General features: G+C 51.9%; 97 protein-coding genes, 4 tRNA genes and 1 pseudogene (1 of these 102 only partly in view). 65 read left to right on the forward strand and 37 right to left on the reverse strand.

Going from position 1 to position 115,343, the window contains the following annotated elements; translation table 11 throughout:
• Positions 1-594 carry the 3' portion of a hypothetical protein gene (locus tag C8N40_RS03890; protein WP_211318037.1) on the forward strand. 525 nt of this gene lie to the left of the window's left edge, so the window shows 594 of its 1,119 coding nt (coding positions 526-1,119); its start codon lies off the left edge, out of view; it ends in the stop codon at positions 592-594.
• A gap of 48 nt (positions 595-642) precedes the next feature.
• On the opposite strand, the gene C8N40_RS03895 is transcribed toward C8N40_RS03890, so the two are convergent.
• The 3 genes from C8N40_RS03895 to C8N40_RS03905 all read right to left on the reverse strand — a co-directional run bounded on the left by C8N40_RS03895 (position 643) and on the right by C8N40_RS03905 (position 3,641).
• A complete protein-coding gene (locus C8N40_RS03895) occupies positions 643-2,532 on the reverse strand; it encodes an ABC-F family ATP-binding cassette domain-containing protein (RefSeq protein ID WP_108210949.1) in 1,890 nt (629 codons plus the stop codon).
• A 124-nt stretch (positions 2,533-2,656) separates the two neighbouring features.
• The gene (locus C8N40_RS03900; protein WP_108210493.1) at positions 2,657-3,046 is read right to left on the reverse strand and encodes an SPW repeat protein; all 390 of its coding nucleotides are present in this window, start codon (positions 3,044-3,046) and stop codon (positions 2,657-2,659) included.
• A 91-nt stretch (positions 3,047-3,137) separates the two neighbouring features.
• On the reverse strand, positions 3,138-3,641 hold the full coding sequence (locus tag C8N40_RS03905; protein ID WP_108210494.1) for an RDD family protein: 504 nt from the start codon (positions 3,639-3,641) through the stop codon (positions 3,138-3,140).
• A 320-nt stretch (positions 3,642-3,961) separates the two neighbouring features.
• Here C8N40_RS03905 and murI point away from each other — a divergent pair, with 320 nt between their 5' ends.
• The 18 genes from murI to C8N40_RS03995 all read left to right on the forward strand — a co-directional run bounded on the left by murI (position 3,962) and on the right by C8N40_RS03995 (position 27,255).
• On the forward strand, positions 3,962-4,777 hold the full coding sequence (gene murI / locus C8N40_RS03910) for a glutamate racemase (protein WP_108210495.1): 816 nt from the start codon (positions 3,962-3,964) through the stop codon (positions 4,775-4,777).
• A 1,130-nt stretch (positions 4,778-5,907) separates the two neighbouring features.
• Positions 5,908-6,459 carry a Cj0371 family chemotaxis-regulating polar lipoprotein gene (locus C8N40_RS03915; protein ID WP_108210496.1) on the forward strand — a complete coding sequence of 184 codons (552 nt, stop codon included), beginning with the start codon at positions 5,908-5,910 and terminating at the stop codon, positions 6,457-6,459.
• Positions 6,460-6,482: 23 nt separating this feature from the next.
• Positions 6,483-7,667 carry a glutathionylspermidine synthase family protein gene (locus tag C8N40_RS03920; RefSeq protein WP_108210497.1) on the forward strand — a complete coding sequence of 395 codons (1,185 nt, stop codon included), beginning with the start codon at positions 6,483-6,485 and terminating at the stop codon, positions 7,665-7,667.
• Between the two features lie 21 nt (positions 7,668-7,688).
• Positions 7,689-8,447 carry a type I methionyl aminopeptidase gene (gene map / locus C8N40_RS03925; RefSeq protein WP_108210498.1) on the forward strand — a complete coding sequence of 253 codons (759 nt, stop codon included), beginning with the start codon at positions 7,689-7,691 and terminating at the stop codon, positions 8,445-8,447.
• A gap of 131 nt (positions 8,448-8,578) precedes the next feature.
• Positions 8,579-9,151 (forward strand): exonuclease/endonuclease/phosphatase family protein, encoded by a 573-nt coding sequence (locus C8N40_RS03930; RefSeq protein ID WP_146173504.1) that lies wholly within the window; start codon positions 8,579-8,581, stop codon positions 9,149-9,151.
• Positions 9,152-9,419: 268 nt separating this feature from the next.
• Positions 9,420-10,523 (forward strand): complex I subunit 1/NuoH family protein, encoded by a 1,104-nt coding sequence (locus tag C8N40_RS03935; protein ID WP_108210500.1) that lies wholly within the window; start codon positions 9,420-9,422, stop codon positions 10,521-10,523.
• A 76-nt stretch (positions 10,524-10,599) separates the two neighbouring features.
• Positions 10,600-11,016: a hypothetical protein gene (locus C8N40_RS03940; RefSeq protein WP_108210501.1), complete on the forward strand. Its 417-nt coding sequence runs from the start codon at positions 10,600-10,602 to the stop codon at positions 11,014-11,016.
• 92 nt (positions 11,017-11,108) lie between these two features.
• Complete coding sequence (locus tag C8N40_RS03945; RefSeq protein WP_245904984.1) at positions 11,109-11,678, forward strand: NUDIX hydrolase; 570 nt, start codon at positions 11,109-11,111, stop codon at positions 11,676-11,678.
• A gap of 41 nt (positions 11,679-11,719) precedes the next feature.
• Complete coding sequence (locus tag C8N40_RS03950; RefSeq protein ID WP_170114016.1) at positions 11,720-12,313, forward strand: NuoI/complex I 23 kDa subunit family protein; 594 nt, start codon at positions 11,720-11,722, stop codon at positions 12,311-12,313.
• A 128-nt stretch (positions 12,314-12,441) separates the two neighbouring features.
• A complete protein-coding gene (locus tag C8N40_RS03955; protein ID WP_108210503.1) occupies positions 12,442-12,954 on the forward strand; it encodes an NADH-quinone oxidoreductase subunit J family protein in 513 nt (170 codons plus the stop codon).
• 2 nt (positions 12,955-12,956) lie between these two features.
• Complete coding sequence (nuoK, locus tag C8N40_RS03960) at positions 12,957-13,268, forward strand: NADH-quinone oxidoreductase subunit NuoK (protein WP_108210504.1); 312 nt, start codon at positions 12,957-12,959, stop codon at positions 13,266-13,268.
• A 5-nt stretch (positions 13,269-13,273) separates the two neighbouring features.
• Entirely contained in the window at positions 13,274-14,071 is a 798-nt protein-coding gene (locus tag C8N40_RS03965; RefSeq protein WP_108210505.1) for a cation efflux transmembrane domain-containing protein, read from the forward strand.
• A 125-nt stretch (positions 14,072-14,196) separates the two neighbouring features.
• Positions 14,197-16,359: an NADH-quinone oxidoreductase subunit L gene (nuoL, locus tag C8N40_RS03970; protein WP_245904985.1), complete on the forward strand. Its 2,163-nt coding sequence runs from the start codon at positions 14,197-14,199 to the stop codon at positions 16,357-16,359.
• Between the two features lie 171 nt (positions 16,360-16,530).
• The gene (locus tag C8N40_RS03975; RefSeq protein ID WP_108210507.1) at positions 16,531-18,276 is read left to right on the forward strand and encodes a complex I subunit 4 family protein; all 1,746 of its coding nucleotides are present in this window, start codon (positions 16,531-16,533) and stop codon (positions 18,274-18,276) included.
• Positions 18,277-19,782 carry an NADH-quinone oxidoreductase subunit N gene (locus C8N40_RS03980; protein WP_108210508.1) on the forward strand — a complete coding sequence of 502 codons (1,506 nt, stop codon included), beginning with the start codon at positions 18,277-18,279 and terminating at the stop codon, positions 19,780-19,782.
• Between the two features lie 7 nt (positions 19,783-19,789).
• The gene (locus C8N40_RS03985) at positions 19,790-21,685 is read left to right on the forward strand and encodes an amidophosphoribosyltransferase (RefSeq protein WP_108210509.1); all 1,896 of its coding nucleotides are present in this window, start codon (positions 19,790-19,792) and stop codon (positions 21,683-21,685) included.
• 1,109 nt (positions 21,686-22,794) lie between these two features.
• A complete protein-coding gene (locus tag C8N40_RS03990; RefSeq protein WP_108210510.1) occupies positions 22,795-25,818 on the forward strand; it encodes an amidohydrolase family protein in 3,024 nt (1,007 codons plus the stop codon).
• A 90-nt stretch (positions 25,819-25,908) separates the two neighbouring features.
• Positions 25,909-27,255: an amidohydrolase family protein gene (locus C8N40_RS03995; protein ID WP_108210511.1), complete on the forward strand. Its 1,347-nt coding sequence runs from the start codon at positions 25,909-25,911 to the stop codon at positions 27,253-27,255.
• A 58-nt stretch (positions 27,256-27,313) separates the two neighbouring features.
• Here the strand turns inward: C8N40_RS03995 and C8N40_RS04000 are convergent, their stop codons facing one another.
• Complete coding sequence (locus C8N40_RS04000; RefSeq protein WP_108210512.1) at positions 27,314-28,363, reverse strand: alkaline phosphatase D family protein; 1,050 nt, start codon at positions 28,361-28,363, stop codon at positions 27,314-27,316.
• A 343-nt stretch (positions 28,364-28,706) separates the two neighbouring features.
• On the opposite strand from C8N40_RS04000, the gene C8N40_RS04005 reads away from it, so the two are divergent.
• Entirely contained in the window at positions 28,707-29,498 is a 792-nt protein-coding gene (locus C8N40_RS04005; RefSeq protein WP_108210513.1) for a hypothetical protein, read from the forward strand.
• 122 nt (positions 29,499-29,620) lie between these two features.
• Positions 29,621-30,109 carry an META domain-containing protein gene (locus C8N40_RS04010; RefSeq protein WP_108210514.1) on the forward strand — a complete coding sequence of 163 codons (489 nt, stop codon included), beginning with the start codon at positions 29,621-29,623 and terminating at the stop codon, positions 30,107-30,109.
• Positions 30,110-30,120: 11 nt separating this feature from the next.
• On the opposite strand, the gene C8N40_RS04015 is transcribed toward C8N40_RS04010, so the two are convergent.
• Positions 30,121-30,531, reverse strand: a complete 411-nt coding sequence (locus C8N40_RS04015; RefSeq protein ID WP_092104472.1) for a hypothetical protein — start codon at positions 30,529-30,531, stop codon at positions 30,121-30,123.
• Between the two features lie 652 nt (positions 30,532-31,183).
• Between C8N40_RS04015 and C8N40_RS04020 the strand changes: the two genes are divergently transcribed.
• Entirely contained in the window at positions 31,184-32,707 is a 1,524-nt protein-coding gene (locus C8N40_RS04020) for a gluconokinase (RefSeq protein ID WP_245904986.1), read from the forward strand.
• A 269-nt stretch (positions 32,708-32,976) separates the two neighbouring features.
• On the opposite strand, the gene C8N40_RS04025 is transcribed toward C8N40_RS04020, so the two are convergent.
• Genes C8N40_RS04025 through C8N40_RS04035 form a run of 3 tightly spaced genes read right to left on the reverse strand, consistent with a single transcriptional unit; the run spans position 32,977 to position 34,649 of the window.
• On the reverse strand, positions 32,977-33,651 hold the full coding sequence (locus tag C8N40_RS04025) for an outer membrane beta-barrel protein (RefSeq protein WP_108210515.1): 675 nt from the start codon (positions 33,649-33,651) through the stop codon (positions 32,977-32,979).
• 14 nt (positions 33,652-33,665) lie between these two features.
• Positions 33,666-33,947: a GNAT family N-acetyltransferase gene (locus C8N40_RS04030; RefSeq protein ID WP_108210516.1), complete on the reverse strand. Its 282-nt coding sequence runs from the start codon at positions 33,945-33,947 to the stop codon at positions 33,666-33,668.
• Positions 33,948-33,950: 3 nt separating this feature from the next.
• Complete coding sequence (locus C8N40_RS04035; RefSeq protein ID WP_146173505.1) at positions 33,951-34,649, reverse strand: carboxypeptidase-like regulatory domain-containing protein; 699 nt, start codon at positions 34,647-34,649, stop codon at positions 33,951-33,953.
• Between the two features lie 193 nt (positions 34,650-34,842).
• Between C8N40_RS04035 and C8N40_RS04040 the strand changes: the two genes are divergently transcribed.
• Entirely contained in the window at positions 34,843-35,409 is a 567-nt protein-coding gene (locus C8N40_RS04040) for a pseudouridine synthase (protein WP_108210518.1), read from the forward strand.
• Between the two features lie 2 nt (positions 35,410-35,411).
• Here C8N40_RS04040 and C8N40_RS04045 read toward each other — a convergent pair whose 3' ends face one another.
• Positions 35,412-35,663 (reverse strand): DUF3820 family protein, encoded by a 252-nt coding sequence (locus C8N40_RS04045; protein ID WP_108210519.1) that lies wholly within the window; start codon positions 35,661-35,663, stop codon positions 35,412-35,414.
• A gap of 117 nt (positions 35,664-35,780) precedes the next feature.
• Here C8N40_RS04045 and C8N40_RS04050 point away from each other — a divergent pair, with 117 nt between their 5' ends.
• Entirely contained in the window at positions 35,781-37,031 is a 1,251-nt protein-coding gene (locus C8N40_RS04050) for a multidrug effflux MFS transporter (protein ID WP_108210520.1), read from the forward strand.
• A gap of 965 nt (positions 37,032-37,996) precedes the next feature.
• Here the strand turns inward: C8N40_RS04050 and C8N40_RS04055 are convergent.
• Together C8N40_RS04055 and C8N40_RS04060 are read right to left on the reverse strand one after the other, a co-directional pair.
• Positions 37,997-38,446 carry a GNAT family N-acetyltransferase gene (locus tag C8N40_RS04055; protein ID WP_108210521.1) on the reverse strand — a complete coding sequence of 150 codons (450 nt, stop codon included), beginning with the start codon at positions 38,444-38,446 and terminating at the stop codon, positions 37,997-37,999.
• A 139-nt stretch (positions 38,447-38,585) separates the two neighbouring features.
• Positions 38,586-39,557, reverse strand: a complete 972-nt coding sequence (locus C8N40_RS04060) for an aldo/keto reductase (protein WP_108210952.1) — start codon at positions 39,555-39,557, stop codon at positions 38,586-38,588.
• A gap of 287 nt (positions 39,558-39,844) precedes the next feature.
• On the opposite strand from C8N40_RS04060, the gene C8N40_RS04065 reads away from it, so the two are divergent.
• The 3 genes from C8N40_RS04065 (at position 39,845) to C8N40_RS04075 (ending at position 42,975) form a co-directional block, all read left to right on the forward strand.
• Positions 39,845-40,378 carry a YceI family protein gene (locus C8N40_RS04065; RefSeq protein WP_108210522.1) on the forward strand — a complete coding sequence of 178 codons (534 nt, stop codon included), beginning with the start codon at positions 39,845-39,847 and terminating at the stop codon, positions 40,376-40,378.
• A 370-nt stretch (positions 40,379-40,748) separates the two neighbouring features.
• Positions 40,749-42,515 (forward strand): chloride channel protein, encoded by a 1,767-nt coding sequence (locus tag C8N40_RS04070; RefSeq protein ID WP_108210523.1) that lies wholly within the window; start codon positions 40,749-40,751, stop codon positions 42,513-42,515.
• Positions 42,516-42,735: 220 nt separating this feature from the next.
• Complete coding sequence (locus C8N40_RS04075; RefSeq protein WP_425440652.1) at positions 42,736-42,975, forward strand: hypothetical protein; 240 nt, start codon at positions 42,736-42,738, stop codon at positions 42,973-42,975.
• Positions 42,976-43,039: 64 nt separating this feature from the next.
• On the opposite strand, the gene C8N40_RS04080 is transcribed toward C8N40_RS04075, so the two are convergent.
• Positions 43,040-43,954, reverse strand: coding sequence for a YihY/virulence factor BrkB family protein (locus C8N40_RS04080; RefSeq protein ID WP_108210525.1), 915 nt, complete (start codon positions 43,952-43,954; stop codon positions 43,040-43,042).
• A 198-nt stretch (positions 43,955-44,152) separates the two neighbouring features.
• Between C8N40_RS04080 and C8N40_RS04085 the strand changes: the two genes are divergently transcribed.
• The gene (locus C8N40_RS04085; protein ID WP_108210526.1) at positions 44,153-44,833 is read left to right on the forward strand and encodes a site-2 protease family protein; all 681 of its coding nucleotides are present in this window, start codon (positions 44,153-44,155) and stop codon (positions 44,831-44,833) included.
• Positions 44,834-44,943: 110 nt separating this feature from the next.
• A complete protein-coding gene (locus tag C8N40_RS04090) occupies positions 44,944-45,555 on the forward strand; it encodes a MarC family protein (RefSeq protein WP_108210527.1) in 612 nt (203 codons plus the stop codon).
• A gap of 23 nt (positions 45,556-45,578) precedes the next feature.
• On the opposite strand, the gene C8N40_RS04095 is transcribed toward C8N40_RS04090, so the two are convergent.
• The 3 genes from C8N40_RS04095 to C8N40_RS04105 are packed head-to-tail and all read right to left on the reverse strand — an operon-like array spanning position 45,579 to position 49,309.
• Positions 45,579-46,460: a universal stress protein gene (locus C8N40_RS04095; protein ID WP_108210528.1), complete on the reverse strand. Its 882-nt coding sequence runs from the start codon at positions 46,458-46,460 to the stop codon at positions 45,579-45,581.
• Positions 46,457-48,124, reverse strand: a complete 1,668-nt coding sequence (locus C8N40_RS04100) for a BCCT family transporter (protein WP_108210529.1) — start codon at positions 48,122-48,124, stop codon at positions 46,457-46,459. The genes C8N40_RS04095 and C8N40_RS04100 overlap by 4 nt, the downstream gene beginning before the upstream one ends.
• A gap of 18 nt (positions 48,125-48,142) precedes the next feature.
• On the reverse strand, positions 48,143-49,309 hold the full coding sequence (locus C8N40_RS04105; protein ID WP_245904987.1) for a hypothetical protein: 1,167 nt from the start codon (positions 49,307-49,309) through the stop codon (positions 48,143-48,145).
• 318 nt (positions 49,310-49,627) lie between these two features.
• Between C8N40_RS04105 and C8N40_RS04110 the strand changes: the two genes are divergently transcribed.
• Entirely contained in the window at positions 49,628-50,020 is a 393-nt protein-coding gene (locus C8N40_RS04110; protein WP_108210530.1) for a YybH family protein, read from the forward strand.
• Between the two features lie 125 nt (positions 50,021-50,145).
• Positions 50,146-50,598 (forward strand): hypothetical protein, encoded by a 453-nt coding sequence (locus C8N40_RS04115; RefSeq protein WP_108210531.1) that lies wholly within the window; start codon positions 50,146-50,148, stop codon positions 50,596-50,598.
• A gap of 102 nt (positions 50,599-50,700) precedes the next feature.
• Here C8N40_RS04115 and C8N40_RS04120 read toward each other — a convergent pair whose 3' ends face one another.
• A complete protein-coding gene (locus tag C8N40_RS04120) occupies positions 50,701-52,890 on the reverse strand; it encodes a M3 family metallopeptidase (RefSeq protein ID WP_211318039.1) in 2,190 nt (729 codons plus the stop codon).
• A gap of 355 nt (positions 52,891-53,245) precedes the next feature.
• Between C8N40_RS04120 and C8N40_RS04125 the strand changes: the two genes are divergently transcribed.
• The 12 genes from C8N40_RS04125 (at position 53,246) to C8N40_RS04180 (ending at position 65,312) form a co-directional block, all read left to right on the forward strand.
• Entirely contained in the window at positions 53,246-54,115 is an 870-nt protein-coding gene (locus C8N40_RS04125; protein WP_108210532.1) for a prephenate dehydrogenase, read from the forward strand.
• Positions 54,116-54,232: 117 nt separating this feature from the next.
• Positions 54,233-54,487 (forward strand): hypothetical protein, encoded by a 255-nt coding sequence (locus C8N40_RS04130; RefSeq protein WP_108210533.1) that lies wholly within the window; start codon positions 54,233-54,235, stop codon positions 54,485-54,487.
• A 62-nt stretch (positions 54,488-54,549) separates the two neighbouring features.
• Positions 54,550-54,801: a hypothetical protein gene (locus tag C8N40_RS04135; protein ID WP_092104515.1), complete on the forward strand. Its 252-nt coding sequence runs from the start codon at positions 54,550-54,552 to the stop codon at positions 54,799-54,801.
• 191 nt (positions 54,802-54,992) lie between these two features.
• The gene (locus C8N40_RS04140) at positions 54,993-59,042 is read left to right on the forward strand and encodes a response regulator (protein WP_108210534.1); all 4,050 of its coding nucleotides are present in this window, start codon (positions 54,993-54,995) and stop codon (positions 59,040-59,042) included.
• Positions 59,032-59,862: a CheR family methyltransferase gene (locus C8N40_RS04145; RefSeq protein ID WP_108210535.1), complete on the forward strand. Its 831-nt coding sequence runs from the start codon at positions 59,032-59,034 to the stop codon at positions 59,860-59,862. The genes C8N40_RS04140 and C8N40_RS04145 overlap by 11 nt, the downstream gene beginning before the upstream one ends.
• Positions 59,862-60,434 carry a chemotaxis protein CheB gene (locus C8N40_RS04150; RefSeq protein ID WP_108210536.1) on the forward strand — a complete coding sequence of 191 codons (573 nt, stop codon included), beginning with the start codon at positions 59,862-59,864 and terminating at the stop codon, positions 60,432-60,434. The genes C8N40_RS04145 and C8N40_RS04150 overlap by 1 nt, the downstream gene beginning before the upstream one ends.
• Positions 60,424-61,629 carry a sensor histidine kinase gene (locus C8N40_RS04155; RefSeq protein ID WP_108210537.1) on the forward strand — a complete coding sequence of 402 codons (1,206 nt, stop codon included), beginning with the start codon at positions 60,424-60,426 and terminating at the stop codon, positions 61,627-61,629. The genes C8N40_RS04150 and C8N40_RS04155 overlap by 11 nt, the downstream gene beginning before the upstream one ends.
• Before the next feature lie 258 nt (positions 61,630-61,887).
• The gene (locus C8N40_RS04160) at positions 61,888-62,340 is read left to right on the forward strand and encodes a hypothetical protein (RefSeq protein WP_108210538.1); all 453 of its coding nucleotides are present in this window, start codon (positions 61,888-61,890) and stop codon (positions 62,338-62,340) included.
• A gap of 8 nt (positions 62,341-62,348) precedes the next feature.
• Positions 62,349-63,104: a class I SAM-dependent methyltransferase gene (locus C8N40_RS04165; RefSeq protein WP_108210539.1), complete on the forward strand. Its 756-nt coding sequence runs from the start codon at positions 62,349-62,351 to the stop codon at positions 63,102-63,104.
• Between the two features lie 194 nt (positions 63,105-63,298).
• Complete coding sequence (locus C8N40_RS04170) at positions 63,299-63,847, forward strand: glycine zipper domain-containing protein (RefSeq protein WP_108210540.1); 549 nt, start codon at positions 63,299-63,301, stop codon at positions 63,845-63,847.
• 80 nt (positions 63,848-63,927) lie between these two features.
• A complete protein-coding gene (locus C8N40_RS04175; protein ID WP_108210541.1) occupies positions 63,928-64,386 on the forward strand; it encodes a YybH family protein in 459 nt (152 codons plus the stop codon).
• 623 nt (positions 64,387-65,009) lie between these two features.
• Positions 65,010-65,312: a hypothetical protein gene (locus tag C8N40_RS04180; protein ID WP_108210542.1), complete on the forward strand. Its 303-nt coding sequence runs from the start codon at positions 65,010-65,012 to the stop codon at positions 65,310-65,312.
• Between the two features lie 84 nt (positions 65,313-65,396).
• Here the strand turns inward: C8N40_RS04180 and C8N40_RS04185 are convergent, their stop codons facing one another.
• From C8N40_RS04185 to C8N40_RS04200, 4 genes are all read right to left on the reverse strand, one after another.
• Positions 65,397-65,930 carry a YceI family protein gene (locus C8N40_RS04185; RefSeq protein WP_108210543.1) on the reverse strand — a complete coding sequence of 178 codons (534 nt, stop codon included), beginning with the start codon at positions 65,928-65,930 and terminating at the stop codon, positions 65,397-65,399.
• An 82-nt stretch (positions 65,931-66,012) separates the two neighbouring features.
• A complete protein-coding gene (locus C8N40_RS04190; protein ID WP_108210544.1) occupies positions 66,013-66,615 on the reverse strand; it encodes a TetR/AcrR family transcriptional regulator in 603 nt (200 codons plus the stop codon).
• A 169-nt stretch (positions 66,616-66,784) separates the two neighbouring features.
• A complete protein-coding gene (locus C8N40_RS04195) occupies positions 66,785-67,723 on the reverse strand; it encodes a DUF808 domain-containing protein (RefSeq protein WP_108210545.1) in 939 nt (312 codons plus the stop codon).
• 354 nt (positions 67,724-68,077) lie between these two features.
• Positions 68,078-68,740, reverse strand: coding sequence for a transmembrane-type terpene cyclase (locus C8N40_RS04200; protein ID WP_108210546.1), 663 nt, complete (start codon positions 68,738-68,740; stop codon positions 68,078-68,080).
• 287 nt (positions 68,741-69,027) lie between these two features.
• Between C8N40_RS04200 and C8N40_RS04205 the strand changes: the two genes are divergently transcribed.
• Together C8N40_RS04205 and C8N40_RS04210 are read left to right on the forward strand one after the other, a co-directional pair.
• On the forward strand, positions 69,028-69,528 hold the full coding sequence (locus C8N40_RS04205; protein WP_146173506.1) for a YkgJ family cysteine cluster protein: 501 nt from the start codon (positions 69,028-69,030) through the stop codon (positions 69,526-69,528).
• A 227-nt stretch (positions 69,529-69,755) separates the two neighbouring features.
• The gene (locus C8N40_RS04210) at positions 69,756-71,600 is read left to right on the forward strand and encodes a PLP-dependent transferase (protein ID WP_108210548.1); all 1,845 of its coding nucleotides are present in this window, start codon (positions 69,756-69,758) and stop codon (positions 71,598-71,600) included.
• A gap of 237 nt (positions 71,601-71,837) precedes the next feature.
• Here C8N40_RS04210 and C8N40_RS04215 read toward each other — a convergent pair whose 3' ends face one another.
• Positions 71,838-72,386, reverse strand: coding sequence for an REP-associated tyrosine transposase (locus C8N40_RS04215; protein WP_108210549.1), 549 nt, complete (start codon positions 72,384-72,386; stop codon positions 71,838-71,840).
• Positions 72,387-72,725: 339 nt separating this feature from the next.
• Here C8N40_RS04215 and C8N40_RS04220 point away from each other — a divergent pair, with 339 nt between their 5' ends.
• The 8 genes and pseudogenes from C8N40_RS04220 to C8N40_RS23400 form a co-directional block, all read left to right on the forward strand.
• The gene (locus tag C8N40_RS04220; protein ID WP_108210550.1) at positions 72,726-73,829 is read left to right on the forward strand and encodes a type I restriction endonuclease; all 1,104 of its coding nucleotides are present in this window, start codon (positions 72,726-72,728) and stop codon (positions 73,827-73,829) included.
• Between the two features lie 607 nt (positions 73,830-74,436).
• Positions 74,437-78,183, forward strand: coding sequence for a T9SS type A sorting domain-containing protein (locus C8N40_RS04225; protein ID WP_108210551.1), 3,747 nt, complete (start codon positions 74,437-74,439; stop codon positions 78,181-78,183).
• A gap of 349 nt (positions 78,184-78,532) precedes the next feature.
• Entirely contained in the window at positions 78,533-78,784 is a 252-nt protein-coding gene (locus C8N40_RS22390) for a hypothetical protein (protein ID WP_146173507.1), read from the forward strand.
• A gap of 131 nt (positions 78,785-78,915) precedes the next feature.
• Positions 78,916-79,158 (forward strand): hypothetical protein, encoded by a 243-nt coding sequence (locus tag C8N40_RS04230; RefSeq protein ID WP_211318040.1) that lies wholly within the window; start codon positions 78,916-78,918, stop codon positions 79,156-79,158.
• On the forward strand, positions 79,148-80,203 hold the full coding sequence (locus C8N40_RS04235; protein ID WP_108210552.1) for an LPO_1073/Vpar_1526 family protein: 1,056 nt from the start codon (positions 79,148-79,150) through the stop codon (positions 80,201-80,203). The genes C8N40_RS04230 and C8N40_RS04235 overlap by 11 nt, the downstream gene beginning before the upstream one ends.
• 425 nt (positions 80,204-80,628) lie before the next feature.
• Entirely contained in the window at positions 80,629-81,738 is a 1,110-nt protein-coding gene (locus C8N40_RS04240) for a hypothetical protein (RefSeq protein ID WP_146173508.1), read from the forward strand.
• Complete coding sequence (locus C8N40_RS04245; RefSeq protein WP_108210554.1) at positions 81,731-83,464, forward strand: hypothetical protein; 1,734 nt, start codon at positions 81,731-81,733, stop codon at positions 83,462-83,464. Before C8N40_RS04240 ends, C8N40_RS04245 begins: the two co-directional genes overlap by 8 nt.
• A gap of 641 nt (positions 83,465-84,105) precedes the next feature.
• Positions 84,106-84,921: pseudogene (locus C8N40_RS23400) on the forward strand (recombinase family protein); the annotation flags it as partial.
• 748 nt (positions 84,922-85,669) lie between these two features.
• On the opposite strand, the gene C8N40_RS04255 reads toward C8N40_RS23400, so the two are convergent.
• The 8 genes from C8N40_RS04255 to C8N40_RS04290 form a co-directional block, all read right to left on the reverse strand.
• Positions 85,670-85,753 (reverse strand) — tRNA-Leu (locus C8N40_RS04255).
• Between the two features lie 12 nt (positions 85,754-85,765).
• On the reverse strand, positions 85,766-86,302 hold the full coding sequence (gene hscB, locus C8N40_RS04260; RefSeq protein WP_108210555.1) for a Fe-S protein assembly co-chaperone HscB: 537 nt from the start codon (positions 86,300-86,302) through the stop codon (positions 85,766-85,768).
• Between the two features lie 352 nt (positions 86,303-86,654).
• Positions 86,655-87,173, reverse strand: a complete 519-nt coding sequence (locus tag C8N40_RS04265; RefSeq protein WP_108210556.1) for an ankyrin repeat domain-containing protein — start codon at positions 87,171-87,173, stop codon at positions 86,655-86,657.
• A 50-nt stretch (positions 87,174-87,223) separates the two neighbouring features.
• Entirely contained in the window at positions 87,224-88,300 is a 1,077-nt protein-coding gene (gene hemH, locus C8N40_RS04270) for a ferrochelatase (protein WP_108210557.1), read from the reverse strand.
• On the reverse strand, positions 88,293-89,549 hold the full coding sequence (gene hemA / locus C8N40_RS04275) for a glutamyl-tRNA reductase (protein WP_108210558.1): 1,257 nt from the start codon (positions 89,547-89,549) through the stop codon (positions 88,293-88,295). Before hemA ends, hemH begins: the two co-directional genes overlap by 8 nt.
• 95 nt (positions 89,550-89,644) lie before the next feature.
• The gene (locus C8N40_RS04280) at positions 89,645-91,120 is read right to left on the reverse strand and encodes a catalase (RefSeq protein ID WP_211318041.1); all 1,476 of its coding nucleotides are present in this window, start codon (positions 91,118-91,120) and stop codon (positions 89,645-89,647) included.
• 325 nt (positions 91,121-91,445) lie between these two features.
• Positions 91,446-91,730 carry a putative quinol monooxygenase gene (locus tag C8N40_RS04285; protein ID WP_108210560.1) on the reverse strand — a complete coding sequence of 95 codons (285 nt, stop codon included), beginning with the start codon at positions 91,728-91,730 and terminating at the stop codon, positions 91,446-91,448.
• 109 nt (positions 91,731-91,839) lie between these two features.
• Complete coding sequence (locus C8N40_RS04290) at positions 91,840-92,616, reverse strand: SAM hydrolase/SAM-dependent halogenase family protein (protein WP_108210561.1); 777 nt, start codon at positions 92,614-92,616, stop codon at positions 91,840-91,842.
• Positions 92,617-92,713: 97 nt separating this feature from the next.
• Between C8N40_RS04290 and C8N40_RS04295 the strand changes: the two genes are divergently transcribed.
• The 3 genes from C8N40_RS04295 (at position 92,714) to C8N40_RS04305 (ending at position 96,389) form a co-directional block, all read left to right on the forward strand.
• Positions 92,714-93,754, forward strand: coding sequence for a PhoH family protein (locus C8N40_RS04295; protein ID WP_108210562.1), 1,041 nt, complete (start codon positions 92,714-92,716; stop codon positions 93,752-93,754).
• 104 nt (positions 93,755-93,858) lie between these two features.
• Positions 93,859-94,287 carry a GNAT family N-acetyltransferase gene (locus C8N40_RS04300; protein ID WP_108210563.1) on the forward strand — a complete coding sequence of 143 codons (429 nt, stop codon included), beginning with the start codon at positions 93,859-93,861 and terminating at the stop codon, positions 94,285-94,287.
• On the forward strand, positions 94,287-96,389 hold the full coding sequence (locus tag C8N40_RS04305) for a ComEC/Rec2 family competence protein (protein WP_108210564.1): 2,103 nt from the start codon (positions 94,287-94,289) through the stop codon (positions 96,387-96,389). Before C8N40_RS04300 ends, C8N40_RS04305 begins: the two co-directional genes overlap by 1 nt.
• A 788-nt stretch (positions 96,390-97,177) precedes the next feature.
• Here the strand turns inward: C8N40_RS04305 and C8N40_RS04310 are convergent.
• Positions 97,178-97,259 (reverse strand) — tRNA-Leu (locus C8N40_RS04310).
• Positions 97,260-97,551: 292 nt separating this feature from the next.
• Here C8N40_RS04310 and C8N40_RS04315 point away from each other — a divergent pair.
• Both C8N40_RS04315 and C8N40_RS04320 read left to right on the forward strand, forming a co-directional pair.
• The gene (locus tag C8N40_RS04315) at positions 97,552-98,310 is read left to right on the forward strand and encodes an ABC transporter ATP-binding protein (protein WP_108210565.1); all 759 of its coding nucleotides are present in this window, start codon (positions 97,552-97,554) and stop codon (positions 98,308-98,310) included.
• A 99-nt stretch (positions 98,311-98,409) separates the two neighbouring features.
• Positions 98,410-99,771 (forward strand): hypothetical protein, encoded by a 1,362-nt coding sequence (locus C8N40_RS04320; protein WP_108210566.1) that lies wholly within the window; start codon positions 98,410-98,412, stop codon positions 99,769-99,771.
• An 85-nt stretch (positions 99,772-99,856) separates the two neighbouring features.
• On the opposite strand, the gene C8N40_RS04325 is transcribed toward C8N40_RS04320, so the two are convergent.
• Positions 99,857-100,606, reverse strand: a complete 750-nt coding sequence (locus tag C8N40_RS04325; protein ID WP_108210567.1) for an NUDIX hydrolase — start codon at positions 100,604-100,606, stop codon at positions 99,857-99,859.
• Positions 100,607-100,715: 109 nt separating this feature from the next.
• Here C8N40_RS04325 and C8N40_RS04330 point away from each other — a divergent pair, with 109 nt between their 5' ends.
• Positions 100,716-102,374 carry a carboxylesterase/lipase family protein gene (locus C8N40_RS04330; RefSeq protein WP_108210568.1) on the forward strand — a complete coding sequence of 553 codons (1,659 nt, stop codon included), beginning with the start codon at positions 100,716-100,718 and terminating at the stop codon, positions 102,372-102,374.
• Positions 102,375-102,561: 187 nt separating this feature from the next.
• Entirely contained in the window at positions 102,562-103,527 is a 966-nt protein-coding gene (locus C8N40_RS04335) for a TIGR03885 family FMN-dependent LLM class oxidoreductase (RefSeq protein ID WP_108210569.1), read from the forward strand.
• 61 nt (positions 103,528-103,588) lie between these two features.
• Here the strand turns inward: C8N40_RS04335 and C8N40_RS04340 are convergent, their stop codons facing one another.
• From C8N40_RS04340 to C8N40_RS04350, 3 genes are all read right to left on the reverse strand, one after another.
• Entirely contained in the window at positions 103,589-104,203 is a 615-nt protein-coding gene (locus C8N40_RS04340) for a DUF4403 family protein (RefSeq protein ID WP_108210570.1), read from the reverse strand.
• A gap of 133 nt (positions 104,204-104,336) precedes the next feature.
• A tRNA-Lys gene (locus C8N40_RS04345) sits at positions 104,337-104,409 on the reverse strand.
• Positions 104,410-104,551: 142 nt separating this feature from the next.
• A tRNA-Lys gene (locus tag C8N40_RS04350) sits at positions 104,552-104,624 on the reverse strand.
• Between the two features lie 122 nt (positions 104,625-104,746).
• Here C8N40_RS04350 and C8N40_RS04355 point away from each other — a divergent pair.
• A complete protein-coding gene (locus tag C8N40_RS04355) occupies positions 104,747-105,430 on the forward strand; it encodes an SH3 domain-containing protein (protein ID WP_245904988.1) in 684 nt (227 codons plus the stop codon).
• Positions 105,431-105,609: 179 nt separating this feature from the next.
• Here C8N40_RS04355 and C8N40_RS04360 read toward each other — a convergent pair whose 3' ends face one another.
• A complete protein-coding gene (locus C8N40_RS04360; RefSeq protein ID WP_108210572.1) occupies positions 105,610-106,419 on the reverse strand; it encodes an SDR family oxidoreductase in 810 nt (269 codons plus the stop codon).
• Positions 106,420-106,770: 351 nt separating this feature from the next.
• Between C8N40_RS04360 and rlmD the strand changes: the two genes are divergently transcribed.
• Positions 106,771-108,183: a 23S rRNA (uracil(1939)-C(5))-methyltransferase RlmD gene (gene rlmD / locus C8N40_RS04365; protein WP_108210573.1), complete on the forward strand. Its 1,413-nt coding sequence runs from the start codon at positions 106,771-106,773 to the stop codon at positions 108,181-108,183.
• Between the two features lie 164 nt (positions 108,184-108,347).
• A complete protein-coding gene (locus tag C8N40_RS04370; RefSeq protein ID WP_108210574.1) occupies positions 108,348-108,716 on the forward strand; it encodes a hypothetical protein in 369 nt (122 codons plus the stop codon).
• 137 nt (positions 108,717-108,853) lie between these two features.
• Here C8N40_RS04370 and thiL read toward each other — a convergent pair whose 3' ends face one another.
• Positions 108,854-109,879: a thiamine-phosphate kinase gene (thiL, locus tag C8N40_RS04375; RefSeq protein ID WP_108210575.1), complete on the reverse strand. Its 1,026-nt coding sequence runs from the start codon at positions 109,877-109,879 to the stop codon at positions 108,854-108,856.
• A 321-nt stretch (positions 109,880-110,200) separates the two neighbouring features.
• On the opposite strand from thiL, the gene C8N40_RS04380 reads away from it, so the two are divergent.
• Positions 110,201-110,914: a pirin family protein gene (locus C8N40_RS04380; protein ID WP_108210576.1), complete on the forward strand. Its 714-nt coding sequence runs from the start codon at positions 110,201-110,203 to the stop codon at positions 110,912-110,914.
• Positions 110,915-110,973: 59 nt separating this feature from the next.
• Here C8N40_RS04380 and C8N40_RS04385 read toward each other — a convergent pair whose 3' ends face one another.
• Entirely contained in the window at positions 110,974-111,669 is a 696-nt protein-coding gene (locus tag C8N40_RS04385) for a TIGR02117 family protein (protein WP_108210577.1), read from the reverse strand.
• A gap of 409 nt (positions 111,670-112,078) precedes the next feature.
• On the opposite strand from C8N40_RS04385, the gene C8N40_RS04390 reads away from it, so the two are divergent.
• Positions 112,079-114,640: a M14 family metallopeptidase gene (locus C8N40_RS04390; protein ID WP_108210578.1), complete on the forward strand. Its 2,562-nt coding sequence runs from the start codon at positions 112,079-112,081 to the stop codon at positions 114,638-114,640.
• Positions 114,641-115,343 lie beyond the last annotated feature (703 nt).

The raw sequence follows: 115,343 nt of genomic DNA on the forward strand, positions 1-115,343 counted from the left end.
GACCAGAAAGGCAGGCGTGACACAGAAACCGGCTACGCTTTTCTGATTGAGGATGACGATGTGATGGCCGCGCGCAACGGCGCAACCGTGGTGCCGGAGCAGGCGCTGGTGCGTATGGACCGGGCGGAAACAGCGGCCATGGCCCGGGTGGCTTTTTTCCAGTTTCTGATCGGAAACACCGATTGGTCGGTGCCCTACCGGCATAACATCGATTTGCTGCAGACCGATCCCCTCTCGGCGCCTATCCCCGTTCCCTTCGATTTTGATTATGCCGGCATCGTGGGCACGCCCTACGCCACTCCGCCCCCGGAACTGGGCATCAGCTCGGTGCGGCAGCGGCTTTTCAGGGGCTATACTTTTACAGACGAAGCATACGCGCAGGTGCGGGATCTATTTAACAAACGCAGGCGCGATATTTACAGGGTATATCAGGACTTTCCGCTGCTGGACAGGCGCTACATCCGGCAAACCACCAAATACCTGGACCAGTTCTATGAGGTGCTCAACAACCCACGGGATTTTCAGAATGCCTTTGTGAAGCAGGGGCAAAAGAACCTGCGCTCTGGCGTGGTGGTGAAAGGACTGGAAAAATAAAACCCCTTCCTGCAACCAGAAAGGGGTTTATACTTATACTTTATTCTTTTACATCAGCTCGGCCAACTCCAGCCACCGGAATTCCTTTTCTTCCAGCTGCCCGTTTATACTTTCCAGCTCCGTAGCAAGCGCGTGCAGTGATTCGTGGTCGGTGACGCCCCCGCTGTTCATGGTGTCGATGATCTCGGCTTTGCGGGTTTCGAGCTGTGCTATTTCCTTCTCCAGCTGCTCGTACTCCTTTTTCTCGTTGTAAGTGGCCTTGCGCTTGTTATTCGTTTGCTCCGGCTTTTTCTCTGCAACAGGTGCGGGTGTGGCCGCTTTGGCCTCATCCTGCTGTAGCTTGTCCTGTTTTTCCTGCTCCTTCTGCCACTCGCGGTAGTCGGAGTAGTTGCCTGCAAAGTTGCGGATCTTGCCCTCGCCCTCAAACACGAACAGGTGCTCCACCAGGCGATCCATAAAGTAGCGGTCGTGGCTCACGATAATTAGGCAACCGCCGAAGTTGAGCAGGAAGTCCTCCAGGATGTTGAGCGTGATGATGTCCAGGTCGTTGGTAGGCTCGTCGAGGATGAGGAAGTTCGGGTTTTTGATGAGCACGCGCAAAAGCTGCAGGCGGCGCTTTTCGCCACCGCTCAGCTTGCTTACAAACGTATACTGCTGCGGGGGCGCAAACTGGAAGTGCTGCAGAAACTGGCTCGCTGTAATCACTTCGCCGTTGGCCATCTCCACCACCTCGGCAATCTCCTTCACAATATCAATCACGCGCTGGTCTTCCTTATACTCCAGCTCATCCTGGGTGTAATAGCCAAAAACGGTAGTCTGGCCAGCCTCGATGATGCCGGTATCTGGCTGAAGCTTGCCCGTAAGCATGTTCAGGAAGGTTGATTTGCCGGCGCCGTTGGGGCCAACAACCCCAATGCGGTCCTTCTTCTTGAACACGTAGCTGAAGTCGTCTACAATCTTCTTCTCCCCAAAGGACTTGGAGATATGCTCTACCTCGATGATTTTACCGCCCTGGCGCGTGGTTTTAACCGATAGCTCCAACTGCGGCCCGGAAGTCTTTTTGGCGGCCTTTTCCTTCAGCTCCTCAAAAGCATCCACCCTATACTTGGCCTTGGTGCCGCGTGCCTTCGGCTGGCGGCGGATCCAGTCGAGTTCCTTGCGCATCAGGTTGCGGGCTTTCTCGGTTTCTGCCGCAGCGGATTGCTCGCGCTCAGCCTTTTTCTCCAGAAAGTAGCTGTAGTTGCCCTTGTAAGTATAAATCTCGCCGTTTTCCAGCTCGGCTATCTCGTTGGCCACCTTATCCAGGAAGTAGCGGTCGTGGGTCACCATCAGCAGGGTGGTGTTCTGCGTGCTCAGCATTCCCTCCAGCCACTCGATGGTGTCCAGGTCCAGGTGGTTGGTAGGCTCGTCCAGGATGAGCATATCGGGCTCCTCTATCAGCACACGGGCCATGGCCACGCGCTTGCGCTGGCCGCCGGAGAGGTGCTTTACCTTGGCGTCGAGGTTGGTGATGCCCAGTTTGGAGAGGATCTGCTTTACCTTCACCTCAAAATCCCAGGCCTGCAGCTCGTCCATGCGCTCCATGAGCTTCTGCATTTTCTCGTCGCCGGTGCTGGGGTTGGCAATGGCGGCCTCATACTCCTTTATCAGCTGCAGCGTCTCGTTCTGCATGGCAAAGATGGTCTGCTGCACGGTCAGCTCCTCATCGAACTCCGGGTTCTGACCCAGGTAGCCGATGCTGACTTCCTTACGCACGCTCACGCTTCCCTCGTCGGGGGGAAGTTTGCCGGCCAGTACGTTAAGCAAGGTGGTTTTGCCGGAGCCGTTTACGCCCACCAGCACCACGCGCTGTCCCTGGCTGATGCCAAAGCTGAGGTTTCTGAAAAGCCATCGGTCGCCGAAGCTTTTCGCAATGTTTTCTGCGGAAAGGAAATTCATAACTACAAAGTTAGCGATGTGCGGCCACAAACGGTAATGCCGCCGCTACAAAGCCGAAAGTATAAAGTATAAAAAAGGCCGGCCCTGCGGGGCCGGCCTTTCCAGATACGGTTAAAGTTTGTTTTTAAAGCACGTTATCCTGGGTTGCATGACGTCTGGCAAACGACTCGCTTGGCTTGCGGTGGGTTGTAAGCGATGCCAGGATGGAGAACACGCCACCAATCAGGTGCGGCATATAAACCCGGTCAGCGAAGTTAAACAACCAGGGTGATATGGCCAGAATCACGCCCAGGCCAAAGTCTACCATCAGGTGCGACTGCATCGGGATCTTGTGTATCAGGCCCACCTCAAAGTCGGTAAACACGGTTTGCAGCAGCACCAGAATGCCTGCCACCACCATCACCCAGGTAGCCGAGTCTACATCGGAGAAACCGAACAGCCATGGGGCTGCTATAAAAATCAGCCCTACCACATAGTCAAGAACCCCGTGGAACCGGGTTGGAATAAATCTCATAAAAAACCTCCTTTCATAATTGGTTTACAGCCTATTATACGAGGGGTTCAGGTTTTATATGAGAAATAGTGCAATTTTTTTAGGTAAACGGCTATTCATTTACCACCAGCGTGCGCGCCAGGTAGTCGTGCATCATCTGGTGCCTGCGGGAGTTGACCATCAGTACAAAGCCCAGACCGAACGGCAGCAAAGACAGGATTTTGGTAAAATAACGCAGGTTGGCCTGTGCAAACCCGATAGGTTTGCCACGCAGGTCGGTCACGCGCATGCCCAGCGTATACTTGCCAATGGTAGCCTGTCTTTGGGAAGATTCCAGAAATGTATAGTAGGCCCAGTGCAATATCGGGAAGAAGGGGTTCAGGAAAACCTCTTTGGCAGCCAGCAGCAACTCGCTTACATCTATTTTACCAGCCAGCACGGATTCCCAGGAATAAACATGTTGCGGCGCGCTGCTGAAGCCGTATACAACCAAGGTATAAATAAAGACCAGCAGAGTAGTATCCACCAGAAAGGAAACGAAGCGGGCAGGGAGCGTGCCGTATAAGGCGGAGCGTTTAACCGTGGGTGCGGGCGATAGCGTTATCGTGCTTTGCATGTGCAATAGGGTATAAGGTTCCGAAGGCCTGTTGCAGGGCCTGATGTTCGTCTCTTCACTCCAAACTGGAGGGGCTCCTTTGGTAAGGTTAGTTACCTTGAGAGATAACTAAGTGTGGCGTAAGTTGAAGTAGTTTAAATATAGATATTTATGATTTACAGAGCAATAGCTTGGATAATATTTATTTATATAAACTATCTTGTCAGCAATTTAACTTTTTGCAGTGAGTATAAATTCAAAAAGGTTACAAGAATTTGTGAGCGTACGTATTTAAAGGGTGAATAGCCTAAACAGCCGGTTTTTCATTAATTTAGCCCGTTATGAAGGAGGAAAAGAGCGAACGACCGATAGGGGTTTTTGACAGTGGAATCGGCGGGCTTACGGTGGCCCAGGCGATTATAAATGTGCTGCCGCAGGAACGTATTGTATACTTTGGCGATACGGCCCACCTGCCGTACGGCGATAAATCCACAGCAGCCATACAAGCCTATTCGGTGAAGATATGCGACCTGCTGATCCGGCAGCAGTGTAAGGTAATTCTCATTGCCTGCAACTCGGCCTCGGCAGCGGCCTACGAGCTGGTAAAAGAGTATGTGGGCAGCAAAGCCAAGGTGCTGAACGTGATAGATCCGATTGTGCAGTATATTGGCCATACGTACCCGGAAAAAACGATTGGCCTGATTGGCACGAAGCAAACAGTCAACTCCAACGTGTACCGCAAAAAAGTAGACGCGCTGGATAAAAACATCACCCTCCGGTCGGTGGCGACGCCGCTGCTGGCCGCCATGATCGAGGAGGGCTTCTTTAACGACTCTATTTCCGAGAGCGTGATAAACGCTTATCTGTCGGACCCGCAGTTGAAGGGAATGGAGGCGCTTATACTTGGCTGCACCCACTATCCGCTCATCAAAAAGCAAATTGAGGCCTATTACCAGGGCAGAGTGGATGTGCTGGATGCAAGCCAGATTGTGGCGCAGCACGTGAAGGAGTACCTGGAGCAGCACGACCTGGCCGCCAGCCAGCGCTCCGGCGACCATACCTTCTACGTTTCTGACTTCACCCGCTCTTTTGAGGAAAGCACCCGCATTTTCTTTAAACGCAAAGTGCACCTGGAGCATTATCCGCTGTGGGAATGATGGGAGTTTGGGAGTTAGAGAGTTAAAGAGTTAGAGAGTTAGAGAGTTAAAAAGGTTAGGAGGTAGAGAGTATTTAACTCCGGTAATCTATTTCCCGCTGTTCCGGACATCCTTGTCCGGAACCAAGGCTGCCGCGGATTTCCAAGTCCGCGTAGGTCATACTTTTATACTTGTCAGAATCAGGATTTACAGGATTAATGGATTTACAGGATTTTATACTTTGGCTATACTTCGGTATTATACTTTAATTTCTGGCGCAAGCGTCCGCTTGTGCCTCCCATGAACCGCCGCTTCTCCTTCCGCTGGCGTGGGCTTGCAACCCGTGCCTTACTATGGTGTTGGGTTTTCCCGAAATGCTTCGGGACAGGGCAACCCAACTGGCTTGAAAAGCCATACTTATACTTTGGCTATACTTTTATACTTGCCGGTTTATACTTTCCTAGTCACTGCTTCCTTCAACTTGAAGCAAGCTATTCTTTCAAAACACCGCTGTTCCTCTAGTTCCCACAAACCTAACGTTGCATCGCTGACTTTCTGCCCTCCCAGGCCGGGAGGCCTCGCCTTGGGGGTAGGGGCCCTCGATAAGGGCATCGCGCGGTGTACATTTCCTTTGCTGCCCTTCGGTCGCAATGCCTTTCAGGCACCGGAAATCTACAAGGCGCTCAACCCAAAGGCTGGGAATCATTCGATAGCCATGGCTAACGGAGCTTCAGCCAAAGTCCCCCTTCGAAGGGGGTAGGGGGATGTAATCGACAGCAAATGATTCCCCTCCCCGGAGGGGCTAGGGGTGGGTTTATACTTTGTAGGGACAGGTCGCGACCTGTCCGTGCGAGAACGGAGGCTATGGAATTTATACATCAGCCAAAGTAATCACAGACTCCCCTCCTTGGACTACCGAGAACGCGAGTTCGAAGGTAGCGAGCGAAGCTCTGAGGGGCCAGGGGTGGTTGGACCCGGTACTACAAAACTCCCTCCCCTGTTCTTAGGGGAGGGCCGGGGTGGGGTTAATACGCAGCCAGCTCTAGTTGGACCCGGCACCACCACCCCCTCAACCTAAGTATAAATCCAGCCAAACCCGGGAGCTTCCACGTAAAAAGCGTATCTTTATAAGCCAATCAAGACGAACCCTGATGAAGAAGAAGTACCTGACCATAGGAGACCTGAAGCGGAACGCCTTTATCGTGGCCGCCGCTGCCTGCATGGGCCTGACCAGCTGCGGACCCAATACCCAGAATGAAGAATGGAAAACCGGTGACGAGGTGAAAGTGCCGGATGGCATTATCACAGAGCTTACTGAGGAGGCGCCGGACCAGTGGAAAATCACGGACGAGCGCACCACGGCCCCCGGTAAAAGTATGGCCATCCTGAAGTATAACGACGGCCGTGTGGATACGCTGCAGGGCCTGGAGCTGGAGAGCCAATTGAAGGCGCTGGCTGATAACCAGCAGGTATACCAGCAGGGCGGAGGCTTTGGGATGGGCAATGTGCTGTGGTGGAGCGCGCTGGGCTATATGGCCGGCCGCACCATGGGCCCGCAGGCAGGTTATTACGCCAATCCCGGGGTGATGAACAACACGGCCGCCTGGCGCCAGGATGTGCAAACCTACCGCCAGCAATCCACCGCGCCACGCACCGGCCGCAGCGGCTACTTTAGAGGCAGCGGCACCGGTACCGGCGGCTAAGTTATACTTTACCCCAAGAATTAATGCTGAATAAGGATAAGTTAAGCGTTCGCCTGGAGCCTCATTCCGGCGACATAGACACCGCTGTGCGCGGGCTTGGCTGGGAGTGGTGCGTGGAAGACGGCTGCGCCAACTATGTGCCCGGCGAAGCGGTGGTGCTGCCGGAGCAGGAAGCCGATGCACTGCTGGAGGCTGCCGGAACCCTGTACGAGATGATGGTGAATGCCGTGCCCGATGGGCTTCCGGATGAATTTCTAAAAGTGCTGGGTATCCCGGAGAACCTGTGGGAGCTGCTACGCCAATCCTGGAACGACGACAGGCATTGGCACCTGTACGGCCGCTTCGACCTGGCTCAGACGCCGGAAGGCCCCAAGCTGCTGGAGTTCAACGCTGATACCGCTACCTCCATCCCTGAAACCGCTGTGGTGCAATGGGCCAGCCTAGCTGCGGCCGGTAAGAATGAGGCCCGGCAATACTCTGGCCTGTACGAGGCGCTGGTAGAACAGCTCAAAACTTGGCGCATGCTCAACTCCGATCTGGCTCCGGCCTTGCTGCTCACCTACATCGGCAGCAGCGCCGAGGATGAGGCTAATTGCGCTGTACTGGCGCAGGCCGCGAACGAGGCAGGTTTTGAGGCGCACCTTTGCCCGATTGAGCAGGTAAACATCTCCACAGAAGGCGCAGAGAAAGGCGTGTGGGCGCAGATAGGCGCCGAGCAGTGGCGACAATTCCCGTTCCTGTTCAAGCTTCTGCCCTGGGAACAAATTGCCTGGGAGGAACCGGAGCTGCTCGAGAGCCTGACCTACCTGGCCAGTATGCGCAACGTGGTCATTGCCAACCCGGCTTATACCTTGCTGTTTCAGAGCAAAGGCATGCTGGCCTGGCTCTGGAAAGCGTACCCGTACCACCCGCTGCTCCTCGAAACCGACCTGTCGCCCATCCAAGGCAAGTATATCCGCAAGCCATACTTCGGCCGCGAGGGCCAGAGCGTGGAGGTAGTGGACAAAGTAAGTATAACCAAGGTACGGGGCGATTACGACAGTCAGCAGCAGGTATACCAGCGCTGGTGCGAGCTGCCCGAAGACAATAAAGGCTATAAGTACCAGGCCGGCGTGTTCTGGGCCGGCGAAGGCTGCGCGATTGGCTTTAGAAGGGAGAAAGGCATTATCACCAACCTCTCGCAGTTCGTGCCGCACCTGGTAGCATAATTTATACTTTAAAGATACACGATGACGATAGAATCGGAGGAAGAGTTGGTAGGAATGCAGCAGGTAAGCGAAGCCGTTGCGGTTACCCTCAAGAAAATGCGTGAGTATACCAAGCCGGGCATCACCACCAAACAGCTCGATGCGTATGGCTACGAGGTGCTGCAATCCTTCGGGGCGAAGTCTGCACCCAAAATCACCTACGACTTTCCCGGCTATACGTGCATCAGCATCAACAACGAGGCTGCGCACGGCATCCCTTCCGAAAACACGGTGCTGAAAGAGGGCGATTTGGTGAATATAGACGTGTCGGCGGAGTTAAACGGCTTTTATGCCGACAATGGCGGCTCTTTTATACTTGGCAAGGACGTGCACGGGCTGAAAAAGCTGGTGGATACCTCCGTGAGCGCGCTGCACAAGGCGCTGAAGGAAATCAGGGGCGGAAAACGAATCTCCGAGATAGGCAGAATCATTGAAATGGAAGCCAAAAAGAATGGCTTTAAGGTAATCAAGAACCTGGTGGGCCACGGCGTAGGCAGAAGCCTGCATGAAGCGCCAAACGAGATTCCCTGCTTTTATGACCGCTACAACACGCAGCGCTTCCGGAAAAACACGGTGGTTGCCGTAGAAACCTTTATCTCCACTAAGGGCAGTTATACCCACGAGAAAGGCGACGGCTGGACGCTGCTTGCCGAACGTGGTGGTTATGTGGCGCAGCACGAACACACCATCCTCATCACCGACAGCGAACCGATTATCCTTACCAAATCAAACGGTATATAAGCCGCTGCACAGCCTCTAGCAGTTTATACTGCGCCCGGTAGAGTGGGAAAATTAGAAATTTGAAGATGTGGCGATTTCTGAAGTATAGCTATACGTTACCCCTGTGCCTGTTGCTCTTTTGCTGTAAGCAAGTGCAGCAGGAGGAGAGGGAAGTCATGATTCCCTTCACGCAGGATGATATTACCCAAATCTATAGCTTGGCTTTCGATTCTTTATTAGGGCGATCTGATAGATGGTTAGATGCGGAGCCTGTAATGGTTAACGATAGTGTAGTTGTGGAGGTAATCTTTAGTCCAGAAGATGAACCGCACCATTTTACTGATAGATTATTTTCAGAAGAAAGATATACAGCTAGTGGGAAAGATCTCTTAAAGAAATATGATGGATTCGAAGAAGAGCGGTTCAGAGAGATAATTGCGGATAGTACCTGGAAATTCTATAAGATTGTAGAACCTGGAAGTTTGAATACTTCTTTTAAGTATAAGCTAGTCCCTGTGCTGAAAGGTAAAGAATCATACTACCCTGGAGATACCTTAGGTGCTGTTTGGTTAAATAATATTGCTTTCAATAAAAGTGCTGATCATGCTATTGCAGTAGTACTTTTTACTAAAGATCCGGATTGGGGATTTGAAAAAGCATACTTCTTCACAAAAGAGAATGATAAGTGGAGGGTTGTCGGGCAGAACAGCCTGTTGATCTGGTAAAGTTCTATTTGCAGGAACTGGTCGCGACCTGTCAGCACAGTACCAATAGCTATGAAACTCATACTCTAAAATTGGCAGTCGCAGACTCCCCTCTTTGGACTACCGAGAACACGAGTTTGAAGGTAGCGAGCGCAGCTCTGAGGGGCAGGGGTGGTTGGTTTGGGGACTCAGATGATCCTCCCCATCCACAAATCCCGCAAATCCTGATTCTGACAAAATTCTATTCTCCAAATTATACCCTACCTTTGCGGGGATAAAGACAAACGCTATGCTCGCTTTTCTGCTGACCTTAGGAGCCTTGCTGGGAGTGGTGATTGTGCTGGCCTATGCTGAGCGCAAGGTGGCCGCTTTTATGCAAGACCGCATGGGGCCTACCGAGGCAGGGCCGCAGGGCTCGCTGCAGGCGGTGGCCGATGTGCTGAAGCTGCTGCAGAAAGAAGACATCGTACCGGCAGCTGCCGACAAAGGGCTGTTCAGGCTGGCGCCCATTCTCATCTTCGCGGCTGTTTTCGCGGGCTTTGCGGTGATTCCCTTCACACCAGATTTAGTGCCTGCCGGAATTGGCATCGGCGTGTTTTACCTGCTGGCCATTATCTCGCTGGATGTGGTGGGGCTGCTGATGGCCGGCTGGGGCTCGAATAACAAGTATGCCATGCTGGGCGCGATGCGCTCGGTGGCCCAAATCGTGTCTTATGAGATTCCGGCGGGGCTGGCTATACTTTCAGTGGTGATGGTGTGCCAGTCGCTGGACTTCCAGGAGATAAGTTACCAGCAGGGGGCGCTGATGAATCAGTTTCCGGGACTGGAGTACGAGATGAACTGGCTCTTCGGTATTGAGGCCTTGGGTATCAACACCACTACTATCGGCGGCATCACGACCTGGAACATTTTCCGGGCGCCTATACTTTTGGTAGCCTTTGTGATATACTTCATTGCCTCGCTGGCCGAGAGCAACCGCGCGCCGTTCGACATCCCGGAGGCAGAGTCGGAGCTGGTGGCGGGTTTCCACGTAGAGTACTCGGGCTTCCGGTTTGCGGTGCTATTTCTGGCCGAGTATAGCATGATGGTGTTGGTGTGTCTGGTAGCGGTAGTGCTTTTCCTGGGCAGTTGGAACACGCCCTTGCCGAACATTGGCCCTGTGGCACTGGCCTACTGGAGCTCCGGCACGCCCGGAGAACTATCAAGTATACTGTGGGGAGTTTTCTGGCTGCTGAGCAAGACTTTTATACTTTTATTCCTGCAGCTGCAGCTTCGCTGGACCTATCCGCGCCTGCGCGTAGACCAACTCATGCACCTGTGCTGGAAAGTGCTCACGCCGGTAGCGCTGGCTGTAGTTTTAATAGCCGGCATCTGGCGTTTGTTGATGATTTAAATTAGACTCAAGAGAGGGAAATCAGATACAGTTGATAGCCGGTTGTAGTGCGCATAAAGATTAAAATTAAAAGGATATGGATAAGAGAATTGCAATTAAAATAATGTTGTGGCTAGTCGTAGCTATCACGATTTTTCACATGGCAATTCTTTTCAAGGTGATTCCTTACGAAATTACATGGGGTGGTAGATTGAAAAGTGATGCTGAGATGTACGTGTTCGAATCAATATCTTTAGCAATCAATTTCTTTCTGGGTTTCATTCTTTTAATAAAAGGGGAGTATGTGAAGCCGATCTTACCCCTGAAATTTGTGAACATTGTTTTATGGGCATTTCTGGTATTGTTTATCTTAAACACTATTGGAAACATGGTAGCAAAGACAAATTTCGAGAAATACTTTGCCATCATAACGCTGTCTTTCTCTATTCTGATTTGGATTACTCTGAACAAAAGCAAAAAGCCACGAAGGCACAACAACACCTATAGTGCATAAACGCACCATAGCCCAGTCTGATGCATAACTTTATCGAGGCACTAAGGAAGAGATTACAGGAGCCACTGCCCGGTGAAGCTGCTCATAACCTGATGGCAAGCACCACCCGGACTAACCTTAAACTCAGACCGAAGCCTGACAGCCAGACGAAAGAGAGTGCTGTACTGATATTATTTTACCAGGATAAGGAACAAATAAAGCTGCCACTTATCCTGAGGCCTGTTTATGCGGGCGTACATAGCGGCCAGATTGGGCTGCCCGGAGGCAGAAGGGAAAAAGCGGATGCAGATTTCTACGAAACAGCCTTAAGAGAGGCGCAGGAAGAAATAGGCATCAACCCGGCAGAGGTTACCGTTGTTGGCCACCTGAGCGATCTCTTTGTATTTGCCAGCAACCATATGGTGCATCCGGTGGTTGGTTATATGGAGCATAAGCCGGCTTTTTTGGTTGACCCCAGGGAAGTGGACCAACTGATAGAAGTGCCGCTCTCCACGCTGCTCGATACAAGCATCCGGGGGATTACTAACTTTGTGGTAGCTGGCAACATAGAGATATCTGCGCCTTATTTTGGGGTGGACGGCCATACGGTTTGGGGTGCCACTGCTATGATGCTGAGTGAGTTGCTAAGTATAATAAATGAGCTGGAGGAGGACGCGCTCTGAGTGCGTTGAACGCTTAACTCATAATTCTTAACTTGAACGAAGTGAAAAAACATACAGGTTTTGGGTACGTGGTGAAGTCGCTGGTGAGCGGACTTGGCCTGACGTGGCGGCACTTTAAGAACGCCCGCAACCGCCGCACACCGGAGTATGTGTCGGACGAGAACTACTTTAAGCAGCCCGATGGCATGGCCACGCTCAAGTATCCGTACGAGGCTATCCCCGTGCCCGACAACGGCCGCTACCGCCTGCACAACGAGATTGACGACTGTATTGTCTGCGACCTCTGCGCCAAGATATGCCCGGTCAACTGCATTACGATTGAGTCTGTAAAGGCTACAGAGGATATTGGCATGACTTCCGACGGCACTAAAAAACGCCTCTACGCGCCGGTGTTCGACATCGACATGGCCAAATGCTGCTACTGCGGCCTCTGCACCACCGTTTGCCCCACCGATTGCCTCACCATGACGCCAGTGTATGATTTCGCGGAAGTAAACATCAAGAACATGGTCTACCACTTCACCGACCTCACACCGGAGCAGGCCGAGGAGAAGAAGCAGTTGCTGGCCAAACAGCAGGAAGAAATGGCCGCCGCCAAAGCAGCCGCGTTGGCAGCACGGAAGCAGCAGGGGTAATTGTTAAAGTAAAAACAATTCATAGCGCAAGCGTCCGCTTGTGCTCCCGAAACAGGAGCTAAAAAGGCACAAGCGGACGCTTGCGCCAGAAGACGAACAACGAATAACTAACAACGAACAACTAAACCGTGCTTTTCTACCTCTTCGCCATACTTGCCATACTTTCGGCAGCCTATGTAGTGCTGACGCGCAACCTGCTGTATGCGGGCTTTTCGCTGCTGATAACCTTGCTGAGTATAGCCGGCATTTACGTACTGCTGTTTGCCGACTTTGTGGCCGTCACGCAGCTGATGGTGTATGTGGGCGGGGTGCTGGTGCTGATTCTTTTCGGCATCATGCTCAGCAGCCGCGTGCACAACAAGTCGGTGCTGTCGGAGAGCGTGAACAAAGTATGGGGTACGCTGGTGGCCGGGCTTATACTTGTCGGGCTGAGCTATGCCATCCTGAAGGCGAATGTTGCCTCGCTGCCCTGGCTGCAGCCTTCCGAGGTGGATGTGCTGGGTAATCAGAAAAGCACGGTGCAAAGTATAGGCATTAAGCTGATGACCGATTTTGTGGTGCCTTTTGAGCTGGCTTCGCTGCTGCTGCTCATCGCCCTGATGGGTGCCGCCTACGTCGCCACCGAAAAACAGAACGCATAAGTATGGAGCAGATTCCGTTAGAGCATATTTTACTTTTGAGCGCGGTACTGTTCAGCATCGGAGTGCTGGCCGTTATCTCCAAGCGCCATGCGGTGGTAGTGCTGATGGGTATCGAGCTGATTTTTAATGCGGCCAACCTCAACCTGGTTGCCTTCAGCCGCCACGACCCCACGTTGCTGCAGGGCCAGATGTTCTCCCTCTTCGTTATCCTGGTCGCTGCCGCTGAGGCAGCCGTGGCGCTGGCCATCGTGCTGCGGGTGTACCAGTACTTTAAAACGGCCAACCTGAATCAAATCGTTACGCCAGAGAAATAAAGTCTATGGTACAGAAATCAACTTTCAGCGTTTCAAAAATGGATTGTCCCTCAGAGGAGCAGATGATCCGGATGAAACTGGAGGACGATGCAACCATAACGCGGCTGGACTTCGATATTCCGAACAGGCAGTTAACCGTTATTCACTCCGGAGAGGCTGATGCGATAGCGGGAGCCATTAATGAGTTGAAGCTGGATGCCGCTTTACTCTCTTCAGAAGAAACAGCGGCTGTGACAACGGCTTCACAACCTGCAGCAGAACGAAGGTTGCTGTGGATCGTGCTCCTGATCAACTTCGGTTTTTTTGTGCTGGAAATGATAACCGGCTTCCTGTCGAGATCCATGGGGCTGGTGGCTGATTCGCTGGACATGCTGGCGGATGCTTTTGTGTATGGCCTGGCGCTGTTTGCAGTAGGAGGGGCCGCTAGTCGCAAAAAGAGTATCGCCAGGATTAGCGGATACCTGCAGTTAGGGTTAGCCATACTTGGTTTTGCCGAGGTAATCCGCCGGTTTCTCGGCTTCGAGGTTACTCCAGCCTTCCAGACCATGATCCTGGTGTCTTTCCTGGCTTTGCTGGGGAATGCTGCCTCCCTCTACGTGTTGCAGAAGTCAAAGAGCCGGGAAGCACACATGCAGGCCAGCGTAATCTTTACCTCGAACGACGTGATCGCGAATATCGGTGTAATCCTGGCCGGGGTGCTGGTATACTTCACCGCTTCCAAAATCCCTGATCTTATCATCGGAGCCATGGTCTTCCTGCTGGTGGCAAGAGGTGCATTCCGCATCCTGAGCCTGTCTAAATAGTAAGAAAGCCCCTTCTGCTATATAGAGTTAAAGATTAGCTATTAAGAGAAGCACTTTCTCCTTAACTTTGCCCGCTGTTTGCTGGCCCCGGCCATGCCTTTCCCTAACAAAACCAGAAGTATACTTTGGAGCTATCCGAACTCTTAAAGCCTTTGGCGGGCACACCCCAAACCACAGCTGCGCTGGTGGTGCTGTTGCTGCCGCTGCTGGGCTTTCTGGTGCTGTTTATAGTGGGCAAGCGCCTGCCGCGCCACGGCGACTGGCTGGGCATCGGGCTGACGGCGGTGGCATTTATACTTTCCGGGTGGCTGTTTGCGCAGACCTGGAACACCGCCACCTTTCACGCGCGCACTACCTGGTTCAGCCTGCCGGGCAACTCCCTGACCGACTTTACGGCTGGTATCCTGCTCGATAACCTCACGGTGCTGATGCTGGTAATTGTCACTTTCATCTCGCTTTTGGTGCAGCTGTTCTCGGTGGGCTACATGCACGGCGACAAGGGCTACAGCCGCTACTTTGCCTTCCTGGGCCTGTTTACCTTTAGCATGCTGGGTATTGTGCTGGTGGATAACCTGCTGCTGCTGTTTATGTTCTGGGAGCTGGTGGGGTTATCCTCATACTTGCTCATTGGCTTTTGGTTTGAGAAACCGGCTGCGGTGGCGGCCAGCAAAAAGGCTTTTCTCATTAACCGCATCGGCGATATTGGGTTGCTGCTCGGGCTGTTCGCTTTCTATACTTATTTCCGCACCTTCGACCTGGAGGCGCTGCGTCTGCTCATCGGGAATGGAGTCTGGGAGGGCGGCAGTTTTGTAACGTCTTATACTTTAAACAACCAGGAGTGGCTGGTGGAGCTGGGGCCGGTCTTCCTGACGGTGGCGGGGCTGGGGCTGTTTATGGGCTGTGTGGGCAAGTCGGCGCAGTTTCCGCTGCAGGTCTGGCTGCCGGATGCCATGCAGGGGCCGACGCCCGTGTCGGCACTCATCCACGCAGCTACCATGGTGGCAGCCGGCGTATACCTGGTGGCCCGCTGCTATGCCTTCTTTACGCCGGAGGCGCTTGCCGTTATCGCCTTGGTAGGAGCCCTGACAGCCCTGGTTGGTGCCCTGGTGGCACTCACGCAGTATGACATCAAAGCCGTGCTGGCTTTCTCCACCATCTCGCAGCTGGGCTATATGGTGATGGGCATGGGCGTGGGCGCGCACGACGCGGCGCTGTTTCACCTGTCTACCCACGCGTTTTTCAAGGCCGCGCTCTTCCTCAACTCGGGCATCATCATCCACGCCATGCACCGTGGGCTGCACCAGCACCACCTGCCCCTCGACGCGCAGGACATTCGCCATATGGGAGGCTTGCGCAAAGCGATGCCGCTAACATTTTATACGTACCTGGTGGCAGCAGCCGCGCTGGTTGGCCTGCCGCTTTTCTCCGGATTCTTATCAAAAGACGCCATCCTTTCTGGCAGCTGGGCCTGGGCGCAAACCATGGGAGGCGGTTTATACTTTGTCATCCCGGTAATCGGATTCTCGGTAGTGCTGCTCACGGCTTTCTACATGGCGCGGCACATGTGGTTTATCTTCTTCGGCGAGTTCAGGGCAGCATTTCCGGTGCAGGACGTGCGGGGGAAGGCAGGGCAGGAGGTGGAGCGCGTGATGCTGTTGCCGGTGATCCTGCTGGCTATACTTTCGCTGGGCATTTTCTTCTCGCTTAACCCGCTGAGTTTCGGCGGCAGCTGGCTTCTGCAGGGCATCAGCCTGGAAAAACTATCCACCTCCTACATCTTGTCTGATGAGCTGGTGCAGGCGGTGATAGCACGCGATGCAGCCAACCATACCCTGCACCTGGTTTTTGGTATACTTTCCACTTTGCTGGGCGTAGCAGGCATTAGTTGGGCTATTCTAAAGTATAAAAGCAGAACAATAGGTCAGTTGCTGCACGAGCAGCCGCAGGGTAGGCTGGCGCAGTTCTCGCACCAGCATTTCCGCCTCAACGAGTTTTATGACAGAACTTTTGTGCAGCCCACGCTTCGGCTAGGTCACCAGCTTTACCGCATCGACATAAAAGTTATTGACTATGTGCTAAACAATGGCAGCAAGGCGCTGGTGATCCTGGCCAAGTTCGTGGCCTGGGTAGATCGCTGGGTAGTGGATGGACTGGTGTGGCTGGTGGGGGCGCTCTCCAAAGTAACGGGACGTGTGGGCCGCGGGCTGCAGAACGGCAAGGTGCAGAGTTACTTCGCCTACTCGCTGTTCGGATTTATTTTGCTGATGCTATATATCATCCTGTTTTGATTTACCTTTGAAGTCATGATTTTCGGGATGAAAGGATGAACAGGAGGCGGAAATCAGGAATTTGAAAATTTAGGATTGAATTTACGCTATGTCGGACAGCAAATCCGGAACAGCAAAAGGTACACGCAGCGTCGTGCTACTTGATTCGTGATACTTGTGTCGAATACATAAATGGATTTTATACTTACCAGCCTCATTTTTACACCCTTATTGGCAGCGCTTGTCATCTTGCTGCTGCCGGTGCGCCTGCATAAGCCGATAAAGGCGGTGACCCTGCTGGCAGCCCTGGTGCAGATGGGGCTGGCTATACTTTTATACTTCCGGTTCGACGGAGGCGCGGCCGCTAACGGGCAGATGGGCTACCAGTTTGTGCAGAAACTTAACTGGATTGGCTTCTCGCTCGGCAACCTGGGGCGTTTCCAGATCGACTACTTCGTGGGCGTGGATGGGGTGAGCATCAGCCTGGTGCTGCTCACGGGCCTGGTGGGCGTCATCGGGGTGATCTCCTCCTGGAACATCACCAAAAACGTGAAGGGTTATTTCCTGCTCTACCTCCTGCTGCTCACCAGCGTGATGGGCTGTTTTCTGGCGCTGGATTTCTTCCTCTTCTACCTCTTCTTCGAATTCATGCTCCTGCCCATGTACTTTCTCATCGGCATCTGGGGCGGCCCAAAGCGCGAGTATGCGGCTATCAAGTTCTTCATTTATACGTTGGTGGGCTCGCTATTTATCCTGATTGTGATGATCGGGCTCTATACTTCGGTGATTGACCCGGCGGCCACCGCGGTGCAGATGGGGCTGCTGGAGCGGGGGCAAGCGGCCAGTGCCGAGGTGCTCAGCCAGGTGCAGCAGATGCTGCAGCGCAACCAGATCAGCAACTACAACCTGGTGCATACCTTCAGCATTCCGGCCATGATGGAGCCGGCCAACTTTATCCCGAACAGCCTGCTGCACGTGCTCTCAGGAAGTATACTTTGGGACTTGCCGCTGCGCTTTATCGCGTTCCTGCTGCTGTTTGCCGGTTTTGCCATCAAGGTGCCGTCGGTGCCGGTGCATACCTGGCTACCCGACGCGCACGTGGAGGCGCCCACGCCTATTTCGGTGCTGCTGGCGGCCTTGCTTCTGAAAGTAGGCGGTTATGGCCTAATCCGCATCGTGTACCCCATCTTCCCGGATGCTGGCACCTACTTCTCCATACTTGTCGGGGGCCTGGGCGTGCTGTCGATTATCTACGGGGCGATGAACGCGCTGGCCATGAAGGATCTGAAGAAGCTCATCGCTTACTCCTCGGTGTCGCACATGGGCTTTGTACTGCTGGGGCTGGCCACGCTCACCAACGAGGGCGTGAACGGGGCGATCTACATGATGTTCAGCCACGGCATTATCTCAGCTATGCTGTTTCTGGTGGTGGGCGTGATTTACGACCGTGCCCATGACCGCATGATTCATAACTTCCGGGGCCTGGCCAACGCGATGCCGGCTTATACTGCCTTTGTGGTGGTGGCCTTCTTTGCCTCGCTGGGGATGCCGGGCTTCTCCGGGTTTATCTCGGAGCTGCTGGTGCTGGTGGGCGGCTTTGGTGCGCCGGAGGCCACAGGCTTGCTGCCGCGCTGGCTGACAGTGGTGGCGGTGTTTGGCCTGCTGCTGAGTGCAGCCTACTACCTGTGGGCGCTGCAGCGCATGTTCTTCGGCAAGTTTTGGATCTTTCCCGAGCTGCGGCAGAATGCCCTCATCACCGACCTGAACACAAGGGAGTACCTGATGCTGGTGCCGCTGGCAGTGCTGGCCCTGGTCTTCGGCATTTTCCCGCACCTGCTGCTGGACAAGATTGGTCTGACGGTGAACGGCTACACGGAGATGGTGCTGCTGCGCGGGCAGGAGCAGCTGGGTTTAATTTTATCAACACTACAGAAATAAGTGAACGAGCAGGCGGTATACTTGTCGGATAAGCTGGATGCCATAATTGCCGGGGCAGGCTCGCTGCTGCCGGAGCTGGTGCTGGCCGGCTTTTTCCTGCTGCTCGTGACGCTCGACCTTTTCAAGGCCCAACGTATAAAAAGGCTCTTGCCCTGGCTGGCCCTGACCGGCTTGTTCTGGGTGCTGGTGCTGCAGGTGCTGGGCGGCTATACTTCCGGCGACGAGCCTTTCCTGGATTTGCTGCTATCGGATGGGATGGCCCGCTTTGGGGGCATACTATTTAGTGCGGCAGGTATTTTTACCGTGCTCATGTCCTTGCAGCACCCGCGGCTGGAGAAGCTGCAGGAGGGCAGGGGCGAGTTCTACGCTCTTATACTCATCCTGGTGCTGGGCCTCAACCTGATGGCCAAGTCAGTGAACCTGTTGATGGTGTTTCTGGCCATTGAGCTGGTCTCCATCGCCTCCTACATCCTTACACTTACCTTTAAGCAGGAGAAACGCGCCGTGGAAGCCGGCCTGAAGTATGTGCTGTATGGCACGTTTTCGGCGGGCGTGATGCTGTACGGCATGTCGTTTTTTTATGGCCTGACGGGGACGCTGAACTATGCTTCGGAGGACTTTGCGCTGGGCCTGCTGCAGGCTGATACGCTGCTGGTAACCGTGGCTGCGGTGCTGGTGCTGGCCGGCTTTTTCTTTAAAATCTCTGCTGCCCCTTTTCATTTCTGGGCGCCGGATGTATACCAGGGCGCACCGATGCCGGTGGTGGCGCTTTTCTCTACCGGTCCCAAGATGGCGGGTATCCTGGTAATCCTTCGTTTTGTAAATAACTTTACCGACGCCGATGCCTTTGCCGATGTGCAGCTGCTGCTAGGTATCGCCGCTCTGGTAACACTAGCCATCGGTAACTTTACGGCCCTCTGGCAACGCACGCCACGCAGGCTGCTGGCATACTCTTCGGTATCGCATGCCGGCTTCCTGCTGACGGCGCTGCTGGCTTTTGGCACAGGCTATACTTCCAGTGTGCTTTTTTACCTCACGGTGCTGCTGTTCATGAACTTCGGTATCTTTTTGCTGCTGCAGGTGGCCGAGGAGAAGTATGGCGTGCAAACACTGGAGGATTTTTCTGGGCTGGGCCGCTTGCTGCCTTACTTCGGGGTGATGTCCGTGCTCTACCTGCTCTCGCTCACGGGGCTGCCGCCGCTGGCTGGTTTCATGGGCAAGCTGCTGATCTTTAGCAACGTGTGGGAGGCCTATACTTCGTCCGGAAACCCCATGCTGCTCGTGCTGCTAATCATCGGAATCCTGCTGACGGGGGTGGCGCTTTTTTACTATATCAAGATACCATACTACCTTTTCTTCAAAAGGAATCAATCTCACGAAAATTTAGTTATTTCACCGTCAGATAAACTGATGCTGGCACTGTTCGCCCTGCCGCTGCTGGTCTTTTTCTTTAAACCTGACCTGCTGCTGCACTGGATAGAGCACTTACTGGCCCAGACACTTTAATGCACATATGAGCGACGCAATTAAGCACGAATGTGGTATCGCCCTAATCAGGCTCCGAAAACCAATCAGTTATTATGCCGACAAGTATGGCACTCCGATGTACGGCATCAACAAGCTGTACCTGCTCATGCAGAAGCAGCACAACCGCGGCCAGGATGGTGCGGGCGTGGCCAGCATCAAAATCAACGCGCTGCCCGGCATCGACTACATCAGCCGTTTCCGCTCTGTAAAAACCCGCGCCATCGACAGCATCTTTGGCAAAATCTCTAAAGAGTACCGCAAGCTGAAGGATAGCTACCCCGATCAGGTAGAGGATGTGGAGTGGGTGTGGGAGAACCTGCCTTTCCTGGGCGATGTGTACCTGGGCCACCTGCGCTACGGCACGCACGGTGTGAACAGCGTGGACAGCTGTCACCCGATGGTGCGCGAGAACAACTGGCGCAGCCGCTCGCTTGCTGTGGCCGGTAACTTTAACATGACCAACGTGGACGAGCAGTTCAACAAGCTGCTGGACCTGGGGCAGCACCCCAAGCATAAATCCGACACCATCACCGTACTGGAGAAAATCGGCCACTTCCTGGACGAAGAAAACCAGATGCTGTTCGACGAGTTCAAGAAGGGCGATTATACCAACAAGGAAATCACCACGCTGATTGAGCAGCACCTGAACCTGCAGCGCGTGCTCAAGCGTGCCTGTAAGGATTTTGACGGTGGCTATGCCATGGCTGGCCTCACCGGTTTCGGCTCCTCGTTCGTAGTCCGCGACCCGAACGGTATCCGCCCGGCTTACTACTACATGGATGATGAGGTAGTGGTGGTAGCCTCGGAGAAGCCTGCCATCAAAACTGCTTTCGGCATAGAGTATAGCGAGATTAAGGAAATCGCCCCCGGACATGCCCTGATTGTGGACAAGGCCGGCAACCCGGAGATGAAGGAGATTGTGGAGCCGCGTGAGAAACTCTCCTGCAGCTTTGAGCGCATTTACTTCTCCCGCGGCAACGACCCCGAGATCTACACCGAGCGCAAGAACATGGGCAAGCTCCTTTGTCGGCAGATACTGGAGGCCGTGGACTACGACCTGAAGAACACCGTGTTCTCCTACATCCCCAACACCGCTGAAACCTCGTGGCTGGGCATGATGAAGGGCATCGAGAACTACCTGCGCGACTACCGCAAGCAAGCCATCCTCAACCAAAAGCTATCCGAGGAAGAACTCGACGAAATCCTGCAGTTTAAGCCGCGCGCTGAGAAACTGGTGATAAAGGACGTGAAGCTGCGCACTTTCATTACCGACGACGACAGCCGCAACGACCTGGTAACGCACGTGTACGACACGACCTATGAGGTGGTGAAGAAAGGTGTGGATACCCTGGTGGTACTCGACGATTCGATTGTACGCGGCACGACGCTGGAGAAGAGCATCATCAAAATGCTCGACAAGCTGGAGCCGAAGAAAATCATCATCGTGTCCTGCGCACCGCAGATCCGCTACCCCGACTGCTATGGCATCGACATGTCCAGAATGAAGGAGTTTGTAGCTTTCAGAGCCCTGCTGGACCTGCTGAAAGATCGTGGGCAGTCTCATAAGGTGCAGGAAACTTACAACAAGTGCGTGGCTGCGGCCGGCACGCCAGCCTTTAAGCAGACAAACTTTGTGCAGGAGCTCTACAACATGTTTACGCATGATGAAATTTCAGACAAAGTGGCCCAAATCGTAAAAGCGCCGGACGTGAAGGCAGAGGTTCAGGTAATCTACCAGACCATCGAAGACCTGCACCAGGCTTGCCCGAACCACAAAGGCGACTGGTACTTTACAGGCAACTACCCAACCCCGGGCGGTACAGGTGTTGTGAACCGCGCGTTCATGAATTACATTGAGAATAAATCCGGAAGGGCTTATTAAGAAGTATAAAGTATAAACTTATACTTAAACCGGCCGCTGCAGAAGATGTAGCGGCCGGTTTTGTTTTAGCAGTTCACTTACCGCTGGACCTATGCTCATAAAGTTGTTTCGAACATCCATGTCCGGAACCCCCTCCTGTTGCGGACATGGATGTTCGCATATACCAGTTGCTGGCGCGGGTTTGCAACCCGTGCCTTCCTATGATGTTGGGTTTGTAACCCAACTGGCTTGAAAAGCCATACTTATAACTTGAGCTATACTTTTATACTTTGGCTATACTTCCCTGAACAGCTGCTTCCTTCTAATTGAACCAAGCTATCCTTGCTAGCCACCGTTCATCCAAAGCTTTACATGCTGAATTGTTTCATCTCCGGCTTTGGTGCTCTCAAGCCCGAGAGGGCTCGTCCTTTGGCATCGCGCTGGGAGCTTTTCCTGCCCTCGTACCTCGGGCTGCCTCGCTCACGCTCGTCACCGGAAAAACTCGCATAGGCGCTCAACCCAAGGACTGGAATCGACACTTCTTAGCTAAGGTTTATGCTACTGGAAAGAGAAGTATAAAATAGTAGTACAGAAACTGTCCCCTTGAGGGGACTATAGGGGTGTTTATACTTTGACTATGTACCTTATACTTCAGCAGAAGCAATAACAGGCTCCCCTCCTTAAACAAGGAGGGGCTAGGGGTGAGTTTATACTTTGTAGGGACAGGTCGCGACCTGTCCGTGCTAGAACAGCAGCTATGAAATTATACTTCGGCTCAAGTAATCACAGATTCCCCGCCTTAGACTACCGAGAACGGGAGTTCGAAGGTAGCGAGCGTAGCTCTGAGGGGTTAGGGGTGGTTGGACCCGGTATAGCAGAGTTCTGCTTCTCTTGAAGTGGGCTCCGGAGGAGCAGAACCGGCCAGAGGTGGTTATACCTTCTAACTATTAAATAAAATCCCCCTCCCCATTAAGCCTTTCATCATGCCAGGAGTCAAAGCAAACACCTTAAGCAGATAGGGCAGACATAGCAGGAAAACTATGTTCGTGGTGTAGCATTTTATGACCCTGATGCTTAACTTGATAACCGAAACTTGTCTAAACCTTAAACTTTTATTCCAACCTTACAGAATGAAGAAAATTCTAACCATTGCAGCCTGTCTCACCTTCAGTGCAGGCGGTGTGATGGCGCAGCAGACCTTTCCGCGGAACGGCGTCTACGACGAGCGCGCCGGACTCGTGGTCTTCACCAATGCCACCGTCCACACCGACTACAAAACCACTATTCCTAACGCCACCCTCGTTATCCGCAACGGCAAAGTAGAAGCCGTGGGCACGAACGTAAAAGTGCCGGCCGGAGCCGTGGTGATGGATGCCGCAGGCAAGCACATCTACCCAGGCCTGGTGGATATGTACAGCGACTATGGCCTGCCGGAAGTGAAGGTAGAGCGCCGCAACTGGCGTGCCGCCCCGCAGATGGAGTCCACCAAGCAGGGCGCCTATAACTGGAACGAGGCTATCCGCCCGGAGACAAATGCAGTAGAATTGTTTAAGGTAGACGCCAAAAAAGCCGATGAGCTGCGCAAGCAAGGCTTCGGCACTGTGCTGACGGTGCACCGCGACGGGATTGCCCGTGGCACGGCTGCCCTGGTAACACTGGCTGAGAAGCGCGAGAACGAAGTGGTGCTGAAGGACAAAGCCGCCGCGGCCCTTTCCTTCGACAAAGGTACATCCAAGCAGGATTACCCGAACTCGCTGATGGGTTCTGTGGCTCTGTTGCGCCAGACCTACCTCGATGCCCAGTGGAACGCACAGAATCCGCAGAAAGAGCAGAATATCTCCCTACGGGCATTTACACAGGCAAACAACTTCCCGCAAATCTTTGAGGCCGACAACAAGCTGAACATCCTGCGTGCCGACAAGGTAGGCGACGAGTTTGGCAAGCAGTACATCATGAAAGGTGCCGGCGACGAGTACCAGATGCTGCCGCAAATAAAAGCCACCAACGCACCTGTTATCCTGTCGCTTGCTTTCCCAGATGCCTATAACGTGGAGGACCCGTTTGATGCCCGCCGTGTGGCCCTGGAAGACATGAAGCACTGGGAAATGGCCCCTGCCAATGCGGCGCTGCTGCAGAAAGCGGGTGTGACTATCGCCTTCACCGCCCACGACCTGAAAGACAAGAAGGACTTCCTGCCGAACCTGCGCAAAGCCGTGAAGTATGGCCTGAGCGAGGAAGAGGCACTGAGGGCCCTGACTGCTACTCCCGCCAAACTGCTGGGTGCCGATAACCTGGTGGGCAACCTGAACAAGGGCATGCTGGCTAACTTCATCATCACCTCCGGTAATCTTTTCTCGGAAGACGGCGTGATTCTGGAAAACTGGGTACAGGGCGAGCAGTATAAAGTATCTGACCTGCCAACTGATTACCGTGGCGTTTATACGTTGAAGCTGGGCAACGACACTGGCCGCAAGCTCCTGATCAGCGGATCAGCCGAGAAACCGGAACTGCAGGTAATTTCCAAAGACACGGTAAAAGGAAACCTTAGCATCAAAGGCAACCTGGTGACCATCTCTTTTGCCGAGAGCAAAGACAGCAAAGAGAGCATCCGCCTTAGCGGCTGGGTAGCCGGTAAAAACCTGCAGGGCGAGGGCCAGTTGCCAAACGCTTCTTCTGTAAAATGGCTGGCGTCTTACTCCGAAGCCATGACCGAGCAGGCCAAGAAAGAGCGTGCTAAGAAAGAGGCTGACACAGCGATTGGAAGTATGATTTTCCCATTCCGCGCATACGGCCAGCCAGAGCTGCCGAAGCAGGAGACGATCCTGATTAAGAATGCTACCGTTTGGACAAACGAAAAAGAAGGCAAGCTGGAGAATGCTGATGTGCTGATCAAAAACGGCAAGATTGCCAAGGTTGGCAAGAACCTGAGCGAGTCCGGCGCCAAGATTGTGGACGGTACCGGCAAGCACGTGACACCAGGCATCATCGACGAGCACTCGCACATTGCGCTGCACGGCGTAAACGAGGGTACGCAGGCTGTTACCTCTGAGGTGCGCATGGCCGATGTAGTGAATCCGGAGGATATCAACATCTACCGCCAACTGGCCGGTGGTGTGACCACCTCGCAGTTGCTGCACGGTTCGGCTAACCCTATCGGTGGCCAGTCAGCTATTATTAAACTGCGTTGGGGCAAGAGCGCCGACGAGCTGCTGGTGGAAAATGCCGACGGTTACATCAAGTTTGCGCTGGGCGAGAACGTGAAGCAATCGAACTGGGGCAGCACGCAAACCATCCGTTTCCCGCAGTCCCGTATGGGTGTGGAGCAGGTGTTTGTGGATGCTTTCCAGCGCGCCAAAGAGTATGAGCAGGCCTGGAACACTTACAACAAGCTGAGCAAGCGCGACAAAGCCAAAACGCCGTCGCCTCGACGCGACCTGGAGCTGGAGGCGCTGGTGGAAATCCTGAACGAGAAGCGTTTTATCACCTGCCACTCTTACGTGCAGTCGGAAATTAACATGCTGATGAACGTGGCCGAGGAAATGGGCTTTAAGGTGAACACCTTCACGCACATCCTGGAAGGCTACAAAGTGGCCGATAAGATGAAAGAGCACGGCGTAGGTGGCTCAACCTTTGCCGACTGGTGGGCTTATAAGATGGAGGTGAAAGATGCGATTCCGCACAACGCCGGCATCATGAACCAGCTGGGCATTGTAACGGCTATCAACTCCGACGACGCCGAGATGGCCCGCCGCCTGAACCAGGAGGCTGCCAAGAGTGTGAAGTATACCGGTATGAGCGAAGAGGACGCCCTGAAAATGGTGACCCTGAACCCGGCCAAACTCCTGCACCTCGACGACAGAATGGGAAGCATTAAAGCTGGCAAAGACGCCGACGTGGTGCTGTGGAACGAGCATCCGCTCTCTATCTACGCTAAGCCGCTGAAGACTTTCGTGGATGGCATTGCCTACTACGATGTAGAGCGCGACGAGCAGATGCGCGTGGAACTGGAGAAAGAGCGCGTGCGCCTTATCCAGAAAATGCTGCAGGCCAAAGCCGGTGGTGCCAAAACGCAAAGCCCTGTGAGCAGAAGAACTCAGGTGATGCACTGCGAGGAGGTAGAGCACAGCGAGGAAGAGGCGTATTTTGCATACTAAATTGTTAGTTGTTGCTAGTTAATTGTTGCTCTTGAATTTTAAGCAGTCAACGATAAGCAATCAACAATCAAAATTTCAACAATTCATAAAATGAAAATTCATAAAAGATATATATCAGCTTTGGTCGCGCTGCTGTTTGCAGTGCCGGCAGTGGCACAGGTGCCTGCCCCTGCGCCCAAGCAAAGCAAACCCGTGCTGCTGAAGGGGGCTACCCTGCACGTAGGCAACGGTCAGGTAGTGGAAAATGCCGCCGTAGGTTTTGATAACGGAAAGATTACGTACGCCGGTCCGCAGAGCGGGGCCAACCTGAGCGGCTACGAAGTAGTGGACGTAACGGGCCAGCACATTTACCCGGGCCTCATCCAGCCAAACGCGGCGCTGGGCCTGAACGAGGTGGAAAGTGTGCGCGCGACCATCGACTGGCGTGAGGTGGGGGAGATGAACCCGAACGTGCGCTCAGTAATCGCCTATAACACGGATTCCGACATCATCCCAACGGTGCGTGCCAATGGCGTGCTGATGACGCAGGTGACACCTATCGGTGGCACGATTGCTGGCACTTCCTCTATCGTGCAGCTGGACGCCTGGAACTGGGAAGACGCCATCGTGAAGGCAGACGTAGGCATGCACCTGAACTGGCCCAGCATGCTCATCGAAACCGGCAACAGACAAGCCGACGAGCGCCTGAAGCGTATGGCCGAGGAGCGTGAGAAAACCATGCTGGAGCTGGAGAAGCTGTTCCGCGAGGCAGCGGTCTACAAATCAGGCAAGCACGACAGCCAGAACCTGAAACTGGCCTCTATGACCGGTTTGTTCGACGGCACGCAGAAGCTGTACATCCACGCCAACTATGGCAAGGAGATGATTGAAGGCGTGAACTTTGCTAGGAAGCACGGCGTGAAGGAGATTGTAGTGGTGGGTGCCCGCGATGCGGTAGCCGTTGCCGACTTCTTGAAAGCCAACAACGTCTCTGTGATTTACTCTGGCGTGCACGCGCTGCCATCCCGTGCAGAGGAGGATGTGGACATGCCGTATAAAACGCCATACTTGCTGCACCAGGCGGGCATCCCGTTTGCGCTGGATTATGATTTGGCCATCCACGGTATCCGTAACCTGCCCTTCATAGCCGGCACGGCCGCTGCCTATGGCCTGGACAAAGAGCAGGCGCTGGCTTCTGTTACGCTTAACACCGCCAAAATTCTGGGTGTGGACAAGCAGGTAGGTTCTGTGGAAGTGGGCAAAGATGCAACGCTGGTGGTATCCGCTGGCGACCTGCTGGACATGCGCACCAACAACGTGACGCACGCCTTCATCCAGGGCCGCAAGATAGACCTGACCGACAAGCAGAAGTACCTCTACGAGAAGTTCAACACCAAGTATAAGGACCAGCAACAGCAGGTTCCGGCTGGTGCTACCTCCTCATCAGCAGGTAAATAATTTATACTTGCCGGTAAAGTATAAAAGCGGGCTGCCATACATTGGCGGCCCGCTTTTTTTATTGCGCCTCGCTTAGAACGGCCATTGGCGCTTGCTTGAAAACCAGTGTCTGTTCCAATAAAGGCAAGTTTTTTACATCCCGTATCTGGAGGCTAACCCTGGTTTCTGAATCGCCCCAGATAATTTGCATCACCCCGAAGTTAAGCGCCCCGATTTGCTCGCCCACCCGGTAGCGGTTGCCGCCTTTGCTGGGCTTGCGGTGGTGCGTCATGCCGCTGGAGGTAATTTCATAGACGGGCTGCTCATACCCCTCCAACTCTATTTTTGCCAGCTCGCCCACGTGGCGGTCGCCGGAAAGCAGGATGGGGTTGGCAGGGCGTGTTGTTTCCAGCAGGCGAAGCAGGCGCTTGCGTGCGTTCGGGAAGGCCGCCCAACTGGTATAGCTATACCCGGTGGGGAGAATCTGCATGCTGCTGGCGATGATATTGATTTGGGCATCGCTGGCAGACAGCTCCTCTTCCAGCCACTTCCATTGCTCTTCCCCCAGCACATCGCCGCCATAGTTGGGCAAATACAGGCCGAAGAGGCTCCGGAACGGGTCGAGGTGGTAGCGGGTGTCGAGCAGGAAGATTTTTACTTTCTGGCTGCCCTCCCCCAAAGTATACGTGCGGTAGATCCCCTGCTGCTCTCTTACCGGGGCATCGGCTGGCGCACCCATAAAATCGAGGAAGAGCTGCTGGCTTTGCGTTTTCTGGCTGTAGGTGGCGGTGGCGTCGTTGTGCCCGAAATCGTGATCGTCCCAGGTGCCGGTTATTGGTGTGGTCTTCAGCAGCGCCTGGTACCCGGGGTGCTGCAGCTGGCGGTTATACTTGCTGGCCAGCGTGTCCATGTTGTGGGTGTCGCCATAGATGTTATCGCCCAGCCACACCCACAGGTCAGGCGAGGCGGCCACCACGGCGGGCCACAGCGGCTGCGGCTCGTCCTGGCTGTTGCAGGAGCCAAAGGCGATGGTGGTGTGCTGCTGCGCCAGCAGCCGGTAGCAGGGGAGCAGGCAAAGAAGCACGGCAACCAGCGCTTTGCGGCTAAAAGTTGGGTTGTCAATTTGCATAGTGTTCCTACTACACCATCTGCGGGAGGAATGTTCCAAAAAACAACCCCTGTGCCGGGGGCGCAGGGGTTGTCCAACAAAATTAACAAACAACAAATACTTTAAACCTGACGCCGGTAGTGAGCTAAATGGCAGTAAAGCTTCGTGGCATCTGTTTAAAAGTACGAAATAAATCTGTTGTGAACGAATCTGTCAGATGAATGCATCATTTGCATCGACAGAAAGAAGGTGCCCTCTACCTGAAGTCAGGTAGGCAGGTGTAAACGTGTTACCACCGGCAAAACCCAACGTATAAAGCGCGGGTGCGTTTATAGGATAAGAATACATCATAAACAGCATAACTATGGAAAGAAACGAAAGAGATCACAGAAGACACAACGATTTTGACGATAGATCCAGCCGCAGCGATGGCTTCCAGAATTACCGCGACCGCTACAGCAACCGCCACGGCAACTACTATGGCTTGCCCGACGAGCATGCGGCGTACCGCGACGTGCGCAGCTCCAACCCTGACCCTAATTTTGGCTACAGAAGCGGAGGCCCCGTGGGCGGCTATGGCGCCAGCAGCCACCGCGGCGTAACGGAGCGAGGCGAACATTACCATTACGGCGATCCAAACCCGTATATGGGCAACCGCCGCAACCCGAGTGGCGGGTATGATCGCGACAGTGGTATAAACTGGGATGAGCGCGATGTGTACGGCACGTACGGCAACCCGCGCAGCACCAACTACAGCGCCGGAAGCAACTACAGCCGCCAGGACAACAGTTACCAGTACGGAGGGCAGGGCCGCCGCTACGAAGACTTCAACACGGACGAGAAGATGTACCGTGGCCGATCCGACAGAGGCTATAATATGCTGGGCATCGATGCCTACTATGATAGGGGCGAGCATCCGGAAAGGCGCTCGGACAATGACTTCCGCGGCAGCAACTACCAGCGCGATTACTATAACCGGCACCACAGCGGCGACGATGAGCGCTACCGTGGGGAGATACGCAGCACTAACCGCAACGACAACTACGACCACAGCCAGCGCAGCAGCCGCTACCGCCGCCCCGGCGAAACATCCGGGCCTGATTACGGCGCCCACTCCGGCCCAAGCGCCTACGGCGAAGAGTCGCCAAGAGGTTAAGAAACAGCTAGTAAGTATAAAAGCAAAGCCCGCGGCCTGGCCGCGGGCTTTGCTTTTGGCATACCTAAGCGCACGAGCTGCGTACTAGGAGAGGAAAATTTATACGTTAAACCGGCAGAAAAATGATGAGAAAACGAACACCTCTACTTTGGGCTGCAGCCTTCTTACTTATACTGACAACCTCGGCCTGCACCATGCAAAAACAAAGCACTGCCGCTGAGGCGGATAGCATTCTGGGTGCTTATTGGGTCCTGTTCTCCCTGGAGGGGCAGGATGTGCAGCGTCCGCAAAACACCCAAACGGCTTATGTGCGCTTCGAGGAAGGCAAAGCCCGCGTGGTTGGCTTTACCGGCTGCAACAGGTTCTCGGGCAAGTATGAATTAAGCGGGCAGAAGCTTAGCATCTCCAACCTCAGCTCTTCCCGGATGACATGCCCCGACATAGAGCAGGAGAACAAGATGCTTGACTTGCTTGGCCAGGTAAGTAGTTTCCGGATTGCCGGGGACCTGCTGACGCTCTACGCCGGTGAAACAGCCGTGGCCACGTTCCGGGCCGGTAACGAGCAGGAAGAGCTAAACCTGCGGCGCGACGGGGCTATCATAATTGATTAGGCCGCCTTTGCTTACACCTGTGTCTTCAGCAGCAGCTCGTTAAATTTCTCCAGCAGGTTGATGTACTTGCGCTGCAGGTTCACCAGTTCCTGCTCGCAGTCGCGCAGGTTGCTGTGCTTGTAGGTGGTTTCCTGGGGCTCGCTATCGAAGGGCAGGAGCAGGTTGGTGCTCATTTGCGGCTGCGCCTTCGGGGCCTCTTTTTTCACAGTTTTACTCAGGTGTGGGAAATCCTGTGCAAAGTCGTGGTGAATCACCTCGCCCAGCTTCAGGATAAAGCTGTACGGGATGCTGGACTCTTTAAACTTGTTGTAAAGCGTTTTACGGCTGATGCCCATTTTTTCGGCCACTACACCAATTGCCACGCCGCTAGCCTTTATGGCATCTCGGATAACCTCGCCTCTGTGTACATTTGTCTTAACCATCGCTACTGTCCATTTCCTGATATGTGTAAGTGTCTTTTGCTTTACAAAAATAGGTAATCACTATGTACGAAATGTGAATGTGGACAAATATTACACGGATGTGGAGAGTGGTGGAAGCTATGTTTGCTAAACTGGTTAATTAACAGTTGGTTATACTTTTCTATACTTGCAGCCGAGCACGGTTTATCTACATTTCCATACTTTATCCACACCCGAAAATGCCCTTTTACCCGCACCGGCGCGTGGTAGCCGGACGGGTTTAACTGTAAACACGTTGCTCCCGGCGCTCCGTAGAGGTACATGGGAAGCAGGCTTTGCAGCACCAGAAAGTTACGCAGCGAAACGTATGCTATACTTTCAAACGCTCCAAGTACGACCAGAAAATGTGGAGAGGAGGTAAGGTGCGGCATCAGATTTATACTTTACTGGCCGATTGGAATGTGTAAAACCTGTGCCTGACCGGGTAAGTTGCAGGCGCTAAAGTATATAGCTGGCTACACATCCGTAGGGTACTGTTACATGCCAGGAAAATTTTCTAAATTCCTTACAGCTAGAAGTATAGCGACAAGGTGCTGTGCTTAATTCTGGGCAGGAGTTATAAAAGTATAAAGCCTGTGCCCGAGGTTACGTAAATTGGGTAAACTATACACTTATGCAGCAAAACACCATGGTAGGAGTAGATATCGGCACTACCAGCACCAAAGTCGTGGCTTTCTCTAGGACCGGGGAGGTGATCTACCAGCAGACGCAGGAGTACCCCATCATCAGCCTGGAGCCGGGGCAGGCAGAGCAGGACCCGGAGCTGGTGCTGCAGGCCGCGCTGAACACGCTAGGCGCCGTAGCCAAATGGCTGCAGGAGCAGGGGCATATGGTGGAGGGCGTAAGTTTCAGTAGCGCCATGCACAGCCTGATTCTGGTAGATGCCGCCGGTAAACCACTTACCAACTCCTACACCTGGGCCGATTCGCGCAGTTATACTTATGCCGATGAGATAAAGAGCAGTGCGGTAGGCCACAAGATATACCTGCAGACCGGCACCCCGGTGCATCCCATGTCGCCGCTCGTGAAGCTGTGCTGGCTGCGGCAGGAGCAGCCGGAGGTGTTCAAGCAGGCGGCCAAGTTCATCGGGATAAAGGAGTATGTGCTGCACCGGCTGTTCGGTGAGTATAAAGTGGATTATGCCATCGCCTCGGCCACGGGGCTCTTCCATATTTTTGAGTTTGCGTGGCACCCCGATGCGCTGCAGGTGGCAGGCGTAAGCCCGGACAAGTTGCCGGAGCCGGTACCGCCTACCCATACATTCAGGGGGTTGCAGTCAGCGGATGCCGACGCGCTCCACCTTCCCGCCGACACGCCGTTCGTGATTGGCGCCAGCGATGGCTGCCTAGCCAACCTGGCCTCCCATGCCGTGCGCCCCGGCGAGGCGGTGGTTACCATTGGCACCAGTGGCGCCGTGCGCATGATGGCCAACCAACCCGCCACTGATTTGCAGGAGCGGGTGTTCAGCTACATCCTGGACAAGGATCACTTTGTGCTGGGCGGGGCAGTGAACAATGGCGGCGTGGCGCTGCGCTGGTTCCGGGATACGTTCTATGCTGCCGAAACTCTGGAGGCCACACGCAAAGAACAGGACATCTACGAGCTCCTGGACGAGGTGGCCGGAAGTATAAAACCTGGTGCCGAGGGGCTGCTGTTCCTGCCTTACCTGCTCGGCGAGCGGGCACCTATCTGGGATGGCGCGGCGCGTGCCTGTTTCATCGGGGCAGGGTACAACCACAAAAGGGCGCACTTTCTAAGAGCCGTGATGGAAGGGGTGATCTATAGCGTGAACAGTGTGGTGCAGGCGCTGGAGCAAACGATTGGCCCTGTTTCCTGCATTTATGCCAACGGCGGTTTTTGCTTCTCGGAGCTGTGGGTGCAAATGCTGGCCGACGTCACCGGCAAGAAAGTGCAGCTAACGGAAACGCGGGAGGGATCTGCCTTCGGGGCCGCCATCATGGGCATGTACGCGCTTGGCCTGCTGCCCTCGCTGGAGGCCGCGGAAAGTATGATTCGGGTGCGCAGAACGTTTGAACCTGATCAGAATACCCACGAAACCTACGCCAGGAGCTATGCTATATTCGAGTCGCTGTACCCGAAACTGAAGGAGAGTTTTGTGCAACTGAGCAAAGTATAGGGAGGGAGGCATAGAAACAAAGAAGCCAGAAATTCTTTGGGTCGAATCTCCGGCTTCTTTGTAATCTATTTTCAACTTTTAGCCATACTTATAAACGGGAAGGCATAGGAAAGGTTATGGAAAGGTGAAAAATTTATTCAATTTTTTTGGTGAAAAAGTTCGGGAAGCGTATAAATCCTTGTTTCTGAGCTATAAACGCAATTTTTGGTTGTTTGAAAGGCGTGAAAATTTGTGCAAATTTTTTTACGGACATCCACCAAAGTATAACCTTAGAAATCGTAGAGCACGCCCACGCTCAGGTTAAAGGTATTCAGGGATTGGCGGTGGCGGAGCGGGTTTCCCTGCGTGTTCAGCACCTCCAGAATTGGTTTGGTGTAGAGCATGCTTCCTTCCAGGCTGATGAGGAACGGTTTGGTGATAAAATTGACGCCGCTGCCCCAGCCCCAGGCCGCTGCCGTGGCCTTGTCGGCGGGCATCCGGATATCGCCATAAGTAGTTTGCACCTGCCAGGAGGCGCTGCGGTTAAAGGCGGCGCCTGCCGAGCCTTTCAGGTATACTTCCATCACCTGCCGCACGGGCACCTTAAAGTATACATCGGCCAGCGTAAACCAGGAGCGCCAGGCCTCTGAACTTTTACCTGTTACCAGTTCGTCGTCGGGCTCCACAAAAGCATCCAGGTCGTAGCGGTTGTGGCGGTAACTCACCGAAGTGCCGACGCCCACATGCGGGCCGAGGCTGTAGCGGTAACTGCCCGTCAGCAGCAGCCCGTCGCGGACAAAGGCCGGGTAGGCATCATCAAAACCAGCATCACCAAAGTTACCGCTCCCTAAGGCAGTGCCCACCTGCAGGCCCACCAGGTGTTGTTTCAAGGGTTCGGCCTCTGTTTGGGCAAGGGCCGGCAAAGCCAGTAGCAGCAGGAAAGTATAAAGTATAAATCGCTTCATAGAGGAAGTATGGATTAGTGCAGCAAATCCTGGTGCTCGGGGTGCTGCGCGATGTGCTTTTTCACGGCTACACAGGTGGCGATGATTTTCAGGTTGTGGCGGCGGGCATAGGCCAGGGCCGTGTTGATGAGTTCCTGCGCCAGGCCGGTGCCGCGGTAAGCCTCCGGCACAAAGGTATGCGTCAGGTCCAACACGCCGTCTTCGGGCTTGGCGTAAGCCAGTTCGGCTTCCTCGTCCTGCTCCAGCCGGGCGGTAAACTGCTGGTATTTCTCTTCGTGAATGATCTCGTATTGCATACTTTAAAACGTTAAGGTATAGCGCCGCCTTTCCCCCGACTGCAGCGTCAGCATGTCTTTTTTTGTCATTGCGGCGCCTGGCTTCAAAGTATACACCACCACGGGTATGTCTGCAGGCACGTATACTTGCCCCCTCAGGTATCCCCAGCTGCCGTCAAAGGCATAGGTGCAACTGTCTGTGTCCGTAGGGTTCATTTTATACTTTACCAGGGCCTGGTAGCGCTCCTGTGGCGGCTGTTCAGGGTCCTGGCTGTCGGGGATGAACTCCAGCAAGGCCGCGGAGGCGATGGTATAGTTTTGGATGATGGTGGTATCGCGGGCGAGGCTACGGGGGGGCCACAGGTTGTCGGCTTTGCAGCCCAGGTAAGCATCCAGACCCTGGTTAGCCTCTATCTGGAAGTAGCCTTTCTCCAGTTCGCTGTCGCGGAGCAGGAAGCGCAGCTCGTAGTTCCCGTTCATATCGGTGGTGGCAGTGGCTTTCTCGGTGGTGTAGGCTGGCTGCAGGTAGCCGTCGTTACGCCACTTGATGCGCAGGGTGGTGCCGGCAACCGGCTGGCCGTTCAGGTCGCTTATCCGGCCTTTGATAACGGTGCAGGAGCCGGGGCAGTACTTGCTGACATAGTCATACTTGTGGAGGTCGCAGGAGGCGAGGCAGCAGACAAGGCAAATCAAAACGAAGTATAAACCGGCGTGTGTTTTCATGTGATGGTGCCTTTGGGATTTACCTGCAATATATGCATTTCAGCATGTAAACTTTCATGTTTCTGAAAGGATAACGTGCAGAAAGATAAGCGGCTAGGCCTTTATCACCAGGACCCTTTTAGCAGAAGTATGGTTGCAACTGGAAAGTATAAATCCATACCCGTACCTTTGCACCCGGAAAAAGCCTCCTGCCATGCACCGCCACTTTATACTTTTCAAACCCTACGGCTACATCAGCCAGTTTATCAGCGAAACCCGGAAAAAGAAAGTGCTGGGCGAGCTGCACGATTTTCCCGAAGGCACCATGAGCATAGGTCGCCTGGACGAGGACAGCGAAGGGCTGCTGCTGCTGACAACGGACGGGAAAGTGAGCGAGGCGGTGCGCAGCACCAAAGTGGAGAAAGAGTACTACGCGCAGGTGGATGGCGTGATTACCGAGGAGGCGCTGCAGCAACTAAGGGAGGGTATTGCCATCCGCACCGAAAAAGAGTGGCACCAGACCAAGCCCTGCCGGGTGCAGCGGCTGGAGGCCACGCCCGAACTACCCGAGCGTGCCAGGCGCATCCGCGACGAGCGGCACGGCCCCACCAGCTGGGTATCCATCACCCTCACAGAAGGCAAGTTCCGGCAGGTGCGCAAAATGACGGCCGCCATCGGTTTCCCCACACTGCGGCTGGTGCGGGTGCGCATCGGTCATGTCACGGTAAGCGAAATGGGTGCCGGCGAGGTGCGGGAGGTAAGCGCCTTTGATGTAGGCTGAATTTATACTTTGCGGCCGCCTGCCTGGCGCTTGAGCGGAACGAGCAGGTACTCCAAGCCGTTAGTTTTAATCTCGAACATGGTAGCCAGTTGCATGCCCAGCTTGCCCGGCGGAAAGCCCTTGCTGGCAAACCACTCCAGGTAGGAGACAGGCAAATCGCAGAGGAGCGTGTCTCTATACTTGCCGAAGGGCATGCGGTGCAGTACGAGTTCCTGCAGGATGGAGGAGTTGGGTTGGGCTGATGGGTCTTGCATGACCGGCAAGGTAAACAATCCGAAACTTTGTGCCAAGTTAAAGGTTATATACCTCTGTGCTCCTTCTGCGGAGACTAATTTATGTTGTAACTTTGACGCCTTTTCTGAATACTATACATGACGCGAAAGCAATATTTTGTCATCATCCTTATCCTGGGCTCGCTGGCCACTATCAGTCCCTTCTCGATTGATATGTACCTGCCCGGCTTCCCGGCCATTGCCTCCGACCTGAAAACTACCATTGCGCAAGTACAGCTATCACTGACGGCTTACCTGGTGGGTATTTCGGTGGGGCAGCTGCTGTACGGGCCGCTCCTGGACCGCTACGGCCGCAAGAAGCCCCTGTACGTCGGGCTTATCATCTACATCCTCACGTCGCTGGCCTGTGCCTACACCGAGTCCATCAACTCCTTTGTGCTGATGCGGTTTCTGCAGGCCATTGGGGGCTGCGTGGGCATGGTGGCGGCGCAGGCGCTGGTGCGCGATATCTTCCCGGTAAACAAAACCGCGCAGGCCTTCTCGCTGCTCACGCTGGTGATTGCCGTGTCGCCGATGGTGGCGCCTACCTTGGGAGGCTACGTGACGGCGGCCTTTGGCTGGCACTCGGTGTTCGTGATACTTGCCGTCATCACGGCCCTGATCATGCTGGGCGTATACTTTTTCCTGCCGGAAGGACGGCCTGCCGATCCCTCTATTTCCCTGAAACCGAAGCCAGTGCTGAAAAGCTTTATCTCGGTGCTGAAGCAGGAGCAGTTTCTGCTCTATACCCTGGCCGGAGGCATTGCCACGGCGGCGCCCTTTGCCTACATCGCCGGCTCTGCCGACGTGTTCATGAATATTTACAAGGTGAGCGAGCAGGAGTACGGCTGGATCTTCGCGTTTCTGGCCTTTGCCATGATCGGCTCCACACAGCTCAACCACATCATCCTGAACAGATTTAAGAGTGAGCAGGTGATCAACTTTACCCTCTTCTACCAGACTGCGGTGGGCATTCTGCTGGTGGTGGGTACCTACTATGGATGGTTCAGCATACTCACCTTGATTCTGCTGCTGTTCGTTTTCCTGACTGGCCAGGGCCTTCTCAACCCGAATGCCACGGCACTTTCCCTGGCGCCTTTCAGCAAGAACACGGGAAGTGCGGCCGCCTTATTGGGAAGCTTCCGGATGGCGATGGGTGGTTTGATGTCGGCGGCGGTAAGTGTGATGCACACCGGAACGGCCTTGCCGATGGTCAGCGTGATGGCGGGTTGCTCGGTAATTGGGCTGGTGCTGCTCTTGCTGGGCCAGCGCACCATACGCTACCGCGCCAGCCGCCGCGCTGTGGAAGAAGATACTTCCGTGCTGCTATCGACGGGGCAGGAGCGGTAGGGGACGTTATACTTTGGCTAAGCTTACTGGTTTATATTTTCATAGCCGCTGCTTCCTGCAACTTGAGCCTCTGCTGTTCCGGACATCCGTGTCCGGAACCACTTCTGATTCGGACTTCCTAGTCCGCATTAAACTATACCTTATACTTGCTGGCTATACTTTCATAGCCACTGCTTCCTATAACTTGACACAAGCTATCCTTACTAGCTTCTGTTCATCCTCCAGCCTTACAAGCCTATTGTTTCATCTCCCGCTTTCTGCCCTCCCAGGCCGGGAGGCCTCGCCTTCGGGCATCGCGCGGTGTACATTTCCTTTGCTACCCTTCGGTCGCAATGCCGCTAAGGCGGCACCAGAAATCTACAAGGCGCTCTTTATACGAGGGCCCCTACCCCCACCCAAAGGCTGGGAACAGGCTCGATAGCTGTGGCTTTAGATGTCATCTCGAATGAAATGAGAGTTCTGGTTAGAATTCCCGATAGATCTCTCACAGCTACGCTGGCTCTCTTCGGCTCCCGCCTCGAGAGTACTCGAGATGACAGAGTAAGTATAAACTGTCCCCTTGAGGGGACTATAGGGGTGTAATAGTTAACAGAAATTTCCCTCTCAGGGAGGTGCGAGAGATGGGGTTATACTTGTAGGGACAGGTCGCGACCTGTCCGCGCTAGGAAGGAAACAATGAAACTTATACTTCAGCCAAAGTAACGACAGGCTCCCCGCCTTAGCCAAGGAGGGGCAAGGGGTGGTTGGACCCGGTACTGCAAAACGCGGACAAGGATGTCCGCAGCAGAAGAAATTCCGGACAAAGAAGTCCGGAACAGCAGAAGTATAAAGTATAGCCAAGGCCAGATGCTCGCGGGACCTGCGGACATCACAAGGTCTTCTGGTTAAAGCAAGGACGCTGGTTCGAAGGTGCCGAGCGCAGCTCCCAGTGGCAGGGTTTATACTACACCAACCGAAAAGAGATCCTACTCCTTCGTCATCTCAATATGCGGTATGCCGTCCTCGTCATACTCCGGGCCGGACTGCACAAAGCCGAAGCTCTCGTAGAAGCCTTTGGCATATACTTGTGCCCCGATTTTGATAGGGCCGTGGCCGTAAAGACGGTAGCATTCTTCAATTGAGTAATCCACCAAAACCCTGCCCAAGCCCGTGCCGCGTACTTTCATGCTGGTCACGATGCGGCCGATAGACATGGCGTCGGGGTAGGAGAGGCCGGGCGGCACCAGGCGCGAGGTGGCTACCAGTTCGCCGTCCTGGTAGAGCAGCAGGTGCTGGCACTGCTGGTCCTTGTTGTCCATGTCGAGGAACACGCAGGCTTGCTCCACTACAAACACCTCGCTGCGCAGGCGCAGCAGCTCATACATCTCGTGCGGGGTAAGCGCATCAAAGGCTTTGCTTATCTTGGTAAGGCTCATGCCGGGCGGTCTAATTCAGAAATCCAGGTTGCAAAGATAGCATACATCCCGCAGCTATGGGTACAAAAAAAGCCGCTGCATCGCTGGCAGCGGCCCCATTTATACTTTGCAGGCGGGCACTTGCCCTGTTATACTTTTACTACTGCGACCATTTGGTTGGCTGGCGGTCCCAGCGGTGGGCTTTCAGCTCCTGCAGCAGATCCTCGGGTAGGCCCTTGCCGTCGCTGGCAGCCAGGTTGCTTTCCACGTGGTTGGCCTTGCGCATGCCGGGAATGGTGGTGCTCACGTGTGGATTACTAAGTATAAAGCGCAGGGCCATCTCGGCCATCGTCATACTTCCGGGTACCAGCGGTCGCAGTTTCTCGGCACGGTCTACGCTGCTGTGCAGGTTCTCGGGCACGAAGTAAGTGTTGCGCCAGTCGCCCTCTGGGAAGGTGGTGTCTTTGGTAAGGTTGCCGGTGAGGGTGCCCTCATCAAAGGGAACGCGGGCGATGATGCCGATGTCCAGCTTCTCGCAAAGCGGGAAAAGAGAATCCTCCGGTGCCTGGTCGAAGATGTTGTAGATCACCTGCACGGCGCTGATGTGGCCGGTACGCAGCGTGTTCAGCACATTTTCCGGCTCCCAGCGGTTCACGCTGATGCCCATGTGCTGAATCTTGCCGTCGGCCTTCAGCTGCTCCACGGCGCGCTGCCACTCCTCATGCCCTGCCCAGGCGTCTTCCCACACATGAAACTGCTGCAGGTCTATCGTCTCCACGCCCAGGTTTTTCAGGCTTTTCTCAGTGTACTCGATGATGTGGCTTGCCGGGAAAACCTCCTCCAGCTTAAACTCGGGCCGGGAGGGCCAGGTAAAATTCTTGGGTGGGATTTTGGTGGCCACGTAAAGGCGCTTGTCCGGGTGGCGCTTCAGTAGCTTTCCCAGCAGTTGCTCGCTGTGCCCTTCGCCATAGCCCCAGGCCGTGTCGAAAAAGTTGCAGCCGCGCGCCACGGCCAAATCCAAAGATTGCTCCGACTGCCGGTCGTCGGATTCTTTCCAGCCGGCCATGCCCCACATGCCGTAGCCTACTTCGCTTATGTTCCAGCCTGTGCGGCCAAATCGTCTGTATTGCATCAGTATGTCTTTTGGTAGGATTCTAAAGTACGAAAAAGCTGGATAAGTAGTATAGCGTTTGTGCTTCACCAGGAAATCACCTTCTTCCCTGCAAAGTATAAGTTCCGCCTTCCATACTTTGAGAGATATGCCGTGGGCAGGCACTACGTATCTATGGGAGGTTTTTCCTTTCGGTGGAGACGCGGCAGTGAGGCTGGATGACGGTTAGCTATAGCGTTTCTTCCGGAAATGTAACCTGTTGCTTCCGAAAACCTTATAAGTACATGTATCTTAAAGGAACAGAAACTATGGCTACAACAAGGTGGGTAACAGACCCAATGCACAGCGAAGTACAGTTTAAGGTAAAGCACCTGATGATCACGACAGTGACAGGCTACTTCGGACATTTTAACGTGGAGGTAGAGACCGAGGATGATGACTTTACCAAAGCTTCCAAGATCCTGTTTACGGCGGATGTGGACTCCATCAGCACCAACAACGAGCAGCGCGACACGCACCTGAAGTCGGCAGACTTTTTTGATGCGGCCAGCCATGGGCAGGTAAAGTATGAGGGCAAAAACTTTGAGAAGGTAGGGGAGAACGAGTATAAACTTCATGGCGACCTCACCATCCGCGGTACCACCAAGCCTGTAACCGTGAATGTGGAGTTCGGAGGCATTGTGGTAGACCCCTACGGGCAGACCAAGGCCGGCTTTACCGTAACCGGTAAAATAAACCGCAAGGACTATGGCCTGATGTGGGATGCCGTGACAGAGGCCGGCAGCGTGGTGGTAAGCGATGAGATAAAGCTAAACTGCGAAATACAGCTGGTGAAACAGTAGGCGAAAGTATAAACCACACTTTCGGGAAGTATAAAGTATAAAGCTCCGGGCGCACGACTTAGGAGCTTTTATACTTTCCCGGGGCCTTAGTTCCTGCTTTGGCTCTGGGCAACGTATAGCAGGTATAACCTATAGCCACTGCCCCGACAGCACGTGTCAGCTTTTTCGAAAAACAGTTGCGCTTTAGAAGCAGCTGGCGAAACCCGGCTGATGACGAAATAAGGGATTGATGCAGCCATTTGCTGAAACTTTCGTTGTCGGAGGAGTGGCGTGGGGCAATTGCCATTTGCCCCGGCAAAACAGGACGACGCATCATTATTTCTTACATCACTGGCATATGCACACGTATAGCAGGCAGATGCCCTAAAACATGAGCAGGTTAAACCGTTATCAACTGGCGTTTTTAAAATGGCGAAAGAAGCAGAGCAACAACCGTGTGATGCCTTTTGTGTTGAGCGTGGTGGTCGGCTCTATTGTCGGGCTCTCCGCCATACTTATTAAAACCATTATTTTTTACATAGAGCAGTATGCGGTGTACTTTGCGCCCAAGTTGCTATACTTTCTGCTGCCGCTTATCGGTTTCCTGCTCGTAACGTTCATCAACCGGAACATCTTTAAGAAAACGGCCTACTTTGGCGGCGCGCGCCACGTGATAGACGCCATTGAGAACCACTCTTCCATTATCAAGCTGCGGCTGGTGTACTCTAAGTTCGTCACCACGGGCCTGACCATTGGTTTTGGCGGCAGCTCCGGGGTGGAGGCGGCCATTATCTCCAGCGGGGCGGCGGTGGGCTCCAACGTGGGGCGTTTTCTGGGGCTGGGCTACCGGCTGCGCACCCTGCTGATCGGGTGTGGCGTGGCGGCGGGCATCTCGGCGGTGTACAACGCGCCCATGGGAGGCTTCATTTTTGCCCTCGAAACCATACTGCCGGAGTTTACGCCCACCCTGCTGATACCCTTGCTGGTGGCGGCGGCGGCCGGTAAGATCCTGTTCGAGTTTATCATGGGCGAGCACCTGCGCTTCCAGGTACCCCTCACCGACTTTACCTATGAGCAGATTCCATTGATTGTACTGCTGGGCGTGCTGGGCTACCTGATGTCCAATTACCTGCTCAAGACCTACAGCTATTGCGCCATGTACCTGTCGCGGATAAAGAATGCATACATGCGGGCGCTGATAGGGGGCATCACGCTGGGCTGCATCATCTACCTGCTGCCGCCCATGTATGGCGAGGGGTACGTGAGTATAAACGCCTTGCTCAACAACGAGGAACGCTCGCTTTTTGTCAACTCCCCGCTGGCGGTGCTGCCGAATACCGTGTGGTTCAACCTCTTCTTCTTTTCGCTGATAACACTGGCCAAGCCCATCAGCACGGGTATCTGCGTTAACTCAGGCGGTGAGGGCGGGTACTTTGCCCCCTCCATCATCACGGGAGGCTTGATGGGTTTTCTATTTTACAAGGTGGCGGAACTGGTTTTCCCGTTTTATGAGCTCAACCAGGCAACGTACATCTTCCTGGGCATGGCCAGTGTGTTTGCCTGCATCATGAACGCCCCGGTGACAGCCATCTTCCTTGTGGCGGAGATTACGCAGAGCTACCAGTTGTTTGTGCCGCTGATGCTGGTGTGCGCGGTTTCCTATTTCCTGAAGTATTACATCGAGAACCTGAGCCGCAACGTGGTGCAGCCCAAGGGCCAGAGCAAGGCGCTGCGTGTGGATCGCATCCTGTTAAACCAGCTGAACATTAAGCAACTGGTGGAGGACGGCGGTTCGGCGGTGACGGAGGACGCCGCGTTCCGGGAGGTGGTGGAGAGCTTCGCCAAGTCAAACAAGGACGTGCTGCAGGTGCTCGATGAGAAGGGCATGCTCAAAGGCATCATCACCCTGAACGACTTCCGGCAGCGGCTCGGGGACACTTCTAATTACGACACCATACAGGCCCGCGACCTGATGCATCCGCCCGAGGCTGTGGTGGAGATAGACGAGCCCGCTGCCGAGGTGCTCGATAAGTTCGATACCCATAAGTTGTGGTCGTTGCCGGTGGTGCGGAAAGGCAAGTTTAAGGGCTTCATTTCCAAGAGCCGCCTGCTGACGCAGTACCGCAAGGAGCTGACCAAGGTGAACAGGTTTTTCTGACGGATATTTTGGAGGATGGCCATACCTGGCCGTGCGGCTTAGGTAGCCGGCACCGGAGAGAAAAGCCGTTTTCTGCTATATAGGAGCGGTTTTTCTCTGAAAAAAGCGGATAGCCATAACAATAGCGGCGGATACTGCGTTTGAACTGGAATAATAACAATAACTCTAAATCAGAATATAAACTATGGATGCAAACGATCTAAAAAGAAAAGCAGATTCAATGAACCCACAGAAAGAAGAAGGTCCCGTAGCCGCAGCAATAGAAGAGTATACCGCCCGTATACCGTCTGATATGTACCTATGGGCTGCCCTGGGTTCTATGGCAATTTCTGCCACGCTTAAAGTAATGAAAAAAGACGAGGAGGCACTGTTTGTAGGCCAGTGGGCCCCATCATTCCTGCTGCTGGGAGTGTATAACAAACTGGTAAAGCAACTTGGCAAAGACAAGTATAAGTCTTAGAATTTATCCCCATCTATACACAAAAAGAGGAGGCTAGCTGCTTCCTCTTTTTGTGTATAGGGGCTTAGCTTTCGTCAGGCTCCCGCTGGCTTACCCGCTTATACTTTATGGCAATCTTCGATGGGGCGATGGCGCGCTTATGGTAGTCGGCATAGGCCTTGGTCACTTCGGCACCCAGCATGAGGATGACAGCGGAGTAAAACACCCACAGCAACAGCACCACAAGCGAACCGGCTGTGGCATAGATGCCTGTAATCTTCACGTTCTCCAGTATCAGGTTAATCACCTCCTTGCCGAACAGGAAAAGCACCGAGGTGATAATGCCGCCAGAGAGCGCATTTTTCCAGCCTACCTGCGCATCCGGAAGCACTTTGTGTATAGCCGTGAAAAACATCAGCATCATCAGGATATTAAAGGCCGTGTTGATGGTGCGAATGGCAGGGCTCAGATACTCCTCAAACAGATCCTGCAACTGCTCGCTGTAAATGCTCAGCACCATGTCCAGCAAAATACTGGTCATAAACAGGAAGCCGAGGCTGGCCACAACCAGTAGGGTGGGCACCCTGTGCTTTAGCAGGGTCAGGTAGTTTACCTGGTGCTTTACCCTTACCTGCCACACCGCGTTAAGCGCTTTCTGAACAATAAAAAAGATGATCGTGGCGCTCTTGATAATCACGGCCAGGCCAATGACGATGCCCCAGAAGCTGACCGGAATCTCCGTCAGGTTGGCCAGCACCTCGCTTACCTGTGCAGCTGCTTCCCGGCTTATCAGTTCCTCTATGTGCTTTACCAGTTTCTGCTGCACGGCATCCTCCGTAAAAAAGAGAGAGCCGAAAAATGACAGGAAAATAAGTATGGCCGGCAACGAGAATATGGTGAAGAAGGCGATGGCGGCGCTATACACAATAGGCTCGCCTTGCTGAAAGTTCTTTTTGGATTCCTTAAGTATTTGCCAGCTTGTCTGCAGGAGCGTCTTCAATCGTTTTGCGTTTGGTAAGGACTAATTTAACGCGCAGGCGCCCGGCAGGTTCTCGCTTTGTGCGGCAGGAAAAAAGGAATTTGAGAGCAGGCGGTAAGGCTGGTTACACGTTACAGCGCCCTATCGGAAAACAGCCTTCCGGCAAGTATGGCAGGCGCCACTCCGGAACAATCCTGCCGGGAAACGTAACAGATAACAATGTTTGGTATCAACGATATTCCCAAATTCTTTCTGGCCTTCTTCCTCGTGCTCCCGATCATCTCTTTTATCCACGAGGCAGGCCACGTGTTTTTTGCCTGGCTGATGGGGGGCAGAAACATCAAAGTAACCGTGGGCACCGGAGATGTGCTCTTCCGCGTGGGCATGCTGGAAGTACACAAATATTACTTCTGGTACGGCCTCTGCTCTTTCGACAACCTGCGGCGCAACCACCGTCTGGCAAATATTCTCATCTTTTTGGGAGGAGTGCTGTTTAACGCAGCATCGACGCTTGTTGCGATGTACCTGGTGGAGGAAGAGGTGGTGGAGCCTGGTATGCTAACGTACCAGTTTACCTACTTCTCGATGTACTACATTTTCTTTGCGCTGCTGCCCATGCCTTACCCCGATGGCACCTACAGCGACGGCAAAGTTATACTTGACTTGATCCGGAATAAGCCCCACATCCGGGAAAGCATTTACCGCATTACGTGGGATAAGGAAAAGGATCAGTGGCAGGTGCTGGATCACAGTAAAACAGTTGTAGAGACTTTCAGGGAGGAGGAAGAGGCCCTGTCCAGGGCGCATGAGCTGGCACAACAAAATCGCCCCAGCCGCCTGATCAACACCAAAAGCGGCGAAGAAATGGAGGTATGCAACTACCCGCGGGTGCCGCTATAAGGCTCCCGGCATTTATACTTTGCCAGCATCCGAACAGGTTAATTTCCCGCCTTACACATCTACCTGCACCATGCTTCGTAGGTAAAGGCACCTAAACCACTACTGATTCTATGATTACAGCGATAGTTAGTTTTCTGGTGATGCTTAACCCTTTTGCCCTCTTCCTGTACCTGAAGCCTGTGATGAGCGACCTCTCGGATGAGGATTTTCGGTCTGTTTTTATCAAAGCCAGCAGTATCTCCTTCGGCATTTACCTGGTGTTTCTGCTGCTCGGCGACCTGGTGTTTCAGAAAGTGTTCCGCATCGACTTTGAGTCTTTCCGGATATTTGGCGGCGTGGTGCTGTTTTCCTTTGCGTACATCTTCATTGTGCAGGGCAAGAAAGCCTTTATTCAGATAAAAGGCGACTTACACGACCTGGCCTCAGAAATTGCCCTGCCATTTATGGTGGGCGCAGGCACCATATCGCTCACGGTGCTGATGTCGGAGCAACTGGTGCTGTGGCAGGGGGTGGTTTCGCTGGTGATCATCATGCTGATAAACTTCGCCACGATTATGGGGCTTAAAAACATGCGCCGGGGCATGCGCTCCAAAAAGGTGCAGCTTGCCTTCGACAAGAACATGGAGCTGCTGCTGCGCATCAACGGTTTCTTCCTGGGCGCTATCGGCATCGACATGATCGTAACGGGCATACGAAACTTAGTCACCACCGAGATGCTCTAGCAGATTCCTGGCTGCCGTTACCCTCAGGTCTTTTTTATCACCTCTCCAGAGTATACCAGCCAGAGCGGAATGTGGATGTCTGTGTTATACAGCTCGGTGGGCACACTGCCCAGGCTAAGCGAGGGCAGCGGGTTGTTGCCCTTCAGGCCCAGCACCAGCAGATCGTGGTGGCCCTTCTCCAGGTGCAGCGTGATGCGCTCGGCTATACTTTTGTTGGCGGCCCGCACTAAGGTATAGGGCACGCCGGCTATCTCCCGCTGGCGTTTCTGCAGGTCGGCAAACTTTGCCTTCACTATTTCCTCTGCTTTTCTGACAGCCTCGGCTTCTGAAATCAGCGGAAAAAACTGCGTTGGCAGCCGGTACACGTGCATGATCTCCAGCTGTAACCCTAACTGGTCGGAGAGTTCTTTGCTGAGCCGGAGCGCGTGCACCGAGGTATCCGAAAAGTCTATCGGCACTAGCACCTTCCTGACGTTGAAGCTGGCCGTTTCGGGGAACACGAGCACGCTGCACGGAAGGATACGCAGCAGTTTGGTACCCAGGGCACCGGTGCTTTTGTCGCTCATCTTCTTGCCCAGCAGGGTAAGCTTTATGCCGTAGCGCTTCACCAGGTCGGCAAGTATAACCTCGGTGTTGGGCTCCTCGCTTACCAGTATCTCAAAATCGGCAGTGTTACCAAACTGCTCGGCTACGATATCGGAAATGTTGCCCTCCACCTCCTGGCTCAGGTCTATGTCGCCGAGCATCTCCCGGAAATCGTCGGCGAGCTCGTAGAGGCGGATGTTGTGCACGAAGTATACTTTTCGCACCTGCAACCGCTCACAAATGGAGCGGGAAAAGGCAACCAGTTTCTCGTCTATGTCGCTCAGGTCGAGGCAGACCATCATGGCATCTATCGTAATCATAATATGTCAGGGTTTGGTGGTGTAGGATTGTCTTTTCTGGCTTCCACTGTTCTGGCGGCGTCCTGCTTTTGGGCGCGTTTGGCCAGCATTTCGGCTACCAACTGCTGGTAGGCTTTGCGCTGTTGGGTCCTGCCAAGTTTTGATTCTTCCTCGGCTTCCTCGCCCAGGCCCCGGTACAGGCTGTAGCACATGAGCAAAAGTATAATGGCAAACGGAAGGCCGGTGATGATAACGGCCGTCTGCAAGGCCTGTAGGCCGCCGCCAACCAACAGCACTGCGGCCACCGCGCCGCCTGCCAGTGCCCAGAACACGCGTATGCCAACCGAGGGGTTGGGGTTGCCACCGGAGGTAAGGCTCACGACCACGAGCGAGCCGGAGTCGGAGGAGGTGACGAAAAAGCCGGCCACCAGCAGAATGCCAACCACCGAAAGTGCGGTGGAAAAGGGCAGCTGCTCAAAGAACACAAACAGGGCGGTGGAGATATCCGCTGCCACGGCATCGGCAATGGTTGTGTTGCCGGCCAGGGTTTCGTGCAGGGCGGTGCTGCCGAAGGCCGTCATCCACAGAAAGCAGAGGAGCGACGGGGCAATCAGGACGCCAAGCACAAACTCTTTTATCGTTCTGCCCTTGGAAACCCGCGCAATAAAGATGCCCACAAACGGAGCCCAGGAAATCCACCAGGCCCAGTAAAACACCGTCCAGCCGCCTTGCCAGTTGCGGGTAGAATAAGCTTCGTTCCAGAACGAGAGCTGCATGAAGTTACCGATGTAGGAGCCGGTGTTCTGCACGTAAGAGCCAAGTATAAAAACCGTAGGCCCCAGTACCAGCACGGCCACCAGTATAAACAGGGCCACCCGGATGTTCCACTCGCTCAGGATGCGTACGCCCTTGTCTACCCCGGTTACCACAGAGATGGTGGCAATGCCCGTGATGACGATAATAAGGATGATCTGGGTGGTGATATCGTTGGCAATGGCAGGGAACACATGGCTCAGGCCGGCTGCCACCTGCTGCACACCAAAGCCCAGCGAGGTTGCCAATCCAAAAAGCGTTGCAATCACGGCCAGGATATCGATCACGTGCCCCACCACCCCGTGGATGCGCTCCCCCAGGAACGGGTAAAAGGCAGAACGTACTGTCAGCGGCAGTTGTCGGTTATAGGTAAAGAAGGCCAGTGCCAGCGCCACGAGTGCGTAAATAGCCCAGGCATGCAAGCCCCAGTGCAGGAACGTGAAGTTCATGGCCTGCCGCGCGGCGGCAGGTGTACCCGGCTCCCCGAGCGGCGGTGTCTGGAAGTGGTTGATTGGCTCGGCAATACTCCAGAAAAGCAGGCCGATGCCCATGCCGGCGCTGAACAGCATGGCAAACCAGGCCGAGGTGCTGAACTCCGGCTTTGCGTCCTTGCCGCCCAGCCTTATCTTGCCAAAGCGGCTAAAGGCCACAAAGAAGCAGAAGGCAACGAACAGGTTCACGCAAAGTATAAACAGCCAGCCCATGTTGGAGGTCACGGCTGCCTGCGTGGCACTAAAAAACGCCTCGGCATCCTCCCTGAAAATCAGCACCAGGGTAATGCTTACTACCAGGAACACGATGGATGACCAGAACACGGGGCCGTTTACTTCCATCCCCATTGTCTTTTTTACATCTCTCTTTATTTTATTCATGCATGTTGTTTTTAACTATTAGAAATAGTACCCCATGTTAATATTGAAGCGCATGTGCCATTTGGTATCGCCTGGCGTGCCGGCGGCAAGGGCGTTCGTCCACTCAGGGCCTAACCAGGGTTGGTTGTAGCCAAAGGCGGCATCGGTGTAGATGTACATCGGGCCGGCCGTAAACAGCGCTCCCAGCACGTTCATGTGGGCGTTTTCGTAGCCGCTCACGCGCTTGTTATAGTAGCCATAGTTGTTGTAGATGTCGATGCCCTGCAGCAGCTTCGTATCAACAGGTATGTGGTAAGCGACACCGGCCGTGTATACTTCACCTTTGTTGGCTACATTGTAGTTGGCCCCGTACGCGCCCATCTCTACGTAGTCCAGGTTATTGTTTGCAGCATATTTGGGGTTAAAGCGATAGAGCATGGCCTGCAGCTTGACGTTCCAGGGGCTGTGGGCGGTCTTGTACTCGTAGTGTATGGCGCCTGCGTAGCGGGTGCCATTGCGCTCGGTGTCGAGGTTGTAAAGCAGACCGCCCTGCAGCGAGAAACCTACCTCATGTGCCAGGCTGTCGCCTAGCCGCCGGATCACCTTAAAGTCAAGCTGGTTGTTTTCTTTGTTGCGGCCGGTTACGTCGTAGGAGTATCGGTTCGGGCTGGGGTCGGTTAAAGCGAAGACGAACTCCTCGGCGCTTTTATAGTAGGCTGCCTGCCACTGCCAGCGGCCCGCGTCATGGATATACTTTACGCCCATGTCGTGGTCATCCTCAAAGCCTATGTAGTAGGTAAGGTTGAAAAACCAGTTGTTGGAGTTGTACTGCTGGATGCCAAAGGGCACCTGGTTCAGCCCCACCTGTAGCTGCGATTGCTCCGAAAAGTCGTACTGGAACCAGGCCTGCTTCAGAAAAGAACCGCCGAAAGCCTGTGAGTAGTGGCGGAACTCGGCATTCAGTTTGATGCCCCTATACGCAGCCTCAGCGTTGATGCGGAACATGTCAAACCCGAAATCGCCGCCACGGTCCAGTTGGTCTTCTTTCCAGGTAGAGAGGTTATAGTTAAAGCGCACGGCCCCCCCTAGTTTCAGGTATGGCTTCTCCTCAGGCTTCTCCTCCGGGTACTGCGCCAGGCAGGCGATGTGTAGCAGCAGGAAGAGGGGCAGGCATATAAGTATCCGTTGTGGTAAAGTTACTTTCAAAGGCACCTCAGCTGTATTGTGTACAACTATACTTATGACGGTGCGAGATAGTAAAAGTTACTTTGGGTGAAGAACTGAGGGGTAGGAGGTAGCAAGGGTTATACTTTGGCGGAGGCGGGCCGCAGGAGGCGATGGCATGGCTAAGGCCTTGGTACAGATGCCTTAACCACCGGCGCTGCTTTGCCTGCATCATGAAACGCTGCCTTCACGCAATATGCGCATTCTGCTGGGCAGGCTATGTTATATTTTGCCGGAGTAAGCGTAAGTACTATCGTATTATGTAAGAAAATATGTGAGACAAACTTACCTGCAAGAACTATGGAAACAACCGCAAAAAGCATTGGCGCCGAAATCAGGCGCGCCAACGAAAAGTTTATGGAGGCCTTTGCCGAGGGAAACGCCGCCGTTATCGCCGATTTGTATACCGACGAGGGGATGCTGCTGCCCGCAGGTATGGAGGCTCTTAGTGGCAAGCTGGCTGTGCAGGAGTTTTGGCGAGGTGCCATGCGTATGGGCATAAAAAGCGTAAAGCTGGAAACGGTGGAAGTACAACCCTGTGAAAACACGGCCATCGAGATGGGGAACTATACCCTGAGCGGAGAGGGTGGCGCGATGCTAGACAAAGGCAAGTATATCGTTATCTGGCACAGGCAGGATGGGGAGTGGAAGCTGCACAGAGACATCTGGAACACCAACCTGAGTACCCGCTAAAGTATAGAGTCTCTGCCAACATTATACTTGCAGGGCCTTTATACTTTAGTAAAGGGAAAGTATAAATACCCGCATTGACTCAAAAATTAGCCTAACTTGTGGCGTGTAAGTGTATTACAGATAGTATGGGAACCACCGAAAGCTCAGGAGTTAGTGCGAAGGAAGTCTTAAGAAATGATTTTGTGGTGGTGCGCTACGCCGTGGCCGACGCGCTGCTGTTAATTGATTGGAACAGACAAATTGAGCCGGAGGAACGCCAGGCTGCTTTCCTGTGGTGTATTCAGTTTTCAGTGGATGAACAGGTAAAAAACTGGTTGATTAACGACGAGGAAATTTTCATCATCACCTCCGAAGAAAGGGAATGGGTAAGCCATACGTTCACACGCCTGGCCGCTGAAGCCGGCATCCGTAAAGTAGCGGTATATGTGCCGGAGTATTTTTACAGCCACCTCCTGACCCTGACAGGCTTCACGCAGGATGCCCAGCAAATTTACGAGCAGCTAGGCGTTACAGAGCACGAGGTATTCACAGATTACGACATGGCGCTCACCTGGCTACGAACTTCTCCGCAAGTATAAGAATGCGGTTTTATCAAAGAAAAAGGCCCTGCAAGCATTACGCTTGCAGGGCCTTCGTTTTAAACTGCGCGGCAAAGTATAGCCTATACCCGCGCAGGTGTTTTACTTTTTAGACTGCGGGCCCGGTACCGGGAAGCCGCGGTCGCGCATGAGCGCGTCTATCTTGGCATCACGGCCACGGAACAGGCGGTAAGCCTCTGCCGGATCCATCGCGTTGCGCGGAGCGAACAGGTACTTCACCAGCTTGTCAGCCACTTGCTTGTCGTAGAACCCGCCCGGTGCTTCGGCAAAGGCCTCAGAGGCATCCGAAGTCAGCACATCGGCCCACAGGTAGCCGTAGTAACCGGTGGCGTAACCCTCGCCGGAGAACACGTGCGTGAAGTGCGGGGTGCGGTGGCGCATCACGATCTCCTTCGGCATGTTCAGCTTGGTCAGCGTCTCACGCTCAAACTTGTCCGGGTCCAGGTTAGCAGGGTCGGCCAGGTGCAGGTGCATGTCCATCAGGGCAGAGGCCAGGAACTCCGTTGTAGCGAAGCCCTGGTTAAAGGTAGCAGCCTTCTCTATTTTGGCCACCAGCTCTTTCGGCATTGGCTCGCCGGTCTTGTAGTGCTTGAGGAACTGGTTGATCACGCGGTCGGTAGACAGCCAGCGCTCCAGCAACTGCGACTGGAACTCTGTATAGTCGCGCACGCCGCTGTTCAGGGTCGGGTACTTCACGTTAGAGGCCAGGAAGTGCAGCGCGTGTCCGAACTCGTGGAAGAATGTCTCTGCATCGTCCCAGGATACCAGCACCGGCTCGCCCGGGGCAGGCTTCACAAAGTTGGAGTTGTTCGAGGAAAGAACCGTTTTCTTGCCGTCAAACGTGGTGTGGGCGCGGTAGGTCGTAGCCCAGGCACCGGAGCGCTTGCCCTGGCGCGCGAACGGATCGAGGTACCACAGGCCGATGTGCTCACCGGTTGTCTTGTCGGTCACTTCCCATACTTTCACATCCTCATGGAAAACCGGCACGGAGCCTTCCGGCACTGGCGTGAAGTTGAAGTTGAACAACTCGCCGGCAGTGTAGAAGATAGCCTGGGTCAGGTTGCCCAGCTCCAGGTACTGCTTCACCTCGTCAGAGTTCAGGTCATACTTGGCCTGGCGTACTTTCTCTGCGTAGTAGCGGTAGTCCCAGGGCTCAATTGTAATCTTAGTTTTGCTTGTTTTGTTAGCGATGGCCTGCATGTCGGCCACCTCTTCCTTGGCTCTGGCAGTAGCTGCTGGCCACACGGCCAGCATCAGGTCCATAGCCGCCTGAGGGGTTTTGGCCATGCGGTTTTGCAGGCGCCACTCGGCAAAGTTATCGTAGCCCATCAGCTGCACGCGCTCACGGCGCAGTTGCAAAATCCTGGTGATGTTGGCGTTGTTATCGTTGGCATCGCCGTTATCACCTCTTGAGTAATAGTTTTTCCATACTTTTTCACGCAGGGCACGCTCGTCGGAATAGGTCAGGAACTGGTCCATGCTGGAGCGGGTGTTGGTGATGGCGTACTTGCCTTCCTGGCCGTTGTCGGCGGCGGCTTTGGCAGCGGCTTTCACAAACGACTCCGGCAGGCCGCTCAGCTGGTCCTTGGTGATGTAGACGATATACTTCTCCTCATCGGCCAGCACGTTGTTCGAGAACTTGGTGTAAAGCGAGGAAAGTTCTTTGTTGATGGCGGCATAGCGCTCCTTTTTCTCCGGGCTCAGGTCAGCGCCTTCCATGGCAAAGCCCTCATACACGAGCTGCACCACGCGCTGCTGGTCTGCCGGAAGCGGGTTTTTCTGGGCGTTATCATACACCGTTTTGATGCGCTGGAACAGCTTCTCGTTCTGGGAGATCTTGGAGTTGAACTCAGAGATCTTCGGAGCCATCTCGGCCTGTATTTTCCGGAACTCCGGCGTGGACACGTTGCTGCTCCAGATGCCGTAGTAAGTGAACACGCGGCCCAGTTCCTCCCCGGCCCTTTCCATTTCCTCGATGGTATTCTCGAAGGTGGCAGGCTGCGGGTTGTTGGCAATCGCCTCAATCTCAGCCAGGTTCAGGGCCATGGCCTTCTCCATGGCAGGCTTCAGGTCGGCCAGGTTCATCTTGTCGAATGCCGGCACGCCCCCGTAAGGACCTGTCCATTCTTTCAGAAGCGGGTTGGTTTCTTCCTGCTTTTGCTCCACGGCCGCCTGTGTCTGCTGCGACTGCTCCTGCGTCTGCACCGAAGTACAGTTGGTCAGGGCCAGTACAGCCATCAGACTACCGGCTGTTATGATTTTCTTTTGCATAGGTAGTTTGGGTGAAATTTATACTTTAGGGATTTAACTGTTAGATTCTGAATAATCGGCCCCACAAGTTACTAAAAAATGTATCAGGAGTCTTTCCCATCCCCGATAGAAATAAACTTATACTTTAAAAGTATGCGGCTGATGTTTGGTAATATGCTGTAAAAAGTATTACTTGGGTCGCAGAAATATGGTACAGCACAGCAACTTCTACTACTATTATTATAGCATAAGCCTCTCCCGGGACTTAGGCATGGGTTGCTGTTGACTTTCATCTGACACCGAAACCTTCATTGAGTCCTGGCCCTGCCGGGACTTTTTTGTTTATACCCACTGTACACCGAAACACAGCAGAAACATGAAAATAGTAACAATCATCGGGCTTGGCCTGATAGGCGGATCCGCCGCCCGCGACCTGCGCCGCGAAGGCTTTGCGTCCAGTATCATCGGGGTGGAGCAAAACCCGTACCACGCCAGCACCGCCCTGGAACTGGGGCTGGTGGATGAGGTGCTGCCGCTGGAGGAGGCATTGGGCAATTCTGACGTGGTGGTGGTGGCCATACCGGTCAATGCCATTGCCGCGCTGCTCACACCTGTGCTGGACCTGCTGCCTGCGCAGGCCACGCTGATCGATTTCGGATCTACCAAAGCTATACTTTGCGAGCAGGTCAGAAACCACCCCAGGCGCGGGCAGTACGTGGCCGCCCACCCCATCGCGGGCACCGAGAACTCCGGCCCTACCGCCGCGCTGGAGCATTTATACCTGGGTAAAACCAACATCGTCTGTGAGCGGGAGGCTTCATCGGAGGCGGCGCTGACTACGGCCATGGGGCTTTTCGGGGCGCTGGGGCTGCAAACTGTTTTCATGGATGCCGAAACGCACGACAAGCACCTGGCTTACATCTCGCACCTGTCGCACGTGAGCTCCTTTGTGCTGAGCATGACGGTGCTGGACGTGGAGAAGGCCGAAAAAGACATCTTTGGCCTGGCCGGCAGCGGGTTTGCCTCCACCGTGCGGCTGGCCAAAAGCTCACCGGCCATGTGGGCACCTATTTTTGAGCAGAACAGCGCTTTCCTGGGGCAGGCCATAGAAGAGTACATCACTATCCTGAAGCGCTTTCAGCAGCACCTGCAAAACGGCGAAACAGGCAAGCTTTATGAGATGATGGAGCACGCCAATAGAATCAGGCCGGTGCTGGAAGGCAAAAGCAAGGCGCCTGCCTCTTAACATATGGTAAACTTTTCATGTACTGCCTGAGGATGAGGTGGGTACAATCCAGGTCTACAACTATACTTAATTCTGTAAACTTACGTAGAATGAATTGTACCATCAGCTTCGACCACCATGCACACGACAATTTTCAGATTTGAGGAGGGAAGTCCGTTTGTAGATGCCAGGCGCCCGGTGCGCAACGAGATACACGACAGGCTGCTGTGGCAGGCCATCCGGCTGGCCAAATCGGGCAAAAACGTGCTGAAAGACGGGCTTATCATCTATACTCCCATCCCTGCCTATCTGCAAGGGCCCACCACCCTGGAGGTTTACTGGGACTTTGTAAGCTCCGAAGAGTATGATGTACTGCCGCGCGCAGCCTCGTAGAAGCGCTGTAACAAAGGCCGTACATCTAATCCTTTTTTCTGAACCTCAACGTATACTAGCACATGAACCTCAACCTATTCAACACCCACACCCTGGCAGGAAGACTGGAGATCATCTGGGCGCACGGGAACTTTATTGCCAACCGTGGCAGGAGAGGCTACCGCATTGAGCTGTACGACCTGGGCAATTTCTTTGCGGAGATCTGGTATAACCCCGAGAACAACTATATCAGCCTGGTGCGCGGCTTTATCAGCAAGCGGGCACTGGAGCCTTACATCCAGCAGGTAGACCTGATGGAGATGTTCGACTGGTAGCGTATTTCCCCTTTTATACTTTGCACAGCAGTCCCTGCTGGTGTAGTGCTATCCTTTTGCCTTTCCCGCTGCTTTACCCTGACCTAACTTTCATAGCTGTTGCTACGTATAACCCCGCCTGATCAGGGAAAAACGCACATGTTTTCTTAACTTGCGAGTACATGTGTACTTATACCACCAACAGCCATTAGATGAACATCATAAGGAACCTCAAGATCAGGGATAAACTCATCCTTTTACTTTCCCTGCTGCTCATCCCGCTTATCTACCTGATTTTTTCTACCGTTTCCGTTGAACTGGAGGAAAGCGCCGCCCTGGAACGGGAAATGGTGCAGTTGGAGGAGTCGGAGAAGATATCCGGCTACCTGCATCGCATGCAGGCCGAGCGGGCCCGTATATTGGGCGCCGTAAACGGTGATACCACCATGCTGCTGCAAGCCAGAAACTACCGGCTTCAGACGGATGCCGCCGAGCGGGAGCTGACAGACTTTCTGCTGGGCGCAGGCCGCACCTTGCCGGAGATGGCAGACATAAGCGAGCTGAAAAAGTACCGTACGCAGCTGGATCAGCAGAAGATCGATGTGGAGGAATACCGCGACTTCTCTGCCGGCTTGATTTTTAGCTTGCTCAGCCGCCTGGAGGACAATGCCACCGGCTCGGGCAACACCATGCTGGCGCGCCAGCTTGAAACGTTCCGACAGTTGGTGGAGGCGAAGATACAGCTCGGCAGGGCCAGGAGCTTAATGGCCAACGCCATCAACGCAGACACCTTCACTTTCCAGGAGTATGCCAACATACGTTCTCAAATTACAGCCTACAACCGGGCGCTGAGCAGCTTCAGCCGCCAGGCTGGTCCGCAGGCCATGGACGATGTGGAGAAGGTGCTTACATCGGATAACTACCAGAAAGTGTCGGCCATACTGCAGGCCATCGAAGCCGATCCGCAAATGGATCTGAACGTCTTTGATGCTGACCAGACCTTCTCCCTGTTCACGAAAAGTATAGAAGACCTGCGGCAGGCGGAAAACTCCCTGATTGAACGAATCCGGGCCGACATAGACAGCCGCATTACGGCCAAGCAGCGCACGGTAAACCTGCTTATACTTGTCTTTGTCCTGATTGCGGTGCTTACCGTTACCCTCTCCATCTACATTATCAACCTTATCTCTTCTTCGCTGGCAAAGCTGAAAGTGGCTGCCGACCGCATCAAACTGGGCGCAGTGGATGTAGAGATTGACGTGGATAACCGGGATGAGATAGGCAGCGTGGCCTCTTCCTTTAAAGGGGTGCTGAACAAAACCGTGAACCTCTCGGAGGTGGCGCAGGCCATCGGCGAGGGGCGCTACGATGTGGAGGTGCAGGCGCAGAGCGAGGAGGACGTGCTGAGCCACGCCATCCACAACATGAAAACCAACCTGCAGCGCTTCACCACGGAGAGCTCCAACCGCAACTTTATACTTACCGGCGTGTCGGAGCTGAACAGCCGCCTGAGCGGGGAGGCCGCACTGAACACCGTTTCTGAGAAGGCGATCTCCTTCGTCAGCGACTACACAGGCTCTGAGGCGGGCGTGCTGTACCTGCACAACAGCGATGGCAAGCTTACGCCTGCTGCCTGTTACGGCGTGCCGCAGGACTGCGCCAGCCTGCCAGTCTTTGAGATTGGGCACGGAAAAGTAGGACAGGCCGTGCAGCAGCGCCAGGTAAAGTTGCTGGAAAATGTTGCCGATGAGCACCTGAGAATCAAATCCGGATTGGCCGAGATGCATCCCGCCTCGGTGATCATCGTGCCGCTATACTTTGCCGACACGCTTATCGGGGCACTGGAGCTTGCGTCCCGGAATCCGTATGCAGAACTGCAGCAGCAGTTTTTAGCCGCCATTTCGGAGCGGGTGGCCGTCGTGATTTATACTTTAAAACAGCATCTGCAAACGCAGGAGCTCCTCTACGAAACCCAAAACCAGGCCGAGGAACTGGAGACGCAGCAGGAAGAGCTGCGCCAGCTGAACGCCGAACTGAAGGCCTCGGAAGAGGAGCTGCGCGTGAACCAGGAGGAGCTGCAGGAGAAAAACGCCGAGCTGGAGGAGAAGGCGCAGCTGCTGGAAGAGCAGTACGAGGCGCTCGGCGCTAAGAACAAGGCCTTGGAGGACGCCCGCGCCGCTATTGAGCTGAAGATGCAGCAGGTGGAGCAGGTGAGCAAGTATAAGAGCGACTTCCTGGCCAACATGAGCCACGAGCTGCGCACCCCGCTCAACAGTATCCTTATACTTTCCAGGCTGCTGGCCGACAACGCTGAAAACACGCTGTCCAAAAAGCAGATAGATCACGCCCAGATCATCCACAAATCGGGCAACGACCTGCTGCGCCTCATCAACGACATCCTGGATCTGTCTAAAATAGAGTCGGGTAAGGTGAAGCTCGACACGGAAGAGGTCAAACTGCGCGACATCTCCATGGCACCGCTGTTCCGTGAGGTAGCCGCCAAAAAGCAAATCCGCTTTACAGAGCAAATCGAGCCGGGCAGCTCCGAAAGTATCGTGACCGACCGCTTCCGGTTAGAGCAGATTCTGCGCAACTTCATCGGCAACGCCCTCAAGTTTACCGACGAAGGGGGAGAGGTAACGTTCTCCGTCTCACCGGTAACAGATAAGCGCAAGTTCCGCTCCGAGCACCTGCGCAACCATAGCGATATCCTGGCTTTCTCGGTGCGCGATACAGGCATCGGCATCCCAGCGGACAAGCAGGAAATCGTGTTCGAGGCCTTCCAGCAGGCAGATACTTCCACTACCCGCAAGTATGGCGGCACGGGCCTGGGGCTTACCATCAGCAAGGAGCTCGCCACGATTTTAGGCGGTGAGCTGATGCTGGAAAGTGAGCCGGGTAAGGGCAGCACCTTTACGCTATACTTGCCGCGGGTGCCGCAGCAGGTGAACGGCAGAAGGCCGGAGCCAGCCCCTGTGGCCATGCCAGTGACGCACAGTCCTGTAGCCACCACGGTGCAGGAAACCACCCAGGAAAAGAGCCAGGGCGTGGGGCAAGTGCTGCTGGACCTGGAGCGCCAGGATAGGCAGGATATCAAGGTGCTTATTGTAGAGGATGATAAGGGCTTCAGCGATATCTTGGCGGACTTTGCCAGGGCAAAGAACTTTGAGGTATACCAGGTTTACACCGGAAAAGAAGGCCTGAAAGTGGCGCTGGAGAAGAAGCCCGACGCCATGCTGCTCGACATTCAGCTGCCGGACATGAGCGGCTGGGATGTGCTCAGGCAGGTGCGCGAAACAAAGGAGCTGCGCCACCTCAACGTGCACGTGATGTCGGCCTACGACAGGGAGGTGCTGGGCGAGCACGCCGAGAACGAGGAGTACCTGCCCAAGCCCGTTACGCTCGAGATGCTGAACAAGGCCTTCAGCTCCATTGTGCAAAACTCCGGGGATAAGATTGAGAACATCCTGATTGTGGAGGACAACGAGATAGAGAACAGGGCGGTGGCCGAGCTGCTGCTGGCGCATGGGCTGAAGTCTACCTCCGCCTACTCGGCCGAGGAGGCAGAGCAGGTGCTGGCCAAGCAGAAAGTAGACTGCATCATCCTGGACCTGAACCTGCCGGGCATGAAAGGCTACGACTGGATGAAGAAAGTCAAGTCCCAGAACGGGTTAGCGGATATTCCGATTATCATCTACTCGGGCAAAGACCTGAGCAAGGAGGAGGAGGCGCAGCTGAAGAAGTTCGCCAACACGATCATCATCAAAAACGAGTACTCTTACCTGCGCCTGCTCGATGAGGTGCAGCTGTTCCTGCACAAGGTGAACCAGAAGCTGCCGCATGGCCGGGAGTTTAAGATGAAGCTGCATGTGCCGGAGGAGGTGCTGCGTGGCAAGAAGGTGCTGGTGGTGGATGACGACGTGCGCAACATTTACTCGCTGAGCAGCCTGCTGGAGCTGCATGGCATGGAGGTGGAGGCCGCCTACGATGGCCGCGAGGCACTGGAGAAGCTTAACGCCGAGCCGGATGTGGACCTGGTGCTGATGGACATCATGATGCCGGAGATGGATGGCATAGAAGCCACAAAACGAATTCGGGCGATCTCTCGTTTTAAGCAACTCCCGATTATCGCCCTCACCGCAAAGGCCATGAAAGAAGACAGAGAAAAATGCATAGAAGCCGGTGCTTCTGACTATATACCAAAGCCAGTAGATACAGATAAGTTACTGACCTTAATGCGGGTTTGGCTGTATGAAGCTTGAGTATGAAAAGCTCTTCGAGCAGGAGGTAGAGGCGCTGATTGAGGAGATTCACACCCAGTACGGGTACGACTTTAGCGGGTATGCCCGGGCCTCGGTTTACCGCAGGATAAAGCGTTTTCTGGGGCAGAAGCATTTGCAGAGCGTAGATGCGCTGCGGGAAAAACTGTTTTCCGACAGCTTTTTCTTTGAGAATTTCCTGCAGGAGGTGACCGTGAACGTGACGGAGATGTTCCGCGACGCCACGTTTTTCCTGTCGCTGCGCGAGAACGTGCTGCCCCTCCTGAGCACGTACCCGTTCATCAAGATTTGGGATGCCGGTTGCTCTACAGGCGAGGAGCTTTTCTCGCTGGCCATACTTTTGGAGGAGGAGGGGCTGCTGGGGCGCACCAAGATTTACGCCACCGACATTAACCAGAAGGTGCTGCTGCAGGCCAAGGAGGGGATCTTTTCGGCCTCCAACATGGCGGCCTATACCTCGGCCTACTATGCGGCCGGGGGCAAGCGCGAGTTCTCCAGCTACTACACCAGCAACTACGGCAGCGTCAAGTTCAGCTCGCACCTGGTTAAAAACGTGGTCTTTTATCCGCACAACCTGGCTACAGACAGCTCTTTCAACGAGTTTCACCTGATTATATGCCGCAATGTGCTGATATACTTCAACCGCCAGCTACAGGACCGTGTGCTGCGCCTCTTCGACGAGAGCCTGGTGAGCCTGGGGTACCTGGGGCTGGGCAAAAAAGAAACCCTGATCATGTCGAGCATCAGCGGTAACTACGTGGCTGTGGATAAGAATAACCGCATATACCGCAAAACAAACTGATGGAAGCCGGGTTAAAGTTGGTGGTGATGGGAGGCTCCTGGGGTGGAATCAAAGCCTCGCTTGCTGTTTTAGAAGGCTTGCCCGCCGATTTTAGCATTCCTATTCTGCTGGTGCTGCACCGGTTGCGCAACCAGGAAGGGAGCCTGCAGGAGCTGTTCGACAAAAAGCTGCGGCTGCGGGTGTTGGAGGTAGAGGACAAGGAGCCCTTGCTTCCGGGACACGTATACCTGGCGCCCTCCAATTACCACGTGCTTATTGAGCGGGACCATACGTGCTCGCTCGATGACTCGGAGCTGGAGAACTACTCACGCCCTGCCATTGACGTTACCTTTACGAGCGCGGCCGATGTTTTTGCTGAAAATACGGTCGGTGTACTTCTTAGTGGCGCCAGCAGGGATGGAAGTTCAGGATTAAGCTATATCTTTGACAATGGAGGCATTGCCATAGCACAAGACCCTGCCGAAGCCGAAGTGGCCGTTATGCCACAGGCCGCTGTGGACAGGGTGCCTGGCTGTAAAGTAATGAATGTAGCGCGCATAAAGGAGTTTTTGCTTTCCTTACATGAACATTGAGCACGACCTGAAACCCTTGACGATTCACACCAACCTGCATCCGGTGAAGGTGCTGCTGGTAGACGACAAGCCCGAAAACCTTGTCAGCCTGGAAAGCCTGCTTTCGGACGAGGAGGACCGTATTACCTACCTGTTCGCCAACTCGGGCGAGGAGGCGCTGAAGATAGCCCTGCAGGAAGAGCTGGCGCTCATCATGCTGGATGTGCAGATGCCCGGCATGAACGGCTACGAGGTGGCCCGCTACCTTCGCAATATTTCCCGCACCCGCGATATTCCGATTATCTTCGTAACAGCCATCTCTGAGCAGGAAACACACGTGATAGAGGGCTTTGAGGCAGGTGCCGTTGATTTCCTTTTCAAACCGCTGCACCCCGTTATTACCAAGGCCAAAGTAGCAGCCTTTGTGCGTTTTTACGTGCAGAAGAAAGACCTGGAGCGCGCCAACCTGGAAGCCCAGAGCCTGAACCAGCTGCTGGAGGAGCGGGTGGAGGAACGCACGCGCGAGCTCATTAAAGTAAATAAAGACCTCGATAACTTTGTTTACACGGCCTCCCACGACCTTAAAGCGCCGATCAACAATATTGAGGGTTTGATGACGGCCCTGCAGGAAACGCTCGAGGAAAAGCAGCTGGGCCTGGATCAGGTAATGCCTATCATGGATATGGTGAACGATGCCATCGGCCGGTTTAAGAGCACCTTGCTGGATTTAACGGAAGTTGCCAAACTACAGCACCAGGATACAGTGGCCGCGCCTGAAACCGTGAATTTTAAGGAGTTGCTGGAGGATGTGAAAGCCCACATCAAAGATCTTATCAAGCGTTACGACGCTACCGTGGTGGATGACTTTTCGGCCGCGCCGGAGATGGTGTTCTCCCGCAAGAACCTGCGCAGCATCCTTTATAACCTCGTTTCCAACGCCATCAAGTATAGCTCGCTGGACCGCAAGCCCGAAATCAGGATCACAACCTCCGTGGCAGGGGAGTATACCCTGCTTTCTGTGCGCGACAATGGGCTGGGCCTCCGCAAGCAGGACCAGGAAAAGGTATTCACCATGTTCAAGCGCCTGCACTCCCATGTAGAGGGCACTGGGGTAGGGCTGGCCATTGTAAAAAGAATCGTGGAAAACTGCGACGGCAAAATTGAGCTGGAAAGTGAATTAGGAGCCGGTACAGAGTTTAAGATCTACCTCAAGTAAGTCGCTTTTAGTTAGAAAGCTCCTGCGCCGCATTCTTGTAAGGGAGGAGCCTTTGCGCCTGCCTTTTTCTTGTCGTTTGTAGCCGGGAAAGTATAAGCAACTCACACATTCTAACTCAGGCCAATATATCCTGAACCCCTGTCTACCTGACCCGGAGAAGGCCCAAATCGGAAATTAACGGTTGCTGCAAGTATAACTTCGTAAGAACTAAGGCAGCCTACAGCCCGCAAGTATACTTCAATCATACTACCTCAACCCATGGAACAACCAACCCGCGATAAGCAAGCCCTTCAGCACCTGTATAACACCATCCTGCCAACGCTGGCAGAGCAGATTCACCAGAGCATCCTGCCCATACTTCCTTTGTTTGATAATTTCGGGCTGGAACGGGTAATCGACACCTGGACCAGGGATCCGGCATCCGACGCCGACGAGGTGATAAGCGTGGAGAAGGGCAATGTGCAGCAACTGGGTTTGAAGCTGCGCCTGGAGGGATTTCAGAAGCCCGGCGTAGAAACCTTTGATCTGACCAAAGACGTACTCTTTAAACTGGACTATTCCAGCTACACCGTAGGCCCCGACAAAAACACATCCTGGCTCGAGAAACCGTACCTGCAGCGCTGGGATAAGGAAGAGTACAAGGAGGTGGCCAGCAGGTGGAGCGAAGAACTGATAGACGACCTGACACAGCGCCTTGAAAAACTAACCTGATTTATACCATGCCACAAGCCGCCGCAGCCAAAGCACTAACCTGGTTATACGTGATACTTTTGCCGCTCTGCCTGGGCATTTATACTTCGTGCCAGGGCCAACAGCAGAAACAGCAGGCAACCGGCGAGTATACCTACCAAAAACCAAGCAGCGGTGGCACGGGCAAAGTATACATGGGCCGCGAAATAGCCGCCATGATCAGTCCGGCGGGTGGGGCGTGGCTGGCGCGCGAGACAAGGGAGGAAGAGGACCATGCCTTGCAGGCCATCGCAAATATGGAGCTCCGGCCCAGCAGCGTGGTCGCCGACATCGGAGCTGGGGTGGGCTTTTATACCCTGCAAATTGCGCCCAAAGTACCCGAGGGCAAAGTATACGCCGTGGAGGTGCAGGATGCCTTTGTGAAAACCCTGCAGGATCGCAAGCAGGAGCTGGGCCTGACGAACATGGAAGTGGTAAAAGGCGGCACCAAAACCACCAACCTCCCCGCTAACTCCTTGGACCTTGCCTTTATGGTGGATGTGTACCACGAACTGGAGTATCCCCGCGAGGTGCTGCAGGACATTTACCGGGCACTGAAGCCTGACGGAATTTTGCTGCTGCTGGAGTATCGCGCCGAAGACCCGGATCTGAATGTGAAGGAACTGCACAAGATGAGCGCCGCCCAGGTGAAAAAGGAGCTGGAGGCCAACGGTTTTATACTTCACCGGCAGGAAAATTTCCTGCCAAGGCAACATTTCATCATGTTCCGCAAAGCCGCCAAATAAAGCGCATACTTCTTCAGCCTCATCCTATACTCCACCTGCTGATGCGTGGAATAATAAAAATATTTTAATTTTTAATTTACTGGTATTCAATTAGTTGCTGGTTGCTGTAGAATACCTGCACCTGTTGTGGCATACAACTTGTAATTATACCATCATCGTTACGTTGCAAATTTATAAACCTTAAAGCACGTATTATGAAAAAGGTAAATTACATTTTCAGTCTGGTCTTTATAGTATCGATCTTACTGAGTTCGGCAGCTGAGGCGCAGGAAAGAAAGAAGATTAGCCCGCAGGCAAAGGGCGCTGTGATTGGAGCAGCCACCGGAGCTACCGCTGGTGCTATTATTCATAAGCGGAACCGCGTAGTGGGCGGTGTGGTAGGTGGCGTAGTAGGTGGTGGCACCGGCTATGTTATCGGTAAGAGCATCGACAACAAGCGGAAAGCCGAGGAGGCTGAGAGAGCCGCCGAGGCAGAGCGCATTGCCGCTGCTAACCGTGCCGCAGAGGCCAGAAATACCAGAACGGTAGCCGCCAGGTCTACTGCCCCTGTAAGCAAGCCTGCACCGGCCAAAGCAGCCGCTGAGCCGGTAAAACACGCGCTGGTTGCCCAAAACATGGCTCCATACACCGAATATAACGTGATGGAGGACCCAATCATCAGCATGGGCTTCCTGCCAAACCCGGACTTCGGCAACCCTTCCAAGCCATACTATACTTCTGAAGTAAGAAGGAAGAGCTGGTAAGTATAGACGGTTCTCTGCGGCAGGTAGAATGCCTGCTGCGGAAGCCATACTTACCCATGTTATACTTTAACAACAGACCTATGAAACGTTATGCATATATCCTGTTCTTTGCCGTCCTTTTTGCCGCGTGTTCGCCGGCCGAGGAAAAGGTAGACATTCGGAGCCTGAACCAGGAGTTCATCGGCGCCTGGAACAGCAACGACCCGGAGAGGGTGATATCCTTCCTGGACGACGAGGTACAATTCCTGCAGGGCGAGGTTCACTTTATGGGTAAAACCGAGGTAGCCAACAAGTGGGTGAAAGACACCTACAGCACCATCACCGACCTGAAGACCAACGTGGTAAGCTCTGGCGTGGATGGCGAGATAGCCTACGAGGCGGGTACGTTCTCGGTGGATGTACTGCCCTCCGGCCAGGACCAGATGCGCGGTATCGGGGAAGGCAACTTTATACTTCTCTGGAAGAAAAACAAAGAAGGCGAGTGGAAACTAAGCTACGCCCAGTTGGAAGGCCTGCCGGTGCAGGTAAAGAATAACTAAACTTTAAACGCATTACCCGGTTCAGTATATTAGTACAAAGTGTAATTTCCCGAAGCCACGCAGGTGCATCCTGCGTGGCTTTTCTTTTTTAGAAGTATAAGTTGTGATGAGAGCACCCCTAAGAGCTGCGGGGAGCGGAATAGTCACCCCTCCCCAACCCTCCCCTAAAAACAGGGGAGGGAGTATCGAAAATATTCTGCTGTTCCGGACATCCGTGTCCGGAACTGATGCTGCTGCGGACATCCTTGTCCGCGTTTCTGCAGTACCGGATCCAACCACCCCTTGCCCCTCCTTGTCTAAGGAGGGGAGTCTGTAATTGCTGATGCTGAAATAGAAGTTTCATAGTTGCTGTCCCTGCAAAGTATAAACCTATTAGGCGATTACATCCCTATTAAGTAAGTGCTGCTCTCCTACTTGCTGGCGCGGGTTTGTAACCCGTGCCTTGTTATGTGGTCGGATTTGTAATCCGACTGGGGCGCAGGCCCAACGATAGCCTGTCACGAGCGTGGACGCTCGCGTCATAGAGAAATTCTCCTCCTCGGAGGGGTTAGGGGTGGATTTATACTTTCACCAAAATTGCAACATGCGTTTAGAAGTATAACGCAGCGGGCTATCTTTGCCCCATGAACTCCGTTAAACTGAACGCCTATTACCGCCTCTACGCTTTTTCCGATTACCAGAGTATGAAGTCGGCGCTGCCGTATATGCGGCGGGTGATGCTGGCCAAACCTCTGGCAGAGGTAGAGGAAGCCGAGGCGCGGAGGTTTGTGAGCAGGGCGAGCGGGGGCGGCTTTACCAATTACCTGCAGCCCCTCGGCATCCGGCAAACGGTAAGCTCAGGTACAAACTCGCTGATAACGGCGCTGCAGCTGCTCTACAAAAGCAATGGCTACTCGGCCAGGTATATAGTGATTGAGCGGAGCTAAGGCCGCAGCCATACTTCTAAAACAAACGAGGCTGCCCGGTTCTCCCGGACAGCCTCGCAAAGTATAGAATCAGATTTACTGACTTTAGGCCTGCTTTACCAGCTGTATCTCGCCTTGTAGTTTCAGCTCTTCGCCCAGCATCACGCCGCCTGTCTCCAGGGCTGCATTGTAGTTAATGCCCCAGTCTTTGCGGTTAATCTTGCCGCTGATAGAGAAACCGGCTTTCACGTTGCCCCAAGGGTCGGTAGCAATGCCGTTGTGCTCAACAGAAAGCTTCACCGGCTTGGTTGTTTCCTTTATCGTCAAGTCGCCGTAGAGGTTGAAGGTCTCGTCATCCACGCGCTCCACCTTTGTAGACACGAATTTCATGGTCGGGTGCAGGTCGGTTGCAAAGAAATCGGCGTTGCGCAGGTGCTCGTCGCGCTGCTCGTTGCTGGTATCAATAGAGGCAGGGTTGATGTTTGCCACCACTTTTGCGTTTGTAAAGTCGTCTCCTTCCGTCTCGGCTTCCGCTTCAAACTCAGTGAACTTGCCGGTAACGTTAGAGATCATCAGGTGCTTAATTTTAAAACCAAGCTCGCTGTGGGTTGGGTCCAGAGACCATTTTGTAGTTGCCATTCTTATTCGTACTTAATTGTTTTATTATAAATATCTAATGGTGTTCTGTTTTCTAACACTGTTAGGTATAAAGGCAAAAAAATTAGGATTTCATGCCGGTTACAAAGCCGCGGATAAAATCCTGCAGCACTAACTGGTTCAGGTCGCTTTTGTTTTCGCCGCTTCCCATCATGTTTATGGATACCAGGCCGTGCAGCATAGACCAAAACGTGTGCAGTTTCAGAAAAGGATCCGTATCCGGTTGTTTGCCAGCGGCAATAAGCTCCTTTACCGGTTGCAGGATCAAATCGCTGAAGGTGCTCAGCTCGCTGATCTGGTTAACGGTTTCGCAGGAGGGGATGCCCAGGCCATACATCACCTGGTAATACGCCACGTTGTCGAAGGCGAATTTCCAATAGGCATAAGCCATGGCCTCAATCTGCTCCTCAGGAGTGGTGGCGCGGTGCTTTGCCTTTATCAGTTCCTGGTTCAGTTGCTGGAATCCTTGCTTGATCAGTTCCAGCAGGATAGCCTCCTTGTTGGCGAAGTGGTCATAGATAACGGGAACGCTGTACTCAATCGCCTCGGCAATTTTACGGATAGAGAGCGCCTGCCAGCCATCCTGCACCACCAGTTGCCAGGCTGCCTCAAGTATGGAGGCTCTCACCTCCTCCTTATGCCGTTTCTTTCGCTCCGCGATTCCCATTTTTTATTACCTCTGTTATTTTACCTAACAGTGTTAGCAAAGGTAGAGGTTCCGCTTGATAAAACAAAAAATTGCCAGCGCAAAGTATAGCTGCCAGAGCAAAGCAAACGAGGCTGCCCGGTTTCCCCGGACAGCCCCACAAAGTATAAAATCTTTGCTTCGCCCTGCCTTACGCTACCTTTTCAGCGGGGCGCTTGAATACTTTTTTGCCCAGGTTCAGCACCATAGCGATAATGGCGCCCAGCAAAATGCCGCCCAGGGCCAGCACCACTACCTTCACTAACCAGGCCAGCGCAGGCACACCGGAGAGGGCATGCTCTAAGGACTCCAGCGGATGGTGCATGAATGGCAATCCGTGCGCAATTATCTCGGCACCCACCCACAGCATGGCTGCGGTGCCCAGGTACCCGAGCAGCGTCAGAAACTTCGGCATGGATTTTACGATGCTGCGTCCGATCTTCCGGGTAGTCGGGTGGAATTTGTCCTGCGCCATGTGCACCCCAATGTCGTCGGCTTTCACAATCAGGGCCACAAATCCGTAAACGGCAATGGTGATGAAGACGGCCACTGTAATCAAAACCACGATCTGGTTCATCAGCGGGCTGTTGGCCACGGTGGCGTAGGCAATGGCCATAATCTCAGCTGAAAGTATAAAATCAGTCCGCACGGCGCTGCCAACGCGCTCTTTTTCCAGCTCCTGCGGGGTAATCGTTTCCATTTCCTCTGTTGGGGCATCGGTGGGCTCGTGGGTCTTGCTGAACATGGAGTGGACTTTTTCATAGCCCTCGAAGCACAGGTAGGCACCGCCCAGCATGAGCAGGTAGGGTATCACCGCCGGCGCAAAATAGCCCAGCACCAGGGCAGCTGGCCCCAGAAATATCGCCTTGTTTATCAGCGACTTCTTGGCGATTTGGTAGATGATGGAGAGTTCGCGCTTGGGGTCGAGGCCCACCACATACTTCGGCGTCACGGCGGTGTCATCAATCACGATGCCGGAGACCTTACCCGTCGTTTTCGCCACCTGCGTCGGTACGTCGTCGAGGCTTGCCGCGCTTACTTTCACCAGCGCTGCCACATCATCCAATAGAGCGAGAAGACCTGTCGCCATTATCTGTTTGTTAGTTTAAAGTATAACCTGGCTTGTGCTGCCCAACCTTTACGGAAGTATAGTGACAGCACAATGTTTCAGGATCCTAAATTAAGCGAAAGAAGCAGGATCGCAATCAAGACTTCTTCTTACGTTGAAAAAAAATGAATGGCGGGCTTTTGCCAGGTTGCCGCTGCTCCGGATTCCTCATCCGGGGCTTTATACTTTGCTGGTTTGCCATCCGTTTTTGTTCTTGGAACTGCGGCCTTTCTGCGGCGGATTACAAATCCGCGATTATGATACTTTCGGATTGCAAATCCGAAAGAGCGAGTGGGGTGGTGTATCAGTAGTAGACGCAAATCGCTGGTTTATACTTTATGCCCTGGCCCAGGGGTTGATGCCTGCCGCCCTGATCTTAAAGTATAAAAGCAGCAGGTAGGCCATGTCGAAAATGAAGATGCTCACATACAGCAGGTTCAGAAAATAGGAGTGAGGGAAGTATAGGTACAGCAGTATGGAAGGAAACACGGTGCCAACCATCTTGCACAGCGCAATATAAAGCGACTGCCCCTCGTGGCTGTTCCGTTTCAGCAGCAGCTGAATGAAAAGTATGGACATGAGCAGGTTCTGGCTGAAGGCCGCGTACACCCCGTTCAGGTCGTTAAGCTCGCGCGACAGCAGCAAAATAAACAGGAATGACAAGAGCAGCGTGAGCAGGAAAGTGGGATAAAAGAGGCTGCCAGGCAAATGCTTCGGAAACGCCTTTCTTCCATAGGTCAGGTACTGCACCAGAATGCCGGCGTCCAGGGCAAGCCAGGCATAATCGATGTAGAGCTGCGGTTTGCTGTGCGGATGCACGAAGGAAAAGATAAACTCCCAGGAGAGGTTCGCGCAAAGCGCCACCACCGGCATGCCATAGCTCTTGTCGAGAAAGCCCCGCCGCAGGATGAGCAGGTACGCCAGCGACCAGAAGATACCGCTGCATACTTTTAAGATGGCATCTACGGTGGGGTCTACATGAAGCGGGTTCTGTAGCATGTATGTTCGTCCTGGTTCCTGAATCTATACTTCCTGGCCGTGTGCTTTATACTTGCAGGAGCCTTTTCATACTTTGCTACAGGCCGGGAAGTTCTCCGTGATAAGTATAAATTTATTAAACAACACAGCGGCAGCGTTCGCTTGTGACAGGGGTTAGTTGCTGTGGACTGCTTTTCCAAAAGTTTATGAGGAGCATGTTAGATGCTTACGTAATGTTTCGGCAGTTTTGTAGCTGGTTGTTGGTAAAAGAACCGATAGCGGCGTAAGTATTTATATAAACATGAAGAATGGGTGATTCAACAAATATTTGTTTGTCTTGTGGCTGCTGTTGCGATGGTACCATGATTGGTTTTGTACAGCTCGACCCGGAAGAGTTGCCTGTGTTGAGAGATTTAGTAGATGTTGAGAATGGAAATGGGGAAGGGTTCCTTCTTCATCCCTGTAAAAAATTTTGTGATGGTTGCACGATCTATTCCAGAAGACCGAAACAATGTGCCCTTTTCAAGTGCGAACTCCTGAAATCCGTCGAGCAAAAGGAACTGGACTTTGATTCGGCTGTCGAAATTGTCGATGAGCTTAAACAAAGAAGGATCACTATAGAAGAAAAGTTGGCGCTACTGCAGATCGAACTTCCATTCCAATCCTTTTACTTTAAAATGGTCGGATTGAAAAACCTGTTTCAGAAAAGCGAGCCTGCATCATTAACGCAAGACCACATGGCTTTGAAATCGGATCTCGAGCAACTCGATAGTCTATTGTCAAAAAGATTTGGCGTCCCTATACTCTAAATAGAGAATTAGTGGTTGAATCCATGATCTAACCTTATCACTACTTTTTTGTGACAATCCTGCTTATGTGCCGACTACTTGAACATAACATTTAATGTGGGGTTTAGAGATAAGAAGTTTGGTTCGACGGTAAAGCACCAAACTACCACGCTATAGCAAATGTGATGTAGCATTTTTAAAGAAAATTTGAGCCGCTTATTTTATGGGCTTATCGCAATACAACTATTATGGAAGAAGATAAAGTACTGAGTTATATTGAGGATGTGTTAGAAAACATGCCAGCTGACTGGTTGAGGCTAACAACGCATCGACTGGATATTTACAAGGAACAACTGGCAAAAACTGAATTCCTGGAGCAGTTTGAAAGCCTGTTTAAAGACCGTAATGCGGAGACAGCAGCACTCAGTGCATTACCCACTGCTTTCGATTACATCCGGTTGGGCCACCCCTTATCTTCGGTGCTGGAGTGGGCAATTGCCAGCTTACACGGGTTAAAACCGGAACAAGTCATCAGCTTCTCCTCCAGGACGATGCCTGTTTTGGCCGTGCTAAGGAAAAACTTACTGGCACAGAAGAATACACGCATCGTGTATACAGGTGCCTTACCAGATTTCTTTGACGCGGAAGTTCTAAGGCGTGTGTATGGCTATACGTTTGACTTAGAGCACGTTGAGAAAGTAGAAGAGATTACTGAGTTTGACGGCAGCACCGTTTTCTATTCACAGGATGATGAAGTGGGGCAAGCTACCCTCACGCCTCAAATTGACTTTTATGTGAGTGTGCATGCGCAGCTCGGAAGTATAATTTTGGTAAATGGCGAGAAGAACAAAGGCTACGTTTCAGAAATACAGCATGTAAGAAGGAGAGAGAGCATTGCCATGACGCCGGCCAATTGTTTCGCTGCCCTGCAGCAGCTGGTAGGAAAGTCTTCTGCTGATAAAGAGAAGGGCAATGCCGCAGCTAACAAAGCACAGGCTCAGAACTTGATCAAAGAAATTACCGGCACAGCTACGAAAGCGCTGCTTGGTTCCTCCGGGCTGTCTACGCAATATGCGATCATGATGGGTCTTGTTCATGAGGCTCTGGAAAAACATCCGGGTAAAGACATCAAATTTGTTGTTCCGCCAAACTGTTATGGCGGCACAAACGACCAGGCCAGGCGGGTAGCTGCCGCTCTCGACAAGGTGGAAATAGTGGACCTGCTGGTGGATGGGGAGCATGAGATGGTCCGAAGTATAGATACGGTGCTGGAGGAAATCGCCCGCCAGGATGCCGTGCCTTATATTATTGCGGAGATTCCGACAAACCCGAGAGTCGAGGTTCCGGATCTGGCAAAGTTAAGGGAGGTGCTAAGCAAAGCGCGTAAGACGGCAGCCGGCAAAGTTGCGGTTGACCCGGTTTTCATCCTGGATCAGACCTTCTGCCCGAATGTACAATTTGTAAGCAAAGATGGGATTCTCTCCTCGATAAGGACCATTTCGTACGTAAGCGGATCGAAATTCCCGAGTGGCGGAAAAGCGACAGCCGGTTACTGTGTAGCCAATGCAAAAGCGGAAGCCTTGCTGGAGAAGATTGAAAAGCACCTGCTGCTTTGCGATAATGAGGCGACGGACCATCAGGTAGAGATGCTGGCAGAGCAACTGCCTTCCATGAACCAAAGGATTGCAGATGCCTACAGGAACACGCGGGAGTTTGTAAACTTTATAAAAGATACGCTGCCGGAGGCGAAGATTAACTTTGTTTCAGAGGAACTGGCAAAAGAAGGATTTACGCCGTCTGTGTTTTCACTGGATCTTCCTACGAAAGGGAATACGCACGAAGAAAGGGAAACCTACAAGCGGGCGCTGAATGATAAATTGATCAACATGATGATCAAAAGCATCCCCCATGAAAGTAAATACTGTGTGAGCTATGGTCAGCTAAAGGGCTGTTACTGGACGATACCTGCCACCTCCACGCAAGGAACGACCAAGGAAGCCGACAAAGATTATATTGCCCGGGTATCCCTGTCTCCTGATCTGGATCTGGAACTACATAAAAAAGTTTTCAAAGACTTTGTAGAGCAGATATAAGGCTGGTGGAGGTAGGGTAATACCAAAGCCAACCGAACCTGTGTTAGCCGCTATGTTACTCGCTTACGCGATGTGATTAGCGGCTAACGGCGTTTTAGGGCTATAACACATGCTTCCGTTTGTGCTGGGGATTTTGTTGTTGGTGATAACACCAACGATGGCAGGATATGAGTAACAAAACACTGGCGCAAGCGTCCGCTTGTGCCGCGATGTTAACGGCTTATACTATACCCCACGTTACTCGATCAGCATAATGTCCAGCAAACCAGGTTCTCCTGCATAGGCAGCGGCGCTGCTGTATGTATAAGCCTCGGGGCGGCTGACAAAGCCAGCCTCTACCGGGTTTTGGTGGATGTAGTCCAACTTCTGCTGCAGCAGAAAATTCGTGTTTAGCTCGATAGGGTGGTTGTGCTGCTGCCAGAACTGAAAGTCATTGTTGTTGCCGTTCTTCTTCCCGGCCCGCTGCATCAGCCACAGCATCCATTCTTTGCGGCTCTCCTGCGGGTTATCCTGTATAGCTTTTCTGAGTTGGGTGGAAGTATAGCTTTTAAAGTCGCGCAAGATGTTTTGGAGCGGCTCCTGTTGGCTGCCGATGATTAGGTGCACGTGGCTGGTCATGATGCAGTAGGCGTATACTTCCAGCCCTTTATACTTTGTGCAATAGCTCAGGCTTTCGAGTAGCACCTGCCGATATTCGTCACGGATGAACACGTCTACCCAGTACACGACCGGGAAGCTTACAAAGTATAGCTTGTGCTGGTCCCTGAATTTATACTTCCTGCTCATGCTTTTTATACTTGCTGGAGCCTTTCCATACTTTGCTGCAGGCTGTCAGGTTCTATTGTCTTTGTAGAAACCCACACACTACATCATAGCGCAAGCGTCCGCTTGTGCTGCCGCTGCTTTGGCTACGGGTTAGGATTTATGCTGGCTTTGATGCAGGGCAGGTGAAGTAGTATTGCTGTCGCAAGGCACAAGCGGACGCTTGCGCCAGAGAAATAAACTATTGTATAGGTTTAAAATATGAAAATATATAAAATTATTTTGAATAAAATATTTTATATTATTAGTATAATTTTATATATTTATTGATAAGTACATTTTTGGCTATAAAACAAGGCGTATATGGACTTTATAGACGTGATAAAGGCTCTTGGTGAAAAAGTGAGCCGAATGAAAGACACTATTCAAACTGAAGAGGCAACCAAGAACGCCTTTGTGATGCCATTCATTGCGGCACTTGGCTATGATGTTTTCAATCCTCTTGAGGTGATCCCCGAATTCGTTGCGGATCTAGGAATCAAGAAAGGCGAAAAAGTAGATTACTGTATTCAAAAGAATGGAAAGCCAATAATTATTATTGAGTGTAAGCATTGGAAGGAAGAACTAAATGTTCATAACTCTCAGCTACATCGCTATTTCCATGTGTGCAGCACTCGCTTCGGCATTCTAACGAATGGCATTATTTACCGCTTCTATACTGATTTAGAGGAAGCTAATAAGATGGACAACAGGCCATTCTGGGAATTTAACATTACAGACATGAATGAGGCAGCTGTTCATGAATTGAAGAAGTACCAGAAGAATGCCTTTGATGTAGACCAAATTGTAAACGCAGCTACCGAACTAAAGTATACCCGGGAAATCAAAAAGATAGTAGGGGCTGAGTTTAGCAATCCCACAGAACCATTTGTACGCTACTTCGCAAAGCAAATCCATACTGGGATGGTGACCTCTAAAGTGATGGAGCAGTTTACTCCTATGGTAAAGAAATCCTTACAGCAGTATGTCAGCGAGCTAATAAGCGACCGGCTAAAGTCTGCTCTTTCCAATGAAGCAAATTCTGCCAAAGAAGATCAGGAGCAAAAGGCAGATCAAACACAGGCAGTAGCTCCGAGTCTACCTGAAGACAATAGTATAGAATTTACAGAGTTAGAAAAAGAAGGCTTCTTTATAGTAAAATCAATTTTAAGAACTAAGGTAGACAGCAATAGATTATATTATCGAGATACTCAGCGATACCTAAACATTTTGCTTGATGATAACATCCGCAAAACAATCTGCCGACTTCATTTAAATGCTGCTAAGAAATACATAAGCTGGACAGATAATACAGGGAAAGAGGCTAAGGTTGAAATCGGATCGCTTGATAATATCTATGATTACTCCGAACAGCTTATCAACTCTATGATGAGATTTGAGAAGGTTTCTGAACCACAAACTGTATAAACAGCTTGTTCGCTCCAAAACTAACGCCATTGTTGGTATTTTCACCAACTACATAAATACCAAAACCCTGCAGACATTCATCTGCAGGGCTTTTTACCTTGGGTCAGGGTCGAACCGGCACGAGTGTTACCTCATCAATATTCAAGACCAACGCAGCTACCAACTCCGCCTCATTTTGCACAAGTAACTAGGAATAACTTTGCCAACGCTCTTATTTATCTATTTAAGTCGCACCTTTTAAAGTATAATCACGCGTAAAATTATTATACGCGAAGCGGGTGTTTCTTCTGCGGTTTGCTGCACAGGAAACGGCCTCCCTCTCCTTTACTAAAATAGCTATTCAGAACGCTATTGAAGTTGCTTCTCCTCTCACATTGGCGTTGAAACGGTTGTTTATGAATTCAAATCTTTGTCATAACAGCTACTTTTAGCCTTCTCAGGAGTATCTCCTCCCAATTCCTGCTCACCCAGATGAGCAGATGAACCTGCATTTACACCAGCACATCCCGTAACAGCCGGTAACCACCCTGAACCTATCGCTAGCCTGCTGCTCTGGCAGGAGTCGCCGCGTGCTATTAGAAGACATACAACATGAATCGTTCTAGCTATGAAAATAATAATACTTTCGTCAGGGCTACAGCTACTGCTGTGCCTGATTTCTTTTACAGTTTTAGCCCAGCAACCGAAGCTGGAATGGGCCCAGCGCTGGAACAGCGAGGGTAACGTGTACGAGTCTGCCGTAGACGTTGCCGTAGACGCAGCAGGCAACAGCTACGTAACCGGCAGAAGTACAGGAACGACCGGCCCATCCGGAATACTCACCATCAAATACTCACCTACTGGTGAGCAACTGTGGGTTAAGTTTGATGAAGCCTTCCATTCTTTCCCGGTTGGCATTGCGGTTGATAACCAGGGTGGCGTGTATCTTACGGGCGCTATCGTAGATTCTACCATTGAAGTTGGCGAAGGAGGTCAAAGCGTCATTGTTGATATGCTGACTGTCCGTTACGATGCCGCCACCGGAGAGCAAACCTGGGCCAGCCGCTTCGGAACCGTAGGCGACAATGATAGTCCAAGCGCTATAGAGGTTGATAACAAAGGCGGCGTTTATGTAACCGGAACCAGTTCTGTTTTTGACGTGCCTGCCAATTTCACCACCATCCGTTACGATGCCGCTACCGGAGCGCAAACCTGGGTCAGTCGCTATGATAGCCCAGGTGACAACCAGGATTCAGCCGTGGATCTGGCCATCGATGATCAGGGCGGCATCTATGTTACCGGAAATAGCTCCAGTGACACCACTGTATACATTTCGACGGTCCGCTACGATGCTGCTACCGGTGCAGCGTCCTGGAATAGTCTTTACGATGCACCCGGCAGTATTGAGGGAGCTAGTGCCATTGCTGTTGACAACCAGGGGGGAGTATACGTTACCGGAGAACAAAGGAGCAACGACTTTTCTGTTGTCGATTTTATAACTTTCCGCTTAGAGGCCACTTCCGGAGAAAGGGTGTGGGCCAGCAATTTTGATGGGCCCAATGGTAACTTTGATTCCCCCATCGACATTGCGGTTGATAACCAGGGCGGCGTCTACATCACCGGTAATAGCACCAGCGTCGATTTTTCGAACAGAGACTATGCCACCGTGCGTTACAACGCGGCCACAGGCGAAGAGGCCTGGGTTAGCTTCTACAACAGTTCCGAAAACAGTTTTGACCTGGCTACTGCACTTGCCGTGGATACGTTGGGTGGGGTTTATGTGACGGGCTTCAACAATAACAGCGAACGAACAAACCAGGATTATGCCACTATTCGCTACGAGGCTGCAACGGGCGAGCAAAGCTGGCTCAGCACCTACGACGGCCCCCGTGAGTTGCCAAACGAAAGCCCCGACCTGGCCAGAGACATTGCCATAGATAATCAAGGTGGGGTTATCGTTACAGGCGAGAGTTATGCCGACTTCGGCACAGTACGCTACGATGCCACGACAGGTGAACAAGTATGGGCACAGATCTACAACGTCAGGGAAAACCTGAATGAATTTGCCATAGCAGTGGCTGTAGACGCAGAAGGGAACAGCTATGTAACGGGCATCAGAAAGGTAGGCTTCGGTTGGGTGGTTACGGTTAAGTATTCTCCTTCCGGCGAAGAGTTGTGGGCAGCCCAGTTTAGTTTCGATAGAACCAGTGGCATCGCTGTAGATAACCAGGGGGGAGTTTATGTAACCGGGCTATACTTCAATTTAGATAACTTCTCCTACGATTACGCTACCATCCGGTATGATGCTGCAACGGGCGAACAGAGCTGGATTAGCTTCTACAACGGGCCTGCTATGAACTTTGCTGATCATGTCAGGGCTATTGCTGCTGACAGTGCCGGCGGCGTCTACGTCACGGGTTTCAGTTATAACGAAGACTTAACCACCGACTATGCCACCGTGCGTTATGAGGCGGCAACCGGCGCGCAAACCTGGGCCAGCCGCTACAGCGGGCCTGAGGGCACAAGTATGGATTCAGCGGCTGCCATTACGATTGATGAACAGGGCGGCGTCTACGTTACTGGCGTCAGCGCGATCGACAGCACCAACACTGCCTTTGCCACCGTGCGCTACGACGCCTTAACGGGAGAGGAGAGTTGGGCAAGCCGTTACGACAAGGCCGGCAGCGCGGATGTTGCCACTGCCATCACAACAGATAACGCGGGTGGTGTTTACGTTACCGGGTATAGTGGAAGCGCTGATGGCGGATTTGATTATACTTCCGTCCGCTACAATGCGGCAACAGGCGCAGCGAGCTGGGTCAGTAACTATACTGGGGAAAACAGCAGCGACGACAGAGCCATTGCCATTGCCGCAGACATGGCAGGGGGCGTCTATGTTACCGGCACCAGTATAGCAGGCAACACCAGCGATTATGCTACGCTCCGTTACGATGCGGCCACCGGCGCAGAAAGCTGGGTTAGCCGCTACGATGGCTCCACCAGCAGCAGAGACTCTGCCGCAGCTATAGCCGTTGACAATACCGGCGGCGTTTACGTGACAGGTGTTAGCTACGATGCGAACCAGCATGGCGACTTTGCCACCGTGCGCTACGACGCCACTACCGGAGAACAAGTATGGGCAGAGCGTTATGGCAGCCCGCAGAGCCAGGAGGATGTGGCGGTAGACATGGCGTTGGATAGGGAAGGGAATCTCATCATCACCGGCTATAGCTACAGCCCTGAAACGCTTTATGACTTTCTCACTGTTAAATACAGTCAGTGTCTGCCATTGGCTAGGGCAAACATCACTGGCAGTACCAATGCTGCCGTGGGTACCAGCAACTCCGCCTACTCCATCTCCACCCTCGGGGCCACTTCCTATACCTGGGCGATAACTGATATAGACGGCAATGCTTATACTGATTTCAGGGGCCAAGGTACAGGCGCCATTATGGTGGACTGGCCGGAGGAGCCAAATGTCTACAAACTTAGCGTAGAGTACAGTGCAGCGGGAAGCTGTGAAGCTCAAAGCGCAGCTATTTATGTCTACGTCTACGACTCCGAGGCCGGGTATGTCTCTGGTGGAGGTTGGAGCGTGTCCTCAACCAATGCCGGGTACGAATTGATGCGACAGGGCGGGATGCTTTATTGGGGCTTTGTAGCCAGGTATACGGGTGAAGAAAGGGTGCAGGGATCAACCCTGATGATTCTGGACGCTGGTCCCGTTATCTTCCGCAGCACCAGCGTGGAGGACGGTTCGCTGGTTATCTCAGGAAACAGGGCCTTCTTTAAGGGTACAGGTATCCTATTCCACCAGCGGGGGTTAGACACCGACAGGGACGAGCGCCAATTCGGCTACCTTATTGCCGCCACCGACGGGCAACTTGGCTCAAGTACTGGCCCTGACCAACTGCGGCTCAGGGTATGGGTTATTGAGGAGGATGGAACCGAGGGCGCGGTAGTTTATGACAACCAGGTGGGCTGTTCTTCTGCCAGTTTGGATCTCAACGCTCCGGCCTGCAACGCTATTGACAGGGGCGACATTATCATCAACAAACCACAGTCCAATAGCCTGAGCAGTGCCATCTCACAAAACGCTGTGGTGGAGCCTGCCACCCAAGACTTGCTGGCTTATCCCACTGCCTTCTCTGGCCGTACCACCCTTTCTTTTGCAACTGACAGCGAGGCAGGTTATACGTTGGAACTCTACGATCTGAAAGGAGCGTTGGTGCGATCTATTGCCGCCGGGCAGACAGAAGCCGGCAAGCGGTACGAACACGAACTGAGCGCCGACGGCCTGTCGAAAGGCATGTACCTGGTGCGCTTAAGTACGGGAGATAAGGTACAGTCTGTAAAAGTTGTCGTGGATAGGTAAAGCTATCTTCTTGTCTGAAAACAAAAAAGCCCTGCAGATGAAAGTCTGCAGGGCTTTTTTGCCTTGTTGCACAATATGTCACGAAGAACAAAGCTGAGTCTAAGTGTCAGGTCTGGAACTGCTCCAAGTCTATCTCTGCACTTTATACCGACTTCTATACGGACTACAGCTTCTTGGAGGAACTACAGAGGCTTAAGAAGGATGAGATTGAGGAAGTGCCGCTTGAGTTCTGCAAGCTTCATCTTGTGCCTTTGGATAAGACTACCATCAGGTTTTATGACCGACTAGAGAATAAGAATACTAGAGAATAAGAATAGAAGAATATTAGAAAACATAAATCTACAAGATCATGCCAGTATCAAGAAATAGAAAAAAGAAGAACAACCAGAATAATAAGCCTAAAGCCAAGGCAATAAATCAGAGAATAGATGATTGTCGAAATTGTGAGAGCTTAAGAGACGAATTTACATTTGAGGAGCTTCTTGATGTGGAACAAACACATTGGGCAAGATCAGGGGTGGTAAGGCAAATAGGTTACTTTCTCTATTGTCCTAATTATGATGAATATTCAGCGATATTAGAAATGGATGATGAACTTTAATACAAAAAGCCGGAGTGGTTTACTCCGGCTTTTTGTATTAAAGATGTATGTTTATATTAAATAATTCATTTATTTGTTTCTTCCTTAGCTTAAAATTTGGTAGTTATAACAATAGCTTACCACATGATAGAATGAAAAAGATACTAATAATTTTAAATATCGTTGCCTTATTAGCCTCTTTGATTTGGCTAATGACAAATCAAGATTGGGAGCCTCTTGTGACATCTTTGGGATTACTAAGTAGTTTGATAACTCTGGTATATTCTAACTCAGAAGAAAAAGGCAAAATAAAGATGAAGCAAAAAGGAGGTAGCAACTCCAAAAATTATCAATCAGTTGGCGATATAAATATTAATTCAAATAATGATAAATGATAAAAATTTAAAACAAGAAGGTGGGCAGAATTCTACTAATTTACAGGGGCAGAATGTTAATATCTATAATGGAATTACTTATAGGGATGCTAAGGAAATCTTCCAAGATTTGTTTATAAGCAATTTCATAACTCTTAAGTATGAAGCTGCAGAAGTGGCTCAACAAAGAGCAGAAGAAATCACAGAAAAGTTTCTAAACAAGCTGAATGAGAAGAGTCCTGAGTCTCTTCAGCAATTTCAGGAGCCTGCCATGCAAGATGCCCTTTTTACGACGCAGAAGGAGTACGCAAAATCAGGAGATACTGACTTGGGAGATTTACTTGTTGATATCCTTGTTGATAGGGCTCAAGCTTCAACCAGAAATATGGTTCAGCTTGTGTTGGATGAGGCATTAAAAATAGCTCCTTCGCTAACAGTTGAGCAACTGGATACGCTAACCCTTATTTTCTTGCTGATTAGGACTAAAAGTTTGAATTTAAGGTCCTTCGATGATTTAAAAGTGATGATACAAAGGGAAATTGAACCATTTGTGCCGAATCTTTCTACTGAAAACAATCTCTATAGTTATTTAGAATTTCAGAGGTGTGGCCATATTCGGACTGGAAGTTATGGTAATCTTGAAGATAACTGGAGAAGAACTTATAAGGGGTTATTTTCAAAAGGCATGACAATAGAAGAGTTGGAGAAGTTGCTGGGTGGTCCGTGTCAATTTCCTTCATTAATAATCCATTGCTTTCATAATGACGCTTTACTCCAGATATCTGCGTTAGATGATCAAATGTTGGAGCAGCAAATGGAAAAATTTCATGTTCCTAATGAGTTAAAGCAGAAATATAGACAAGCTTTCGAAAGCTCTACTATGAATTCAACTCAGATAAAAGAACTACTTCTAAACACTAATAAATGTTTTGATAAAATTTTCTCCGTCCTTAGTAGCTCAAGGTTTAGTAATTTTGAGTTGTCATTCGTAGGTATAGCAATAGCTCATGCAAACTTCAGAAGGAGGACAGGAATGACATTAGATTTATCGATCTGGATAAAGTAATGATATCTAGGAACAGAAAACAGATATAATTCCGTCCCCCAAAAACAAAAAAGACCTGTAAACATTTGATTTACAGGTCTTTTATTCTCTAAATGTACCCCTAAGTGTATTAGAATCGAACCGAATACTGGTTGATATTCTAAATATCAATGCGTTCATGAACTGGCTTAAATTGGAACATTCAAGACTTTATGAGCTTATTATAAATGCACAGTCGGAGTTGAACAACATATAAGAATCAATAGTACTAACATCTGCAGCTTCTTCATATTTACTAATATTAACAACTTAAAAGAACTGGCTTATACCAGTTCTTTTTTTATACATATAGTAGTTGTCAGTAAAAAATATTTCAATTTCTTTATATTTAGCAAAATATTCACAAAGCAAATTAAATAGTTCTTGCTACTGTGAGATAGAAAAACTTGGAAGTAGGAGCAATGGCAAATGTATCTAAAAGTTTAAATGCAGGGGTTCACAATGCTACAGGCATTGAGTTTCAGAAGCATTGTGCACTGTTTCTTCTGTTGGATAGCTATGAAAAACTAAAAGGAAAGAAGTACTTCATCTGTTTAGAACATCATGATGATTTTCTATTCTGCTTCCAGAATGATAATGGAGAGTTAACTTCAATTGATGCATATCAAGCCAAAAAATCCTCTGGTAAGTGGGGTGTTTCAGATGAATTGTGTGACATCTTAAGAAAATTGGTAGAAGTTGGAGTAGCTCTAAAAGAAGACTCAATACAAAAGGATAAATGCTATTCGCATGCACTACATTTTGTTACTAATGATGCAATAACATTAAGAGTAGGAAGTAAACCTAAAGTGGTAACTACTACAATCAATCAATCAAATAATTGGGTAGAGTTCATTAAGTTGGATAAGAAGATTAGAGACTGTCTTGAAGAAAAAGTTAAGAATAAGTTAGGGCTTAATTTTACAGCACTTGATGAAGTTGAGAACATAAAGTTTTGTTTCATTGACTTTGGTAAAACTCGACAGGGTCATATTGAGCAGCTAATTGGTAAGTTTATCTTGACTTTCAATAACAAAGTCAAAGACCCCAATGCAGCCATTCATACTTTATTAGAACTGTTTAGAGAGATAGAAACTGCTTTTAATCAAGGATACAAGGCTAACCTGTTAGATAAGAAAAAAAGGGTGGAGAGTGATGTTATTGATAAAGCTTTAAATATCATTACTTCTCAGCAAATGGCTTTTGAAACATGGCGGAATCAGAAAAGATATTTTGCTAAGTCTTTAGGTATTAATCTTATACAGCAAAAAGAGTTTGAGCTACATTTCAATAATAGTTTTGATTTATTTAAAGATTACCATCAGGCTGAACATATCAAAATATTATCTTTTGTAAGAAATAATATTCAACTGCTTGAAAGTTGTACTGATGAAGTGATGCTTGTAGAAGAAATGTTTAAAAAATTTAAGTCAGAGAATAACTCTCAACTATCTGATATTGAATTGAAAGCCGCTGTTTTTGCGGCATGTATAGAGTTAATCAATCATCATGAATAAGAAAATAGAGTTCAATAGACTTTTTGCCTATTCAGATAAAGCGAATAAATTTTTCAGTGTTGAATTTGGCAAAGGTGTTAACATTATACATGGGCGTAATACATCAGGGAAAAGTACGCTACTACTTTCTTTACTTTATGTATTTGGTATAAATGATGTTAAACTTCAACTACATGAGATTCTCCAATATGGGGGAGTAATTTTTCGTCTGGACTGTACTTTATATGGCAATCAAACAGAAGAAAATCTTACACTTATAAGAGAAGATGAAAGTTTGATTGTAAAAAGAGCTAATAAACCTGTTTTAAGGTTCAATGGGATTGGTAGTGATAATTCTGTTGAACACATAAAGCTTAAACATTTCTTTCATAAGCTTTTAGGATTCTCATTGTATTTAGAAAGCAAAAATGAATATAAAGAAGCACCTATCGAAACAATTTTTTTACCCTATTATATTTCTCAGGCTGTTGGTTGGGTATATCTCCGTAAATCCTTTAGCAACTTAGACTACTACAGAAACTTCAAAGATGATTATCTTGATTACTATTTGGGGATTGATAATTTTTTTGACAGGCTTTCCAAGCAGCGATTAGAGGATAGATTGAAGGTATTGCATAAGGAAAAAAGCTTCTTCACTAAGTTTGAAAGTAATAATATAGACTTACAGGTTGCAAGAATCATTGATGAGAAATTCACAAAAGAATCGTTAAAGTATCTCGAGACATTTAGGACTAAAAAGAAGGAGTTAGCTAATAAAGAAAAAGAATACACCTTAAAGTGTAATGAACTCAGCCTGTTTATACAGAGGAAATCCGTTCTATCTAAAGTAGCTAATCATCATAAAACACAGCGTCCAGTTGATGGAAGTTGTCCTGTATGTTTACAAAGTTTGCCTCTGAATCTTGCTGCAACATATAAATATCATCAGGAATCAAATGATACTGAATTAGAAATAACTAAGTACAAGGATAAAATCAAAAAGACACAATCTGAGGTTAATTCACTTTACAGTAAAATTTCAAAGCTTAAGAAAGATGTGCATAAAGAATATAAAATACTTAGCACGTACTTTGAAGAGGGTATAACTTTTGAAGACTGGTTAAGAAATAAAGCAAATATCAGACTTAGTGAGAATATCACTATGAATCTTGGAGGATTAGTAAGAGAAGAAGAGCAGATTAAAAAAGATTTAGAAAGCTATAAGACTGAGGAAGAAGTAGTAACAGAGAGAAATAATAGGATAAAATCTTTTGCTACGTTATTTAAAAACTACTTAACTCAGTTGCAGGTTAAATCACTTGTAGAGGATAGATATACGAACATTTATAAGATTTCTGCCTTCCCATATCAGGGAGTAGAATTACATAAAACAGTTATGGCTTATCACTTTGCATTTAATAGACTAATAAAGCAAAATCAGAATATTCACAGGCTTCCTTTCATATTAGATGCTATCTTCAAAGAAGACATAGAATACAAAAATAAAGATTTGATAATTGAGTTTATCAGTAATAATAGGCCAAAGGATACTCAAACTTTTTTCTCTATTGCAGAGATTAATGATTTAGAAAGCGAAGTTAAAAGGTTTAATAGTGAGTTCTTTGATAATGAAGCCCACCTTATTTGTATAGGTAATGGAGTAGATGAACGAGCTTTCCTTTCTGATTATGATGATAATTTTTCAGATTACTTATTAGAGACATTAGAAGTAATAAATAGCCATTAGTTATAGGTTTTGAGTAGGGCTTACCTTATTAGAGTAGGCATTAAAGCCTCTTAAGTTAACTACTTATGAGGCTTTTTTTATATGTTCCATAACCCCTTTTTATCACTCCTTTCTGTATCTAATATGAGGCAATTGCTACAATAAATCACCTGTTTATTTCTTTACTTTTTGCACTTTACATGGTTTTAGACAGCAAAATAGGGCTATATCCCCTCTCCTCCTTTCTCTCCCTACCAAGAATGTCATGTACTGACCCCATTTATATAATTTTTATAAAAAATTCAATTTTTCAAGGCTAAACTTCATACATCCAATTCTTTTATAATTTTTTTATTTAATTGATAATCAGTATATTAATAATATTTTACAAGTACATCGTTAGATATGAGGGTTTTTAGTGTCTAATACATATAGACCAATCAATAAAATCCCCAAACATGATAAAACAATCAAATTATTCTGACATTCAGAATAATCGCTCTTCTATTGTCAAAACGAAGGAAATATTAAAATGTAAAGATTATGAGAACTTGAATAATGAACACGCAATGATTATTGCAGAGTCTTTAAGGCTATTCTGTGAGATAATTGCAGACACGTACTTTTTAACTGGTAAAATTTAAATTCAATAAATGTAACGCATGAAGAAGAAAGACCTTTTTACGAACAAAAGACAGAAGAAAAACTCTCAAAAGAAAGAGACTAACAATGTAGTGATATACACTCGTGTAAGTACGAAGGAGCAATATAATAACAATGCCAGCTTAGGAACTCAAAAGAAAGTATGTGAGGAATTTGCTAAGAAGAATGGTTACAATGTAGTTAAGCTCTTCGGTGACACATACGAAAGTGCGAAAACTGATAAGGGACGTAAGCAGTTTCAGGCAATGTTAGATTACATTAAGAAGCATAAGAAGGACATACATGGTGTAATTGTCTATGATTATTCAAGGTTCTCAAGGTCAGAAGAGAATCTTATGCTTGTCTATGAGTTGAAGCAGTTGGGCATTGAAGTTCTTTCTGCAACCCAACATATTGATACAAAATCATCAACGGGTAAGCTTTCAAGAGCTTTACAGTTAATGCTGGCGAACTTTGATAATGAACAGAAAAGCGAGCGCACGAAGGCAGGTATTGTCGAGAAGTTAAAACAAGGGATATGGCCAACTAAGCTACCAATTGGTTATACCAAAAACAGAGATAAGAAGTCAGTAGAAATCACCAAGGAAGGTGAGTTGATAAAAGAAGCATTTGTATTAATCGCCTCAGGAGATACTATTACATCAATCAAAAATAAGATGGATAGGAAAGGTTTTAGGCGTGATATTAGAAGGTGGAGTGATATTTTGAATAATCCTTTCTACTGTGGATTAATTGTCCACAGATTATTAGATTATGAACCAATTAAAGGTGTTCATCCACCGCTTATTTCTGTAGACCTGTGGGAGAAGGTAAAGCGAGTAAGAGCAAACAAAGAGATAATTCAGTCTTATATCAATGCTGCACCATTCTATCCATTGAAAGGTTTTATAAGCTGTGCATGTGGTCGAAAGTTCACAGGATATCAAGCTAAGAAGAGAACTAAACCCAATGGAAAGTTTTTTTACTATAAATGTAACAATCCAAGCTGTTACACCAATGTATCCACCAAAATAGCAGAACAAGAGTTTATTAGCTTTCTCTCTAAACTATCAATCAACAAGAGTCTGCATGGAGTGTTCAAAAAACAACTTAAGGCTACTTATTTAGACTATCAAAAAGAATCAATCCTTAAAAAGAGAAAGCTTGAAGTAGCTATAAAAGATTATGATGATAAAAAGAGGTTACTTACAGATAAATGGCTTTATGAAGGTCTCGACAAAGAGATTTATGAGGAACATAGATTGCTCTTAGAAGAAGGGAAGGCAGCAGTTGTTCATGAATATAATCTTCTTGAAGTTGAGTTATCGAACCCTGAAGAATTCATCAATTTTGCAGTTTATGTTTCTGCAAATCTTCATGATTTGTGGAAAGAGGCAGAGATTAGTATCAAGAAGAGACTTCAAGAATTGGTGTTTCCTCAGGGTGTTTCGTATGTTAAAGAAATTAAGAGTTATCGAACCCCTGAAATAAATATAATATTTGATATAAACACCTCAGGTTCAATGAGTAGTACACATAAAAAAAGCGGTGGAATCAGCAATTTTGCTAATCCCACCGCTTCTGTACCTTGGGCCGGAGTCGAACCGGCACGAGTGTTACCTCATTGGTGTTTGAGACCAACGCGTCTACCGATTCCGCCACCAAGGCATCTCCTTTCTGTCAGGAACGGGATGCAAACTTAGATAATGTTTCCTGAATACGCAATAAATATTTTTTCTTCAGGTAGTAAGTTTTCACCTCCTGCAGGGCCTCGTCTTTGGTGATGCCGTGCAACTCGGGGTAGCGCTGCAGCACCGGTAAAATGTCGTTGTCGAGCTGCGCCACCAGTCCGGCGGTTTTCTCGCCAATCTCGTGCAGCTTGTCGGCGTCAAAGTTGAACTCCAGTTCCATCAGCTCCTCGTTAATGTCCATCATTTCCATCAGGAAATCACCCGGAAGCTCGTTTTTGCCGCCTTCTTCCAGCAGCCCGTGCTCTTTGAGGATGTACTGCATGCGCAGGTCCGGGTCGGAGAGGGTGCGGTAGGCGTTGGTGTTCTGGGTGCTCAGCTGCAGAATCTCCTGCTGCTTTTCCTGCGGTTCGTTGGCGAAGAAATCCGGATGGTACTCGCGGCTCAGCTTGTAGTAAATATTCTTCAGCGCCTTTTCGTCAAGTATAAAGCTCTCAGGTATATCGTAAAACTCGAAGTAGTTTTGCATCGATCAATTATCAATTAACATTTATCAGCCAATCCAACTAAGGCAGCCATACTTTGCAAAGGTACAGCAAAATAGCACGCTTTGTTTTGATTCGTTGCTACTGGCACCAGGTTTACATGCCGGAAATACCCTTTGCCAAAGTATAGAACCTGCGCCGCAATCTCCTTAAAGCCTGTTGCGCAGGTTCTATACTTGTGGTTCAAGGGGGATGAACCCACCCCTAACCCCTCCCCAGAGGGGAATTACACTTTAAGATAAGTCCCCCTTTGAAGGGGGTAGGGGGATGACAATCGTTCCCAGAACCATCTCTTTAGAGTGGCAGGTTTATATCACCCTTCAAACTACCGGAAAGCTACTGCAGCAGCGCGATGCCTTCCTGGTTGCCTTGCTGTGTGGCCAAGTCCAGGGCGGTGAGGCCGCGCTGGTCTTTTATACTTTTGTCGGCGCCGTGGTTTACCAGCACCTTCATCACATCGTTGCGGCCGAACATGCTGGCAAACATCAGGGCAGTACCGCCGTTGCCGTTCCGCAGGTTCACGTCAGCGCCCTTGCTAAGGAGCAGTTCCGCGATTGCCGGATAGCCTTTAAAAGCGGCGCCCATCAAGGCAGTGTTGCCCGAGGCATCCTGCTGGTTGATGTTGGCACCGGCCTCCAGCAATACTGTCACGGCCTCCTGATGGCCTCCATACACGGCAATAATCAGCGGGCTGAAGCCTCTTTGGTCGGTGGCGTTGATGTCGGCGTTGTTTTGCAGGTGCTGTTTGATGGCGGCTACGTCACCGGCTCTGGCTGCCGAAATCAGGTTGTCGGGCTGCGCAAAAACCAGGGCAGGTATAAACAGGAACAGGATGTTTAAAATAAATGATTTCATGGTTGGCTATACTTTGTTGTTAATGTTGATTTGATGTTAGAAGTATAAAATCAGGCGGTCAGGCCCAGGTAAGTATGCTTTTCGGTTTCGATTTTTGCCGTGCCGGCGGCAGCCAATACCAGGTCGTGCAGGCACTCTATCCAAAGCGGGCTGCTGTTCAGGCTTTCTACCAGGTGCCAGGTCTCCCCGCCGTGCTCCTCAAAAAGCTCCCGGTACTCGCGGCCAACCTCCACTGTTGTTTCCAGGCAGTCGGCTATGAACGATGGCGCAAAGGCCAGTACCTTTTTCACCCCGCGTTTTGCCAGTTGCTCCACCACGTCTTCGGTGTAAGGCTTAATCCAGGGCGCGTTCCCCAGCCTCGACTGGAAAGCCACCGTGTAATCTGCAGGGGCAATGCCTAATTGTTCGGCCAACAGGCGGCTGGTTTCGTAGCACTGGGCGCGGTAGCAATGCTGGTTCAGGCTATTGTACGCCTGGGTGCAGTTGGCGGCGTGGCAATTGGCCACATGGTCGTTCTTGTGCAGCTGTCGCTCGGGCAGTCCGTGGTAGGTGAATACCACGTGGTCATACTCTTCCTGGGCTAACTGGCGTCTGCCGTTTTCGGCAAAGGCCTCCAGAAACTTGGGATGGCTCAGAAAGTTCTGCACCGTGTGCAGCTCCGGCGCTACCTGCCAGTTGCCCACCACCTCCGCCACCTGCTGCAGCGCAGAGCCGGTGGTTGCCGAGGCATACTGCGGGTAAAGCGGAATCACAACCAGTTTTGTGATGCCCTGCTGTTTAAACTCAGCCAGCACATCGGGTATGGACGGGCTTTGGTAGCGCATCCCCAGCTTTACCACATACTTGTGCCCAAGCGATTCCTGCAGTTGCTGTGCCACCTCGTAGCCGTATACTTTCAGCGGCGAGCCCTGAGGCGTCCAGAGCTCCTGGTATACTTTAGCCGACTTGGGCGCGCGGGTAGGGGCGATGATGAGGTTCACCAGCAGCCAGCGGTTCAGGTAAGGGATATCCATCACGCGCGCGTCCATCAGGAACTCGCGCAGGTACTTGCGCACATCGGTCACGGCCGGGCTGTCGGGGGTGCCCTGGTTGATGAGCAGCACGCCGGTTTTTCCTAAATTATACATGGGGAGTCTCCTCGGTTAGGGGTATGTTAAAAAGTGTGTGGATGGAGGCTAGAAGTTGTAGCCTATCTTCGCCTGTTGTTGCCCTTAGCGCGCCTGCCGGACGGCGTATCAGCCGGTCCAGCGCGGCCTTGGTGGCTGCCTTTACAGCTGCTGTATCAGCTGATACCTGATGCCTTTCGAGCTCGGAAGTGAGCACGTCTGCAAAAAAGCTTTTTAAGTCGCTGATGGTTTTGGCCACGGGCTGGTCCTGCAGCCACCCGGAAAACTGCTCAGTCTCCTCTGCAATGATTGCCTCCACCTCCGCAATGGCTGCCTGTCGTGTGGCCAGCACGGCCTGCGTGCGGCTGTTGAGTTGGTCGATGTTAACGAGCGTGGTATGGGCCAGCTGCCCGGCAGCCGGGGCTATACTTTGCGGCACCGATAAATCCAGCAGCACGCGTTTTGCTTTGGCCGTGCCGAATTGCTCCGGCTGCAGCTGTTTCCCGCCGCCCACACAACTCACCACTACATCAAAATTGCTTAGCTCTTTAAGGTAGTGCTGGTAAGGAATGTGCCGCACGTTTAGCTCCTGTGCAAGCTTGGCTGCTTTGGCGTCGGTGCGGTTGGTCAGGGTGATGGCTGTAAAACCAAACGAGGCGGTATAGCGGGCAATGTCGGTGCCCATTTGGCCGGTGCCGATTATCAGCATGCGCTTGGCGGAGAAGTCTTTTCTAGTGTAAAAATCCGTGAGGCGCTCCAGGGCAGCGTAGCCCACCGAGGCGGCTCCTGCCCGGAAATCGGTTTCGTTGTGTACGCGTTTGTGCGTCCGGAAGAGCGTTTGCAGCGCCTGGTGCAGCAGCGGGCTTCCTACCTTCAGGTCGTTGGTCAGCTTGTAGCTGTCCTTAAACTGCGTGATGATCTGCCTGTCGCCGATAGCCTGCGAGCGCAGGCCCATGCCCACCTCCAGCAGGTAATGCAGGGTGCTCTCGCTGTGGGTGTAGTGTGTAAAGCGTTGGGCAAAGGCTGCCGTGTCTTTTATACTTTTAAAACGCAGCAGTTTTTCCTGTATCATGCCGGGCGTGGCATGGCTTGTCTCATAATATACCTCGGTGCGGTTGCAGGTAGTTACTACCATCGCACCTGCTACCAGCTGTTCTGCCCGAAGCTCCAGCATAAAAGCCGCCGCCTCTTCTCTGCTCAGCTGTAGCGCCTGCCGCCATTCCAGCGTGGCCGTTTGGTGCGAGATAGAAATAAGCTGAAGAGCGCTCATATCGATTAAAAAAGTATAAATGTTGGTCGGGCAAGTATGGGTTAGGGAGAGGGTTGTAAGGGCGGGCCAGGCTCACGCCCGACCCGCTATACTTTTTACTTTTGGGAAATCAGTCCTAAAACTTCGGCTTTGTTCAGTTTCAGGGCCTTTATCAGGCGGTTGCCGTAGTCAGCGTCGGCCTGGTAGAAATAGCTCACCATTTTGTTCACTATCTCCTTGTTCTGGATTTGGCTGAAGTCACCGGCTAGGTTGCTGATCAGGTGCTTTTTGTCAGCCTCGGAAAGGGAGCGGTACAGTTCACCGGGCTGTGCAAAGTTGTTCTCCTTTGAAATCACGCGCTGCATGGTTTCCGCATCAATTTTGCTCACCGAGTACTCATACTTTTTGGTATCGGTATCCTTCCTGGTCACGCTTGGCTCGTAGTTGATGTTAGAGTTTTTGCCGCGGTTGCTGAAGGCGCCGTTCTGGTTGTTGCTGTTTACCTCCACCTTCGGAGCGTTTACATCGATGCGCTGGAAGTTGGTGCCCAGGCGGTAACGCTGCGTATCGAAGTAAGAGAACACGCGGCCCTGCAGCAATTTGTCTTCTGATGGCTCGATGCCAGGCACCAGCGTGCCCGGAGAGAAAGCTGCCTGCTCTACCTCTTCGAAGAAGTTGCCCGGCACGCGGTTCAGCGTCATTTTACCAATCTTCATACTTGGCGCGATAGCCTCAGGCCAGATTTTGGTGGGGTCCAGCGGGTTGAAGTCGAACTTGTCCAGATCCCCGGGCTTCAGCATCTGCACCGAAAGCTCCCAGCTAGGGAAGTTGCCTTTGTTGATCTGCTCGTAGAGGTCGGTGGTGGCGTGTGTGTGGTCTTTGGCTTGTACGGCAGAGGCCTCGGCGGCCGTCAGGCTTTTCACGCCCTGCAGCGATTTCCAGTTATACTTCACGTAGGTTAACTCGCCCTGTGCGTTTACCCATTTAAAGGCGTGTACCCCAAAACCATCCATCTGGCGGTAGTTGGCAGGCGTGCCCAGGTTGGTGTACAGGTAGGTTACCATGTTAGTGGCCTCCGGCTGGTGCGACAAAAAGTCGAACACGCGGCCCTGGTCCTGCTTGTTGTAGATAGGCGATGGCTTAAAGGAGTGCACCATGTCCGGGAATTTCATGGCGTCGCGGATGAAGAACACCGGCAGGTTGTTGCCCACTAAGTCGTAGTTGCCCTGGTCGGTGTAGAATTTAACGGCAAAGCCGCGCGGGTCGCGAAGCGTTTCAGGGGAGCCCTGCTCATGCACTACCGTGGAGAAGCGCACGAAAACCGGTGTTTTTTTGCCTTTGGTGTTGAACAGCGAAGCCTGCGTATACTTTGAGAAGTCGCCGTAGCTTTCAAATTCCCCATGCGCACCGGCACCGCGGGCGTGCACCACGCGCTCAGGGATGCGCTCCCGGTCAAACGCAGCCAGTTTCTCAATCAGGTGAACGTCTTCCAGCAGTACCGGGCCGTTCTCACCGGCTGTTTTAGAGCTTTGGTTGTTGCCAACAGGAGCACCCGTGTTGGTGGTTAAGGGCTTCTGCTGCGCAAAAGTCATGTGCCCTGACGCCAAAAGAGTGACTCCTAGTAAAAGTACTTTTTTTAACATGTCTGTGATGTGTATTGGTTATTAACACCACAAAATTGCCCGGCTCGAAGTTATAACTCAAATCAATTAAGTTGATTCGCTGATAGCTAAAAATTATATGGTTCTGCAGCTATTTAAATCTCAGCTTCTTGTAAGTATGGAGAGGGGGAGAAAAAGGGAGAAGATTTTTGCTGGCTGCGCGATAGGGAGCTAAGTATAAGCTACCGGAAGGGCCTAAAAAGAAGCGCCTGCAGCAGGAAGCCGCAGGCGCTCGGTAGCTCATTTATACTTGTGTTTATACTTGCCTGTACGACCAAGCCTCGGGTTTGTCGGCAAAAAGGGTTTTGGTGGCCGGCCATACTTGCCCGAACAACTCCGAGCCGCGGTAGATATTCAGGTGCTCCTCGGAGTCCCAGAGGCTGTAGGTGCTGTATACGTTGGGCTGGTGCAAATCCTGCAGCAGTTCCACGTGCTGGCAGCCTTCAAAAGCGCGTATCCTGTCTTTCGAGTTACGGAAGATTTCCAGAAACTCCTCCGTTTTCTCCGGCTTAAACGTCATCCGGACAATGCGAATCAGCATAGTTATTCGTTTATAGTTACTCGTTATTCGATAGTATGGCATACAAGCCTTACCACATAACCGGTCAAATATAATACGAACAACTAATAACTAATAACGAGCAACGAACTCAACTTCCCGGATAAAAGCGCACGTCCACCTGCGAGTCGAAGCCGAGGCCGAGGAGCTCAGCGGCGTGGCCCTTATTGATGCCGATGCAGAGTAGTCCCTGGCTGTTGTAGGTGCAGCAGCAGTCGCCGTCGTCTACCTGGTTGTAGTTGGGGTAAATGCGCCCGATGGCTTCGCGGCCGAAGTGAATGGTGAAAGTACGGCCATGCGCAATCGTCTCGATGCTGTCGCGGGTGATGTCGGTGATGAGGTTGCCGTAGCGGTCTACGTGGATGACGTGGCCGGTGATGGCGTGGTCGCCGAGGCGCAGCTGGCGGTTAAACAATTGCCGGATGTTGTTGGTGCGGTCGCCGAGCACGTCCAAATCGCCGCCCTTGGCCAGAAACACGGCGGCGGGCGCCAGCAGGTCCTTTTCCGGGGAAGGCGTATAGGGGATGTCAGTTTTAAGCTCCACCACCACCTCGGGCTGCCCGTCTGTCAGTAGCGAGAGCAACCCGTTGTCGGCGAGCAGAAAATAGTGGCCTTTATACTTTGTAGCATGATATTTGCCCCTTTTACAACCGTGCGTGTCTACAGCTAGTATATGCACAGTACCTTCCGGAAAGTCCCGGAACACGGCCCCGAAAACATACTCGGCATGAGCGATGTTGTAGGGCTCTATGGCGTGCGTGATGTCCACCACCTGCACCTGCGGGTCCAGCGAAAGGATTTTGGCCTTAACGGCGGCCACATAGTGGTCCCGATACCCAAAATCCGACAGAAACGTAATTACAGCCATACTACGAACTATAATTTGAGTAGATTTGTATTAATAATACTGATTTTATTTAAATTAAAGAAAATATTCTTAACCTGCTATATACGAGGGTAAACATTTGGTAGAGAAAGTAATAACCTTAGAGAATATCTCTCTCATTGATTTCCTGGGCACAGAGAACCAGAACATCAAACAGCTTGCCGCGGCATTTCCGAGCAGCAAGATCATTTCGAGAGGTAACGAGATCAAGATCCAGGGGCAGACGCCTGAGATAACCAAAATCCACGAAATCCTGTCTTCGCTGATAGACCATTATCATAAGTTTGGGAAGATTACGCATAACAGCGTAAATAGATACCTCGGCACAGATTCCCTGACCGAGGAGGAGGTGATTGTTACCTCTTCTGACGTGATTGTGTACGGCAGCAAGGGCGGCGTGATAAAGGCCAAAACCCCTAACCAGCAGAAGCTGGTGGACGCGGTGGAGAAAAACGACCTGGTGTTTGCGCTGGGCCCCGCCGGTACGGGTAAAACCTATATCTCGGTGGCCCTGGCAGTGCGCGCACTCAAGAACAAGGAGGTCAAGAAGATCATCATCTCCAGACCGGTGGTAGAGGCGGGCGAGAGCCTGGGCTTCCTGCCGGGCGACATGAAGGACAAGGTAGACCCCTACCTGCGCCCCATTTATGACGCCCTGGAGGACATGATCCCCGTGGAAAAGCTGAAGTATTACCAGGAAAACAAAATCATTGAAATAGCGCCGCTGGCCTACATGCGTGGCCGCACGCTGAACAATGCCTTTGTGCTGCTGGACGAGGCCCAGAATACCACACCGGCCCAGATGAAGATGTTCCTGACCCGTATGGGCCCCAATGCTAAGCTGATGGTAAACGGTGACTGGTCGCAGATAGACCTGCCGCGCAACCAGCGCTCCGGCCTGATGGAGGCGCTCAACATCCTGCGCGGTGTGAAGGGCATCGGTTTTGTGGAGATGACGGCCGAGGACGTGGTGCGCCACCGTCTGGTACGCGATATCGTGAACGCTTACACTAAGCTGGACGAAGAGCGACGCGCCGCCCGCGAGGAGGCTAAAGCCGCTGAGTCCGGAGAGCCTGTAAAAGTGAACGGACGCGCCAGAAAACAGCGCGTAGAAGAATAGGCTGCAGCTTTGAACTATCTGTAGCCCGGAATTGATTTATACTTTCGAAGCATAACTTTGGAGACGCAACTTGTTGCGTCTCTGCTTTTTTATACTTTATCCCCATGATTGAGGTAAGACGCGCCACCACAGCGCAGGACCAGCAGGAGGCCTTTGGCATACGCGAGAAAGTTTTTGTGCAGGAGCAGCAGGTGCCCCGCGAGGCCGAATATGATGCCCACGAGCCCACTGCCAGCCACTACCTGGCCACCTTTAACGGGGTGCCCTGCGGAGCGGCCCGCTGGCGCAAAACTGAGGCCGGCGTAAAACTAGAGCGCTTTGCCGTGTTGCCCGAGTTCCGCAACAAAAGTATAGGCGGCGAGGTGTTAAGGCTCGTGCTGCAGGATGTGCAAACCGAGCAACCGGGCCAGAAGATATACCTGCACGCCCAGCTGCCGGCGGTAAACTTTTACAAGCGCCATGGCTTTGTAACAGAAGGGGATATGTTCACCGAATGCGACATCCAACACTACAAGATGTATTATAAGGGCTGATGCTGCGCTGGGCTTCCTACCCGTTTGTGCGCATCACGCTTGGTTTTATAGCGGGTATCCTCCTTTATTTTTCCTTCGGGGAGCAACTGGGCCATGGGCTCTGGATGCTTGCCCTCTCCTTTCTTGCCTTTATACTTGCGGCCATACTTGGCAGAAAGTATAAAACTGCCTTTGCTACAGATGTGGCAGGTATGGCTGGGGTGCTAACCTTCGTGGCGTTAGGCTATTCGGCCACGCACGTAAACATCGAACTCAACCAGCCGCAGCACATCGCACACCTGCCAGCTGAGCCAAGCCACTACAAAGGCGTGGTGTCGGACTGTGTGCTGCAGAAACCCGGCTACCAGCGCACGGTGCTGGAGGTAGAGCAGGTACGGGTGAATGGCAAATGGCAGGCTGCCACAGGCAAAGTGCAGATCTCGGTGCCCCACGACTCGGAGCGGGCGTATGAAGTAAGCTATGGCGATGTGTTGCTGGTGCGGGGAGCGCCGCAGGAGGTAGCCCCGCCACTGAACCCTGGCCAGTTTAATTACAAAGCTTTCCTGGCAAACAAGAACATCCACCATCAGCATTACCTGCGCCCGCTGCAGTACCAGAAGGTTTCTTCCAGCCCACCCAATCCTATACTTTATTACAGCATCCTGTTGCGCCGGCAGATGGACAACATCCTGCGTGAAGGGGTGGGGGAGAAGCGGGAGTATGCCATCTCCTCGGCCCTTATACTTGGCGTGAAGGATGAGCTGGATAATAGTATCCGGCAAGCTTACGCCGACACGGGTACCATGCACGTGCTGGCGGTGTCGGGGCTGCACGTGGGGCTAGTTTATGGGGTACTGATGTTCTTGCTGGCCCGAATCGGGTCTACGGACAGGCAGCGTTGGGTAGGAGCTATACTTATGCTGGGCGTACTCTGGCTGTATGCCTTTATCACCGGCCTATCGCCGTCGGTCATGCGGGCAGTGCTTATGTTTAGCCTGGTTACAGTAGGCATAGCGTTGCGGCGGAGAACAGTAATCTATAACACGATTGCCTTTGCGGCATTGGTGCTGCTGTACATTAACCCCTTCAATTTGCTGGAGGTGGGGTTTCAGCTCTCTTTTCTGGCAGTGCTGGGGATTGTGTACCTGCAACCAAGGCTGAGCAAAGTATGGGAAACGTCTAACCGGGCGCTGAACTGGCTGTGGCTTTCGCTAACGGTATCGGTGGCGGCGCAAGTGGCTACTACGCCGCTTAGCTTATACTATTTTCACCAGTTTCCGGTATACTTCTGGGTGGCCAATATTCTGGTGGTGCCGGCGGCAACTCTTGTGCTTTGGTCGGGGATGGCGGCGCTGGCTCTAAGCTGGGTTCCCGGACTTGGCTGGCTGCTGTTTCAGGTGCACTTCTGGCTGATTTGGGCGATGAACGCGTTCAACCTGTGGGTGCAGCGCTGGCCACAGGCTATTATTACCGGGGTTGATATCAATGCGTGGCAAGCGTGGTTACTATACTTGCTGCTATTCGTGCTCATACTTTTCCTGGCTCTGAAGAAACTGCGCTACCTAAGTATAGCGGTGGGGCTGGTAGGCGTACTTTCAGTGCAGCAAATTTGGAAAGAGATGCAGCAAAGACAGCAGCGGCAACTGGTGGTGTATAGTGTGCGCAACGGTACGAGCGTCGGGCTGGTACAAGGGCAGCAGGCCATGCTGGTAGCGGACACGGCTTTTCTGCAAAGCCAGCAGAACTATACTTTCAACGTGCAGCCGCACCTTTGGCAGTCAGGTGTAGCAGCGCCTACGCAGGTGGCCCTTGCCTCTCCCGTTGCCCCCACTGTGCTGTTGCCCGACAGTAACCAGCTACTGGTGTGGCAGGGGCAACGCTGGCTTATACTTTCCAAACCGCCTAAACTCCAGCCTAAGCCAGGCTTTGCTGTGGATTACGTGCTACTCCGCCAGAACGTGCGGGTAAAGCCGGAGCGCCTGCAGCAGTACACGTTCAGCAAACTTATACTTGACGGCTCCAACGCACCCTGGTACCGCCAGCGGCTGCACCAGCAGCTAGACACCCTCGGCATCCCTTACCATGATGTAGCTGAATCCGGGGCGTTTGTGCTGGAGTTGTAGGGGCTATTAGGTTTATGCAGCGCTTGGTCCAACCACCCCTGGCCCCTCAGAGCTACGCTCGCTACCTTCGAACTCCCGTTCTCGGTAGTCTAAGGAGGGGAGTCTGTTGTTACTTTGCCTGAAGTATGAGTTTCATAGTTGCTGTTCTCGCGCGGACAGGTCGCGACCTGTCCCTACATAAACCCACCCCTAGCCCCTCCCAAGGCGAGGAGGGAATTATCAGCAGGCGATTACACCCCTGTTGAGCTGTGCTCGCAAGTTTCGAACTCACGTTCTAACTTGTCCTCAAGGGGACAGTTTATACTTGTTGCATAGCAAAGGCAGCGGCTATCGATGCTGTTCCCAGCCTTTGGGTTGAGCGCCTTGTAGATTTCCGGTCCCCGTTAAGGGCAGCCCGAGGCACGAGGGCAGGAAATGTACACAGCGCGATACCCGAAGGCGAGGCCTCCCGGCCTTGAGGGCAGAAAGCTAGAAATACAACGATTGGTAAGTGGGGCTGGAGGAGGAACGGCAGCTAGCAAGGATAGCTTGGTTCAAGTTGCGAGAAGCAGTGGCTAGGAAAGTATAGCCCAAGTATAAAAAGACACGAGCTGCAAGCTCACGCCAGCGGGGGAAGTAGAAGTATAGCTTTTCTAGCCAGTCGCGTTGCAAACTCGCGCCAGATAGAGATCTAGAAAGTATCTCAAAATCAGGTCACCGATTAACTCACCAGAAGCGTCAAGCTAAAATGAGAAGGAAGGGCTCTAAAAGCAAAAAGCTCCATCCATACAGATAGAGCTTTGGAAAAGTGCGCACGGGGAGATTCGAACTCCCACACCCGAAGGCACCACCCCCTCAAGATGGCGTGTCTACCGATTTCACCACGTGCGCTGGTAAAAGGTGGATGCAAAAGTATAAACCTGCTCCGACAATTGCAAAAGCAAGCTTCTAAAAAATGTGCTTTTTATGCTTTAAAGCTAAAGTTCTGCGCCGAAAGAACCTTATTTAGTTGCATCAGTGTTAGCAAATAGAAGCATTCCTCTTGCTTTTGAAAGTATAAAATTTTCGTGATAAAATGTCTGGTTAGTTGGGCGGTTACAGAGAATGTTTATACCTTTAAGGCTTGTGCTGTAGGTGGATAGCACGCTTTTACTCTTAAGGCTTTACATCGTTAAAAGAATATATGAGTATAGAAATATCGGGATTGTCGAAAAGGTTTGGCAAGAAACAGGTGCTGCAGGAGCTGGACCTGACAATAGAAAGCGGGCAGATCTACTGCCTGCTGGGAAAAAACGGTGTAGGCAAAAGTACTTTCCTCAACTGCCTTCTCGACCTGGTGCAGCCCGATAGCGGCAGCATCACCCTGTTCGGCAAAGACTACCACCGGCATCAACTGGAGGTGAAGCAGAACCTGGGTGCGCTTTGCGAAGACAACCCGCTTATAGAGGAGTTCACGGGCATGGAATACCTCGGCTTCGTGGCCAGGCTGTACAAGCTGCCGGCTGCAGAGGCAGAGGAGCGCATCAAAAGCCTGGTGAACTATTTCTTTACGGATAAAGAGTCGTTGCACAAGAATGTGGCCGGCTACTCTACAGGCATGAAGAAGAAGGTGGGCATTGCCGCCGCCATGCTGCACAAGCCGCAGGTGCTTATCCTCGATGAGCCCTTTACCGGACTTGACCCGATAGCGGCCCAGCTGCTGGTGCAGCTTATCCGCAGCTACCGCAACAGCAACCGCGTTATACTTATCTCGTCGCACGACCTGAATTATGTGGAGAAGATTGCCACGCACATCGGGGTGCTGAACGACGGGCAGCTGATGTACAACGGCTCGGTGCAGGAGTTCACCATGAACGGGGCCAGCCTGATAGACCAGGCGCTGTTCCAGCTGCTGTTGCCGCACCACAACACCGAAACCAACCTGGACTGGATGCTTACCTAGTTTAGTTAAAAGTTAAGAGTTTAAAGTTAAAAGTGTCCGAATGTACACTATTTGAAAACTCTTAACTCATAACGCTAAACTCTTAACTGAATAAAGTACATGGATCTGATTGTATTCTCTTGCCGTGCCCGCATCAACAGTTTCTTCAGGCAAAAGCGCCTGCAGCGCCTGTTGTTGCTGTCCGTAGGGCTGTTGTCGGCAGGTGTTTATAGTTGGCTTTTCTCGTTTCTGCTGCAGCAGGCCGGCGCGGGGGTTACGATGCTCAGCGTCGAGCAGGTGCTGGAGTATACCAATCTGTTTATACTTGCCATTATCATTCTGAAGGGCTTTTTCCCGGCCTACATACCCAAGGTGAAGCTGATTCCGTCGCTTTACCCGGTGCCGGCGTTGGAGCGGTTCCGGGCGGAGCTGGTGGTAGAGCTGGTGTCGCCGTTTTACTTTGTGCTGGTTAACTTTCTGCTGCTGCTGTACATGATGTCGCCGCTGTACACGTTCCTGCACCTGGTGCAAAGTATACTAGTTATACTTACGGCCCACGTTACCCTGCGCTCGCTGCAGGTGTTTATTGAGCGGCGCATACGCTGGCTGAGCGCCAATTTTTACTCCGCTGCGGTGATGGCGGCAGGATTTGTGGCGCTGCAGGTACGGCAGCCCATGTTTTACCCGGCTTCGGAGTGGATAATGCTGGTGGTGCACCTGGCCGCCCTGAGCGCCCTTGTGCTCTGTAACTTTTTCCTGGAGAAGGCTGCCGCAGAGCCGCGCCGCAAAACCGTCAACCACAGCTCCAGCGCCCGTCGTAGCCTTGGCTGGCGACTGTTCAAGAACCACCGGCAGGCCCGCCAGATGCTTATTTTCGGGTTTGTGTTCAAGGCCTTTATACTTGGGGCGGATGCGCTGGTGTTCACGAAGAAGGGCGAGCACCTGCTGGAGGAAGTGACGATGCTGTGGATGTTTGTGGGGCCGCTGGTGGTGTTCTCGTATGTGTTTAACAACGTGTGGGGCTTCTACCGAAACCTGTGGCTAACCGTGGAGCGTAGCACCGGCACAGCCCGGGATTTCCTGGGGGCCGCCTGGGTAGCCATGCGCCTGCCGCTGCTGATTGACGCCGTGCTGACCTTTGTGTACGTGGCTGTTTTTAACCACCAGGATGCTTTCTTTGTGGTGATGATGTACATCGGCAGTGTGCTGGTGATGGGCCCTCTAAGTATCGTGGCCTCCATTGTGAGCCCGAAGGCGGTGTCAGGTGGGTTGTTCAGCTTTAGCGCCAACTCCTCCTACCTGTTCAACTTCATTGCGCTGAGCGTGCTGGGCCTGCTGTTTCTGCCGATAATTCATCCAATTTTATACCTGGTTTACCCGGTAGTGATTGGGTGCGCCATCTTTGCGCTGGTGGCTGTGCTGCGGGAGTACCCGACGTATAAGTATAAACTCTTCGAAACGCACTTTAAGGCTGAGGCCTAATGTATAAGTATAAAGTATAAAAGTATAGCCCCGGCATTTTGTAAGTGCCGGGGCTATACTTTTATACTTGTTAGTGACTTCTTTCTCAGGAGAAGAATAAGTTACTCTCTTTTAATTTCAACTCGTACTCCTCCTTTTTAAACCGGTACAGATAAGGAGACTTAAAAGCACCACCCCGCCGGCGTTCTGCAAGGCGCTCCAGTATGCCAAGGCTTAGCATTTTGCGTTGGAAATTACGTGGGTCTAAGCCCTTGCCCAGAATGGCCTCGTAAAGGCGCTGAAGCTCCGGCAACGTAAATTTCTCCGGTAAAAGGTTATAGCCGATAGGCTGCCAGCTAAGCTGTGTCCGCAGGGCTTTGCGGGCAACCTGAATGATGCGGTTATGGTCGAACAGCAGGGCCGGGATTTGCTGCACGTCCCACCAGGCACATTGCTCCGTAAACGGATCGGGTGTAGGCATAGCTTTAGCGTGATCTACCAGTGCATAATAGCCCACCGACACGGCCCGCTCATACCACTTGTCCGGGTCTATCAGGTGTTTCAGTTTATATTTTATCCCCTCCCGGTTGTAGCGCTCCACCTCCCCGAACACATGAAACTGCTGCAAAAAGATATCATCTAAACCAGTGCGCTCTTTCAGGATGCGGTTAGCCGCTGCGTCCACTGCCTCGTTTCTTCGGATAGGCCCGCCTGGCAGGCTCCACTCCTGCGTACCCTTCCAGCGCAGGAGCAGCACCTTCAGGCAATCTTCATGGAAGCTCAGGATCACGCAATCCAGCGTGAGTTCAGACAAGTATGGTGAGGCATTGCTGTGGTTGGTCTTTTCCTGAGGCATTACGTATGGGAAATTATCAATATGTTATTTTGACATAATAAGGATGTTTCTTATCATTATGTTAAAATAACATATTAAAAGAGCTGTTTGCAACCAATCGAACTGAAATATGCCATACCTCAAAACACTCCTTGTATTTGTATTGCTGGGGCTGCAGCTGCTGCCCGAAGCCAATGCCCAGAAAAAATCTAAATCTGCAGATCTCTTTGCCGCTAACCAGGCCAAAACGGTGAATGGTTTGGTAGAGGGAACCCTGGAAGAAAGCGGGATCCGCGCCTTTAAAGGAGTGCCGTTTGCCGCGCCGCCTACCGGTGATTTGCGCTGGCGCGAGCCGCAGCCGGTGCAGAACTGGCAAGGCGTGCGCAGCGCCAAAAAGTTCGGGCCACGGGCTATGCAGCTTCCTATTTTCGGGGATATGAACTTCCGCTCGGATGGCATGAGCGAAGACTGCCTGTACCTGAACGTGTGGACCCCAGCAAAATCTGAGAAAGAGAAGCTGCCGGTGCTGGTATACTTTTACGGCGGCGGTTTTATGGCTGGCGACGGATCCGAGCCACGGTATGACGGTGAAAGTATGGCAAAGAAAGGTATCGTGGCTGTAACGGTAAACTATCGCCTGGGGGCATTCGGTTTTTTTGCGCATCCGGAGCTAACAAAAGAATCGCCACACAAGTCGTCGGGCAATTACGGTTACATGGACCAGAACGCAGCATTGCGCTGGGTAAGGCAGAATATTGCCGCTTTCGGCGGGGATCCTGCCAGGGTAACGATTGCCGGTGAGTCGGCCGGTTCTATCTCTGTGAGCGCCCAAATGGCTAGCCCACTTTCTAAAGATTTGATAGCCGGAGCGATAGGCGAGAGTGGTGCCCTGGTGAACACCGGTCTGGATCCGATTCCGTTGGAGGAGGCAGAGCAGAACGGGGTAAACTTTGCCAAGAGCGTTGGGGCAAATTCACTGGCTGCGCTGCGTGCCATACCAGCACAGCAGCTTCTGGAGGCAACAGGCAAGCCGGGGGTGGGACGTTTTGTGGCTACCCTGGACGGATACTTCTTCCCGAAATCGCCGGTAGCTATTTTTGCGGCCGGGGAGCAGGCAAAGGTGCCGCTGCTGGCTGGCTGGAACTCCGAGGAAATGACGTACATGGCTGTACTGGGCAGGGAGGAGCCAACGGTAGAGAACTACACCAAAGCGGTGCAGCGCCTGTACGGAGACAAGGCCGAAGAGATTCTAAAAGTATACCCAGCCTCCACAGCGGAGGAAGCGCTACAAGCTGCCACCGATCTGGCCGGAGATCGCTTTATAGCCTACAGCACCTGGAAGTGGATGGACCTGCACAGCCAGACGAGCAACCAGCCTGTGTACCGATACCTGTACGAGCGCCCTCGTCCGCCGATGGTGCCTGAAATGGGCAATGCTTCGGCTGGCCTGGCTGGCGGCGTTGTGAAAGCGGATGACCCGAATGCCTTTAAGATGCCGCAGGCCAGGGGAGCAGTGCACTCCGCTGAGATTGAGTATGCCTTGGGTAATCTTGCCTCCAATAAAGTATACGCCTGGACTCCGGATGATTACAAAGTATCGGAAGTAATGCAGAACTACTTTGCCAACTTTATCAAAACCGGGGATCCTAATGGCAAAGGGTTGCCAACGTGGCCGGCAGCTACCAAAGGCGGCAAGGTGCAGGTAATGCATATAGATGTAAAAACGGAGGCAAAGCCAGAGCAGCACCGTGCCCGCTACGAACTGTTGGACAAGATGCAGACGAAGTAACTACGATTTGAAGTATAAAAGTATAGCCCTGGCATTTCTCAATTGCCGGGGCTAAACTTTTTTCAGGTGTTCCAAAGTATAAATTCCGGTGTTTTGCAGCGCATCCAGCTCCTGCCGTTGCCTTTCCTTGCAACGGCTTATCCTACCATCCCGTTACTCCAAGGGTAATCACTCGAAGTATAAATGGATGATAAGAATAGGCTATCACATATCGCATGAGCAGTTTCCGCCTAGCCAGTTGCTGCAGTTGGCAAAGCAGGCAGAGGAGGCCGGCTTTCAGTTCTGTATTTCTTCGGATCATTTCCATCCCTGGAGCGAGAAGCAGCAGGAGTCAGGCTTTGCCTGGTCGTGGCTGGGGGCTGTCATGGCACAAACCTCACTGGACTATGGCATCGTGAACTGCCCTGCTTACCGTTACCACCCTGCCATTATAGCCCAGGCTGCCGCTACCCTGGATGAGATGTTTCCGGGCCGGTTCTGGATGTGCCCCGGCAGCGGACAGGCGCTGAACGAGTCTATTACCGGGGAGCGCTGGCCAGCTAAACAGGAGCGGAATGAGCGGCTGAAGGAGAGTGTGGATATGATACGGGCCCTGTGGCGCGGCGAAACGGTAACACATCACGGGCTGGTTAAAGTGGAGAATGCCAAACTGTATACCCGGCCAAAGAAAAAGATCCGGCTGGTTGCCGCGGCCATTACACCCCAAACGGCTGCCTGGGCTGCTGGCTGGGCTGATGGCCTGATCACGGTATCGCAGCCTGAGGAGAAGCTGGAGCAAGTGGTGGAGGCTTGGAGAAAGAACGGCGGGGAAAACAAGCCCTTGATGCTGAAGGTGCAGGTATCTTACGACCAGACGGATGAGGCCGCCCGCACGGGTGCCTATGAGCAGTGGAAGACCAATGTCTTTGCCAGCGACCTGCAGGCAGAACTACGGACGCCCAAGCAGTTTGATCAGGCAGCAACGTTTGTGAAGCCCGAAGAAATGGACGGCGCCGTAAATATCTCCAGCGACCTTGAAAAGCACATCCAGTGGCTGGAGAAGTATGCAGCGATGGGCTTTACTGATCTGGACCTGCACAACGTGAACACGAAGCAGGAGCAGTTTATCCGGGTGTTTGGCGAGAAGGTGCTACCGCATTTCTGGAACAAGTAAAGCACAGGCTTATACTTCGACTAAAGTATAAGCGCCGTTCAAAGCAACTTTTAGAACAGGGTTATACTTGTTTAGCGGGTAGTAACTCGGAGAGGTCCAGCACCTGCGCCTCAACATCGGCTTTTAACTCCATCGACAGCGTTACCTTATCCGGCAGGGGCGTAATGTCCTGTACGCGCACCTCGTTTACGGTCCCTAACAGTTTAATGCCTTTTAGCTGTAGCCCCTCCTGCAACATGCCGTTTGCCTTCTGTAGCTCGCCCGAAATGATATGCTTTAGGTTTACCCTTGCCTTACTGATGATTTGATTGTAGGCGACTTTGTTCACCAGTACCTCTAGGCCTGTATTAAAGAGCGTGCTGTTGGTTCTGGAGGTAAGATGGAACTGCTGTACATACAATTGCTGCGCGGTATTATCATATCCCAAAGTTGCCAGCACATACAGGTCCACGTTGTCGCGCTTCAGCATGGTGCGCAGAATCCGGATTCTTATCCGCAGGATTACCTCGTTGCTGCCTGAGCTGCTGCCGCTAATGCCCACGTCCAGGATCTGGGCATAAGGATCGCCGGCTTCCTGTTCAGGAATATACTTGCCAATCAGTTGGTTTTTGAGCACGCCCTGCAGGGCAGGGTAGGAGATGGAGACAGGTACGTAGATTCTTACGGAATCTTCCATAGCGTATTAAATGGTTTTTGGTCGGGTGATACAGCGTCTGTTAGCGGTAGTAACTACAGGTATATAGGGATATTTGTTTGAGGTATAAATGAAAAAAGCCTCAAACATGTGGGTTTGAGGCTTTTTATACTTGTGATCCCGCTGGGATTCGAACCCAGGACCCATACATTAAAAGTGTATTGCTCTACCAGCTGAGCTACGGAATCGGTTGTTTTTTCCTTGTTTGGGAGTGCAAAGGTAGAAGCTTTGATTTTAATTCCAAAATTAATTTTCAGCTTCTTTACCCTCCCCTTTGCAAGAGGAGAAATAAAAAGCCTCTCTGTTAAGAAAGGCTTCGTCTTTCATTTGTGATCCCGCTGGGATTCGAACCCAGGACCCATACATTAAAAGTGTATTGCTCTACCAGCTGAGCTACGGAATCTTTTACTAACTTGCATTACCAAGGCGTTTCCCTGAATTGCGATGCAAAACTAACAGCTAAGTTTTTAAATGCAAAACATCTTATCCAAAATATCTGCCTTTCTGATTATTTTTTTAGCTGTTTTGGCAGAACCCACTAGTGCTCAGGATAATAATTTAACACTGGCTAAAGCAGATTCGCTCTTTCAGCATCAACGATATTCGGATGCTTTTGTTCTGTATGAGCAGTTGCTGGTGCAGGACCAGCATTATTCGCCGCAGATGCTCCTGAAGATGGCCTATATTAAGGAAGGCCTCCGCGACTACACGGGTGCCATGTACTACCTGCACCTGTTCTATACCAAGGAGCCCAGCCGCTCCACGCTCAAAAAGATGGAGGAACTGGCGCAGGCGCACCGCCTCTACGGCTATGAGTACAGCGACCTGCAGTTCTTTAAAACGCAGTTCAGCAAACACTACATGCACATCCTGGAGCTCATGCTCCTGGCAGCGGTGATTACGGTCACCATCATGTTGTTCCAGTGGCGCAGGGGCTTTAGGTTCAGCTCCAGCTTTAAGGCCGGGTTTATACTGTACCTGCTGTTTATACTTTACTACATCAACTTCCTCAACCTCGGCGACGCGGGCATCATCAAAAACAACCATGTGGCCATCATGTCGGCTCCCTCTGCCGGCGCTGACTGGATTACCACGGCCACCCAGGGGCACAAGGTACCCATCACCGGCGAGCAGGATATCTGGTACGAGATAAAGTGGAGAGGGGAGAAGGCCTACATCCGCAAAAGCAACCTGCTGGAACTGCCCTGATTTTCGTTATTGGTTGTTAGTTATTCGTTATTCGATTTCCTCTTTAGCATGCTGCTTCTATTGGTCGGAATAATTTCCTTAGCTTAAAGGGTGTTTCACTCTCACATGCTCCCTTAGTACGTTAGGGACGGCTTTACTTTCAGGGTCTAATAACGAATAACGAATAACGAACAACGATACTATCGCTTCAACGGTGAGTCTTTCTCCTTGGCCATCACGTTGTACACCAGCTTGTCGGCCAGGCTTGGGAAGAGCTTGTTGACCCACACGGCTAATTTGCCTTGCGTAGTCATCACCAGGTCGCGTTTGCGCTGGATGGTGGCTTTGAGGATGCGCTCGGCTACTTCCTCGGCACTCATCATTTTCTCTTCCTCGCGTGGTGTTTCGCCTTGTTGCTGACCGTTAGCGGCCAGGGCAGTGTTGCGGATGTTAGAGGCGGTAAAGCCAGGGCAGGCCAGCAGCACGTGCACGCCAGAGTATAGCAATTCCGTGCGCAAAGTCTCCAGGAAGCCGTGCATCGCAAATTTGGAGGCGGAGTATCCGGTGCGGGCGGGCAGGCCACGATAACCGGCAATCGAAGAAATGCCCACGATGGAGCCTTTTACCTGCTTGATATAAGGCAGCGCATACTTGGTGCTGTACACGGTCCCCCAGAAGTTAATGTCCATCACCTTGCGGAGCACGTCCAGGTCCAGGTCCTCAAACAGGGCGCGCATCGAGATGCCGGCGTTGTTGATGAGCACATCCAGGCGGCCATACTTTTGCACCGTTTCCTGCACCATGCGCTGGCACTGCTCCTCCACGCTCACGTCGGCATTCACCGGCAGGTTGTCAATTCCTGCTGCGCTGAGCTCCTGGCTGGTCTGGTCGAGGTTTTGCTGGTTGCGGCCTGAGATGGCTACTTTGGCCCCCTCGCGCCCAAAGGCAAACGCCAGCGCCTTGCCAATACCCGACGTGCCGCCGGTAATCAGGACTACTTTATCTCTCATTTTTATACTTTCTCTAACTAAAATCAGCTGCAAAGATAATTTTAATTGTTGATTGGGTGAAAGTTAGAAAGTTAAAGAGTTTGGGAGTTAGAGAGTTTGGGAGTTTAGGAGTTAGAGAGTTAGAAAGTTTGGGAGTTAGAAAGTTAAAAAGTCAAGGAGCTGGTATTTTATGGGCATTGTTGGTGTTATCACCGACTATTTATACTTGGTTTGTCTCTTCTTAATTGCTGATTTACTATACCTCCGTATTCCTGTAAACTAATAACGAATAACTAACAACCAATAACCAATAACGAGTAACTAACAACGAATCACCCGTATCTGCCCATATTTTTGTAATTTTGCGCCACTGTGAGAAATAAGAGCAAGAAGAAGCATTTCGATATACTCGAGCAAGTACGCATCGAGGAGATGGTGGCAGAGGGCAAATGCCTGGCACGCCATAACAACATGGTGGTTTTTGTGGCGGGTGTAGCCCCCGGTGACGTGGTGGACCTGCGCATCATCCGCAAGAAGAAGAGCTTTATGGAGGCCGAGGCGGTGCACTTCCATGAGCTGTCGGAGCTGCGTGTGCAGCCGTTTTGCGAGCACTTCGGTACCTGCGGCGGCTGTAAGTGGCAGCACATTGGCTACGATACCCAGCTATACTTTAAGCAGAAGCAGGTGAAGGACAACCTCGAGCGCATTGGTAAAGTGTCGCTGCCGGAGTTCGACCCTATACTTGGTTCGGAGAAAACGCGCTACTACCGCAACAAGCTGGAGTATACTTTCTCCAACACCAGCTGGCTCACCAAAGAGCAGATTCAGTCGGGGCAGGAGTATGACCGCGACGCGCTGGGCTTCCACATCCCGGGCCGCTTCGACAAAATCCTCGACATTAAGCACTGCTACTTGCAGCCAGACCCATCGAACGCGATTCGTCTGGAGGTGAGAAAATATGCCAAGGAGCACAACCTGCCTTTCTTCGACATCGTGAAGCAGGAAGGCTACATGCGCAACCTCATCATCCGCACGGCCAATACCGGCGAGCTGATGGTGATTGTGCAGGTGTACGAGGACAGGCCGGGGGTGATGCAGGCGCTGATGGAGCACCTGGCCGCCACTTTCCCGGAGATTACTTCGCTGCAGTATGTGGTGAACTCCAAAGGCAACGAGACCTACCACGACCTGGAAGTAGTGTGCTACAAAGGCCTGCCTTATATCCATGAGGAAATGGAAGGCATCCGTTTCCGGGTAGGGCCGAAGTCGTTTTACCAGACTAACGCAGACCAGGCCTACGAGCTCTACAAGAAGACGCGTGAGCTGGCCAACCTGACCGGAAATGAGCTGGTGTACGACCTGTATACCGGTGCTGGCACCATTGCCAACTTTGTGGCCCGCCAATGCCGTGAGGTCATCGGGATAGAGTATGTGCCAAGCGCCATTGAGGACGCCAAAATCAACTCACAGATTAACGACATCACCAACACCACCTTCTACGCCGGCGATATGAAGGACATTCTGTCGGATGAGCTGGTAGCCCGCCATGGAAGGCCGGATGTGGTGATTACCGACCCGCCGCGCGCCGGTATGCACGAGGATGTGGTGAAGAAGCTCTTGCAGGTGCACCCGAACCGCATCGTGTACGTGAGCTGTAACCCGGCCACGCAGGCCCGCGACGTGGAATGGCTGTCGGAAAAGTATGAGGTAACGCGTGTGCAGCCGGTAGACATGTTCCCGCAGACGCACCACGTAGAAAATATTGTATTGTTAACTGCTAAATAGATAAACGTATCGCGTAGCACAAATTTGGACAAAGGACTATGTGACAAAGGATTTTAGACTTTCTCTTCTGATGCTTTTGTCCTTTGTCAAAGGGGCTTTTGTCAGGTTGTCAAAAATATAGCCGTGCTACTTGATACGTGCTTCGAGATACGAAATAGATAAGTATGGAAAACGATCCGGAACTGAATGGTAAGTACCTGGGCACTATCTCAAAGGATTTTGTGGTGGTGGCCGAGACGCTGAAGGAGGCATCGTACCAGGTGCGCAAGCGTAAGATATCGGAGTACCCGATTTTTGTGTTCAGCCGCACGCAGGTGCCGGTGGGCTCTATATTCCTGGCCAAGGAAGAGCTGGCGCTGGAATGGCACATAAACGCCTCCTACCTGGAAGACTTCGTGCAGCGCCAACTGGTGGTAGAGGACAAGATAGAGGACTTCAAAGCCGCCTACAAAGACCCGGACGAGTACTGCTGCCTGTTTGTGGTGGACGGCGAGTTCCAGAATTTTGTGTTCATCCCTTATCCGGAGGAGTAGGCGCGTAGCACGTATTCCGTATCATGTATCACGACAACAAGCAGAAGAGGAGCACAAAGCTGTGCTCCTCTTCTGCTTTTACACCCATATCAACTTCCTGTCGTGCTACTTGATACGTGCTACAAGATTCGAAAATATTAAAAATGGCTCCAGCCTTGCGCTTTGAGCGGGAATAGCTGGCCGGCTTTAGTCGCCAGGTTCACGCCTTCGCTCTCGTCGGTAATTTTGCCGATGATGGTGATGTCCGGGTGGTTTTTCAGTTCGTCGTAGGCGGAGAGCGGCACGGTGAAGAGCAGCTCATAGTCCTCGCCGCCGTTCATGATGCAGGTTAATGGGTCGATGTTGAACTCCAGCGCTGTTTCGAGCATCTGCGGGTCGGCTGGCAGGTTGTCCTTATACACTGTGGCGCCTACTTTAGACTGGCTGCAGATATGGAACAGCTCCGAGGCCAGCCCGTCTGAAATGTCAATCATCGAAGTTGGCTGGATGCCGCGCTCTTTCAGGTCGTAGATAACATCCATGCGCGCCTCTGGCCTCAGCTGGCGGCCCACGATGTACTGCTTGTTCTCCAGTTCCGGTTGCATCTCCGGGTTAGCCAGGAAAGCCTGCTTCTCGCGCTCCAGAATCTGCAGGCCCATGTAGGCAGCGCCCAGGTCGCCGGTCACGCATACCAAGTCGTTCACCTTAGCGCCATTGCGGTAAACAATCTGCTCCGGCGCAGCCTCGCCAATAGCCGTGATGCTGATTACCAAACCAGCACTGGAGGAGGTCGTGTCGCCGCCCACCAGGTCTACTTTATAGTTCTCGCAGGCCAGCCGGATTCCCTCATACAATTCCTCCACTGCCTCTACCGTATAACGCGCGCCTAAGGCAATGTTCACCGTTATCTGGGTGGGTTTGGCGTTCATGGCGGCAATATCCGACACGTTCACGGCCACCGCTTTGTAGCCCAGGTGCTTGAGCGGGCAGAAGGTCAGGTCGAAGTGCACGCCCTCCAACAGCATGTCCGACGACACCACCAGCTGTTTCTGGCCAGGTTGTATAACGGCTGCATCGTCGCCGATGCCTTTGATGGTGGACTCGTTGCGCAGCTCGATCTTCTCTTTGATCTTCCGGATTAGGCCAAACTCGCCTACGGCACTTAAAGGAGTATATTCGCTCATGGTTCAGGATCTGTTTTAGACCTGCAAAGATACAAAATATGCTACAGAGCTCATGTACTACTTTTTCTATCTGATGCCATACTTCCAGGTATAGGAAAAAGTGGACTGCTTGCCCGTGCCTCAAGAAGAGGAAAATTAAATCTATAGTGTGTTTGTACATTAAATGTATATACATTAAATTTGTGTCCATGTAAAGTATAAGCTTTTAATACTTTGTATGCCGCCGGAGTAAGCAGAGCCAAGTTTGTGTGCGCACCCCGGCGGCAGTACATCAAATTCACAAGAAATAAATCGGCAGTGAGCCAATTACAAGTATAAACCATGAGCAAGAAAGTAATCCACAGAGCGCATACACGCGGCCACGCCAACCACGGCTGGCTCAACTCCCACCATACCTTCAGTTTTGCCAGTTACTACAACCCCGAGCGGATGAGTTTTGGGCTGCTGCGCGTGCTCAACGACGATGTGGTGGCGCCTGGCATGGGTTTTGGCACGCACCCGCACGATAACATGGAAATTATTTCTATTCCGTTGAAGGGATCGCTCGCCCACCGCGACAGCACGGGCACGCAGGAGGTGATCCGGACAAACGAGGTACAGATCATGTCGGCGGGCAGCGGCATTACGCACTCAGAGTATAACGGGTCCGGCACAGAGCCCGTGAACTTTTTGCAAATCTGGGTGTTTCCTAAAAAGCGGGACATCCAGCCGAGCTACGGGCAAAAGGCCTTTGAGCCGAAAGACCGCCAGAACAGGCTGCAGACAGTCGTATCGCCGGAAGAGCAGGGAGATGCCCTTTGGATTAACCAGGATGCCTGGTTTTCGCTGGGCTCTTTAAAAGAAGGTTTTTCGGACGTTTATACTTTCCATAAAGAAGGCAACGGGCTTTATGCTTTCGTGCTGGAAGGGGAAGTGGAGATAGACGGTGAGAAGCTGGGCAAGCGCGATGGTATGGGCATTAGCGAGGCAACTACGGTAGAGATTAAAGCCGCTGCAGACGCCGAGCTGTTGCTGATGGAAGTCCCGATGAGATAAGAATAAATAGTGTTTAGTGATTAAAGAACGAACCCTGGCAGATGCCGGGGTTTTTCTTTTTAGCGCAGGTGCCGCATGATGGAGTAGGGCAGAGGTGCCCAAATGGCTGTTTTGACGCCTATACTTTTCAGCCCCTGGTTTACCCAATTGTTGCAGTTTTTTAGTATATAAAACTTTCCGTGTGCCTCATAAAAAGTGTCGCTGCCGGCGTAGCCTGAGCCACTGATATGCAGGTAGCTTGTATCAGACTGCACAAAAGACCTATCGATATAGGTTATTAACTGCCGGTATTGCTGCGGCGAGATACGGATGGGGCGCTGCCGCTTGTTTGGTATAAGTTTAGCGCGGATATACTCTACGTGCATGGCGGTGCGGGTCGGCCACAGAGCCGCCGTGATAGCTACTTCCGGCGTCAGGTCTTTCCACTCCGGCGTTTCCATATAAAACTTTCTGTCGCCCCAGCCAAAGCCCACGTATTGGTAGCTGCTGTCTACGTTGCCGAAATTATCTAAGGGCAGATTGGTGCGCCAATCGATATAAGGCGTGGAAACGGGCACCACAATATCGGTGTGCACCCCGTTAGAGGTTACGTAAATCTCAACATACTCCTCCTGCGGTTGAACCTGGGCGTAACCGTTGTGCACTGTAAAGCTGCTGAGGACAAAGGCCACCGCCAGGAAAAGTACTGCCAAACCCACCACCGAGGCAAGCAGCCAAAGTATAAGCGACAATATTTTAGCCAGAACGTACTGCATATCGTTTACCTACGGGCAATCATAAAGTATAAACGATATAAAAACAAAACCCGGTGCATGGCACCGGGTCTGAGTGTAGTTTAGTTAGTTTAGTTTCTCTTCCAGGGCCGCCATCCCTCCAAAGCAATCCGTGCTCTATACTTAACAGACTGGTTAATTGGAGTTTTCATAGAGCCCTGCAGGCTGTCTGTGCTGAGATGCTGCAGTGGCAGGTAGGGAGGCGGTCAGAAACCCAAAATGGATTTCGGGTACAAAGGTATAAAATTTTACAATTGTTTAAACACTTTTCGCGATTTAACACAAACTTTACATTCGCATTCCTGCGCGTGCCACGGATTTGGCAGATTCGCTGTTTTTGCGCAGATTGTATAGTTAAAAGAACCCCGTCTATCCTATCCGCTAAACCATCATGATAAACACGCTAAAGCGTTTTGCCGCCTTGTGGCTGGTGTTACTGAGCATGCAGGCTGCCGTGGCGCAGCAGCAACTGCAGTCGCCGGCGCAGTTCCTGGGCTATGAGCTGGGTCAGCAGTTTACCACCCAAAACCGCGTCCTGGATTATGTCAACTACCTGGCCGCACAGGCCCCTAACCGCATCAAGGTGGAGGAGTATGGGCGCACCTACGAGAACCGCCCGCTGGTGCTGGCTTACGTGGCCTCCGACGAAAACCTGCCGCGTCTGGAGCAGATCCGGGAAAACAACCTGCGCCAGGCAGGCCTGCAGAACGGGCAGGTGCAGGGCGACCAACCCGCCATTGTGTGGCTGAGCTACAACGTGCACGGCAACGAGTCAGTAAGCTCGGAGGCAGTGCTGCAGGTGCTCTACGATTTGGTAAATTCGCAGAACGCGCAGAGCCGTGAGTGGCTGCAGAATACCATCGTTATCCTGGATCCCATGGTGAACCCCGACGGGCGAGAGCGCTACGTGCAGTGGTATAACCAGGCCTCTAACCGCGGCGGCAACGCCTCGCCCTATGCCTGGGAACACTGGGAACCGTGGCCGGGCGGCAGGCCCAACCACTACTACTTCGACCTGAACCGCGACTGGGCTTGGCAAACGCAGGTGGAGTCGCAGCAGCGCCTGAAAGTATACAACAGCTGGCTGCCGCAGGTGCACGCCGATTTCCATGAGATGGGAGCCGAGTCGCCATACTACTTCTCGCCGGCCGCCAAGCCCTTCCACGAAAGTATAACGCCCTGGCAGCGCCAGTTCCAGCATACCATCGGCGAGTATAACCGCCAGTACTTCGACAAAAACAACTGGCTATACTTTACCCGCGAGAGCTTCGACCTGTTTTACCCGAGCTACGGCGATACCTGGCCCACCTACAACGGCGCCATCGGCATGACCTACGAGCAGGGCGGCTCCGGCCGTGCGGGATTGGCCTACAAGAAGGCAGACGGCGACACGTTAACCTTAACCGATAGAATCGCGCACCACGTGGCGGCCAGCGAGGCGACCATCAAAGCCGCTTCCGAGAAGGCCAGTGAGCTAAAGCAGGAGTTTCAAAAGTACTACAGCACCAGCCTGCGTAATCCGGGTGGCGAGTATAAATCCTTTGTGTTGAAAAGCACGGCTAATACTGCCGGCAACCTGAAAGCCTTGACAGACTACCTGCAGCAGCAGGGCATCCAGTACGGCTATGCGCGTAATAAAGGCTCCGTTAAGGGCTATAACTACCTGAATGGCAAAACTGAAAGTATAAAACTGGCGCCGGAGGATGTGGTAATCAGCATGTACCAGCCCAAGTCGGTGCTGGTGAAGGTGCTGTTCGAGCCAAAATCTACCCTGGAGGACTCGCTGACCTACGATATCACTTCCTGGGCGCTGCCTTATGCCTACGGGGTGCAGGCCTATGCCGTAAAGGGAAGGGTTGACATGAGCCAAACCGCCCCTGCCGCTCCGGCAGCTGCTGCCATTAGCATCGACAAGCCTTACGCCTACCTGGCCCGCTGGAACGGGTTAGAGGACCTTAGGTTTGCCACACAACTCATGCAGCAAAACGTGAAAGTACGCATGACCGAACTGCCGTTTGAGATGGATGGCAACACGTATGAGGCGGGTACCCTGATCATCACCCGCACCGGCAACGAGCGCCTGGGCGATAAGTTTGACGCCAATGTGCGCGAGCTGGCGCAGCAGTATGGGGTGCAGCTTGCGGCCACCAATACCGGCTTTGTCAGCTCCGGCGCCGATTTTGGCTCTGGCAGCGTACGCTACCTGAAAGCTCCCAAAGTGGCTTTGCTGTCTGGAGAGGGCGTTTCGCCGTATGGTTTCGGAGAAGTATGGCATTTCTTTGAGCAGCAAATCAATTACCCGGTTACGGTGCTCAACACCTCTTACTTTAGCCAGGTACCGCTGCAGGAGTTTGATGTGATCATCTTGCCAACTGGTTCTTATACCAAGGTGTTGGATGATAAGACGCTGGAGAAGGTGCAGGACTGGGTGCGTAGTGGCGGGAAACTCATTGCCCTGGAAAGTGCCGTTAGTTACCTGGCTGGCAAGAAAGGCTTTGAGCTGAAGAAGAAGGGCGCTGAGGAAGAGGAAAAAGAGGCCGCTAAAAAAGAGCGCAAGGACAAAGACCCATACGAAAACCTGCGCAGCTATGCCGCCCGTGAGCGCGAGGCGCTGGAGAGCGAGGTGCAAGGCAGCGTCTTCCGCGTTGACCTTGACAAAACCCATCCGTTGGCCTTTGGCTACGGCGACAGTTATTTTGCCCTCATCCGCTCTGCCGATACGTTCCAGTTTATGGAGGACGGCTGGAACGTGGGCGTGCTCAAAAAGGACAACCATGTGGCAGGCTATGTAGGCCAGGGAGCCAAGAAACAGTTGCAGGATGCTCTTATACTTGGCACGCAGCGCCTCGGCCACGGCCAGATTGTGTACCTGGCCGATAACCCGCTGTTCCGTGGCTTCTGGCAAGGTGGCAAGCTGCTGTTTGGAAATGCGGTGTTTGTGGTGGGGCAGTAGTTGAACCCCTCCCCAGCCCTCCCCTAAAAACAGGGGAGGGAGCATCGAAAATATTCTGCTGTTCCGGACATCCGTGTCAGGAACTGAAGCTGCTGCGGACATCTTTGACCGCGTTTCTGGAATACCGGGTCCAACCACCCCTGGCCCCTCAGAGCTACGCTCGCTACCTTCGAACTCCCGTTCTCGGTAGTCTAAGGCGGGGAGTCTGTGATTACTAAAGCTGAAGTATAAGTTTTATAGCAAATGGTATTGGGAGTTACACCCCTATGGTCCCCTCAAGGGGACAGTTTATACTTGCTACTTTCCTGTCATCTCGAGCTGCGCGAGAGATCTATCGGGGACTCTAAAGAGATCTCTCACAGCTACGCTGGCTCTCTTCGGCTCTCGCCTCAAGAGTGGTCGAGATGACAGCAGGGGCGGAGGCTATCGGATTGATTCCCAGTTTTTCTGAGAGGCGCCTTGTGAGATCCGGTGCCCGTCAAGGGCAGCCCGAGGTACGAGGGCAGGAGGGAACACAGCGCCGAGCGGGAAAACGAGGCCTCCCGGCCTGGGAGGGCAGAAAGTTGGCTATGGAAAGGTGGGTTAGTGGGAACTAGAGGATGAACGGTATTTTGAAAGAATAGCTTGGTTCCAGTGGAAGGAAGCTGTAGCTATGAAAGTATAAGCTGGCAAGTATAAAAGTATATCCTACGCGGACTTGGAA

It is taken from the genome of Pontibacter mucosus (assembly GCF_003054055.1).
GTDB classification, from domain to species: domain Bacteria; phylum Bacteroidota; class Bacteroidia; order Cytophagales; family Hymenobacteraceae; genus Pontibacter; species Pontibacter mucosus.

What these genes read in the sequence shown, in the direction of transcription:
- C8N40_RS03895 (WP_108210949.1), bottom strand. Translation starts at nt 2,532, where the DNA reads ATGAATTTCCTTTCCGCAGAAAACATTGCGAAAAGCTTCGGCGACCGA.
- C8N40_RS03900 (WP_108210493.1), bottom strand. Translation starts at nt 3,046, where the DNA reads ATGAGATTTATTCCAACCCGGTTCCACGGGGTTCTTGACTATGTGGTA.
- C8N40_RS03905 (WP_108210494.1), bottom strand. Translation starts at nt 3,641, where the DNA reads ATGCAAAGCACGATAACGCTATCGCCCGCACCCACGGTTAAACGCTCC.
- murI (WP_108210495.1), top strand. Translation starts at nt 3,962, where the DNA reads ATGAAGGAGGAAAAGAGCGAACGACCGATAGGGGTTTTTGACAGTGGA.
- C8N40_RS03915 (WP_108210496.1), top strand. Translation starts at nt 5,908, where the DNA reads ATGAAGAAGAAGTACCTGACCATAGGAGACCTGAAGCGGAACGCCTTT.
- C8N40_RS03920 (WP_108210497.1), top strand. Translation starts at nt 6,483, where the DNA reads ATGCTGAATAAGGATAAGTTAAGCGTTCGCCTGGAGCCTCATTCCGGC.
- map (WP_108210498.1), top strand. Translation starts at nt 7,689, where the DNA reads ATGACGATAGAATCGGAGGAAGAGTTGGTAGGAATGCAGCAGGTAAGC.
- C8N40_RS03935 (WP_108210500.1), top strand. Translation starts at nt 9,420, where the DNA reads ATGCTCGCTTTTCTGCTGACCTTAGGAGCCTTGCTGGGAGTGGTGATT.
- C8N40_RS03940 (WP_108210501.1), top strand. Translation starts at nt 10,600, where the DNA reads ATGGATAAGAGAATTGCAATTAAAATAATGTTGTGGCTAGTCGTAGCT.
- C8N40_RS03945 (WP_245904984.1), top strand. Translation starts at nt 11,109, where the DNA reads ATGGCAAGCACCACCCGGACTAACCTTAAACTCAGACCGAAGCCTGAC.
- nuoK (WP_108210504.1), top strand. Translation starts at nt 12,957, where the DNA reads ATGGAGCAGATTCCGTTAGAGCATATTTTACTTTTGAGCGCGGTACTG.
- C8N40_RS03965 (WP_108210505.1), top strand. Translation starts at nt 13,274, where the DNA reads ATGGTACAGAAATCAACTTTCAGCGTTTCAAAAATGGATTGTCCCTCA.
- C8N40_RS03975 (WP_108210507.1), top strand. Translation starts at nt 16,531, where the DNA reads ATGGATTTTATACTTACCAGCCTCATTTTTACACCCTTATTGGCAGCG.
- C8N40_RS03985 (WP_108210509.1), top strand. Translation starts at nt 19,790, where the DNA reads ATGAGCGACGCAATTAAGCACGAATGTGGTATCGCCCTAATCAGGCTC.
- C8N40_RS03990 (WP_108210510.1), top strand. Translation starts at nt 22,795, where the DNA reads ATGAAGAAAATTCTAACCATTGCAGCCTGTCTCACCTTCAGTGCAGGC.
- C8N40_RS03995 (WP_108210511.1), top strand. Translation starts at nt 25,909, where the DNA reads ATGAAAATTCATAAAAGATATATATCAGCTTTGGTCGCGCTGCTGTTT.
- C8N40_RS04000 (WP_108210512.1), bottom strand. Translation starts at nt 28,363, where the DNA reads ATGCAAATTGACAACCCAACTTTTAGCCGCAAAGCGCTGGTTGCCGTG.
- C8N40_RS04005 (WP_108210513.1), top strand. Translation starts at nt 28,707, where the DNA reads ATGGAAAGAAACGAAAGAGATCACAGAAGACACAACGATTTTGACGAT.
- C8N40_RS04010 (WP_108210514.1), top strand. Translation starts at nt 29,621, where the DNA reads ATGATGAGAAAACGAACACCTCTACTTTGGGCTGCAGCCTTCTTACTT.
- C8N40_RS04015 (WP_092104472.1), bottom strand. Translation starts at nt 30,531, where the DNA reads ATGGTTAAGACAAATGTACACAGAGGCGAGGTTATCCGAGATGCCATA.
- C8N40_RS04020 (WP_245904986.1), top strand. Translation starts at nt 31,184, where the DNA reads ATGCAGCAAAACACCATGGTAGGAGTAGATATCGGCACTACCAGCACC.
- C8N40_RS04025 (WP_108210515.1), bottom strand. Translation starts at nt 33,651, where the DNA reads ATGAAGCGATTTATACTTTATACTTTCCTGCTGCTACTGGCTTTGCCG.
- C8N40_RS04030 (WP_108210516.1), bottom strand. Translation starts at nt 33,947, where the DNA reads ATGCAATACGAGATCATTCACGAAGAGAAATACCAGCAGTTTACCGCC.
- C8N40_RS04035 (WP_146173505.1), bottom strand. Translation starts at nt 34,649, where the DNA reads ATGAAAACACACGCCGGTTTATACTTCGTTTTGATTTGCCTTGTCTGC.
- C8N40_RS04040 (WP_108210518.1), top strand. Translation starts at nt 34,843, where the DNA reads ATGCACCGCCACTTTATACTTTTCAAACCCTACGGCTACATCAGCCAG.
- C8N40_RS04045 (WP_108210519.1), bottom strand. Translation starts at nt 35,663, where the DNA reads ATGCAAGACCCATCAGCCCAACCCAACTCCTCCATCCTGCAGGAACTC.
- C8N40_RS04050 (WP_108210520.1), top strand. Translation starts at nt 35,781, where the DNA reads ATGACGCGAAAGCAATATTTTGTCATCATCCTTATCCTGGGCTCGCTG.
- C8N40_RS04055 (WP_108210521.1), bottom strand. Translation starts at nt 38,446, where the DNA reads ATGAGCCTTACCAAGATAAGCAAAGCCTTTGATGCGCTTACCCCGCAC.
- C8N40_RS04060 (WP_108210952.1), bottom strand. Translation starts at nt 39,557, where the DNA reads ATGCAATACAGACGATTTGGCCGCACAGGCTGGAACATAAGCGAAGTA.
- C8N40_RS04065 (WP_108210522.1), top strand. Translation starts at nt 39,845, where the DNA reads ATGGCTACAACAAGGTGGGTAACAGACCCAATGCACAGCGAAGTACAG.
- C8N40_RS04070 (WP_108210523.1), top strand. Translation starts at nt 40,749, where the DNA reads ATGAGCAGGTTAAACCGTTATCAACTGGCGTTTTTAAAATGGCGAAAG.
- C8N40_RS04075 (WP_425440652.1), top strand. Translation starts at nt 42,736, where the DNA reads ATGAACCCACAGAAAGAAGAAGGTCCCGTAGCCGCAGCAATAGAAGAG.
- C8N40_RS04085 (WP_108210526.1), top strand. Translation starts at nt 44,153, where the DNA reads ATGTTTGGTATCAACGATATTCCCAAATTCTTTCTGGCCTTCTTCCTC.
- C8N40_RS04090 (WP_108210527.1), top strand. Translation starts at nt 44,944, where the DNA reads ATGATTACAGCGATAGTTAGTTTTCTGGTGATGCTTAACCCTTTTGCC.
- C8N40_RS04095 (WP_108210528.1), bottom strand. Translation starts at nt 46,460, where the DNA reads ATGATTACGATAGATGCCATGATGGTCTGCCTCGACCTGAGCGACATA.
- C8N40_RS04100 (WP_108210529.1), bottom strand. Translation starts at nt 48,124, where the DNA reads ATGAATAAAATAAAGAGAGATGTAAAAAAGACAATGGGGATGGAAGTA.
- C8N40_RS04110 (WP_108210530.1), top strand. Translation starts at nt 49,628, where the DNA reads ATGGAAACAACCGCAAAAAGCATTGGCGCCGAAATCAGGCGCGCCAAC.
- C8N40_RS04115 (WP_108210531.1), top strand. Translation starts at nt 50,146, where the DNA reads ATGGGAACCACCGAAAGCTCAGGAGTTAGTGCGAAGGAAGTCTTAAGA.
- C8N40_RS04120 (WP_211318039.1), bottom strand. Translation starts at nt 52,890, where the DNA reads ATGCAAAAGAAAATCATAACAGCCGGTAGTCTGATGGCTGTACTGGCC.
- C8N40_RS04125 (WP_108210532.1), top strand. Translation starts at nt 53,246, where the DNA reads ATGAAAATAGTAACAATCATCGGGCTTGGCCTGATAGGCGGATCCGCC.
- C8N40_RS04130 (WP_108210533.1), top strand. Translation starts at nt 54,233, where the DNA reads ATGCACACGACAATTTTCAGATTTGAGGAGGGAAGTCCGTTTGTAGAT.
- C8N40_RS04135 (WP_092104515.1), top strand. Translation starts at nt 54,550, where the DNA reads ATGAACCTCAACCTATTCAACACCCACACCCTGGCAGGAAGACTGGAG.
- C8N40_RS04140 (WP_108210534.1), top strand. Translation starts at nt 54,993, where the DNA reads ATGAACATCATAAGGAACCTCAAGATCAGGGATAAACTCATCCTTTTA.
- C8N40_RS04145 (WP_108210535.1), top strand. Translation starts at nt 59,032, where the DNA reads ATGAAGCTTGAGTATGAAAAGCTCTTCGAGCAGGAGGTAGAGGCGCTG.
- C8N40_RS04150 (WP_108210536.1), top strand. Translation starts at nt 59,862, where the DNA reads ATGGAAGCCGGGTTAAAGTTGGTGGTGATGGGAGGCTCCTGGGGTGGA.
- C8N40_RS04155 (WP_108210537.1), top strand. Translation starts at nt 60,424, where the DNA reads ATGAACATTGAGCACGACCTGAAACCCTTGACGATTCACACCAACCTG.
- C8N40_RS04160 (WP_108210538.1), top strand. Translation starts at nt 61,888, where the DNA reads ATGGAACAACCAACCCGCGATAAGCAAGCCCTTCAGCACCTGTATAAC.
- C8N40_RS04165 (WP_108210539.1), top strand. Translation starts at nt 62,349, where the DNA reads ATGCCACAAGCCGCCGCAGCCAAAGCACTAACCTGGTTATACGTGATA.
- C8N40_RS04170 (WP_108210540.1), top strand. Translation starts at nt 63,299, where the DNA reads ATGAAAAAGGTAAATTACATTTTCAGTCTGGTCTTTATAGTATCGATC.
- C8N40_RS04175 (WP_108210541.1), top strand. Translation starts at nt 63,928, where the DNA reads ATGAAACGTTATGCATATATCCTGTTCTTTGCCGTCCTTTTTGCCGCG.
- C8N40_RS04180 (WP_108210542.1), top strand. Translation starts at nt 65,010, where the DNA reads ATGAACTCCGTTAAACTGAACGCCTATTACCGCCTCTACGCTTTTTCC.
- C8N40_RS04185 (WP_108210543.1), bottom strand. Translation starts at nt 65,930, where the DNA reads ATGGCAACTACAAAATGGTCTCTGGACCCAACCCACAGCGAGCTTGGT.
- C8N40_RS04190 (WP_108210544.1), bottom strand. Translation starts at nt 66,615, where the DNA reads ATGGGAATCGCGGAGCGAAAGAAACGGCATAAGGAGGAGGTGAGAGCC.
- C8N40_RS04195 (WP_108210545.1), bottom strand. Translation starts at nt 67,723, where the DNA reads ATGGCGACAGGTCTTCTCGCTCTATTGGATGATGTGGCAGCGCTGGTG.
- C8N40_RS04200 (WP_108210546.1), bottom strand. Translation starts at nt 68,740, where the DNA reads ATGCTACAGAACCCGCTTCATGTAGACCCCACCGTAGATGCCATCTTA.
- C8N40_RS04205 (WP_146173506.1), top strand. Translation starts at nt 69,028, where the DNA reads ATGGGTGATTCAACAAATATTTGTTTGTCTTGTGGCTGCTGTTGCGAT.
- C8N40_RS04210 (WP_108210548.1), top strand. Translation starts at nt 69,756, where the DNA reads ATGGAAGAAGATAAAGTACTGAGTTATATTGAGGATGTGTTAGAAAAC.
- C8N40_RS04215 (WP_108210549.1), bottom strand. Translation starts at nt 72,386, where the DNA reads ATGAGCAGGAAGTATAAATTCAGGGACCAGCACAAGCTATACTTTGTA.
- C8N40_RS04220 (WP_108210550.1), top strand. Translation starts at nt 72,726, where the DNA reads ATGGACTTTATAGACGTGATAAAGGCTCTTGGTGAAAAAGTGAGCCGA.
- C8N40_RS04225 (WP_108210551.1), top strand. Translation starts at nt 74,437, where the DNA reads ATGAAAATAATAATACTTTCGTCAGGGCTACAGCTACTGCTGTGCCTG.
- C8N40_RS22390 (WP_146173507.1), top strand. Translation starts at nt 78,533, where the DNA reads ATGCCAGTATCAAGAAATAGAAAAAAGAAGAACAACCAGAATAATAAG.
- C8N40_RS04230 (WP_211318040.1), top strand. Translation starts at nt 78,916, where the DNA reads ATGAAAAAGATACTAATAATTTTAAATATCGTTGCCTTATTAGCCTCT.
- C8N40_RS04235 (WP_108210552.1), top strand. Translation starts at nt 79,148, where the DNA reads ATGATAAATGATAAAAATTTAAAACAAGAAGGTGGGCAGAATTCTACT.
- C8N40_RS04245 (WP_108210554.1), top strand. Translation starts at nt 81,731, where the DNA reads ATGAATAAGAAAATAGAGTTCAATAGACTTTTTGCCTATTCAGATAAA.
- hscB (WP_108210555.1), bottom strand. Translation starts at nt 86,302, where the DNA reads ATGCAAAACTACTTCGAGTTTTACGATATACCTGAGAGCTTTATACTT.
- C8N40_RS04265 (WP_108210556.1), bottom strand. Translation starts at nt 87,173, where the DNA reads ATGAAATCATTTATTTTAAACATCCTGTTCCTGTTTATACCTGCCCTG.
- hemH (WP_108210557.1), bottom strand. Translation starts at nt 88,300, where the DNA reads ATGTATAATTTAGGAAAAACCGGCGTGCTGCTCATCAACCAGGGCACC.
- hemA (WP_108210558.1), bottom strand. Translation starts at nt 89,549, where the DNA reads ATGAGCGCTCTTCAGCTTATTTCTATCTCGCACCAAACGGCCACGCTG.
- C8N40_RS04280 (WP_211318041.1), bottom strand. Translation starts at nt 91,120, where the DNA reads ATGACTTTTGCGCAGCAGAAGCCCTTAACCACCAACACGGGTGCTCCT.
- C8N40_RS04285 (WP_108210560.1), bottom strand. Translation starts at nt 91,730, where the DNA reads ATGCTGATTCGCATTGTCCGGATGACGTTTAAGCCGGAGAAAACGGAG.
- C8N40_RS04290 (WP_108210561.1), bottom strand. Translation starts at nt 92,616, where the DNA reads ATGGCTGTAATTACGTTTCTGTCGGATTTTGGGTATCGGGACCACTAT.
- C8N40_RS04300 (WP_108210563.1), top strand. Translation starts at nt 93,859, where the DNA reads ATGATTGAGGTAAGACGCGCCACCACAGCGCAGGACCAGCAGGAGGCC.
- C8N40_RS04305 (WP_108210564.1), top strand. Translation starts at nt 94,287, where the DNA reads ATGCTGCGCTGGGCTTCCTACCCGTTTGTGCGCATCACGCTTGGTTTT.
- C8N40_RS04315 (WP_108210565.1), top strand. Translation starts at nt 97,552, where the DNA reads ATGAGTATAGAAATATCGGGATTGTCGAAAAGGTTTGGCAAGAAACAG.
- C8N40_RS04320 (WP_108210566.1), top strand. Translation starts at nt 98,410, where the DNA reads ATGGATCTGATTGTATTCTCTTGCCGTGCCCGCATCAACAGTTTCTTC.
- C8N40_RS04325 (WP_108210567.1), bottom strand. Translation starts at nt 100,606, where the DNA reads ATGCCTCAGGAAAAGACCAACCACAGCAATGCCTCACCATACTTGTCT.
- C8N40_RS04330 (WP_108210568.1), top strand. Translation starts at nt 100,716, where the DNA reads ATGCCATACCTCAAAACACTCCTTGTATTTGTATTGCTGGGGCTGCAG.
- C8N40_RS04335 (WP_108210569.1), top strand. Translation starts at nt 102,562, where the DNA reads ATGATAAGAATAGGCTATCACATATCGCATGAGCAGTTTCCGCCTAGC.
- C8N40_RS04340 (WP_108210570.1), bottom strand. Translation starts at nt 104,203, where the DNA reads ATGGAAGATTCCGTAAGAATCTACGTACCTGTCTCCATCTCCTACCCT.
- C8N40_RS04360 (WP_108210572.1), bottom strand. Translation starts at nt 106,419, where the DNA reads ATGAGAGATAAAGTAGTCCTGATTACCGGCGGCACGTCGGGTATTGGC.
- C8N40_RS04370 (WP_108210574.1), top strand. Translation starts at nt 108,348, where the DNA reads ATGGAAAACGATCCGGAACTGAATGGTAAGTACCTGGGCACTATCTCA.
- thiL (WP_108210575.1), bottom strand. Translation starts at nt 109,879, where the DNA reads ATGAGCGAATATACTCCTTTAAGTGCCGTAGGCGAGTTTGGCCTAATC.
- C8N40_RS04380 (WP_108210576.1), top strand. Translation starts at nt 110,201, where the DNA reads ATGAGCAAGAAAGTAATCCACAGAGCGCATACACGCGGCCACGCCAAC.
- C8N40_RS04385 (WP_108210577.1), bottom strand. Translation starts at nt 111,669, where the DNA reads ATGCAGTACGTTCTGGCTAAAATATTGTCGCTTATACTTTGGCTGCTT.
- C8N40_RS04390 (WP_108210578.1), top strand. Translation starts at nt 112,079, where the DNA reads ATGATAAACACGCTAAAGCGTTTTGCCGCCTTGTGGCTGGTGTTACTG.